At 55.5% G+C, this 115,343-nt stretch carries 102 protein-coding genes and 1 tRNA gene (1 of these 103 only partly in view); 61 read left to right on the top strand and 42 right to left on the bottom strand.

The genetic code is table 11. From position 1 onward, the window contains the following. The 6 genes from ACXAGD_RS14180 to rpmH all read right to left on the bottom strand — a co-directional run. Window positions 1–1,291 carry the 5' portion of a putative bifunctional diguanylate cyclase/phosphodiesterase gene (locus ACXAGD_RS14180; protein WP_475211502.1) on the bottom strand. It extends 254 nt beyond the left edge of the window, so 1,291 of the gene's 1,545 nt are visible here — the first part of the coding sequence; its start codon is at window positions 1,289–1,291; the stop codon falls past the left edge of the window. A gap of 72 nt (window positions 1,292–1,363) precedes the next feature. Then, window positions 1,364–2,257 (bottom strand): tRNA 2-thiocytidine(32) synthetase TtcA, encoded by an 894-nt coding sequence (ttcA, locus tag ACXAGD_RS14175; RefSeq protein WP_475211501.1) that lies wholly within the window; start codon window positions 2,255–2,257, stop codon window positions 1,364–1,366. 44 nt (window positions 2,258–2,301) lie between these two features. Further along, the gene (locus ACXAGD_RS14170; RefSeq protein ID WP_475211500.1) at window positions 2,302–3,876 is read right to left on the bottom strand and encodes an acyl-CoA dehydrogenase family protein; all 1,575 of its coding nucleotides are present in this window, start codon (window positions 3,874–3,876) and stop codon (window positions 2,302–2,304) included. Window positions 3,877–3,985: 109 nt separating this feature from the next. Further along, on the bottom strand, window positions 3,986–4,228 hold the full coding sequence (yidD, locus tag ACXAGD_RS14165) for a membrane protein insertion efficiency factor YidD (RefSeq protein ID WP_475211499.1): 243 nt from the start codon (window positions 4,226–4,228) through the stop codon (window positions 3,986–3,988). Beyond that, complete coding sequence (rnpA, locus tag ACXAGD_RS14160) at window positions 4,225–4,650, bottom strand: ribonuclease P protein component (protein ID WP_475211498.1); 426 nt, start codon at window positions 4,648–4,650, stop codon at window positions 4,225–4,227. The genes yidD and rnpA overlap by 4 nt, the downstream gene beginning before the upstream one ends. A 25-nt stretch (window positions 4,651–4,675) precedes the next feature. Next, a complete protein-coding gene (gene rpmH / locus ACXAGD_RS14155; RefSeq protein WP_005980833.1) occupies window positions 4,676–4,810 on the bottom strand; it encodes a 50S ribosomal protein L34 in 135 nt (44 codons plus the stop codon). Between the two features lie 297 nt (window positions 4,811–5,107). Between rpmH and ACXAGD_RS14150 the strand changes: the two genes are divergently transcribed. The 9 genes from ACXAGD_RS14150 (at window position 5,108) to ACXAGD_RS14110 (ending at window position 16,343) form a co-directional block, all read left to right on the top strand. After that, window positions 5,108–5,839, top strand: a complete 732-nt coding sequence (locus tag ACXAGD_RS14150) for a TVP38/TMEM64 family protein (protein ID WP_475211497.1) — start codon at window positions 5,108–5,110, stop codon at window positions 5,837–5,839. 4 nt (window positions 5,840–5,843) lie between these two features. Further along, window positions 5,844–7,262, top strand: a complete 1,419-nt coding sequence (locus ACXAGD_RS14145) for a dihydrolipoyl dehydrogenase family protein (protein WP_475211496.1) — start codon at window positions 5,844–5,846, stop codon at window positions 7,260–7,262. A gap of 18 nt (window positions 7,263–7,280) precedes the next feature. Continuing rightward, a complete protein-coding gene (locus tag ACXAGD_RS14140; protein ID WP_475211495.1) occupies window positions 7,281–8,663 on the top strand; it encodes an ATP-binding protein in 1,383 nt (460 codons plus the stop codon). 64 nt (window positions 8,664–8,727) lie between these two features. Then, window positions 8,728–8,804, top strand: a tRNA-Arg gene (locus ACXAGD_RS14135). A gap of 672 nt (window positions 8,805–9,476) precedes the next feature. Then, entirely contained in the window at window positions 9,477–10,625 is a 1,149-nt protein-coding gene (locus ACXAGD_RS14130) for a flavin monoamine oxidase family protein (protein WP_475211494.1), read from the top strand. 1,819 nt (window positions 10,626–12,444) lie between these two features. Continuing rightward, window positions 12,445–12,798 (top strand): roadblock/LC7 domain-containing protein, encoded by a 354-nt coding sequence (locus ACXAGD_RS14125; RefSeq protein ID WP_475211493.1) that lies wholly within the window; start codon window positions 12,445–12,447, stop codon window positions 12,796–12,798. Between the two features lie 110 nt (window positions 12,799–12,908). Further along, window positions 12,909–13,586 carry a response regulator gene (locus tag ACXAGD_RS14120; protein ID WP_475212598.1) on the top strand — a complete coding sequence of 226 codons (678 nt, stop codon included), beginning with the start codon at window positions 12,909–12,911 and terminating at the stop codon, window positions 13,584–13,586. Window positions 13,587–14,090: 504 nt separating this feature from the next. Continuing rightward, window positions 14,091–14,417, top strand: a complete 327-nt coding sequence (locus ACXAGD_RS14115; RefSeq protein ID WP_475211492.1) for a hypothetical protein — start codon at window positions 14,091–14,093, stop codon at window positions 14,415–14,417. Between the two features lie 561 nt (window positions 14,418–14,978). Continuing rightward, window positions 14,979–16,343: a sensor histidine kinase gene (locus ACXAGD_RS14110; RefSeq protein WP_475211491.1), complete on the top strand. Its 1,365-nt coding sequence runs from the start codon at window positions 14,979–14,981 to the stop codon at window positions 16,341–16,343. 512 nt (window positions 16,344–16,855) lie between these two features. Here ACXAGD_RS14110 and ACXAGD_RS14105 read toward each other — a convergent pair. Together ACXAGD_RS14105 and ACXAGD_RS14100 are read right to left on the bottom strand one after the other, a co-directional pair. Continuing rightward, window positions 16,856–18,166: a sensor histidine kinase gene (locus tag ACXAGD_RS14105; RefSeq protein WP_475211490.1), complete on the bottom strand. Its 1,311-nt coding sequence runs from the start codon at window positions 18,164–18,166 to the stop codon at window positions 16,856–16,858. Window positions 18,167–18,219: 53 nt separating this feature from the next. Continuing rightward, window positions 18,220–18,888, bottom strand: a complete 669-nt coding sequence (locus tag ACXAGD_RS14100; RefSeq protein WP_475211489.1) for a response regulator transcription factor — start codon at window positions 18,886–18,888, stop codon at window positions 18,220–18,222. A 139-nt stretch (window positions 18,889–19,027) separates the two neighbouring features. On the opposite strand from ACXAGD_RS14100, the gene ACXAGD_RS14095 reads away from it, so the two are divergent. The 5 genes from ACXAGD_RS14095 (at window position 19,028) to ACXAGD_RS14075 (ending at window position 24,589) form a co-directional block, all read left to right on the top strand. Further along, complete coding sequence (locus tag ACXAGD_RS14095; protein WP_475211488.1) at window positions 19,028–20,116, top strand: tricarboxylate transporter; 1,089 nt, start codon at window positions 19,028–19,030, stop codon at window positions 20,114–20,116. Window positions 20,117–20,195: 79 nt separating this feature from the next. Further along, a complete protein-coding gene (locus ACXAGD_RS14090; protein ID WP_475211487.1) occupies window positions 20,196–22,226 on the top strand; it encodes a tripartite tricarboxylate transporter permease in 2,031 nt (676 codons plus the stop codon). Between the two features lie 10 nt (window positions 22,227–22,236). Continuing rightward, window positions 22,237–23,325, top strand: coding sequence for a 4-oxalomesaconate tautomerase (locus ACXAGD_RS14085; RefSeq protein WP_475211486.1), 1,089 nt, complete (start codon window positions 22,237–22,239; stop codon window positions 23,323–23,325). Window positions 23,326–23,375: 50 nt separating this feature from the next. Continuing rightward, window positions 23,376–23,612, top strand: a complete 237-nt coding sequence (locus ACXAGD_RS14080; RefSeq protein ID WP_475211485.1) for a hypothetical protein — start codon at window positions 23,376–23,378, stop codon at window positions 23,610–23,612. Next, a complete protein-coding gene (locus tag ACXAGD_RS14075; RefSeq protein WP_475211484.1) occupies window positions 23,609–24,589 on the top strand; it encodes a D-2-hydroxyacid dehydrogenase family protein in 981 nt (326 codons plus the stop codon). The genes ACXAGD_RS14080 and ACXAGD_RS14075 overlap by 4 nt, the downstream gene beginning before the upstream one ends. Here the strand turns inward: ACXAGD_RS14075 and ACXAGD_RS14070 are convergent. Then, on the bottom strand, window positions 24,558–25,622 hold the full coding sequence (locus ACXAGD_RS14070) for an AbrB family transcriptional regulator (RefSeq protein ID WP_475211483.1): 1,065 nt from the start codon (window positions 25,620–25,622) through the stop codon (window positions 24,558–24,560). The two genes, ACXAGD_RS14075 and ACXAGD_RS14070, sit on opposite strands and share 32 nt — an antisense overlap. A gap of 78 nt (window positions 25,623–25,700) precedes the next feature. Here ACXAGD_RS14070 and ACXAGD_RS14065 point away from each other — a divergent pair, with 78 nt between their 5' ends. The 3 genes from ACXAGD_RS14065 to tcuB are packed head-to-tail and all read left to right on the top strand — an operon-like array spanning window position 25,701 to window position 28,856. After that, window positions 25,701–26,381 carry a GntR family transcriptional regulator gene (locus ACXAGD_RS14065; RefSeq protein WP_475211482.1) on the top strand — a complete coding sequence of 227 codons (681 nt, stop codon included), beginning with the start codon at window positions 25,701–25,703 and terminating at the stop codon, window positions 26,379–26,381. A gap of 11 nt (window positions 26,382–26,392) precedes the next feature. Then, on the top strand, window positions 26,393–27,787 hold the full coding sequence (tcuA, locus tag ACXAGD_RS14060) for an FAD-dependent tricarballylate dehydrogenase TcuA (RefSeq protein ID WP_475211481.1): 1,395 nt from the start codon (window positions 26,393–26,395) through the stop codon (window positions 27,785–27,787). Then, complete coding sequence (gene tcuB, locus ACXAGD_RS14055; protein WP_475211479.1) at window positions 27,777–28,856, top strand: tricarballylate utilization 4Fe-4S protein TcuB; 1,080 nt, start codon at window positions 27,777–27,779, stop codon at window positions 28,854–28,856. The genes tcuA and tcuB overlap by 11 nt, the downstream gene beginning before the upstream one ends. Before the next feature lie 690 nt (window positions 28,857–29,546). Here tcuB and ACXAGD_RS14050 read toward each other — a convergent pair. Further along, a complete protein-coding gene (locus tag ACXAGD_RS14050) occupies window positions 29,547–30,515 on the bottom strand; it encodes a LysR family transcriptional regulator (protein WP_475211478.1) in 969 nt (322 codons plus the stop codon). A gap of 128 nt (window positions 30,516–30,643) precedes the next feature. Here ACXAGD_RS14050 and ACXAGD_RS14045 point away from each other — a divergent pair, with 128 nt between their 5' ends. From ACXAGD_RS14045 to ACXAGD_RS14015, 7 genes are all read left to right on the top strand, one after another. Next, complete coding sequence (locus ACXAGD_RS14045) at window positions 30,644–31,651, top strand: TAXI family TRAP transporter solute-binding subunit (RefSeq protein WP_475211477.1); 1,008 nt, start codon at window positions 30,644–30,646, stop codon at window positions 31,649–31,651. Between the two features lie 80 nt (window positions 31,652–31,731). After that, the gene (locus ACXAGD_RS14040) at window positions 31,732–33,945 is read left to right on the top strand and encodes a TRAP transporter permease (protein WP_475211476.1); all 2,214 of its coding nucleotides are present in this window, start codon (window positions 31,732–31,734) and stop codon (window positions 33,943–33,945) included. Between the two features lie 4 nt (window positions 33,946–33,949). After that, entirely contained in the window at window positions 33,950–35,188 is a 1,239-nt protein-coding gene (locus ACXAGD_RS14035) for an NAD(P)/FAD-dependent oxidoreductase (protein WP_475211474.1), read from the top strand. A gap of 28 nt (window positions 35,189–35,216) precedes the next feature. Further along, window positions 35,217–35,957 (top strand): aspartate/glutamate racemase family protein, encoded by a 741-nt coding sequence (locus ACXAGD_RS14030; protein ID WP_475211473.1) that lies wholly within the window; start codon window positions 35,217–35,219, stop codon window positions 35,955–35,957. Window positions 35,958–35,994: 37 nt separating this feature from the next. Beyond that, on the top strand, window positions 35,995–36,723 hold the full coding sequence (locus tag ACXAGD_RS14025; RefSeq protein ID WP_475211472.1) for a TSUP family transporter: 729 nt from the start codon (window positions 35,995–35,997) through the stop codon (window positions 36,721–36,723). A gap of 61 nt (window positions 36,724–36,784) precedes the next feature. Beyond that, entirely contained in the window at window positions 36,785–37,786 is a 1,002-nt protein-coding gene (locus ACXAGD_RS14020) for a D-cysteine desulfhydrase family protein (protein ID WP_475211470.1), read from the top strand. Window positions 37,787–37,803: 17 nt separating this feature from the next. After that, the gene (locus tag ACXAGD_RS14015) at window positions 37,804–38,148 is read left to right on the top strand and encodes a RidA family protein (RefSeq protein WP_170326513.1); all 345 of its coding nucleotides are present in this window, start codon (window positions 37,804–37,806) and stop codon (window positions 38,146–38,148) included. A 269-nt stretch (window positions 38,149–38,417) separates the two neighbouring features. Here ACXAGD_RS14015 and ACXAGD_RS14010 read toward each other — a convergent pair whose 3' ends face one another. Beyond that, complete coding sequence (locus ACXAGD_RS14010) at window positions 38,418–38,954, bottom strand: AAA family ATPase (RefSeq protein WP_475211468.1); 537 nt, start codon at window positions 38,952–38,954, stop codon at window positions 38,418–38,420. A gap of 1,047 nt (window positions 38,955–40,001) precedes the next feature. On the opposite strand from ACXAGD_RS14010, the gene hisI reads away from it, so the two are divergent. Then, window positions 40,002–40,475 carry a phosphoribosyl-AMP cyclohydrolase gene (hisI, locus tag ACXAGD_RS14005; RefSeq protein ID WP_475211467.1) on the top strand — a complete coding sequence of 158 codons (474 nt, stop codon included), beginning with the start codon at window positions 40,002–40,004 and terminating at the stop codon, window positions 40,473–40,475. A 798-nt stretch (window positions 40,476–41,273) separates the two neighbouring features. Here hisI and ACXAGD_RS14000 read toward each other — a convergent pair. From ACXAGD_RS14000 to ACXAGD_RS13955, 10 genes are all read right to left on the bottom strand, one after another. Continuing rightward, a complete protein-coding gene (locus ACXAGD_RS14000; protein WP_475212596.1) occupies window positions 41,274–42,428 on the bottom strand; it encodes a Gfo/Idh/MocA family protein in 1,155 nt (384 codons plus the stop codon). Then, window positions 42,428–43,483, bottom strand: coding sequence for a sugar phosphate isomerase/epimerase family protein (locus tag ACXAGD_RS13995; protein ID WP_475211465.1), 1,056 nt, complete (start codon window positions 43,481–43,483; stop codon window positions 42,428–42,430). Before ACXAGD_RS13995 ends, ACXAGD_RS14000 begins: the two co-directional genes overlap by 1 nt. A 27-nt stretch (window positions 43,484–43,510) precedes the next feature. Continuing rightward, on the bottom strand, window positions 43,511–44,569 hold the full coding sequence (locus ACXAGD_RS13990) for a LacI family DNA-binding transcriptional regulator (protein WP_475211464.1): 1,059 nt from the start codon (window positions 44,567–44,569) through the stop codon (window positions 43,511–43,513). A gap of 7 nt (window positions 44,570–44,576) precedes the next feature. Beyond that, window positions 44,577–46,199, bottom strand: coding sequence for a dihydroxyacetone kinase subunit DhaK (locus tag ACXAGD_RS13985; RefSeq protein WP_475211462.1), 1,623 nt, complete (start codon window positions 46,197–46,199; stop codon window positions 44,577–44,579). An 11-nt stretch (window positions 46,200–46,210) separates the two neighbouring features. Then, window positions 46,211–47,203, bottom strand: coding sequence for an ABC transporter ATP-binding protein (locus ACXAGD_RS13980; RefSeq protein ID WP_475211461.1), 993 nt, complete (start codon window positions 47,201–47,203; stop codon window positions 46,211–46,213). After that, window positions 47,196–48,293 carry an ABC transporter ATP-binding protein gene (locus ACXAGD_RS13975; RefSeq protein ID WP_475211460.1) on the bottom strand — a complete coding sequence of 366 codons (1,098 nt, stop codon included), beginning with the start codon at window positions 48,291–48,293 and terminating at the stop codon, window positions 47,196–47,198. The genes ACXAGD_RS13980 and ACXAGD_RS13975 overlap by 8 nt, the downstream gene beginning before the upstream one ends. A 2-nt stretch (window positions 48,294–48,295) precedes the next feature. Then, complete coding sequence (locus tag ACXAGD_RS13970) at window positions 48,296–48,484, bottom strand: hypothetical protein (RefSeq protein WP_170685382.1); 189 nt, start codon at window positions 48,482–48,484, stop codon at window positions 48,296–48,298. Continuing rightward, window positions 48,481–49,419, bottom strand: a complete 939-nt coding sequence (locus ACXAGD_RS13965; RefSeq protein WP_155150121.1) for a carbohydrate ABC transporter permease — start codon at window positions 49,417–49,419, stop codon at window positions 48,481–48,483. Before ACXAGD_RS13965 ends, ACXAGD_RS13970 begins: the two co-directional genes overlap by 4 nt. After that, the gene (locus tag ACXAGD_RS13960; protein WP_475211458.1) at window positions 49,416–50,363 is read right to left on the bottom strand and encodes a carbohydrate ABC transporter permease; all 948 of its coding nucleotides are present in this window, start codon (window positions 50,361–50,363) and stop codon (window positions 49,416–49,418) included. The genes ACXAGD_RS13965 and ACXAGD_RS13960 overlap by 4 nt, the downstream gene beginning before the upstream one ends. A 79-nt stretch (window positions 50,364–50,442) precedes the next feature. Next, complete coding sequence (locus tag ACXAGD_RS13955) at window positions 50,443–51,762, bottom strand: ABC transporter substrate-binding protein (protein ID WP_475211457.1); 1,320 nt, start codon at window positions 51,760–51,762, stop codon at window positions 50,443–50,445. Between the two features lie 398 nt (window positions 51,763–52,160). Here ACXAGD_RS13955 and ACXAGD_RS13950 point away from each other — a divergent pair, with 398 nt between their 5' ends. After that, window positions 52,161–52,940, top strand: coding sequence for an MOSC domain-containing protein (locus ACXAGD_RS13950; protein ID WP_475211456.1), 780 nt, complete (start codon window positions 52,161–52,163; stop codon window positions 52,938–52,940). Between the two features lie 282 nt (window positions 52,941–53,222). On the opposite strand, the gene ACXAGD_RS13945 is transcribed toward ACXAGD_RS13950, so the two are convergent. Continuing rightward, complete coding sequence (locus tag ACXAGD_RS13945) at window positions 53,223–53,921, bottom strand: class I SAM-dependent methyltransferase (RefSeq protein ID WP_475211455.1); 699 nt, start codon at window positions 53,919–53,921, stop codon at window positions 53,223–53,225. 47 nt (window positions 53,922–53,968) lie between these two features. Here ACXAGD_RS13945 and ACXAGD_RS13940 point away from each other — a divergent pair, with 47 nt between their 5' ends. Then, entirely contained in the window at window positions 53,969–54,868 is a 900-nt protein-coding gene (locus tag ACXAGD_RS13940) for a LysR family transcriptional regulator (RefSeq protein WP_475211454.1), read from the top strand. Between the two features lie 16 nt (window positions 54,869–54,884). After that, on the top strand, window positions 54,885–55,376 hold the full coding sequence (locus ACXAGD_RS13935) for a P-loop nucleotide/nucleoside kinase family protein (RefSeq protein ID WP_475211453.1): 492 nt from the start codon (window positions 54,885–54,887) through the stop codon (window positions 55,374–55,376). A 98-nt stretch (window positions 55,377–55,474) separates the two neighbouring features. Here ACXAGD_RS13935 and ACXAGD_RS13930 read toward each other — a convergent pair whose 3' ends face one another. Both ACXAGD_RS13930 and ACXAGD_RS13925 read right to left on the bottom strand, forming a co-directional pair. Next, window positions 55,475–55,909: a DUF4345 domain-containing protein gene (locus ACXAGD_RS13930; RefSeq protein WP_475211452.1), complete on the bottom strand. Its 435-nt coding sequence runs from the start codon at window positions 55,907–55,909 to the stop codon at window positions 55,475–55,477. Window positions 55,910–55,937: 28 nt separating this feature from the next. Then, on the bottom strand, window positions 55,938–56,765 hold the full coding sequence (locus tag ACXAGD_RS13925; RefSeq protein ID WP_475211451.1) for an SDR family oxidoreductase: 828 nt from the start codon (window positions 56,763–56,765) through the stop codon (window positions 55,938–55,940). 137 nt (window positions 56,766–56,902) lie between these two features. Here ACXAGD_RS13925 and ACXAGD_RS13920 point away from each other — a divergent pair, with 137 nt between their 5' ends. Then, window positions 56,903–57,898 (top strand): AraC family transcriptional regulator, encoded by a 996-nt coding sequence (locus ACXAGD_RS13920; protein WP_475211450.1) that lies wholly within the window; start codon window positions 56,903–56,905, stop codon window positions 57,896–57,898. A 325-nt stretch (window positions 57,899–58,223) separates the two neighbouring features. On the opposite strand, the gene ACXAGD_RS13915 is transcribed toward ACXAGD_RS13920, so the two are convergent. Further along, window positions 58,224–59,117 carry a LysR family transcriptional regulator gene (locus ACXAGD_RS13915; protein WP_475211449.1) on the bottom strand — a complete coding sequence of 298 codons (894 nt, stop codon included), beginning with the start codon at window positions 59,115–59,117 and terminating at the stop codon, window positions 58,224–58,226. A 105-nt stretch (window positions 59,118–59,222) separates the two neighbouring features. Between ACXAGD_RS13915 and ACXAGD_RS13910 the strand changes: the two genes are divergently transcribed. After that, window positions 59,223–59,513: a putative quinol monooxygenase gene (locus ACXAGD_RS13910; RefSeq protein WP_475211448.1), complete on the top strand. Its 291-nt coding sequence runs from the start codon at window positions 59,223–59,225 to the stop codon at window positions 59,511–59,513. Window positions 59,514–59,594: 81 nt separating this feature from the next. Next, complete coding sequence (locus ACXAGD_RS13905) at window positions 59,595–60,608, top strand: zinc-binding alcohol dehydrogenase family protein (protein ID WP_475211446.1); 1,014 nt, start codon at window positions 59,595–59,597, stop codon at window positions 60,606–60,608. Between the two features lie 295 nt (window positions 60,609–60,903). Here ACXAGD_RS13905 and ACXAGD_RS13900 read toward each other — a convergent pair whose 3' ends face one another. Both ACXAGD_RS13900 and ACXAGD_RS13895 read right to left on the bottom strand, forming a co-directional pair. Next, window positions 60,904–61,362: an Lrp/AsnC ligand binding domain-containing protein gene (locus ACXAGD_RS13900; protein ID WP_170758992.1), complete on the bottom strand. Its 459-nt coding sequence runs from the start codon at window positions 61,360–61,362 to the stop codon at window positions 60,904–60,906. After that, complete coding sequence (locus ACXAGD_RS13895; protein ID WP_475212660.1) at window positions 61,308–61,478, bottom strand: hypothetical protein; 171 nt, start codon at window positions 61,476–61,478, stop codon at window positions 61,308–61,310. Before ACXAGD_RS13895 ends, ACXAGD_RS13900 begins: the two co-directional genes overlap by 55 nt. Here ACXAGD_RS13895 and ACXAGD_RS13890 point away from each other — a divergent pair. Beyond that, on the top strand, window positions 61,477–62,679 hold the full coding sequence (locus tag ACXAGD_RS13890) for a methionine gamma-lyase (RefSeq protein WP_475211445.1): 1,203 nt from the start codon (window positions 61,477–61,479) through the stop codon (window positions 62,677–62,679). The two genes, ACXAGD_RS13895 and ACXAGD_RS13890, sit on opposite strands and share 2 nt — an antisense overlap. 10 nt (window positions 62,680–62,689) lie before the next feature. Continuing rightward, a complete protein-coding gene (locus ACXAGD_RS13885; protein WP_475211444.1) occupies window positions 62,690–65,086 on the top strand; it encodes a 1-deoxy-D-xylulose-5-phosphate synthase N-terminal domain-containing protein in 2,397 nt (798 codons plus the stop codon). Between the two features lie 137 nt (window positions 65,087–65,223). Here ACXAGD_RS13885 and ACXAGD_RS13880 read toward each other — a convergent pair whose 3' ends face one another. The 4 genes from ACXAGD_RS13880 to ACXAGD_RS13865 form a co-directional block, all read right to left on the bottom strand. Continuing rightward, window positions 65,224–65,745 carry a hypothetical protein gene (locus tag ACXAGD_RS13880; protein WP_475211443.1) on the bottom strand — a complete coding sequence of 174 codons (522 nt, stop codon included), beginning with the start codon at window positions 65,743–65,745 and terminating at the stop codon, window positions 65,224–65,226. A 54-nt stretch (window positions 65,746–65,799) separates the two neighbouring features. Beyond that, window positions 65,800–66,771, bottom strand: coding sequence for an SDR family NAD(P)-dependent oxidoreductase (locus ACXAGD_RS13875; RefSeq protein ID WP_475211442.1), 972 nt, complete (start codon window positions 66,769–66,771; stop codon window positions 65,800–65,802). A gap of 57 nt (window positions 66,772–66,828) precedes the next feature. Continuing rightward, on the bottom strand, window positions 66,829–67,767 hold the full coding sequence (locus tag ACXAGD_RS13870; RefSeq protein ID WP_475211441.1) for an SDR family NAD(P)-dependent oxidoreductase: 939 nt from the start codon (window positions 67,765–67,767) through the stop codon (window positions 66,829–66,831). 78 nt (window positions 67,768–67,845) lie between these two features. Beyond that, window positions 67,846–68,721, bottom strand: coding sequence for an alpha/beta hydrolase (locus ACXAGD_RS13865; protein WP_475211440.1), 876 nt, complete (start codon window positions 68,719–68,721; stop codon window positions 67,846–67,848). A 179-nt stretch (window positions 68,722–68,900) separates the two neighbouring features. Between ACXAGD_RS13865 and ACXAGD_RS13860 the strand changes: the two genes are divergently transcribed. Then, complete coding sequence (locus ACXAGD_RS13860; protein WP_475211439.1) at window positions 68,901–69,503, top strand: TetR/AcrR family transcriptional regulator; 603 nt, start codon at window positions 68,901–68,903, stop codon at window positions 69,501–69,503. 280 nt (window positions 69,504–69,783) lie between these two features. Here the strand turns inward: ACXAGD_RS13860 and ACXAGD_RS13855 are convergent, their stop codons facing one another. The 3 genes from ACXAGD_RS13855 to ACXAGD_RS13845 form a co-directional block, all read right to left on the bottom strand. Further along, window positions 69,784–71,058 (bottom strand): O-antigen ligase domain-containing protein, encoded by a 1,275-nt coding sequence (locus ACXAGD_RS13855; protein ID WP_475211438.1) that lies wholly within the window; start codon window positions 71,056–71,058, stop codon window positions 69,784–69,786. Beyond that, a complete protein-coding gene (locus ACXAGD_RS13850; protein ID WP_475211437.1) occupies window positions 71,058–72,539 on the bottom strand; it encodes a GumC family protein in 1,482 nt (493 codons plus the stop codon). The genes ACXAGD_RS13855 and ACXAGD_RS13850 overlap by 1 nt, the downstream gene beginning before the upstream one ends. A 114-nt stretch (window positions 72,540–72,653) precedes the next feature. Continuing rightward, window positions 72,654–73,268 (bottom strand): LuxR C-terminal-related transcriptional regulator, encoded by a 615-nt coding sequence (locus tag ACXAGD_RS13845; protein WP_475211436.1) that lies wholly within the window; start codon window positions 73,266–73,268, stop codon window positions 72,654–72,656. 252 nt (window positions 73,269–73,520) lie between these two features. Here ACXAGD_RS13845 and ACXAGD_RS13840 point away from each other — a divergent pair, with 252 nt between their 5' ends. From ACXAGD_RS13840 to ACXAGD_RS13825, 4 genes are all read left to right on the top strand, one after another. Next, window positions 73,521–74,894 (top strand): WecB/TagA/CpsF family glycosyltransferase, encoded by a 1,374-nt coding sequence (locus ACXAGD_RS13840; RefSeq protein WP_475211435.1) that lies wholly within the window; start codon window positions 73,521–73,523, stop codon window positions 74,892–74,894. A gap of 20 nt (window positions 74,895–74,914) precedes the next feature. Next, a complete protein-coding gene (locus tag ACXAGD_RS13835; RefSeq protein ID WP_475211434.1) occupies window positions 74,915–75,796 on the top strand; it encodes a UTP--glucose-1-phosphate uridylyltransferase in 882 nt (293 codons plus the stop codon). Window positions 75,797–75,897: 101 nt separating this feature from the next. Continuing rightward, window positions 75,898–76,404: a putative pterin-binding protein gene (locus ACXAGD_RS13830; protein ID WP_475211433.1), complete on the top strand. Its 507-nt coding sequence runs from the start codon at window positions 75,898–75,900 to the stop codon at window positions 76,402–76,404. A gap of 153 nt (window positions 76,405–76,557) precedes the next feature. Further along, the gene (locus ACXAGD_RS13825) at window positions 76,558–78,987 is read left to right on the top strand and encodes an ATP-binding protein (protein ID WP_475211432.1); all 2,430 of its coding nucleotides are present in this window, start codon (window positions 76,558–76,560) and stop codon (window positions 78,985–78,987) included. Window position 78,988: 1 nt separating this feature from the next. On the opposite strand, the gene ACXAGD_RS13820 is transcribed toward ACXAGD_RS13825, so the two are convergent. Beyond that, on the bottom strand, window positions 78,989–80,149 hold the full coding sequence (locus ACXAGD_RS13820; RefSeq protein WP_475211431.1) for a polysaccharide biosynthesis/export family protein: 1,161 nt from the start codon (window positions 80,147–80,149) through the stop codon (window positions 78,989–78,991). Between ACXAGD_RS13820 and ACXAGD_RS13815 the strand changes: the two genes are divergently transcribed. The 7 genes from ACXAGD_RS13815 (at window position 80,148) to ACXAGD_RS13785 (ending at window position 87,752) form a co-directional block, all read left to right on the top strand. Further along, a complete protein-coding gene (locus ACXAGD_RS13815; protein WP_475211430.1) occupies window positions 80,148–80,297 on the top strand; it encodes a hypothetical protein in 150 nt (49 codons plus the stop codon). The two genes, ACXAGD_RS13820 and ACXAGD_RS13815, sit on opposite strands and share 2 nt — an antisense overlap. Window positions 80,298–80,413: 116 nt before the next feature. Beyond that, the gene (locus ACXAGD_RS13810) at window positions 80,414–81,652 is read left to right on the top strand and encodes an oligosaccharide flippase family protein (protein ID WP_475211429.1); all 1,239 of its coding nucleotides are present in this window, start codon (window positions 80,414–80,416) and stop codon (window positions 81,650–81,652) included. Beyond that, entirely contained in the window at window positions 81,649–82,563 is a 915-nt protein-coding gene (locus tag ACXAGD_RS13805; RefSeq protein WP_475211428.1) for a glycosyltransferase family 2 protein, read from the top strand. The genes ACXAGD_RS13810 and ACXAGD_RS13805 overlap by 4 nt, the downstream gene beginning before the upstream one ends. Before the next feature lie 20 nt (window positions 82,564–82,583). After that, window positions 82,584–83,570, top strand: coding sequence for a glycosyltransferase family 2 protein (locus ACXAGD_RS13800; RefSeq protein ID WP_475211427.1), 987 nt, complete (start codon window positions 82,584–82,586; stop codon window positions 83,568–83,570). A 13-nt stretch (window positions 83,571–83,583) separates the two neighbouring features. Next, entirely contained in the window at window positions 83,584–84,495 is a 912-nt protein-coding gene (locus tag ACXAGD_RS13795) for a glycosyltransferase (RefSeq protein WP_475211426.1), read from the top strand. A 541-nt stretch (window positions 84,496–85,036) separates the two neighbouring features. Then, window positions 85,037–86,500: a DUF1963 domain-containing protein gene (locus tag ACXAGD_RS13790; protein ID WP_475211425.1), complete on the top strand. Its 1,464-nt coding sequence runs from the start codon at window positions 85,037–85,039 to the stop codon at window positions 86,498–86,500. A gap of 718 nt (window positions 86,501–87,218) precedes the next feature. Next, window positions 87,219–87,752, top strand: a complete 534-nt coding sequence (locus tag ACXAGD_RS13785; protein ID WP_475211424.1) for a lysophospholipid acyltransferase family protein — start codon at window positions 87,219–87,221, stop codon at window positions 87,750–87,752. 147 nt (window positions 87,753–87,899) lie between these two features. Here the strand turns inward: ACXAGD_RS13785 and ACXAGD_RS13780 are convergent, their stop codons facing one another. The 4 genes from ACXAGD_RS13780 to ACXAGD_RS13765 all read right to left on the bottom strand — a co-directional run bounded on the left by ACXAGD_RS13780 (window position 87,900) and on the right by ACXAGD_RS13765 (window position 91,628). After that, window positions 87,900–88,970: a polysaccharide pyruvyl transferase family protein gene (locus tag ACXAGD_RS13780; RefSeq protein ID WP_475211423.1), complete on the bottom strand. Its 1,071-nt coding sequence runs from the start codon at window positions 88,968–88,970 to the stop codon at window positions 87,900–87,902. 83 nt (window positions 88,971–89,053) lie between these two features. Continuing rightward, window positions 89,054–89,698: an SET domain-containing protein gene (locus ACXAGD_RS13775; protein WP_475211422.1), complete on the bottom strand. Its 645-nt coding sequence runs from the start codon at window positions 89,696–89,698 to the stop codon at window positions 89,054–89,056. A 71-nt stretch (window positions 89,699–89,769) separates the two neighbouring features. Then, a complete protein-coding gene (locus ACXAGD_RS13770; RefSeq protein ID WP_475211421.1) occupies window positions 89,770–90,957 on the bottom strand; it encodes a hypothetical protein in 1,188 nt (395 codons plus the stop codon). Between the two features lie 74 nt (window positions 90,958–91,031). Then, window positions 91,032–91,628: an SET domain-containing protein gene (locus ACXAGD_RS13765; protein WP_475211420.1), complete on the bottom strand. Its 597-nt coding sequence runs from the start codon at window positions 91,626–91,628 to the stop codon at window positions 91,032–91,034. Window positions 91,629–91,921: 293 nt separating this feature from the next. Here ACXAGD_RS13765 and ACXAGD_RS13760 point away from each other — a divergent pair, with 293 nt between their 5' ends. The 3 genes from ACXAGD_RS13760 to ACXAGD_RS13750 all read left to right on the top strand — a co-directional run bounded on the left by ACXAGD_RS13760 (window position 91,922) and on the right by ACXAGD_RS13750 (window position 96,156). Further along, the gene (locus tag ACXAGD_RS13760; RefSeq protein ID WP_475211419.1) at window positions 91,922–93,547 is read left to right on the top strand and encodes a M16 family metallopeptidase; all 1,626 of its coding nucleotides are present in this window, start codon (window positions 91,922–91,924) and stop codon (window positions 93,545–93,547) included. Between the two features lies 1 nt (window position 93,548). Then, complete coding sequence (locus ACXAGD_RS13755; protein ID WP_475211418.1) at window positions 93,549–94,937, top strand: hypothetical protein; 1,389 nt, start codon at window positions 93,549–93,551, stop codon at window positions 94,935–94,937. 211 nt (window positions 94,938–95,148) lie between these two features. Continuing rightward, entirely contained in the window at window positions 95,149–96,156 is a 1,008-nt protein-coding gene (locus ACXAGD_RS13750) for a GlxA family transcriptional regulator (protein WP_475211417.1), read from the top strand. Here ACXAGD_RS13750 and ACXAGD_RS13745 read toward each other — a convergent pair. Continuing rightward, entirely contained in the window at window positions 96,134–96,487 is a 354-nt protein-coding gene (locus tag ACXAGD_RS13745; RefSeq protein WP_475211416.1) for a DUF4396 domain-containing protein, read from the bottom strand. The two genes, ACXAGD_RS13750 and ACXAGD_RS13745, sit on opposite strands and share 23 nt — an antisense overlap. A gap of 72 nt (window positions 96,488–96,559) precedes the next feature. Between ACXAGD_RS13745 and xylB the strand changes: the two genes are divergently transcribed. Genes xylB through ACXAGD_RS13730 form a run of 3 tightly spaced genes read left to right on the top strand, consistent with a single transcriptional unit; the run spans window position 96,560 to window position 100,264 of the window. Next, complete coding sequence (gene xylB, locus ACXAGD_RS13740; RefSeq protein ID WP_475211415.1) at window positions 96,560–98,017, top strand: xylulokinase; 1,458 nt, start codon at window positions 96,560–96,562, stop codon at window positions 98,015–98,017. A gap of 8 nt (window positions 98,018–98,025) precedes the next feature. Further along, window positions 98,026–98,973, top strand: a complete 948-nt coding sequence (locus tag ACXAGD_RS13735; protein ID WP_475211414.1) for an aldose epimerase family protein — start codon at window positions 98,026–98,028, stop codon at window positions 98,971–98,973. Further along, window positions 98,963–100,264 carry a cytochrome-c peroxidase gene (locus tag ACXAGD_RS13730; protein ID WP_475211413.1) on the top strand — a complete coding sequence of 434 codons (1,302 nt, stop codon included), beginning with the start codon at window positions 98,963–98,965 and terminating at the stop codon, window positions 100,262–100,264. The genes ACXAGD_RS13735 and ACXAGD_RS13730 overlap by 11 nt, the downstream gene beginning before the upstream one ends. On the opposite strand, the gene ACXAGD_RS13725 is transcribed toward ACXAGD_RS13730, so the two are convergent. Both ACXAGD_RS13725 and ACXAGD_RS13720 read right to left on the bottom strand, forming a co-directional pair. After that, window positions 100,265–101,776, bottom strand: a complete 1,512-nt coding sequence (locus tag ACXAGD_RS13725) for a CRTAC1 family protein (protein ID WP_475211412.1) — start codon at window positions 101,774–101,776, stop codon at window positions 100,265–100,267. Beyond that, window positions 101,766–102,983: an ROK family protein gene (locus tag ACXAGD_RS13720; RefSeq protein ID WP_475211411.1), complete on the bottom strand. Its 1,218-nt coding sequence runs from the start codon at window positions 102,981–102,983 to the stop codon at window positions 101,766–101,768. The genes ACXAGD_RS13725 and ACXAGD_RS13720 overlap by 11 nt, the downstream gene beginning before the upstream one ends. 152 nt (window positions 102,984–103,135) lie before the next feature. On the opposite strand from ACXAGD_RS13720, the gene xylF reads away from it, so the two are divergent. The 10 genes from xylF to ACXAGD_RS13670 all read left to right on the top strand — a co-directional run bounded on the left by xylF (window position 103,136) and on the right by ACXAGD_RS13670 (window position 115,335). Next, a complete protein-coding gene (gene xylF / locus ACXAGD_RS13715; protein WP_475211409.1) occupies window positions 103,136–104,155 on the top strand; it encodes a D-xylose ABC transporter substrate-binding protein in 1,020 nt (339 codons plus the stop codon). A gap of 63 nt (window positions 104,156–104,218) precedes the next feature. Further along, complete coding sequence (locus tag ACXAGD_RS13710; RefSeq protein WP_475211408.1) at window positions 104,219–105,517, top strand: sugar ABC transporter permease; 1,299 nt, start codon at window positions 104,219–104,221, stop codon at window positions 105,515–105,517. After that, window positions 105,517–106,320 (top strand): ATP-binding cassette domain-containing protein, encoded by an 804-nt coding sequence (locus tag ACXAGD_RS13705; RefSeq protein ID WP_475211407.1) that lies wholly within the window; start codon window positions 105,517–105,519, stop codon window positions 106,318–106,320. The genes ACXAGD_RS13710 and ACXAGD_RS13705 overlap by 1 nt, the downstream gene beginning before the upstream one ends. Before the next feature lie 9 nt (window positions 106,321–106,329). Next, complete coding sequence (xylA, locus tag ACXAGD_RS13700; protein ID WP_475211406.1) at window positions 106,330–107,637, top strand: xylose isomerase; 1,308 nt, start codon at window positions 106,330–106,332, stop codon at window positions 107,635–107,637. Window positions 107,638–108,145: 508 nt separating this feature from the next. Continuing rightward, window positions 108,146–109,693, top strand: coding sequence for a sugar ABC transporter ATP-binding protein (locus ACXAGD_RS13695; RefSeq protein ID WP_475211405.1), 1,548 nt, complete (start codon window positions 108,146–108,148; stop codon window positions 109,691–109,693). A 28-nt stretch (window positions 109,694–109,721) separates the two neighbouring features. Beyond that, complete coding sequence (locus tag ACXAGD_RS13690; RefSeq protein WP_475211404.1) at window positions 109,722–111,008, top strand: ABC transporter permease; 1,287 nt, start codon at window positions 109,722–109,724, stop codon at window positions 111,006–111,008. An 82-nt stretch (window positions 111,009–111,090) separates the two neighbouring features. After that, on the top strand, window positions 111,091–112,047 hold the full coding sequence (locus tag ACXAGD_RS13685) for a substrate-binding domain-containing protein (protein WP_475211403.1): 957 nt from the start codon (window positions 111,091–111,093) through the stop codon (window positions 112,045–112,047). A gap of 114 nt (window positions 112,048–112,161) precedes the next feature. Then, window positions 112,162–112,971: an IclR family transcriptional regulator gene (locus tag ACXAGD_RS13680; protein WP_475211402.1), complete on the top strand. Its 810-nt coding sequence runs from the start codon at window positions 112,162–112,164 to the stop codon at window positions 112,969–112,971. Between the two features lie 357 nt (window positions 112,972–113,328). Beyond that, a complete protein-coding gene (locus tag ACXAGD_RS13675) occupies window positions 113,329–114,639 on the top strand; it encodes a type IV secretory system conjugative DNA transfer family protein (protein WP_475211401.1) in 1,311 nt (436 codons plus the stop codon). 237 nt (window positions 114,640–114,876) lie between these two features. After that, entirely contained in the window at window positions 114,877–115,335 is a 459-nt protein-coding gene (locus ACXAGD_RS13670) for a phage regulatory CII family protein (protein ID WP_475211400.1), read from the top strand. Window positions 115,336–115,343 lie beyond the last annotated feature (8 nt).

Raw genomic sequence — 115,343 nt, 5'->3', positions numbered from 1 at the left:
CCTTGGCAACAAAGGACCGGTCGATTTTGATCCGCGAGACATTGAACCGCTTTATCGACGCGATCGAGGCATGCCCGGTACCGAAATCATCCAGATCAATGCAGCAACCCAGTTTGGACATGCTGGTCACGTTGCGGGTGATTACGTCATCAGGTCGACGCGAAAACACGGTTTCCAGAATTTCGACCGCCAGCCGGTCGGGTGTCAGGTCATTCTGGTCCAGCTCCCATTTCAGCCGGTCGATCAGGGCCGGGTCGCGCAGCTCGTCGGAGGAGAAATTTACTCCGATCCGGGGGACCACGATCCCGGCGCGATCCCAGTCACGCATTGCCGCAAAAGCGTGGTGCCGCATCGCCTGGCCAAGTTTCTCCATCAGTTCAGCCTGTTCGGCAAAGGGCAGGAATACCTGCGGGCTCAGCACTCCCTTTTGTGGGTGCTCCCAGCGGGCCAGGGCCTCGAAACCCGTAACACGCCCTGTATCGGTTGAAATCTGGGGTTGGTACCACGGGCGGATCTCGCCGTTGTCCAGTGCCGCCTCGAACTCTTTTCGCAGATTGGCGCGAATGCGCGACCGACGCTGCGTTTCGTTGGAGAAAGCGCGAATGGTGGAGGGTCCGTTCCGTTGCGCCTCACCCAATGCCGCTGAGGCGGCGTCGATCCAATCTTCGTAGGGGCCATCCGCCGCGCCGGACAGCTGGCTGAACCCGATCGAGCAGGACACATACACCCCCGTGCCGTTGAGCGTGAAGGGTTCCTCAACAACCGCCTGAATGCGCCCGGCCATCTGAATGCAGGCCTCAAGATCCAGATGGGTCGAAGGCTGCAGGCCGATGGCGATCTTGTTCTGATCCAGCCGAGTTACGATGTCCTGCGTGCGGACGACTGAAAGGATGCGGCGGCCGAACTGTTCGGCCAGATGATCGGCGGCGGCGTTGCCGTGAAGGTCAATAAACTCAGGGAAGTCGTCCAGCGCAACGAGGATGCAGGCCGAATCTGCCCCGCCGGGCGCGTATGTTTTGAAAATACTCTCAAGTTCCGAAGCAAAGACGTCGATCGCCATTATGCCGCCAGGAGGGTTGCGCCGTTGCCGCTGTCGGTCGGACTGGGCGTCAAACGTGGCGGCCCCCAGAAAAACCAGTGGCAGGCAAAGGGCGGATATTACCAGCGCCCGTTCCCCGCCGATCCAGAATGCCGCCAGGCTAATTGCCGGGATGAAAGCCAAAGCGGCCGGGCCGCTCAAAACCGAAGTAAGAGCATAAAGAACGCGTTCGACTGTGAGACGTTTCCACATCGGTTTTCCGGACCCCTACGTTTTGGCATAGCACGTATGGGGCAACCGTAGAAAACCAATCTGAGTCAGACGTTAACGCAATAGCGGAATTTCATCCGAATTTTCGTCTTTTTTGGTAGGGTTTAGCGCGAGACCCTGGAAATCGAACAGTTTCGGGTCCAGCAGGTGCGAGGGCCGTGCGTTGGTCAGGGCTCGGAACATCACCTGACGTCGGCCGGGGCTGTTTTTTTCCCACTGGTCCAGAATTTGTTTTACCTGCTGGCGTTGCAGCCCGTCCTGACTACCGCATAGATCGCAGGGAATGATGGGATAGTTCATCGAGTTCGCGAATTTCGCGCAGTCGGCCTCGGCCACATGAGCGAGGGGGCGGAAAACAAACAGATCGCCTTCTTCGTTCACCAGTTTTGGAGGCATCGTGGCCAGACGGCCGCCGTGGAACAGGTTCATGAAGAACGTTTCAAGGATATCGTCTCTGTGGTGGCCCAGAATCACGGCGCTGCAGCCTTCCTCGCGCGCGATCCGGTACAGGTTACCCCGGCGCAGGCGTGAACACAGGGCACAATAGGTGCGGCCCTGCGGAACCTTATCCATCACGACGGAATAGGTGTCCTGATACTCGATCCGGTGGGGCACGCCCATGCGTTCAAGGAATTCGGGCAGGACAGTAGCTGGGAAACCGGGTTGCCCCTGATCCAGGTTACAGGCCAGCAGATCGACCGGCAGAAGGCCGCGCCATTTCAACTCATAGAGAACCGCCAGCAGGGTATAGCTGTCTTTGCCGCCCGACAGGCATACCAGCCAGCGGGGCGGCTTACCCTCCTTGTCATGGACGGACGGGTCCACCATCCCGTACTGCTCGATGGCCTCGCGGGTCTGGCGTACAATGCGTTTGCGCAGCTTCTTGAACTCGGTGGTCGAGGGTGCGCCAGCAAAGAGCGGGTGGATATCATCAGCTTCGTCAAACATGCGCAGCCCCTACAGCAGTTGACGCAACCGGGCAAGGGGACGGGTCAGCCAAGGCGCGCCACTAGGGCGTCTATGTCTAGGCCTGTAACCGATCCGGGGATGCGCCCGCGGTCGCTGGAAAGGCGCGTTGCGACGAACCCATCCGCCACTGCGCCGGGCGCGTGACGCAGCAGTTGTGAAGCGGTGAGCAGCAGCGCCGTACGCTCGACAAACCAGCGTGCCTCGGCCTCGGGCGGAAGGTCCGGCCAACGATCGCGATACGTCCTCAGGGCTGCATCATAGGCGCGATTTGTGCCCGCTGCGACGTCCAGTTCCGCCTGCAGCGCGTCCTTAGCCAGCGGCTCACGGCTTAGGGTGCGCAGGATGTCGAGGCAGATGACGTTGCCTGACCCCTCCCAAATGCCGTTCAGAGGGGCTTCGCGGTAGAGCAGGGGCAGGGGGGTATCCTCGACATAGCCTATGCCGCCCAGCACCTCCATCGCTTCGGCCAAGACCACGGGGCAGAGTTTGTTGTTCAGGAATTTGGCCAACCCAACGCTGATCCGCGCAAAGGCCTTGTCTTCGGCGGTTTGGCTGTCAAAGGCCTGCGCCACGCGCATTCCCAACGTCAGCGCACCTTCCCAATCCAGCACCAGGTCGGCCAACACTGTGCGCATCAGCGGCTGGTCGATCAATCGGCGCTGGAATGCACTGCGGTGAGTGACCCAATGATGCGCCTCGGATAAAGCGGCGCGCATCAGGCCGGCGGGGGCCATGGCAGTGTCCAGCCGCGTGTGGTGCACCATTTCAATGATTGTGTGCACGCCTGCACCTTCGTCGCCCAACTGATAGGCCAGCGCGTCGTGGTACTTGATCTCGGCCGAGGCATTGGACCTGTTGCCCAGCTTGTCCTTCAACCGCATCAGGTGGATGGCGTTTCGTTCGCCTTCCAACCAGCGAGGGACAAGGAAACAGGTCAGCCCGCCCGGTGCCTGCGCCAGAGTCAGGAAACCATCCGACATAGGGGCCGAGCAGAACCATTTATGCCCGCGCAACCGCCAGTGATCCCCATCCCGTGAGGCGGTGGTGCTATTGGCCCGCACGTCCGAGCCGCCCTGCTTCTCGGTCATGGCCATGCCGAGTGTGGCGCTGGTCTTCTCGGCCACGGGCCTTATCGTCTGGTCATATGAGCGCGCCGTAAGCTTGGGGCGCCAGACCGAGGCGAGGTCTGTATTTGCGGCAAGGGCAGGAATAGCCGCATAGGTCATGGTCAGCGGGCAGCAATGACCCGGCTCTACTTGGCTAGCCATATAGATCATTGCAGCATGGGTCGCATGACCTCCGGGCTGCCCGTCCCATGGCAGGGCGGCAAGTCCGGCAGATTGGCTGGTCTGCATCATTTGGTGGTAGGAAGGGTGAAAGCGCACCTCGTCCAGACGCCTGCCGCCAGCATCGAACTGCTTCAAATCCGGCGTGTTCCGGTTCGCATCGCGCCCCAACTCACGGGTTTCAGCACGTCCCAGTTGTGCGCCATATGCCGCCAAAGGCGCGGATCGTCCTTCGGCGAAGCCAACCGTAGTGCGCAGAACCGGATCCGATGCCCACAGGTCGCAATCCCCGCGCGCGGGCGGTTGGTTCATGACCTGATGCGTGGGCTGCGTTTGGCGCGCGTCGGATACCATCTGGACCTCGGGCTGTGTGGGTCCAAGTGTTCAGCGCGGAATCTGATGGGTCAAGTCTGACGAGGGGTCACACAGAATCGTCGCACTTGCAGTCGGGTACCGGATCGTACCCATCACCGCCCCACGGATGGCAGCGCCCGATCCGCCGTGCCGCCAGCCATGCGCCTTTGAATGCACCGTGTTTTTCCAACGCCTCCAGCGCATAGGCCGAGCATGTGGGCTGATAACGGCAGTTGAACCCGACCCAGGGGCTAAAGACCAGCCGATAGGCCCTAACGGGCAAGGCAAGGATATGCGCCAGCAGGGTCATTTCCGCGGCGCGTGCACTTTGCGCAGGGCATAGCGCAGGTCGTCCAGAAGCGCTTCGAACGGGCGTGCGGAGGTGACCTCGGCGCGACCGATCAGGACGTAGTCCCATCCGTCCTGCCCCTGAAAGGGCAACACAGCACGCGCAGCTTCGCGCAGGCGTCGCTTGGCGCGGTTGCGGGCCACGGCATTGCCGACCTTTTTAGAACAGGTGAAACCTACGCGAATCCCCGGTGCTTCGTCCGAGGCGCGTTTACGAGCCTGCACCATCATTGACGCGGTGCCTTGCCGACGCGCGCGCGCGGCTTTCAGGAAATCGGACCGATTTTTGAGGACGGTCAAAGTTTCAGGCGCGCAAACGGACGCCGCCGGGGGCGTATCCCCGGGGTGGTTCTTACCATCCACAGGGGCCTCCGGCGGCGTCATGTTCATAACCTGATCGGTGAGCGGTTTACGCGCTCAGCGATTTGCGGCCACGTGCGCGGCGCGCGTTCAGGATCTTGCGGCCGGCCTTGGTGGCCATGCGCGCGCGGAAACCGTGGCGGCGTTTGCGAACCAGGTTCGAAGGCTGATAGGTGCGTTTCATCGCTCCGTCTCCAATCAATAGCGGTGGGGTGCGGCGCGGATTCGCCTGGCCCTAGTGTTCGAAGCCCGTCCTCTACTGGGAAGCGGGGGGTAAGTCAAACCCCTAGGTGGGGGTTTTATCCCCTTTTGCAACAATTCTGTAACCGCAGCAGGTAAAAGGTTTCAAAATCGCGGTTTTGACGCCCTAACCTCTCACATTCCCTGCCGTAAAGATCAAGGCCGCGTGAAGTCCCTGTTGCATGGGCTTTGGACGGCGCATGTTGGGGGCAGAATGAAACGCACAAAACCGGATAGCCTCATGAGCGACACAACTCAGGCCCCGCGCAACGCGCTTGCGCGCCATATCCCCTTGCTGGTGATTCTTGCCGTGGCAGCGGCGGGCTTCTTTACGCTGGGTGACTACCTGACCTTCGAGACGTTGCGCGACAACCGCGAGGCCCTCTTGGCGTGGCGGGACGCCAACTATTGGTCCATGGTGATGGCTTTTGTGGCAATTTATATCGTCATTGTCGCCTTTTCGTTGCCGGGCGCGGCCGTCGCGTCGATGACAGGCGGATTTCTGTTTGGCCTGTTCGCGGGCACCGTTTTCAACGTGTTTGCGGCCACCATCGGTGCCTCGGCCATCTTTTTGGCGGCGCGCTGGGGGTTGGGCGAATCCCTGACCGCGCGGCTGGAATCGTCGGAAGGTACTATCAAGAAACTCAAGGATGGCTTGCGCGAGAATGAAATCTCGGTCTTGTTCCTGTTGCGCCTTGTGCCGGTCGTGCCTTTCTTTGTGGCCAATCTGGTGCCTGCGCTGGTGGGGGTGAAATTCCGCAACTTCCTGATCACCACGGTGCTGGGCATTATTCCCGGTGGAATCGTCTACACATGGATCGGCGTGGGTCTGGGCGGCGTGTTCGACCGGGGCGAAACGCCGGATGTCTCTTTGTTGTGGGAGCCTTTCGTCATCGGCCCGATCCTAGGCTTGTGCGTGCTGGCGGCTCTGCCAATAGTTATCAAAGCTTTGCGCGGCAAAAAGGACGCCTGATCTCATGCAAGAGTTGAAAACCGATATCCTGGTGATAGGGGCCGGGTCGGGCGGCTTGTCCGTGGCCGCTGGGGCCAGCCAGATGGGAGCCGATGTGATCCTGCTGGAAGGCCACAAGATGGGCGGCGATTGCCTGAACTTTGGCTGTGTGCCTTCCAAGGCGCTGATTGCCAGCGGCAAGGCTGCCTATGGGCAGGCGCATTCCGCCGCGCTGGGCGTTGCCGATGTGGTGCCGCATGTGGACTATGCCGCCGCCAAGGATCATGTTCATGACGTTATCGCCCAGATCGAACCGATGGATAGCCAGCAGCGGTTCGAAGGGTTCGGGGTCAAGGTGATCCGCGAATATGGCAGCTTTGTCTCTCCCAATCAGGTGCAGGCTGGGGATCACCTGATCACCGCGCGGCGCGTTGTGATTGCGACCGGCTCATCGCCTTTGGTTCCGCCCATCCCGGGGCTGGAACAAGTGCCGTATTACACCAACGAGACCATCTTTGATCTGCGCGAAAAGCCCGAGCATCTGTTGATCATCGGCGGTGGCCCCATTGGCATGGAAATGGCGCAGGCTCATATCCGTCTGGGCTGCGAAGTGACAGTGATCGAAGGCCTGCAGGCGCTGGGCAAGGATGATCCCGAAGCGGCCGAAATCGTGTTGGACACGCTGCGGGCCGAGGGTGTGGCGATCCATGAACAGGCCATGGTCGCCCAGATTCGTAACAATAAGGACCTGGTCGAGGTCGTGACCGAAAACGGAGACATCTACACCGGCTCGCACCTGCTTCTGGCTGCCGGGCGAAAGGCTAATACGGACCGCCTGAACCTGCAGGCCGCGGGGATCGAACCGAGCCGCACCGGGATCAAGGTGGATGAGACTCTGCGCACCACGAACCGCAAGGTCTATGCCATCGGCGACGTGGCGGGTGGGCTGCAATTCACCCATGTGGCCGGATATCACGCCGGAATCATCATCCGGTCCGCTCTGTTTGGCCTGCCGTCCAAGGCGAAAACGGCACATATCCCCTGGGCCACCTATACCGACCCGGAACTGGCGCAGGTCGGTCTGACCGAGGCGGAGGCACGTGCGCAGCACGGGGAAAAACTCGAAGTCGCGCGCTTTGACTACCACCATAACGACCGTGCGATATCCGAGCGCAAGACGAAAGGCTTCATTAAGGTCATGGTCATAAAAGGCCGTCCCGTGGGGGCTACAATCGTGGGTCATCAGGCGGGCGAACTGATCAACTTGTGGTCGCTGGTGCTGGCCAATAACCTGAAGATGGGGCAGATCGCCGCGATGGTTTCGCCCTATCCGACGATCGGAGAGCTTAACAAACGGGTGGCGGGTGCCTATTTCTCGCCAAGGCTGTTTGAGAATCAAACGGTTAAACGCGTGGTCCGGTTCGTCCAGCGCTGGATGCCCTGACCGGGAAGGGAGAGCTTAGTGAACTCGCTGTCGGGCCGATTTCTGATCCTGACGACGGTCTTCGTGATGTTGGCCGAAATCCTGATCTTTGTCCCCTCGATCGCACGGTTTCGCGAAGACTTCCTGCTGAACCGGCTTGAACGCGCCCAGATCGCCTCATTGGCGTTGCTTGCTGATGACATGCTTGCCGATGATCTTGAGGCCGAACTGCTGGCCAATGCTGGCGTCTATAACGTGGTGCTGCGGCGGGACGAGGTGCGTCAGCTGATGCTGTCGTCTCCTATCCCTGAACAGATTACCAAGACTTATGACCTGCGCGATGCAGGGCCATGGATATTGATCCGGGACGCCATGGCGCGCCTGTTCACGCCGGAGAACGAGGTTATTCGCGTGATCGGGGAGCCGGTCAAAGGCGCGGGGCTGCTGATCGAGGTCACCATAGACAGTATGCCATTGCGGATGGCGATGACCGACTATGGCCTTCGCATTCTGGGCCTGTCATTTGTCATCTCGATCATCACAGCCTTTTTCCTGTTTCTCGCGGTGCGGGTTGTGCTGGTAAAGCCGATCAAGGGTGTGGTTGGCTACATGCAGCGTTATGCAGGTGCCCCCGAGGATGCGCGTGGAATAATCTCTCCCAATTCCAAGGTGACCGAGCTGCGCGAGGCGGAGGAAGCCCTTCAGCAGCTGCAGACCGAACTGACACAGGCCCTGAAACAACGCGAGCGGCTGGCACAGTTGGGCGGTGCGGTGGCCAAGGTCAGCCACGACTTGCGTAACATCCTGACCTCGGCGCAATTGTTCACCGACCGGATCGAAGCCAGCGATGATCCGTTGGTGCGCCGTATGGCACCGAAATTGGTGAACTCGATCACTCGCGCGGTGTCCTTGTGCGAAAGTACACTGGCTTTTGGCCGTGCCGAGGAACCGGCACCAACCCTGACCATGGTGCCTCTGCGCGACGTGGCCGAGGACGTGGTGGCCAGCGAGAAGCTGGCCGTCGCCGATGCCTGCATCGAGATCGTGAACGAGGTGCCCGAAGACCTCGTGGCCCGTGCAGATCCGGAACAGATTTTCCGCGTGATGATGAACCTTGTGCGCAATGCCCGTCAGGCGTTGGTGGCATCGGGCCAGCCGGGCAAGATCACGATCGCAGGGTGCGTTCACGAGAATGACTGGTGTGTCGAGATCAAGGACAACGGCCCCGGCCTGCCGCCCAAAGCGCGCGAGAATCTGTTCACAGCATTTCAGGGTGGCGTGCGTAAAGGTGGCTCGGGTCTTGGTCTGGCGATCTCGCAGGAATTGGTGCGCGGACATGGCGGAGATTTGGTTCTGGCCGAGACCGGACCCGAAGGAACAACCTTTGAAATCCGCCTTCCGAAGGGCGGCGTGAATTTTTGATTTTTTTTTGAAGAATCGACTTGCACGTCTTTGGAGGTAGGTCTACATAGCGCCTCACCAACGCGGACCGATAGCTCAGCTGGATAGAGTACTTGACTACGAATCAAGGGGTCGGGGGTTCGAATCCTCCTCGGTCCGCCATTGGTTTCCTTGTAAGGCGACACACAGTTCTGTCACCAGCGACAGAACCTTGCCATTTTCGCCTCACTTCCTTCATCCAGCACCTAGACAGATTTCACTGATCCTGACTTCCTTTTGGGAAAATTGGGGTTGATTTGCAGATCAGACGCCGAAGGCGCCTGTTCCTGCTGATCTGCCACGTGGCGAACGCGGATGGGGGCGAGGCAATGCTATTCGACAATAGTGGCGCGGCCTGCAGGCGCAGCCGAGGACATGGTGTTTTCTAATAGGGTTGCCCGAGGGGCAAGGCAGCGCCTTACCCCTGATGGCCAGGGGCGTTTGGCTTGCCCAAATCCCGCTGGCCCACGAAAGGAAAGCGGCGCGACGCAAGTTAGCCATCATTGGCGATCATCTAATTCCCTTATAGCGAAAAGTGACATTCGGCCCTTAGCTGTCGTTCGACCTTGATCACCGTCGCTGCGGTGCGGCCCGTCGGACCTGCCGTTCGCTGCATGCGCAAAACCAGAGACCGGCTGAACTCACGCGGTGCGGAGTTAGCTGACTTTGACATTGACACAACGAATGGCTGCTTCGCCTTTTCAACCGGGTATTTCAGGTTCTATCATCGGATGGTTTCGGCAAAAATGACTTCGTTGAATACTTCGATGTCTTGCCCCATAGAACTGGACCAAAATGGACCGCAGAACCTTCACTAGCTTGTCTGCCGCATCGCTTCTCTGCGCTCCCCGCCGGATTTCGGCCCGGCAATTGCAACATGTCACGATTATTGGGGCAGGCAGCGCAGGACTGACAGCGGCTTATCACTTATCAAACGCAGGTATCCAAGTTCAAGTTCTGGAATCCGCGAACGACTGGGGAGGTCGCATCAAACGCTTGTCTGGCTTTGCGGATGTACCTCTCGATCTAGGGGCGGAGTGGATACACGACGATCCCAGTGTTTTGGGGCGCATCGTGGGGAAGGGCAAAACTGATCTGGGTGTCAGGACAATCGACTACAGACCCCAGACTTATCAGTTCTGGCACAAAGATCAGTTGAACGATTTCAATGCGCTTCGGAACTTCTATCATGAGGTCAAGTTCTACGACACAACTTGGTACGGATTTTTTGAAAGGTTCATTTTACCAACTGTCAAAGAAAACATAGCCTTGGGCGCTACGGTCACGCAAGTCGCGGTGCATGGCATGCGCCTATCTGTTAGGCTCAGCGATGGTCGAAGCCTTGAGACAGACAAGGTACTGGTCACGGTCCCGTTGTCGGTTCTTCAACGTGGACTGATCACATTTTCAAACCAGCTCACGCCTCCAGACATGGCTGCACTTCAGGACATCGTATACGGCTCTGGTTTCAAAGCATTCCTGAGGTTCAATCAACGCTTCTACCCAGATATATTGTTTGAAGGTTCTCGTGCCAGCGTACTGGCCGACACATGGGCGGAAAAAATCTACTACGACGCTGCCTTTGGCAAACCAACCCGCCAGAATATCCTGGGTCTGTTTTCAGTCTCAGAAGGGCCAACACGTCGGTCAGCTCTTGGTGAGGAAGCATTGATCGATGACATCCTTACTGAGTTAACCAAAATGTTCGGCAGCGTTGTCAGGGAAACCTATGTCGGAGGCGTGGTCCAGAATTGGAGCGCGGAGAGCCACATTCTTGGCAGCTATTCGATGGAGAATAACAGCGACTATGATGTTTATGATATCCTCAAACCCGTGGCGGGTAAGGTGTTTTTTGCTGGAGAAGCATTGGGAGGAAACGAGCAATCTACAGTTCAAGGTGCAGCGTTTTCCGCTATCTCGGCTGCGAGCAAATTACTTGAATAGTCGGGCGCAGATTGGCCAGCATAACCGACATTCAAGTACTGTGTAGCATCCGACGCTTTGGGTTCGGAGCAGACATTCGTGAGTTCACACGGTAGGCGGGTATGGCGGTTACACCAGAAAAAGGAAGGGGTATTGGTCACCGCAATAGCCGTTTCCAAGCTCTGACTAACTGCCTATCATATCAACACTAAAGTGATGGGTGGAGCGAGGGGCTGGACGAGGGGGTAAAAGCCAGCCCCACAATCCTGGGGGTTTGCGGAGTTGTGTTTGTGGCTGCTCCGTTAACCTAAACCTATTGAACTATGCGGGTCCGCGAAATTGGGGTTTCCCCGTATGAGCTAGAATTAATCTACTAGACACATTTCAGACAGAGCTGGCAGATACCAAGAGGACGCGGCGCGCCTTGAGAGGATTAGCGGTTTCAATGAGGGGGTACGAGTTGGGCGCGTCGTGCTGTTTCTCCCAAAGAACAAGTTCGGGTTGCGCGGCGATGTGCCGGGCAGATTCATGGGTACATTTCAGCCAATAGTCTTCCGCCCGATGCCTTCCGGCAGTTGCAGGAAGCCCAAGACAATTGGGCACGGGAAAGAGTAGCAGCACGAGTGATCTCTGAGTCTGTAGACGACGAACAGGAACAATTATGGGCTACTGGAAGGGTTTAAGGTTGTGGTTAGTAGTCGTCGCCAACTTGGGATACGCGGGGTGGTCGGTTAGCGCGGGTGATGCTCTGAGCGCCGCCTTGTTTGCCGCCATTGGCGCATTCTCAGCAGCAATCCTTTTATATAGGTGGATTTGGGCCATTAATGACGAGGACGCGGAGATGCGCTTCGGTAGGTTTTGGCGCAAAGTCAACAAATAGGAGGCGGTGTCCGCTATGCGGATTCAGCCTCCATTCGGTTCTGCGGCTTCGTTCGCGCAGCATATGTTCGCACACGCGGCGCGCCCATCGCTGCGACGCAGTGCACGTCGCCGAACCGGTCATTGAAGTGTATCGATTTCGCCCGAATTGAGATCGCGGCTTCGCCGCAACCTGATCGGATCATCGATACGCGGGACAAAACGTTCCTTTGCCTCGTTTAATGCTTGGATACTTGCTCCAAACAAATGCCTGCGTCCTTATACTCGTAGGTTTAGTTGGTGAACCGTTTGCGCCAAAGATTTCATTTAAAATCAATGGAAAGAAATTCCTTTCAATTTTTTAAGGTCTCTGAAAGGGCGGTTAAAACTTCCGGCAGTCTACGAACCGGTGGTTGTCTGGTGACGAGGCGAGGGTCTTATGCTGAGTTCTGTATTATCGGTTTTGGCTGGCGTTCTTTTTGAACTCGGACATTTGTGGCCCGCATTCTTTATGGGGCTGGAAAGTGTATTGACCATTTCAGCAAACACAGCCCAATACTTGGCCCTTGCCTGCGTCGCCGCCCTAAGTTTTTTGCGCAGAGGCCAGGATCACTCTCGCGACCAAAGAACAGCAGTTCCGAAGGTGACATCATATCCCAAGTGTCACGCTCGTCGGAGGGCAAGTGACCTCCCTTGTTTGGATGATACATTAGTTGATCAGCTGTTTCTTCATGCCCAAGCAGTTCGAAGTGACAGACACCTAGTCCGACATTCCTCCTCTACGATCACAGCGAGAATTGGTTAGCAAATGTCGAGATCCAAAAGTGATGGAGTGTCTGTGTTGGCCAGAATTAGCGAGAGGTTTGGCCTGGTTCAAAAGCACGTCATTACCATCCCACCTGCAAACAACAGCACTCGTCCAAGCAATCAAACGTACGGTGCGCGTCAGATTAACAGTTCAAAGGTCAAAAAGGAGCCAAACATGTCGTTGGACATTTCTAAATTAAGTGAAATCAAAGGTCTTCTGGGGGCGTGTCTCGTCGACACTGATACAGGCCTTACTTTAGGCACAGAAGGCGGCTCCAAGTTTGATCTTGATACCGCGGGCGCAGCTAATGTTGAAGTCGTCCGTGCCAAATTACAGGCAATCGAAGCTTTGAAACTTAACGATACCATCGAAGACATTCTGATCACGCTTGGTAAGCAGTTCCATCTGGTCCGCCCACTGGACAAAAACCCAAATATTTTTGTGTATGTCGCGTTGGACAAGAAGGCCGCCAATCTGGGTCTCGCCCGTTTGCAAGTGAAAGCCGTTGAAGAAACGCTGAGTCTCTAGTCTGCAACGATATGCCAAATGGACTTGGCCATCTCACTATGGCTGAGTTTTTTAGACGCGCATTAGTAGCTGAAAGAAGCAAGTCCAGCGGTTTAATCGGAGGTCATGAAATGAAAATACTCGTCGCAGAAGACGACAAGAAGACCGCCGACTTTGTTAACTCAGGGCTGAAGTCAAACGGCTTCAGTGTAGAGTGGTACGTTGATGGTCGGGATGCCCTGTCATATTGCTTGTACAATGAATGTGACGCCGTAGTCTTGGACCGTATGTTGCCAGGAATGGATGGTCTTTCCGTTCTCAAGGCCCTGAGGGCTGCGAAAAAACAGACCCCGGTTCTGTTCCTCACATCAATGGGAGACGTTCAAGATAGAGTAGAAGGCTTGACCGAAGGCGCAGATGACTACTTGATTAAGCCTTTTCATTTTTCAGAACTCCTGGCGCGCTTGAACAGCATTATCAGACGACAACCGTCCTGCAATGCCACAACGGAGCTTCAAGTCCACGATCTTTCAATGGATCTGCTCAGCAGGGTAGTGAAACGGCAAGACGTTATAATTGACTTGTTGCCTCGTGAATTCGCACTGTTGGAAGTTTTGATGCGAAATACAGGGCGGATCGTGACGCGCGCTATGCTTTTGGAACAAGTCTGGGACTACAATTTTGACCCGAACTCGACCGTGATTGAAACTTATGTCAGTCGCCTTAGGTCGAAGATCGACAAGCCTTTTGAGACGCCCCTATTGCACACGTCACGAAATATTGGGTACAGCCTTCATGGGCCGCGCTAGCATTTTCTGGTTAGCGACGTTTCGAACTGCTTGTAGCGCGGCGTTGATCTTCTGGGTTATCACTTTCGCCTTTGGATGCGCTGCCTACCTAACACCGGAAAACAGGCTCCGCTCTGACCTCCTTCACCAAATCTTCGACGAAGAGCTTCAGCTTCATGAGAGTGCGCTGGACGATGGTTCAGACGCAGTTCAGCGTGCAATTGAACATCTCTTCTATCCAAATCGAACTAGGCTTCACGTAGTCGCGCCGGTCGGCCAGAGCTGCTCAACTTTTGCTGGATCAATTGCGAATGGGCTCACCCTATCGCTTGCGAACGCCGTCGCGAAGCGGCACGGCGCAACAATCACCGAGGAAAGAAATAAACAAGGCCTGCAGGTGTGTGCGAGCTTTGAGAAGCCGTGGATTCCGGCCTGAACACAGGCGGGAGAACTATCCAGCTTAGAACTCTGACCTTCACTTGAACCACCCAAATCTGAAAGCTCAACCTTTTAATCGGAAACACAATGATGAAGAATGCAATATTCCTAATGGCACTCTTGCCAGCGAGTGCAGCGTTAGCCGACGAAACAAAATTCCAATGCACGTCAGAAACCAACGGAGAAGTAATCGAGGTTTTTCAGGATATCGACCTCTCGGAAGCGCGACTGATAGTACAGGATACTGAAGGTGTGGCTTCTGTCGCACACGGCCTGGACGGCGTAACATTCATCCACATCAAGCCCGACGAAGTCTGGACGTTGGTACTCCACTTTCCAACGATGACCTATGAGTTGTCCACGCACGGAGCGACATCAATCGAAGATCACGGACATTGCACTAAGGGTGGATGATCACTGCAAATCGCTGGTTGTTCACTGGAGTAGACCGCGAAACCCTTTCAAAAATGTAAGGTTGGTGAAAACCCGCTGGCAAGATCACCCTGCAGAAGATGCCGTCAGGTTCGGAAATGAAGCCAAATACTCGACTGAGGAAGCACTCGTAACCCTCCTTGAGGGTATTACCGGTGCCGTGAGGACACGGCCACTCACTCTTAAGCAAGCTTCCCTCAGTCAAAGCAACGCGCCCTTCCTCCCCCTCGGAAAGGCGCGTTGCAAGTTCACTCAATCCTGCATTTTGTCGCTACTTGAAACAGACGGTGAACTCGTTTTGTTCAATCTTTCAAAAGTAGCCCGTCGTGCGCAATCAAGTGCAGCCCCCAAGGATGTCAGCGTATTGACTTTACAAAACCGCGCGGGGTCCGCATCGCCAGTATTGCAACACATTCGGTCAAATTCCCCATTCTTCAACTGAAAATGCAGCTAAAACCCTCGGATCACATACTTGGTCCGACAGAGCAGGATTGCCGTTAGCCGAACCACATGGTGCCGCCAAAGAAACCGGACTAGAGACGAATGAAACGCTCAAACATTTTATCTGGAGCAGCCTTTACTACGGCGTTGTATGCAGCGGTGGTCATACTTCTTTCAGTGACAGCATTAGCATTTTTGACATTTGAGAGGATTCGCGGCGACTTGCAGCGCGAAATGGACTCGTTGTTGATCGATGAAATGCGTTTCATTCAGGAAATTCTGGACGACAACGATAACGATTCCGATGTCGTACAAGCGATTGATGATGCGACTCTCTGGTTGCCGTTCGACACGAGTTTGATTGGCTTGTTCGACAGCCATGGAAAGCGTTTGGCTGGAAACATCGACGAGTACCCATCCTTTCGAGGTTGGGGAGAAATCGAAGATGATGGCATTAACCTGGGCGGTGAAAAACGCAGCCATCGGGTAAATGTGCAATCCTACCGTGACTTTGTAATCGTGGTTGGTCGCGATCTTGCTTTTGTAAAAAGCACACTTCGATCATTGGCTTGGTCATTGGTAGTGATCGGACTTGTGGCAACACTGTGCACTCTGTTGGTTGGCTACATCACCAGCATAAGGACTTATCGCAAGCTCGATCAAATGGCGAAGACGCTCAACAAAGTTTCAAGAGGGGAGGTCAAAGCGAGACTTCCGGTCGGTAAGAACAACGATCAGATAGACCGGGTTGCACAGCTAATGAATGGTCACCTCGAGAACCTAACAGCCTTGATGTCGACAACGCGATCCGCCGCTGCAGCCATTGCACACGATTTGAAAAACCCGCTCACCCATGCGTATATCGCACTACAAGAGGCGAAGGATTCACTGCAAACGGGAGGTCAAACCACAGAGTCGATTGACCAAATCCAATTTGAACTTGACCGTCTCAAATGGACTTTCGAAACAGTTTTGCGGATCAATCGCATCGAAGAAGGTAGTGGTTCCAAAGCGTTCAGCTATCTGGACTTGAATAGACTGGGTCGTGAAGCTGTTGAGAACATGATACCGCTTGCGGAAGTGAAGGGACAAAGCCTTAGTTTTGCGGGTTCCCAATCAGGGCGCACACTAATCGAAGGCGATGAGGGAATGCTGAAACAGCTCTGCGCAAACCTTTTGCAGAATTCAATCGATCATTGTCCGGAACATTCCAAGATTCTCCTGACTGTTGAACAAGAAGAAAGCACCATTACGCTCTCGGTTGTTGACGATGGTCCGGGCGTTCCCGAAAACGCACTGGGTAAGCTTTTTGTTCCCTTCTATAAACTAGAAAGTGAACAGAACAGTGTTGGGAATGGTTTGGGATTGGCGCTGGTGAAAGCCATTGCAGATCACCATTCATCGCTCTTAACGGCCACAAACAATTCTCCTGGGTTGACTGTTTCAATTCAATTCGAAGTTGCGTAGTGAACCTCCACAAAAGCAGGGAGAGACTGTCTCGAAACAGCGGCAATTTAGGATGCTGACTGGGCGAGAGAAGTCCCGCATTGTTGAATTCAGATAAACCGGCGTATCTGAACAAACCCAATTATGATCCACACGGCAATACCGCTACGCATGGCACCAATGGCCGGTTTTCGCGTCGCACCACGGCAAAAAGTTTGGTATTCGAAGCGATTTTGGTGCTGCGTGCGCTTACAGTATGAAATGGCGATGGTCGGGTAGCCGAGGGCATGGTGTTGTCTAAAAGGGTTGCCCGAGGGGGGAAGGCTGCGTCTTACCCATGACGGCAAGAGGCGTTTGGCTTGTCCAAGTCCTGCTGGCCCTAAAACAAGTGCGGCGGTGCAGGCTGCGCTGTTTTTTGCGCCAGAACACGTTGCTTTTCAAAAAAATGGGCTGAAACCGGTCATTCGCTACTATCGTAAAAAATTCGCTTTGATTGTGACAGGTTTCGGGTTCCGGTTGGAATTGCAAACAAACTATATGGCTATGGGAAGCTCAAGCGTAACACTAGCTCCTTTTTCGACCTGGTTGATTGCGACCACTCCTCCGTGGCGCTTCGCTACAGCTAAGACAATCGACAACCCCAGACCGCTACCTTCGGAATACTCCAGCTGCGAAAATCGACTGAACACTGCTTCGCTTTGATCGGGTGAAAGGCCGGTTCCGTCATCGGATACGGTTAGCTTGACGTTCTCGCCATCAGAGCGCAGCGCGACTGAAATTTGGCTCAACTTAGTCCCGCCGTGCTTAACTGCGTTGTCCAGCAGGTTTTTGATGGCCTCTGCCAAAAAGACCCGATCTCCCGAGACCAAGATTGTCGATTCTGGCATTGTGACTTCAAAATCGATCCCTTTTGCGAGGATATGAACGCCCATATCAGCGCAGGCTTCTTCCACAACCGCACGGAAATCAATCTTGTGCATCTGATCCTTATGCGTAGGCTGCCGCAACCGCTCCAGCGACAATAGCTGCTCGGCCACCGTGGCGGAGTTTTTCGCAGCCGACACAAGCTCGGTAATTCGTTTTTCCTTGTCTTCATCCGTTTTTGCGTCCCGCAACGCCTCGGCCATGGATTGGACCGCTGCCGCCGGATTTCGCAGCTGATGCGCGGCTTCTGAGATAAACACCTGATGGGCGTTGATGCTGTGCTCAACCTGTCCAAACAGCCGGTTCAGGGTCTGAACAATGCCATAAACCTCGACCGGGACCGGGCGTTTGATTTTGCTCAGGTCGTCAGGTGAGCGTAGATCGATCGCATCTTGCAAATCCAGCAAGGGCCGCAAACCGCGTGCGACCCCGAACCAAACGACAACAGCAAGGGTGGCCAGCAGGATACCCATCAGGATCGCGGCGCGGATCGACAACTCATTGGCAAAGGCGTTGCGGTCCGCGACGCGTTGCCAGGCCGTAACTGTCGCATCGCCCACCAGGTTATCCAGCGTGACTCGCTCGGTCATTTTCAGCACACGCACCGGCTCATCCCGGTAGATCGCCTCGAAAAACCGCGGCTGGTACGCCTCCTGTTCGGACGGTTTTTCAGCTGCGGGAGGATATGCATACCCTGTGACGTAGATGCCACCGGGTCCGGTCACGTGATAAAAAATCTCTCCGCCCGATGCATCGCGGATCAAGCTGCGCGTGGTGGGCGACAGGGCATCGCCTTCTGACACCGCAACATCGCGTGAAATAGCCAGACCGGCGGACAACAGGCTGTCGTCAAACAACTCCTGCGCCGTTTGCTGGGCGACCGTGTAACGCCAGTATCCAAGCAGGATTGCGAGCAGCACCAATGGCGTTAGGATCAAAATGAAAAGCCTAAGTCTGAGCGAACCGTGCCGGATCACTTTTGCACCTCAAGCAGATACCCAAGGCCACGGGCTGTCTTGATCCGGATGCCAAATTTATGAAGGCGCTTGCGCAGTCGTGACACATGCGGCTCGACTGCGGAATCGTCGACATCGGCACCCACGCCATAGACATAGTCGGTCAACTGACTTTTGGGGACGATTCTGCCGCGTCGTTCCAACAGGCATTCAAGCACAGCCATTTCCCGACGCGGTACATCGAGCACTTGGCCCTTTGCGCTGACCTGACGGGCGGTGCGGTCGAATTCCAAGTCTCCGATGGTCTCTCGCGCACCGTAGTCCAGTTGTTTGCGGCGGGATAGGGCGCGGATGCGAGCCTCAAGTTCATCCATCTCGAAGGGTTTCACCAGGTAATCATCGGCGCCCATATCCAGACCCGAAACGCGGTCGCTGGTCTCGGAGCGCGCGGTCAGCAGGATGACGGGCGCGCTGTCGCCCCGTTGGCGCAGGGACCGCAAGATTTCAAGCCCTGAGCGACCAGGCAGGTTGATGTCCAGAACGATCAGGTCTGCGCCTTCCTGCTCCAGATACAAATCGGCCGCGCCGCCATCTGTCAGCACGTCAGCGGCATGGCCTCGATCTCGCAGGCGATAGGCAATGGCGTTGGCAAGGGTCTCATTATCCTCGACGATGACGATCCGCATTCGGGCTCCTGCAAGTTTCGCGCAAGGTTGGCGCTCCATGATTGCCAGATGGGAGGGGGAATCAACCCCACAGTTCTATTTGCAATCACGGTGGCGCCATGGGCACCGACGTGGTTGTCTGGTCAATAGGGAGGAACCAATGGCCATTTCCAACTTCACTCGTCGCGCCGTCGTGGGGCTGATCGCCGCCGCCGGTATCGCCGCACCTGCCGCAGCCGAGGTCGATTTCTCGGGCAAGACAATCGAATGGGTCATCCCGTTCTCGGAAACGGGCGGGTCGGCCAAATGGGCCAACTTCTTTGCGCCGCTTCTGTCCGAAGCGCTGCCGGGTCAGCCAACGGTTGTCGTGAAATTCATGCCGGGTGCCGGTTCCACCAAAGGTGCAAACTGGTTCCAGGAACAAAGCCATGACGATGGCACGCTGCTGTTCGGTACATCTGGTTCGACCCAATTCCCGTATCTGCTGAGCGATCCGCGCGTGCGTTATGAATATAATGACTGGATCCCGGTCATGGCGTCGGGCACCGGTGGTGTTGCCTATTTGAATGCCGAGGACGGAGCCAAGTTTGACGGCTCTGCAAATGCGCTGAAAGACACCAATTTCATCTATGGTTCGCAAGGCGCGACCCGTCTTGACCTAGTGCCGCTGCTAGCATGGCAGATGCTGGGCATGAATGTTGAGCCGGTCTTTGGCATCAAAGGCCGTGGAGATGGCCGCCTGATGTTTGAACGTGGCGAGGCCAATATCGACTATCAGACTTCCTCCGGTTATCTGGGCGGCTCGGCCCCGCTGGTCGAAGCCGGTCAGGCGGTTCCGATGATGACATGGGGGGCTCTGGATGCGGACGGCATTATCGTCCGTGACCCAACCTTCCCGGATATCCCGACATTCAAAGAAGTCTGCGAAGCCACCGATGGTTGTGAAACCAGCGGTGAGGCCTGGGATGCTTGGAAAGCGTTTTTTGTAGCCGGTTTCCCGGTTCAAAAGCTGGCCTTCCTGCCGGGTGATACGCCTCAGGAAGTGGTCGACGCATATACCGCTGCGTTCCAAGCTGTGACCGAGCGGGGCGACTTTGCCGACATCTCCTCGAAGCGCGTGGGTAAGTATCCGGTGTTTGTGGGTGACGGTTCCAAGTCGGCGCTGCAAACCGCGACAAACGTCGACGACAACGCCAAGGCCTATGTCCTGAACTGGCTCAAAGAAGCCTATGGTGTCGAGCTGAACTAAGCGCAAACACCACCGCGCGTGCCCCAATGTCGGGCGCGCGCTTTTCTAAACACAAGACAATTTATGAAAGGCGGCCGCTATGGAGGTTTTCGCCACCGCTCTTCCTGCGCTCAGCGACGCGTGGGGTCTGATCCTGCAACCTATCGTTCTGGGATATCTCATTCTCGGCGTCGTTATGGGGCTGGCTGTGGGCGTCTTTCCGGGGCTCGGCGGCATTGCCGGTCTGTCCCTGTTGCTGCCTTTCATGTTTGGAATGGACCCGATCCTTGGCTTGGCGCTGATGATCGGCATGGTTGCCGTTGTCCCGACCTCTGACACTTTTGCATCGGTTCTTATGGGGATCCCCGGTAGCTCAGCGTCGCAAGCAACAGTTTTGGATGGCTTCCCAATGGCAAAGAAGGGCGAGGCGGCCCGTGCGTTGTCGGCGGCCTTCGCATCGTCGCTGTTTGGCGGTCTGGTCGGGGCAACATTCCTGACCATGTTCATCCTGGTCGCGCGGCCCATCGTTTTGGCGTTCGGTCTGCCCGAGATGCTGATGATCACCATCCTTGGCCTGTCGATGGTTGCTATTCTGGCGGGGCGCATCCCTTTAAAAGGCGTTGCCGCGGCCGGATTGGGCCTGATGGTTGGCACCATCGGAGAGGCCGATGCTGGCGGTTCGCTGCGTATGGCAACTTATGACATTCCCTATCTGACTGATGGCCTGAAATTGGTCATCGTCGGGCTGGGCATTTTCGCCGTTCCTGAGATCGTCTCACTGCTGCGGCAAGATCGTTCGATCGCCAAAGGGGCATCTCTTGGGGCCGGTTGGCTGGACGGAGTCAAAGACTGGTTTGCCAACATCTGGCTGTCGGTCCGCTGTTCTATCATTGGCGTGGTAGTCGGCGTCATTCCAGGCCTCGGCGGGTCAGTGGTCGACTGGATCGCCTACGGCCATTCGGTTCAATCCACAAAAGACAAGAGCAACTTCGGCAAAGGCGAAGTGCGCGGGGTCATCGGCCCGGAAAGCTCGAACAATGCCAAAGAGGGTGGTGGGCTGGTGCCGACCCTGCTGTTTGGTATTCCTGGCTCCGGCTCGATGGCGATTTTCATCGGTGCTGTCGCTCTGCTGGGGTCGGGCGATATCGAGGTTGGTCCGAGCATGCTCAAAGACAATCTCGATATCACCTATTCGATCGTCTGGTTGCTGGCGCTAGCCAACGTGGTGGGAACAATCCTGTGCATCGCGGCGTCGGGCGGGATCGCCAAGCTGACCACGATCCGTTTTACCTATTTGGCGCCGTTCCTGTTCATGCTGATCAGCTTCGCAGCCTTCCAATCCGGTCAGAACTTCGAAGACCTGCTGGCCCTGTTCGTGATTGGCCTGATCGGCATCTTCCTGCGCCGTTTCGACTGGTCGCGCCCGGCCTTCCTGATCGGCTTCGTATTGTCGAACCCGGTCGAGAAGTTCACCAATCAGGCGTTCCAAATTGCCTCGTTCCGGTTCCGCAAGAGCTTTGGCGAGGGCATGGAGTATGTCTTCAGCCCTATCGTAATCGTGCTGATCGTGGTCACCGTTGTTTCGGTCATTCTGGGCATCCGGCAGGCCAAGATGATCATGGCCGAAGGTGACGTACAGGCAGGTACGAAGCGCGCGCCATTGATCTTCCTGCTGGTGATCATGGCCTATCTGATCGTCGCCTTGGTAAACGCCAATATGATCCCCGACTACAATATGACCGACAAGATCATCCCTTTGGTGATCGGCAGCGTCTCGCTGTTCTGTTGCGTGATCCTGTTGATCCAGATGATGCGGCGGCCTGAGGGTGATGCGATCTTTGCTGACAAGGAAATCGCAGGTGAGGACGCAACTGCACCCCATGGCCTGTGGTCAACTCTGGCGTGGTTCGCCAGCCTGATCGCGGCAACCTGGGCGGTCGGTTTCATCCTCGCGCTGCTGGGTTTCCTTATCGCGTTTTTCCGCATCCGGGCCGGGGCAAGCTGGCAGATGACGCTGATCCTGACCGCCTGCGGCATTGGTTTCATGTGCCTGATGGCAGGCGCACTAAACCGCGATTTCCCGCCGGGTCTGTTGCAAGACATGGTCAGCCTGCCTTGGCCGTTGAAGTGAGGGATCCAAAATGACCCAAACCGCAATCCCTTACATCTTGATGCGTGGCGGCACTTCCAAAGGTCCGTATTTCCGCCGCTCGGATTTGCCCGAGGATCTGGACACGCTGGCCGAGGTGCTGATCGCCGCCCTTGGTTCCGGGCAGTCGTTGAACATCGACGGCATCGGCGGTGGCGCGGCAGTGACCACCAAGGTCGCGATGCTGTCGGTCAGTGACGATGACTGGGCCGATATCGACTATTTCTTCGCGCAGGTCTCGGTCGAGGAGAAGCTGGTCGATTTCAAACCCACCTGCGGCAATATCTTGTCTGGTGTTGCCCCTGCAGCCATCGAGATGGGGCTGTTCAAACCGCAGGGCGATGAATCCGAGATTCGCATTCGGGCCGTCAACACTGGGGCTCGGGTCGTAGCCAAAGTAAATACGCCCGGAGGTGAGTTGACCTATGAGGGCGATGCGGAAATTGCCGGCGTTCCTGGCCATTCATCACCGGTTCAATTGAGTTTTATGGGCGTCGTGGGCTCGGCCACCGGAGCTTTCCTGCCCACGGGCAACCTGCGCGATACAGTTAAGGGCATTGAACTGACTTGCATGGATGTCGCCATGCCGATGGCCATCGCCCGCGCCGCCGACTTCGGGTTGACGGGCTATGAAAGCGCCGAGGAGTTGGACGCAAACCGCGCGTTTTTTGAGCAGATGGAGGCCGTTCGGGTCGAAGCAGGGCAACGGATGGGCATGGGGGATGTGTCCAAGTCGGTGACGCCTAAGTTCGGCCTCGTCGCGCCTGCCAGAGAGGGCGGAACTCTTGCGGTGCGGTACTTCATGCCATGGAAAACCCACCCGACCATGGCCGTCACCGGGGCGCAATGCATGGCGTCTTGTGCTTTAACGCCCGGAACCGTCGCGGACGGTTTACTGGATCGCCCCACAACAAGCCCGGCTGAGGTCGTGTTGGAGCACGCATCCGGCAAAATCGACGTGCTGGTGGATTTCACCAGCACCGACGGGTTTTCCGTGAACGCGGCGGGCTTAGTGCGGACCGCACGCAAATTGGCGGATGGGCATGTTTATGTGCCGCAATCTGTTTGGAACGGGAGTTGATCAAGTATCCCTCAAATAGTATACTACGGTATACATATTGGGAGGTCACGATGGACGATTACTCGGAATGCCTCGGTATTGCACGTCAGGAACTGAAGCTGGCGCAGGCGGCCTTGCGGCGAGATATGGCTGAGTACCCAACGCCGATCGCAGGGTGCGATGAGCAGTTCAACCATCTGCTGGATCAAAGCGAACGCGTCCGAAACGCGCTGGCGGCCCTCGACGCGCCGCATTTTGTGCCAACCCCACGAAAGCTGACAACAGATCAGGGTATTGAAAGCCGATGAAAGTTCACATTCTGGATGATTGGTTCGACACGCTGCAAAGTTTGCCTTGCTTTGAGAAGCTCTCTGGTCATGAGGTGAAGGTTTGGACGGATCACGTCGAGGACACGGATGCCCTGGCCGAGCGATTGCAGCAGGCCGAAGCACTTGTCCTGTTCCGCGAACGCACCAAGGTCACCCGCGAATTGCTGGAGAAGCTACCGAACCTGAAACTGATCAGTCAGCGCAGCGTCTATCCCCATGTCGACGTTCCGGCCTGTACCGATAGCGGCGTATTGCTGTGTTCGAACATGCATGGAGGCACGCCGTCTTACGCTGCGGCTGAACTTACATGGGCGCTGATCATGGCCGGGATGCGGGATCTGCCAGCGCAGATGGCCTCGGTCAAGGCTGGCCACTGGCAGGCCGGAGTGGGCAAAACGCTGCGTGGGCGTCAGCTGGGGCTTTATGGGTATGGGCGCATTGCCCGCGCGGTTGCGGGCTATGCCGCGGCCTTCGGGATGAATGTGGTCTGGTGGTCCTCTGACGAAGGCCGGGCACGGGCAAAGGCAGATGGTGCGCCGGTCGCGCCCAGCCGTGAGGCATTCTTTGCCGACAGTGATGTCGTCTCGGTCCATGTGCGTCTGAAACCGAACACGCGCGGGATCATCACCGCACCAGATTTTGCGCAGATGCAACCGGGCGCATTGTTCGTGAACACGTCGCGGGCCGGGCTGATCGCTCCGGGTGCCTTGCTTGGAGCGATCAACGTCGGTCGCCCCGGCAAAGCGGCGATTGATGTATTCGATACCGAGCCACTGACTGACCCAAACGATCCGTTGTTGGCACATCCAAACCTGATAGCGACGCCGCATATCGGCTTTGTCACCGAGGATGAGTTCGACCTGCAGTTCGCGGATATTTTCGATCAGGTGAATGCCTATGCCGAAGGCGCTCCGATCCATATGATCAACCCCGAGGTTTGGACCAACGCAGAATAAGATTTGCGACGATGGGTGCACCGATGATCACCAACACGATCCTTGCCAGATGGTGGGTAATTACAAAGCCCAAATCCGCGCCCGAGACGATAGCCAGCACCGTCATTTCTGCCTGCCCGCCGGGGGCAAAGGCCAGAAACGCCTCAACTGGTTTGCCGAAGCCTAACGTGGTGACAACGGCGGTGAAGGCCGCGGCCAGCACGGCCAGAACAACCACATAGGCGCAGCCCGCCGCCACGACTTTACGCAGTTCTATCCAGGTGACGCCGACAAACTTCACGCCAATTCCGCAGCCAATGAAGAACTGCGCGGCAAGGATGGCTTCGCGTGGGGGGCGGGTATGGATAAAGTCGCCCAGCGAAAGGACTGCCGTGAGGATCATCGGCCCCAAGATTGATGCTCCAAACAGACCGATCCGCTCACCGCCTTTCCAGCCAACGAAGGCCGCCAGAACCATCAATGCCAATTCATGCAGCGGCAGGTCGCGCGCGGGCTCGCCAATCGGATTGGTGAGTTGGGCATCATAGAACACGGTGAGGAACAAGGGGGCCAGTGTCACAATGATCAAAACGCGGGTGCCGTGGATCAGAGATAGGGTGCGCGGGTTGGCGCCAGCCTCGGTGCCGAAGATGATCATGTCCTGCAACCCGCCGGGCATGGCTGCGTAAAAGGCGGTTGCGGTGTCAAAGCCCCAGATTTTGCGAAAGAAGGGCACCCCGACCAGCGCGATAATCAAAATAAAGAGCGGAATCAGCGCCAACGATGCGGCCATCTTTGGCAACGCATCAAATAAGTCAGGTGTAATCGATGCCCCCACCGCTACGCCCAGAATGGTGCGGGCGGCAACTGAGACCTGCCCAAAGCCTTCCATCGGTGCGTGAGCAAGAGCTGCTATCAGACATGCGCTCATTGGCCCGAACAAAAAGGGCAGCGGCAGGTTCAGCGCCCAAAACACCCCAGTGCCCAACACTGCCAGGCCGAGCGTTACAGCCCGTTTCGTCAGGAGAGAGGGGGTGTTGGTTTGGCTGTGCAAGGTGGGCCTTCCAGCTTTGTTGACTCGCTATGTATCCAAATGTATACATCTGGACACAAGATGACAAGAGAGCCCGCGATGACAATCCAAGACGACTCCTTACAGCCTGGCCCACAAGGCAATTCCGCGTATCAGCGCCTGCTGGACGAGATTCGCGACGGCACTCTTCTGCCTGGCGACCGCCTGCGCGAGATTGAGCTGTCTGAGCGGTTGGGCGTCAGCCGTACTCCGGTGCGCGAAGCGATCCGGCAGTTGGAGGCCGACGGGCTGGTCACGCATGTTCCACGGCAGGGCGCTACTGTTCGCAGTTTGGACTACGCCGAAGTTATGGAATTGTATGAAATGCGCGCCGTGCTGGAAGGCACCGCCGCGCGGTTGGCGGCCCGTGCTGCTTCGGATGTCGAGTTGGAAGAGTTGGACCTCTTGAATGACCGGCTGGCCGAGGCGGAGACTGGCCCCGATGCTGCCCAGATCAACAGGGTCTTTCACGCGACCCTTTTGGATGCCGCTAAGAACCGGTTTTTGGCAAAATCCATGCTCTCCTTGCAAAAAGCGCTGTTGATCCTCGGACCGTCTCAATTGCTGGATGGCGACCGGGCCGAGACGGCAGTGGCGGAACATCGGCGCATCATGGCCGCTCTGAAGGCTCGCGACGGCGCAGCGGCCGAAACAGAAATGCGGGCGCATATTCAGGCTGCTCAGCGGATGCGTATCCGAGCGTTGCAGGACCGCGACCGCTCAATCGACGAAAATCAGTAGGTAGACAGGATATGGCCACCCCAAAGGAAGCTTACGATATCGCTGTGATCGGTGGCGGCAACGCCGCCCTCTGCGCCGCAATGACCGCGGCCGAGGCAGGCGCGCGCGTTCTGATCCTCGAAACCGCTCCGAAACCCTATCGCGGCGGAAACTCGCGCCATACGCGCAATTTTCGCTGCATGCACAAAACGCCTTTGGGGCCATTGGTCGAAGAGTATGGCGAAGACGAATATCTCTCGGATCTGCTGAAAGTCACCGGTGGTAAAACCGACGAACATCTCGCCCGCCTCGCAATCCGCACCTCCGAGGAATGCTTGCCCTGGATGGAGGAGCACGGGGTTCGGTTTCAACCATCTTTGTCGGGAACTTTATCTTTGGCGCGGACCAATGCGTTCTTTATGGGGGGCGGTAAGTCTCTGGTAAACGCATATTTTCGGACGGCGGCTGGGCTGGGCGTTGATGTGCTGTATGAGGCGGCAGTTACGCATCTGGAGCTGAATGGTGATCAAATCGATTGGGTGGATTACACCTACGAAGGTCAGTCTCATCGCATTACGCCCAAGGCGGTCATCGTCGCCTCCGGCGGGTTTCAGGCGGATACGGATTGGCTCACCCGAGCCTGGGGTGAGCCCGCAAAGAACTTCCTAATCCGGGGTACGCCCTACAACAGAGGCGTGGTGCTGGCCGATCTGCTGGATCAAGGCGTCGATAGCGTCGGTGATCCGACCCAATGCCACGCTGTTGCAATTGACGGGCGTGCGCCGAAATTCGACGGCGGCATCGTCACCCGTTTGGACTGCGTGCCGTTTTCCATCGTCGTGAACAAGGACGCCCAGAGGTTCTATGACGAAGGCGAGGATGTCTGGCCCAAGCGCTACGCGATCTGGGGCCGTTTAGTGGCGGCCCAGCCGGATCAGGTGGGGTACGTGATCATCGACGCCAAGTCGCTGAACCTGTTCATGCCGTCCGTGTTCCCGCCGCTAAAGGCGGACACGTTGGACGAATTGGCCGGGATGATGGACCTGCCTGCGAACAAATTGAAAGCAACCGTAAGCGAATTCAACGCCGCTTGCGGTGACACCAGCGGGTTTCACCCGACCGAACTGGACGGGGTCGCGACCTCGGGCCTGACCCCACCCAAGACCAACTGGGCGCGCCCAATCACCGAACCACCATTCTACGGATACTCGCTGCGGACCGGCGTGACCTTCACCTATCTGGGGCTGAAGGTTGATGACGCGGCGCAGTGCTCGACCCCAAATGGAAAGATCCAAAACCTGTGGGCAGCCGGCGAAACCATGGCCGGCTCGATCCTTGGACAAGGCTATCTGGCAGGGTTCGGCATGACCATCGGGACCGTGTTTGGACGCATCGCAGGACGTGAGGCTGCCGCTTATGCAAACTGATCTTATTCAAGAAGCCCGTCGTCAGGCCGAGATTTGTAACGCCTGCCGGTACTGCGAGGGCTATTGCTCGGTCTTCCCATCGCTTCATGCCGAACGCGCTTTTTCGGACGGGGACATCACGCAACTGGCCAATCTCTGCCACAACTGCCGAGGCTGCTACTATGCTTGCCAATACACCGCCCCGCATGAGTTCAATCTGAACCTGCCTAATGCGCTGGCCGAAGTGCGGCGCGATAGCTGGGAGAGCTTTGCATGGCCGCAACCGCTGGCGCGCCGGTTTCACACGCATGGTGGGGCCATCGCCCTGGCGCTTGTGATCGGACTTGCCCTGTTGTTCTGGGCGATCCGCGCTATTGGTTCCAGCGGAGGCGAGGGGTTCTATGCCGTCCTCTCCCACAACGCGATGGTCGCGATCTTTGCGCCCGCGTTCCTGCTGCCGCTGTTCAGCATAGCCACCAGCCTTAGGCGTTATTGGGCCAAAGTTGGCGGCAAACCGATCCAGATGTCTGATCTGATGGCTGCGTTCAAACGCGCGGGTAAGATGCAGGATCTGGCCGCAGGCCACGGCGAGGGCTGTAACTTCGAGGACGAAGACCGTTTCAGTCAGGGCCGACGACACATCCACCACGCCATTATGTATGGATTCCTGTTGTGCTTTGCGTCCACCTCGGTCGCGACGATCATGCACTATGCGTTTGGATTGCACGCGCCTTATGGGTTCTGGTCTTTACCCAAATTGTTCGGGATATCCGGGGGGCTGCTGTTGACGGTGGGGTGTGGAGCAATGGCTGCGCTCAAGTTAAAGTCAGACCGCGAACTTGGCGATACCTCGGCATGGGGCGGGGATATCGGATTTATCCTGTTGCTCGGGTTTGTGGGGCTCAGCGGTTTGGTTCTTTATGCCCTTGGTTCAACGCCTCTGATGCCAGCGCTGCTGGCCATCCACCTCGGATCGGTCCTAACGTTTTTCCTCCTTTCACCCTACACAAAAATGGCACACGGCTTCTATCGGCTTGTTGCGCTTGTTAGGGATGCGCAACGAAAAAGATATCTGTCCGCGGTCCGTTAACATCCCGTCGCGCCCGTGTGAGCGGAAAGAACATGCTATGGGATCAAGATTGATTTTGAAGACCTCTGCGTTGCAGTGCTTCGAGTGGCGTTCCATGTCCGGAATGGGCCGAACCAAGAGCTTTCCAGGTCTGCAAGAATGCCCCAGCGTCGCAAGTGGCAAAGCCCGTGCGTCCATGAAGAATATAATTATTCAAAATCAATGATTTAGCTTTCGAAAAATGGTAAAACTATGGGTCGCCCGACATCCGATGTAGATCTAGATGCATGACTCGCTTTTCTTCTTGAGCGTCTGCCAGATCACAAGATCATTTGTATTACGAACTCATGCCGTGGCGCTTCGGCCGTTCAGAGCATGCAGTTCGATGATCTCCTTAAAAACAGCGCGACCTGGAAAAGCTAACAGTAACTCTCATCAATGGTTTCCGAGGGCGTACGCAAGATCGGTGGCTTCACGACTACGCGGATCTGGCAGTCAATCTTGAATGGGGCGTCGCTTTCGAAAAGCTCTGTGACTGAGTATTTGAGTTTGACACTAATCCAACCGAGGAGAAGTTAAACATGATTGCCAGACTGGGATATGACATCAGGATCAACCCAAAATATTGGCAACATTGAAAGCAAAGTGATCAAGACCTAAACCAGCTAGATCGTCGGACGGATACGGTTGCTGTTTGTAAAACAGTGTTATTCAGTTTTGCCCGCTTCCTGTTTCATCTATCCCAATTGCTTGAGGGTTGGCCTTCACCCCTGCCAACATCTTTAAAACTTCAGCTTTCCAGCCGGCTTTGATCTTTAAGGCCAGTTGAGACGGTGGTCGGTGATCGGGCTCAAGGAGCGCATATTCATATCGGAGCGGCTTTTTGAAGGGCAAAAACGCGACCTTTCCATTGGACAGGTTTAGTTCTTGCTCTGTCGCCACGGTCAACGGATCCACGATTGAGTAACACTGACCTGAACTCACAAATGGTATCAAAGGTAGAAAGTACTGGCAGGTCACTGTTGGGTTGTAATCAGCGGATACATCCTGAAACTCTTGCCGAATTTTGCGCTGGAACGGATGCGTGGAATGCAATCCCCCCATGGGGGTCCCGTCGAGATCGGAAATGGATACGGTCTTGCGCGAAGTAAGCGGGCTGTCACGATCAACGGCGCAAAAACAATCCGCTCGGATCAGCTCTGTTGAATACTGAGGCTCTTTCCCGGCTGAATGTTCGAAGTCTGCGAAGCCAAAATCTATATTCTGCGTGCCTGCAAGCTCCATAATCTGAGGCGAACTGCGCGTAGACAATGTGATACGTATCTCGGGGTTCTCGCCGACCGATTGGCTGATGAAGCGTGGGAAAAGGAAGGCCGAAGGGCCCGGCATCGTTGCGATATTCAGGCTGCCGGAATGCCCTTTGATCAACCCTTCCATTGTGCTGGAAATCGTCGCAAGGCGGTCCAGAATACCTGTGGTTTCGGCCAAAAGGTAATGCGCTTCGGGAACAGGGACCAATCGCCGTCCCTTTCGCTCGAACAGTGTCAGGCCAAGGGTCTTTTCAAGGTTCTTCAAGGCCAGACTGATCGCAGGCTGGGTGCGGTTCAGTTTCTTGGCGGTTTGAGAGATGGAGCCGGTCTCCATCACCTCGCGAAAAACGGTCAACTGCGTAAGGTTCATGATCGATATATAAGATAAACCTTAGTTTTGTGAAATATAACAAATTTGTATTAATGAAAATTGCCATTACGCTTGCAGGATCGAAATTCGGCCAAACCGAATCCGACGTTCCAACAAGGGAGATGATGATGAAATTTGTGAAATGTTTGACGGGACTGGCTCTGGCAGGCGCGCTTGCCGCCCCTGCGCTGGCTCAGGATCCAACCTTTTTCCGCATTGGCACGGGTGGCGCAGGCGGAACCTACTTCCCCATCGGCGGCACCATCGCAAACGGAATCTCCGCCCCTCCGGGATCGCGCCCGTGCGAAGAAGGCGGCCAGTGCGGCGTACCGGGTCTGATCGCGATCGCGCAGTCCACCACCGCTTCGGTATTCAACAATGCTGCTGTTCAGAACGGAGAGCTTGAGGCCGGGCTGGCCGCAGCCGACGTCACCCGCTCGATGTATTTGGGTGAAGGTAAATTCGAGGGTAAACCCCATCCAAATCTGCGCATCGTGGCCAACTTGTTCCCAGAAGATCTGCACTTGGTTCTGCCTGCTGGTGAGACAATCAACGATCTGAGCGATCTGGAAGGCAAGCGCGTCGGTATCGCGCAAGCCGGTTCCGGTACACAGGTTGCCGTGCTGCAGATGCTGGATGCTTGGGGCGTCAACCGTGACAATATGGATGAGGCCGAGCTGAACAACAGCCAAAGCGCCGAGCGTCTGGCTGATGGTCAGCTGGATGCCTATTTCTACGCTGCAGGCTGGCCGGTTGCCGCGATGGTGCAGTTGTCGTCAACCAAAGGCATGAACCTGCATTCCTTCTCTGATGATGATCTGGCGAAAATCAATGAGATCATCCCGGCCTATATCCCCTCGGCCATTCCGGGCGGTGTTTATGAAGGCATCGATGCTGACACCAAAACACCGGCCGTTAGCGCGATGTTGGTGGTGTCCTCGGACCTGTCAGACGATTTGGTATATGAACTGACCAAAGCCCTGTGGAACGACAACACCCGCAAGCTGCTGGATAACGGCCATGCAAAGGGCAAGCAGATTACGCCCGACACGGCGCTGGACGGTGTCGAAGCGCTGGGTGTTCCGCTGCATCCTGGGGCCGAGAAGTTCTATAAAGAAGCCGGTCTGCTTCAGTAACCGTAGCTTACTGAAACTTGTCGTCGGTGCCCCTGCGCGGGGCACCGCACTCTGGAATTATGCGAAATCGGGGGGCCATCATGTCCGAGACCCAGAAACTTGATGACCACGAACTGACGGCCGAGGAACTGGCCGCCATCGAAGAACAGTTCGACGAAGGTGCCGCCGTCCGGCAGGTCACGCCCACCGCAGGCAAGGTGCTGCGCATTGTTGCCCTGATCCTTGCGTTCTACGAATTCTTCACAGCCGGTTTTGGTCTGCCCGCCGACCATTGGCATATGGGTATCTATCTGGCGCTGTTGTTCATTCTGGTCTACGCGACAATTCCGATTATCGGCTCTAAAAACCTTTATGCGCTTAAGGTGAGCCGGTTCCGTATCGGCAACATTCCTCTATACGACTTGGTTTTTATGGCGCTGGGGATCATCGCTGCGCTGTATGTTGGAGTCGCCTGGCGCGGCATTCCGTTTCTGGGGATCGAGGAACAGACGTTCCGAATGGGCAACCCCAACACCTATGACGTGGTTTTGGGCGTAGTCATCATCCTGCTGGTTCTGGACATCGCACGCCGCACGCTGGGTTGGGTGCTGCCACTGATCATCTGTGTGTTTATCTCCTACGCCCTGTTGGGTCCGTATTTCCCCGGCTTGCTGCAACATCCCGGTGTGAACTTCAAAACCTTCGTGTCGTCGATGTATTTCCCGCAGGAAGGCATCTATGGCGTCACCCTCTGGGTTGTTTCGACCATCGTGTTCCATTTCGTCCTGTTCGGCGTGATCGCGCAGCGCACCGGATTGGGGCAACTCTTCATCGACAATGCTACCATTTTGGCGGGCCGCTATACCGGCGGGCCGGCAAAAGTGTCGGTGGTATCCTCGGCGTTCTTCGGCACGATCTCGGGTTCTTCGGTGGCCAACACCGTTTCGACCGGCGCGCTGACTATTCCCAACATGAAGCGCCTTGGATACCCCGGCCATTTTGCGGGCGGCGTCGAAGCCGCATCGTCAGCCGGAGGGCAAATCACACCGCCGATCATGGGGGCAGCGGCCTTCATCATGGCCGAGTTCCTTGAGGTGCCTTACACCACCATCGTCATCGCCGCGATCTTCCCCGCGATCCTTCACTATGTCGGGGTCTTCGCGGTGGTGCACCTGATGGCACGCAAGCTGAACCTGCAAGGCTTGGCGAAAGAGCAACTGCCGCAGCTCAAAGCAGTCTGGGCCGAAGGTTGGGCCAACATCGTGCCTTTGATCGGCCTGCTGGTTGTGCTGTTCACAGGTTATACGCCGTTCATGTCCGCCTTCTGCGGCATTTCTCTGGCAGTGATCGCAGGCATGTCGCGCATCAAACAGCCGCCCACGCTGATTTATGCCGCTGCGTTCCTAGCCTTTGTGCTGTGGAAATTCTCGGATGGCGGCTTCGATCTGACGATGACGGCGATCCTGTGTGCCTTGTCAATGATCGCCACGCTGAACCCGCAGAAACGCATCGAAGTACCCGAGATGTTGCAAGCGGTTGAGTTGGGTGTGAAATACTCGCTGGCCGTGGGCGCCGCAGCTGCCGCCGTCGGCATCGTCGTTGGTGTGATCAACACAACCGGCATTGGCTTCCGTATCGGGTTCATGGTCACTCAAGGCGCAGGCAATCTGGCCTCAGACCTTTACAATATGATCTCGTTCGGCAGCTGGCAGTTGTTTGCGATGGAAGACCTGCAACTTTTCATCTCGCTCGTCTTCATAGCCGTTGTTTGCATCCTGATGGGCGCAGGCATTCCGACCACCGCGCTTTACATTATGCTGGTCTCGGTTGCCCAGCCTGCGCTGGCGCAGCTGGGTGTGCCGCCGATCGCAAGCCACCTGTTCGTGCTGTACTACGGTGTGGTGTCCGAGATCACGCCGCCAGTCTGCACTTCGGCCTATGCGGCGGCGGCCATTGCGAACTCCAATCCTTTCCGAACCGGCCTCTCTGCCTTTACCCTTGGGTTGGGCAAGGTGATCGCGCCAATGGCGTTCGTTTATGCGCCGGTCCTATTGTTCGTGTCCTCAACCGGGTTCAACTTTTGGGAGTTCACCTACACCGCCACCAGTTGTATCGCTGGGGTCATCGCCCTGTCCGCAGCCGTGGTCGGATATTGGCTGAAACCGCTGAACATCGTGTCGCGTATCCTGATGGCCATCGCTGGGGTGATTTTTGTCGCGCCTAGCCTGACGGCTGACCTGATCGCGCTGGCTGTGGCCTCACCGGTTATTGTCAGCCAACTGATCTCGCGCAATCGCAGCCATTCCCCGGCCTGATGCGATGACAGAGCAAGTGACCATCATCGGCGCAGGGATCGTCGGCATATGTTGCGCGCTGGCGCTGCAAGAACGGGGCATACCGGTCCGTCTAATCGACCGGAGCGACCCGGGGCAGGAGACCTCGTTCGGCAATGCGGGGGTTGTGTCGCCCTGGTCGATCATTCCGCAGGCAGTTCCGGGCATTTGGAAAAAGCTGCCCCAGATGCTGTTGGACCCAAAAAGCGCGCTTTCAGTTCGGGCGTCCTTTTGGCCGAAGATGATCCCGTGGGGGCTGCGCTTTCTGGGTAAGTCTAGTGAAAAGACGGTTCGCGAAGTCTCAGATGCGATGGAGCTTTTATGCCGTCCGTCCATTGATCTGTACCGTCGGCACCTGCAGGGCACGGGTCACGAAGCGCTGATCGCGGACAGTTACTATATTCACGCATTCCGCAACCCGGAACAAGCCAACCTGAATGATCTTGGCTATCTGATCCGCCGGGAAAAAGGCGGCGAGTTGGAGCGTGTCGACGGTGCTGAATTGCAACGTCTTGAACCGGCGCTGTCGAAGGACCTCAAGGCTGCGATTGTGATCAAAGGTCAGGCCCGCGCAACTTCTCCTGGGCGTTTGGGCGCTGTATTGGCCGAAAAAGCACGTGCGCAAGGGGCCGAGTTTGTGCGGGCCGAAGTCACCAAGCTGAGCCACACTGAAGGCGGTATTTGGCAGCTTGCCACGTCACATGACACGCTGCACGCGCGCAATATTGTCCTTGCGGCCGGAGTGTGGTCTGCCGACCTGCTCAAACCCCTTGGCATACCTGTGCCGCTAGTAGCCGAGCGGGGGTACCACGTTGAATTCCCTGTCCCCTCGGCTGTGCTGAACAACTCTGTCATGGATGTGGACGCAAAGGTCGTCGCAAGTTCAATGCAGGGCGGTCTGAGGGTTGCCGGTACAGCCGAATTTGGCAGTGTCGATGCGCCGGCCGATCCGCGCAAGGAAAAGATACTCACCGATCAGGCAAAGTCTTTGGTGCCGGACCTCAATACTGGCGAGGCACAGTTCTGGATGGGTCGGCGCCCCTCTTTTCCCGATAGCCTGCCAGCGATTGGGCCGTTGAACGAAAAGGATGGGCTTTTTGCCGCGTTCGGCCATTCACACTACGGGCTGATGATGGCGCCAAAGACCGGAGAGCTTGTGGCGGATCTGGTATCCGGACGCAGCCCGAATATCAACCTGGACCCGTTCTCGCTGGCCCGTTTCTAAATCCTCTATTCGAAAGGACCTGAGCATCATGCCAATTTATGAAGGCGGCCAAAACATCTGCGGGGCTTCGATCGGAGTTTTGTGCCTTGAAAGCTATTTCCCAAAACCGCCCGGGCATATCAAGAATCCGTCCAGCCTTTCCTTTCCCGTTCTTTACGAAATGATAGACGGCATCACCGTCCCGACCCTGCTAAACAACCCGACGCCCGAGCTACTGGAGCCCTTTATTAAGGGCGCGCAACGGCTTGAGGCCGAGGGCGTTCGGGCCATCACGGGTAGCTGCGGATTTCTGGCCTTGTTTCAAAAGGAACTGGCCGCTGCTGTTTCAGTGCCCGTCTTTGCATCCAGTCTGATCCAGGTGCCTCTGGCCTTTCATATGACCGGGGCGAATGCACCGGTGGGCGTGCTGACCGCAGATGCGTCGGCCCTGACGCCGAAGCACTTCGAAGGTGTCGGCGCGGCGGGCATTCCCGTCGCAGTGCAAGGCTTGGAGGACACCAGCGAGTTTGCCGAGGTGATCCTGCGGAACACGCGAACCCGCATGGACACCGATCTGATTGAGGCCGAAGTCCTTGAGGTGGCGCAGCGCCTGAAACACCAAGCGCCGGAAATACGGTCTCTGGTTCTCGAGTGCACAGATTTGCCGCCCTATGCTGCGCGCCTTCAAGAAGAGTTACAGCTTCCCGTCTTCGATTTGACGACACTGGCGCAGATGGCGCATACCGTTGCGACGCGCAAATCCTATGCCGGCATCATGCCTTGGACCTAAAGGAACAGCAGTATCGCGCGGGACTTGGGGGATTTAAGTGTCCGTTGACCTAGCCATCCTGATGGTTGCCATCGGCCTTGGCGCAATGCTGCAAGTCGGCGTCGGCATCGGCTTCAGCATCCTTGCCGGACCGCCGATGATGATCCTGCTTGGCACATCAACGGCTGTTCCAATCCTGCTGCTGTTGAACACCGTCGTTTCAGCGGTGGCGACAGACCGAAAGGTGCTGAGGACCGACCGTGAGACCATTCGCACGGCCATCATCGGATGCCTTATCGGAGTGGTCGCGGGCCTTGTCGTATACCCTTGGCTGAGCGAGGCGTTTGTCCTTGCCCTAACGGCCAGCCTGTTGCTGGTCGGGCTAGTGACGACCTTGCTGCCTTTGCGTCGCTCAATTGGAACAGCAGGGTTTTCGACCGTTTCCGGCTTGTCCGGGCTGGCAACTGTTTGGGCAGCGACGCCCGGCCCGTTGATGGTTTTCGGATTGATTGCGAAAGGCCGTCCAGCCAAAGAGGTTGCCAAGCTGGTTCAACCCATTGCGCTGGTGGCGTACGGTATTGCATTCCTATTGCACAGCCTTTCCGAGACGCAGGTGTTTGCCTATGGCCCGCAGCTATGGGGCTTTGTCGCGCTCACACTGTTCGGCAGCCTTTTGGGTCGTGCAGTCGGGCCCCATTTACCGCAGACCTTGGTCACAACGGCTATCCGCGTGGTTTCTTTGATAGCCTGCGGCGTTCTCTTTCATCGCGCATTTGCGGTCGCGTAAACTCGAAGGGCAGACGATGACAAAAGACAACAAACTGGAGAGATTCCCTCGTGCCCAATTCATGTCAGGCCCAACCCCATTGGAGCGGCTGGACAGATTGTCTTCGGAATTGGGCATCGACCTCTGGCTGAAACGCGATGACCTAACCGGGCTTGGGTTTGGCGGAAACAAAACGCGGCAGCTTGAGTTCTATTTCGGTGATGCGCTTCAGAAAGGTGCCGATACCATTCTGATCACCGGCGCAGTTCAATCAAACTTTGTTCGGTCTGCTGCAGCCGCCGCAGCAAAACTGGGCATGCAATCCGTCCTGCAACTGGAAGAGCGTGTGTCGGATATGGGCGAGGCGTACTACAGCTCTGGGAATGTGTTGTTGGCACAAATTCTGGGTGCCGAACACATGACCTACCCCGAGGGCGAGGACGAAGCCGGTGCGGATGCTGCGTTGCACGCGCGTGCCAACGAACTGAAGGCGCAAGGGCGCAAACCTTATGTCATTCACCTGGGTTTAAATCATCCGCCTTTGGGTGCTTTGGGCTACGTCGTCGCTGGACAGGAATTGTGTTATCAGATGCCTGATATCGATGCGGTTGTCGTACCCTCAGGTAGTGGAGCCACACATGGAGGCTTGTTGACTGGAATAGCCTTGGAAGAAAACGCCGCCTCTGTGTTTGGCGTCTGCGTACGCCGGGATAGCGAAAAGCAAATGGTTCGAATGAACACCGTACTGCAGAAACTGGCGGATTTGTTGGATATCGACGCAGCACTTTTACAGGACAGGGTTAACGTTCTGGATGAAGCGCTGCCTCCCGGCTACGGGAAACTCAGTGGAGGGACGCGAGCTGCATTGGAAAAGATGGCTCGCACGGAAGGAATATTCCTGGATCCCGTCTATTCCGCGAAAACTTTCGCTGGATTGTTGCATTTGGTAAGTGCAGGAGAAATCCAACCCGGGCAGAAAGTCGTTATGGTGCACACGGGTGGGTTGCCTGCACTCTTTGGGTACCAAAACGAGTTGGTAGATAACCAATCCTACTTCCAGCCAAACCACCACAAAAATCACTAACAGGAATAACTCGAAACATGACCATTACCCGGATCGAAACCGGCCAACGCATGAGCCGGATCGTAAAACACAACGGTGTTGCCTATCTTTGCGGCCAGACATCGGACGCACCTACTGTAGCTGAGCAAACACGCGACATCTTAGCTAAGGTCGAGGACCTTTTGACAAAAGCCGGCAGCGACAAGACCCGTATTCTGAAATGCGAAATATGGCTTGCTGACATGGCAGATTTTGCTGAGATGAATGCCGTTTGGGACGCCTGGGTACCCGAAGGCCACGCTCCAGCCCGCGCCTGCGGTGAATCCAAACTTGCCCGTAGTGTGTTGAAGGTTGAAATGATTGTGACGGCAGCCTGTGATTGAACCGCTAGCGGGAGTTTTCGCAAGATCGGCGAGCCGTATTCTAGGTATAGCAGGCATAAGTCCTCAGTTAATGCGCTGTTTCTTGCGAAGTAGTGCTGCCTGCTCCTAAGTTACGGTGCTATCGGCACCTCCAACGGGTGAAAAACTCTTGTTGCACATTGGAAAAAGAACGGTCCTTCATCCAGCGCACCAGATCTGCAATCGCGATCTTCAGCGGCAGCCCAACCGCAAGATAAGCTGTTCAGGAACGGACGAAGCGGACCTTCGAACTAAAGTACGCCGCACTCCTTCAACACGATTTCAGCCCGTTCTTGAACCGACACCTTGGGCAGCGCAATTCTGATGTAGCCTAGCGCGTCCAAAGCCTCCTCGATGCGGATGTGTTCCTGCACTGCTGCATCGAATTCGTGCCGACGTTCAGCGTCATTGGCAAACAGTTCTCTCCAGGGCGGGACCACGAAAACGCGCTTCCAGTATGCTTGGGTTTCACCAATTGTCTCCTCGATCGTTTGGCCACCAGAATGTGCCAAAGCGACAGCCGCGTCGATCAAGCCACGGTCGAAGAACACAATGCCATCTATGTGTTTCGCGACCTGTAAGTCGGACTTGGCCATCTCAACTGCGCGCAGTGCGAACGCCTTCATATCCAGCCATGGCAGAGCCTTGCCTTGTCTTGCCAGTTCCTCTGAAACGATGCGGCGGCCGGGCTCTTGGATCGTTGGAAACCCGCGCTCTTCCAAGGCCTTCAGCAGACTTGATTTTCCGCCGCCCGAACACCCTGTCAGCAGAACAAACCTACGACCCAAATCAACTCCCTTTCCGTGGCTCGGTGACCTTCAATGCACTTGATGCCGCGAACCCGAAAATTGCAGCAAGGGCTCAATCGCGGACCTCAGCTGCAAGACCGGTAGATGACAGAACGGCGGGCTAAGTGTAAATTCGCTGCACAAGCTCCAAGGTCTGCATTTTGTATATAGCGTCTCGGAGCAATGGGTTTTCTCAGACTCAGAAACGTCCACGTAGCAGTTTTGATAGCTTGAAGTTTAACGGGTGCGCTGCATTTGCTCTATGTCCGTTTCTGACGATTCAGCAACTCCTACAATTTCAAAACGCGATAGCAAACTCACAGCAATGTAAATCGCGGCACACATTAATAGAAAACCCAAAAAGTTTGGTTCATAAGTTTCCCTTGCCTCACGATAAGTGTTCAGGCCTTCGATGTTCCGAAGAACAGAAAACCCCAAAACCGCAACTCCGAAAAATGTGGGTAACACCAATAAGAAAAATCGCCGGACACGCCGCCTACCAGTCAAATAGAGGAGTTTTCCACAGCCTCCGCACATGTGGAAGTCGGTTTTGTTGAGCCCGCGATGGGGATTAGTTGAAGCCATCATTCGTGGTGGCTGAGGACGACCGCATTCCGGGCATTTAATGCCCATAATCTTGGACCACCAGGTCGGAAGCTCACCAATTCTCGGAGTACTTACTTTGGGTGGATTGCCAGTGTTTCTTGCCAATTGTTTACAACCTGCCTTTCCGCACAATCATCGCAACCTTCGATTTGGAACCGTTTCAACGACACTTTTTACCTGCTCAGTGGCTCTTCATACTTCAACAAAGCGGACCTTCAAAGAACTTACAGTGTCGAGCAAAGTGGGCTCATAGCCAACCTTAGCCGCAAGGCGTTCGGGTGGCGGTAGGGCAGACATTGCCGTCATTTCGCTGACGCAGCATCCGTTCGCAACCGCGGCGCGCCCTTCATTGCGATGCAGCTCATGCCGCCCCCTTTACATTGCCACTGTTCTGCGCGAAAAGTTTAAATGTTATGATATAACGTGGCGCAAGGATTGAAGATGACCCAATATAAATTTCTTTCGCGCGACTCGATCGAACAGGTTGAGGAAGGTACTGATCTTGCGCCTAAATTCGACCCTGATGGCCTCTTGCCCTGCATCACCACCGACGCGCAAACGGGCGAAGTCCTGATGTTGGGCTGGATGGATGCGGACGCGTTACGGCTGACAATCGAGACCGGTGAGGCCCATTACTTCAGCCGCGCGCGGCAGGTCCTCTGGCACAAAGGGGCGACATCCGGCCTGACCCAGAAAGTCGTTGAGGCCCGGGTCGATGACGATCAGGATGCGATCTGGCTACGAGTCGACGTTACCGGAACGGGCGCCTCGTGCCATGTGGGCTACCGATCCTGTTTCTATCGTTCCATGCCGGTAGGGCCGGATGCGGGCCAACCGCTGACACTTACGGAAGATCAAAAAACCTTCGACCCCAGTGAAGTTTATGGTGATGCCCCCAATCCGACCCAACTCTGACCTTCTCGGGCTGCGGCATGTCCCGGGGTTGGCCAACTGGATATGCGGATATGTTTCGCCAAACCCGCCGGTCGGCTGCGTGATCATGAAGGTTGATGTTCACGTCGCCAAGGCAGCGAAGACTCCCGGCGGCCAAGTTTGCCCCGTACACCCCGCAAACCGAAGCGCAGGCATGGCAACATCTTGGTCGCACTTATGATGCAGAGCAAATCACTTGCAAAAGCGGCGCAGACCCTCTGGCACATCCAACGTATCAAGCGCCTGGTCCGCGATCAGTTGGGCAACGGCGTGCAATGCCTTGTCTTGGTTCGTGAGACCATCTGCACAGACCCCAAATGCGAAGGACCCGCAACCGAGGTGCGAATTGTGATGCTCGACTTCCGCGAGACTAGAGTCACAATCCACAAATCGCTATCCCAAGTCTCGGCGTCAGATATTACCGCAACACTCTAAAAATGTCTGGTTTCAATGGCTTCTAGGATACCATACCCCAACCGTGGGCAGAATTCTTCCAGTTGCCAGTACGCAGCAAAAACATAGAAAGCACATGTTGGGCTCGGGACGGCCATTCTCTGCAATTGGGATCAATGTCTGCTGCCAGAAAGTCGTAAGTTGTTGGCGTGTGAGCATCGCAGGGAAGCTGACCACTCAACCAGAGATCGCTTCCCCTAAGACCGGTTCAGTGACGTTCGCAGTTTGTCGTTTCTACGCATTCACCTAAAGGTCGCATGTATTTCGGTTTTTAGCAGATACCCATGCGTCCTTCCAAGATGTCTGTCCTATGCCCACAGCCAGATTTTATTCCAACTTGATCCAAGCCGCATTTTTTGAAGAACTCTGCACGCACGCGGCCACAAACTTAACGCCATTAAGCCCGTCATGGACCGTTGGATAGACAACCGAAGCGTCAGGTGAAGTCCCATTTCTGAAAGCTTGGATCGCCTCAGCAGCCTCTCCATAGATATTCGCGAACCCCTCAAGATATCCCTCGGGATGTCCCGGAGGAACTCTACTCAACCGATTAGCAGCGTCACCAGCTCCGGCTCCATTTCGGGTGATCAGACGCTTTGGTTCGTTGTAAGGCGTAAACCAGAGATAGTTGGGATCTTCCTGAGCCCACTCCAACCCACCTTTTTCGCCATAGACCCGCAAACGAAGCGCGTTTTCGTTGCCAGGAGCCACCTGTGAAGACCACAGCATTCCACGCGCTCCGCCGTCGAAGCGAAGCAACACGTGCGCGTTATCATCGACTTTGCGCCCCGGCACAAAGGCCTGCAAATCCGCCGCCAGACTTTTCGCCTTTAGCCCGGTTACAAAGCAAGCAAGGTTGTACGCGTGGGTTCCGATGTCACCGGTTGATCCACCCGCGCCCGAGCGTTCGGGATCGGTTCGCCACTCCGCCTGTTTGAAATCCTGCTGCTCGGTCAGCCAGTCCTGCGGGTACTCAACCTGAACAACGCGGACCTTGCCAATTTCTCCGTTAGCAACCATTTCACGTGCCTGCCGGACCATTGGATAGCCCGTGTAGTTGTGGGTTAAAATGAATAGGGCGTTCGCGCTTTCCGCTGATTTGACCAGCTTTTTTGCATCGGCAAGGGTCGAGGTGAGTGGCTTGTCACAAATTACATGAATACCGCGTTTCAGGAACTCGCGCGCGGCTGCATAGTGGACGTGATTTGGCGTCACAATTGAGACCGCCTCGATCCCGGATTTCAGCCGGGCCTCCCTGATCGCCATTTGTTTGAAGTCTTTGTAGACCCGTTCGAGTCCCAATGCCTGCCCGCTTTCAAGGGATTTCTCAGGCGTCGAAGACAAAGCACCGGCAACCAACTCAAACTTGTCATCCAACCGTGCGGCCATTCGATGAACACCGCCGATGAAGGCGTCGTTTCCGCCGCCAACCATGCCAAGTCGAATGCGGCCTGAGGTTTCTTCATTGCGTCCTGTGACCATCATTCAATCCCCAGCATTTTACGATTGGCTGCTTCGTCTGCGCCACCATCAGCGAAATCATCAAAGGCTTTCTCGGTCACACGGATAATGTGATCTGACACAAACTGAGCGCCTTCACGCGCTCCATCTTCGGGGTGTTTGAGGCAGCATTCCCATTCGACAACTGCCCAACCATCAAAGTCATTCGCCGCCATTTTTGAAAAGACCGCCCCGAAATCCACCTGGCCATCTCCAAGCGACCGGAAGCGCCCGGCACGATCGACCCAGCTTTGATACCCGGAATAAACACCCTGCCGGCCGGTCGGGTTAAACTCGGCATCTTTGACATGTAACATCCGGATCCGATCTCTGTAGATGTCGATATTGTCCAGATAGTCGAGGCATTGCAGCACGTAGTGCGACGGGTCGTACAACATGCAAGCGCGTGGGTGATTGCCTGTCCGTTCAAGAAACATCTCGTACGTCACGCCGTCGTGGAGGTCCTCTCCTGGGTGAATTTCGTAACAGACGTCAACGCCGCATTCCTCGGCGTGATCCAGTATTGGCACCCAACGACGAGCAAGCTCCTCGAATGCCGTTTCGATCAAACCAGCAGGTCGCTGCGGCCAAGGATAGACATAGGGCCATGCCAATGCGCCTGAGAAAGTCGCATGCGCTGTAATACCCAAGTTTTTCGAAGCAGATAGCGCTTTTTTAACTTGGTCTACCGCCCATTCTTGCCGGGCTTTCGGGTTTTCTCTGACGCTTTCGGCTGCAAAACCATCAAACGCGCTGTCATAGGCCGGGTGAACGGCCACAAGCTGGCCCTGAAGGTGTGTTGAAAGTTCAGTGACTTCGACGCCATTTTCCTTGGCTTTGCCCTTGAAGTCATCGCAATAACTGGCGCTGGATGCGGCTTGTTCCAGGTCGAACAACCGGCCATCCCAACTAGGAACCTGAACGCCCTTGTATCCACAGTCAGCCGCCCATTTAGTGATCGCGTCCCACGAATTGAACGGTGCTTCGTCCCCCGCGAATTGCGCAAGAAACAAAGCTGGACCTTTGATCGTCTTCATAAAATTTCCTCCCCAAAACCTAAGCCTCTATGGCGGTAAATTTTCCTTCAGATAGATGTCGATACGGATGCGTTCCTGCGCTTTGTTGAATGGGACTTTGTCTGAAGTCGCACGCAGCAGGCGGACGGCTGAACGAACAATGTGCCCAGTGTCTTGCGAGATCAGAGCGTCAAATGTACCGAGCATAAGCGCCTCACGACTGAGCGGCGTAAGCTCATGAGCTATAATCACCAGATCTTTGCTGAGCTTGTTCTCTGAAAGAAATTGAATCAGGCCTGCGTTACCCGCTGCCGACGAGTATATGCCGACCAAATTCGGATATGTTTCAAAGATCTCGGGCATCATCTTGTAAATCAGATTCGGGTCATCTCGGCCCTCGACAGACGCTACGACTTCCAGGTTCGGAAATTCCTCAGCCACTACAAGATCAAAGCCTTGCCGACGCTCTAGGTGGTCACGTGCCAAACGCGATCCTGTAAGTACCAAGACCTTGCCTTCGCGGTGCACAAATCGTCCCATCAACTGAGCAGCGGTTCGTCCTGCCGAAACGTTATCAATTCCTACAAAGTGGTCTCGCTCAGAACTGGGCAAGTCAGACACCAACGCAACCACCGGAACACCTTTGTCCCTGAGCCTTTTTACAGCATCGCGGACAGATGGCGTTTCGGGTCCAAAAACGGCAACTCCATCAACATCCGAACTGTCGACAGCATTCAGAATATTGACGATATCTTGCGGTTCAAACGGAGCAACCTTCTCTATCGAAATACGGGTCCGCTCGATAAATTGGTCACGGGATTGTTCGGCGATCTGACTGCTGATTGCCTCCACAAACTCGTTGTCAGTGTCCGGCAGAACAAAGAGGAAGTTGTAAACTCGGTTTCGCGCAAGGTTGGCCGCAGCAGTGTCGCGCACATATCCCAGCTCATCAATTGCCTTTTGTACTTTCTGTACGGTTACGGCCCGCACGCCGGGGCGTCTGTTCAAGACCCGGTCAACAGTCGCCAGACTGACACCGGCGACGCGCGCGATGTCATTGACGGTTGGCTTTTTCACCAATTCTAGTTTTTGTTTTTGGTCTTCCACGTGTTCTTCAGCCCTCAATCTCCCGCGCTAAGCCTTCAAACAACAAAGCAACAGCCTCAGCGCCGGGATCGTTATGTCCAACTAGGTTTTCTTCGGGAACATAGGCCGCGCGGCCCGCCTTCGCACGACGAATATGTGCGGTGTTGTTCGCGCCTTCGCGGGCAGCCTCGGCTGCATGCGTCAGACCAGATGGCAATGCGGCGAGTGCTGGCGCCAGGGCGTCAATCATTGTCCTGTCACCAACCTTGGCACCCCCAACCTGGCTGACGCGATTCAGGCCTTCGACCAGCGACTTCGGTACCGAAGCCCCGCTCGCACAGGCATCTCCAGCTGCGTTGAAGAAAATTGCGAGTATCACGCCGGAAGAACCACCCATTGTCTGGCTTAACTCATTGCCTAGTGCCGGAAACAGTTGCGTCAGATCAGCAAGCGGCATGCGGTCAAGGCTACCTTGCAATGCTCTTGCGGCAGTGGCGAGTGTGCTTCCCGTATCGCCATCTCCGGATTTCGCGTCCAGCTCGTTCAGGTTCTTCTCTGCGTTGATGAGCAGTTCAGACAACCGGGTGATCGTTTCCCTCGTGGAGGGATTGTTCGATGGGATTGGATCGATAGGAGTCAAGCCATCAGGCAAAGGCGCCAATTTTATCGGGTCTATAGAATTGACGCCGGGCCAAGCCGCCAGATCTACGGGCGCTTCAAGCCCCGATAAGTCGTCCTGATCTACAGGCAGAATGGAAACTGAAAACCCGTGCATATCCAGCGATGTCATCATTGGGGCCGGACCAATGATATGTTGGGTAATTCCAGTTTCGGATAACGCATGTGTGAGGACAGCCATCTCCAGCGGCGTCGTAGAACCCAGGTTGTTGACCAACGCCACACAATCCCCGGACCCGACCCTTTGTTTCAGCTTCTCCACCACTGTGGACATGGCCGATACCGCATTGGAAAACTCCACCTGCTGTACACCGGGCTCGCCATGGATACCCAAGCCAAGCTCTGCCTTCCCGGGGGCGATCCTGTCTTCCTTCGGAGATCCCGGAACCGTGCAGGTGTCCAGGCTCATACCGATGCTGACGACCTTGGCTATGGTGCGTCTTGCTGCGGCGGTGACGGTGTCCAGATCAGCACCACTTTCAGCAAGCGCTCCGGCTATTTTGTGCACGAACAACGTGCCTGCCACGCCACGCGGTTGCGGAAGGTCGGGCAGGGCGATGTCATCATCAACAACGACCATCTCTACTTTGCGGCCCAACGCGCGGGCGCGTTCAGCCGCCAGTCCAAAGTTCAATCGATCACCAGTGTAGTTCTTCACTATGAGCAAGCACCCAGCCTCACCCGTAACCGCAAGAATGCCCGCCAAAACTGCCTCGACCGATGGCGAGGCGAATACTTCTCCGCAGATTGCTGCTGTGAGCATGCCGGCGCCGACAAACCCTGCGTGGGCAGGTTCGTGGCCAGACCCGCCGCCGGAAACCAAGGCGACTTTCGACTTGTCCCAATCCGACCTGTAGACAACCTTGATGTGCGGGTATCCATCCAATCGGGTAAGCCGTCCTCCTGATGACGCGAGAAGACCGTCTATGGCCTCTGTTACCAGTGTTTCTTTTGTGTTGAGGAACTGGGCCATGCTTTTGCTCCTTAATTCACTCGCGCGCCGGACGCGTCAAAATACAACGGGTTGTGCGGGCGGATTTTTATAAGTTTTCCAGACGGATAGTCCTGATGGACATCAATCAAGGTCACAACCGTGTGACCGTTTAAGTCCAAGTGCAGTCGTGTTTGATCCCCCAGGTGTTCGGCACGTATCACACGCGCTTCGCTGCCTTCGCCTTCGATGATGTTTTCCGGGCGAAGACCAATCTGCGGGCCTTTGTGGTCGCCTGTGAACAACTCTGACGGCAGGATGTTGATCCGCGGCAGACCCAACCGGCTGGCGACATATACACTACCGGGGTCTTCATAAATGTCCCGTGGTGTCCCGTACTGCACCAACCGGCCGTTTTCCAAAACACCGATATGCGTCGCCATTGTCATGGCTTCGACCTGATCATGGGTCACGTACAGCAAAGTCGATCCCAGATCTGCCTGAATTCTCTTCAGTTCTACCCGCAAATCCGCCCGTAGCTTGGCGTCCAAAGAGCTGAGGGGTTCGTCCATCAGGAAAATCTGTGGGTCACGCACTAGCGCTCGTCCGATTGAAACGCGCTGCATTTCGCCGCCAGACAGTTCAGTGGCTTTGTTGTCCATCTTGTGTGGGATCTGGAGGATTTCAGCGACTTCGTTAACCTTCCTCGCGATCTCATCCTCTGGTGTCTTCAGGATCGGCGAACGCAAAGGGAAAGACAGGTTTTCACGCACTGTCATATGCGGGTACAGCGAGTATTGCTGGAAGACCATCGCCACATCGCGCTGGGCAGGTGTGTCTATTCCAACGTCACGCCCGCCAATGCGTACTGTTCCTGAATCCAGTTTCTCAAGTCCGGATATCAATCTCAGTGTCGTTGTTTTTCCAGCGCCAGTCGGACCTAATAATACCACAAAGGCACCGTTGGGGATCGTCATCGAGATACCGTCCACCGCTGTGACGTTGCCGAATGACTTAGAGATGTTCTCCAAAACGACTTCAGCCATTGCTTAGTACCTCGTCGTTCAGAGCGGACCTCAACGCGCGCCCGGTAGAGTTTTCAAAAAGGGTTACTGCGGGGGAGCGGAACTCCAATCCCACCGTCTCGCCGGGGCTAACAACTTCGCGAGCATCAATGCGGGCTTTCAGCTCTCCGTTCGGGCTTTGCAGCGTCACGATCTGAGTGGTTCCCAGATATTCCGCTGCCAGAACCTTGGCCCGGTAGGCGCTCGCATCGGATAGAAAAACATGTTCGGGACGGACACCAAAAACCAATTCACCTTCAGCCCCTTCAATCAGCTTGGGCACCGCTTCGTCATGGCCGTTCAGTCGGACCATTTCCGAGCCGGGTTCGACCTTTCCCTGAAACGGCAGGAAGTTCATTGAAGGTGACCCAATAAAATCAGCAACAAACATTGTGGCTGGTTTGTCGTAGATTTCCTGAGGTGTGCCGAATTGCTCGATCACGGCGTTGTTCATCACAACGATCTTGTCGCCCATTTGCATGGCTTCCAACTGATCGTGTGTGACGTAAACAGTGGTTGCGCCCATGCGATCATGCAGAGCGCGCAGTTCTTCGGCCATGTGCTCACGAAACTCTGCATCCAAAGCACCAAGTGGTTCGTCCATCATGAACGCTTTAGGTTCGCGAACAATCGCGCGACCAAGCGCTACGCGCTGTCTATCACCGCCTGAAAGTCCACCAACCGGACTATCAAGTATGTCGTTAATCCCCAAAATTCCTGCGACTTCCTCGACTTTGGCTTTGACAGCAGTTCGCGGCATGCCCTGCGATATCAGGGGGTAGCTGATGTTCTTGCGCACATTCATATGCGGATACAGCGCAAACATCTGGAACACGAAGGCAATGTCCCGTTCTGATGGCGGCCGCTGGCTGATTTCTTCACCGTCCAGATAGATTTCACCCGACGTTGGAAGCTCCAACCCTGCGATCATCCGCAGCGTCGTCGTCTTTCCGCAGCCGGATGGCCCGAGCAGCATGAAAAACTCACCGTCCTCAATCGTGAACGAGCTTTCGCGGACAGCCGTGAAGTCGCCGAACATCTTTTTTACGTTTTTGACTACGATCTGGGCCATTTCTACTCCGGGAAATGGCTGACGATGATGAACATGACGGTTCCGATCAGCGTGACGATGAAGGAATAGGTGAAGGCCCAAAGGACAAAGGGCTGCATCAACATGAAGACACCCAGTGCGATCAGGATGGTCGCGACCATCTCCCAAGGGCCGCGGCGTAGCCGTAGTAATCCGGTAAGAAAATCGCTCATTTGCGTACGGCTCCGAATGTGATCCCACGCAGCAGGTGTTTGCGCATCAGGATGGTGAAAATCATGACCGGGATTAGGAAGATCGTGGCACCTGCCGCGACGGCAGGCCAGTCAAGGCCGCCGATACCGATGATGGTGGGGATAAATGGTGGTGCAGTCTGCGCGTTTGCGGATGTCAGCAGCACGGCAAACGCGTACTCATTCCAGGCGAAGATCAGGCAAAAGATAGCTGTTGAAGCTATGCCGGTCGCGGCTTGCGGCAGCACCACTTTGTAGAATGCCTGAAACCGTGTGTAGCCATCAATGAGGGCGGCTTCTTCGTATTCTCTCGGGATTTCGTCGATGAATCCTTTTAGCAACCAGACAGCCAAGGAAATATTAACGCCCGTGTACAGTAGGATCATTCCCAGATGCGTATCGCTTAATCCAAGGTTCCTGAACATCAAGAAAATTGGAATGGCGACGGCGACCGGGGGCATCATCCTTGTACTAAGAATGAAGAACAGAAGGTCGTCCTTTAGTGGGACCTTGAACCGGCTGAACGCATAGGCGGCCAGCGTGCCAAGGAAGATACTCAAGAACGTCGAGCCAAATCCGATGATAACCGAATTCATAAAGCGCTCACCGAACTTGGATGGCCCTACAATCACCATGTCGTATTGGCGCACGATTTCATCGGCCCAGTTTTGTGGCGGGTTAGCTTCTAGAAACTCCTGCGTTTGCCGCGTGCGAGTGGTGAAGAGATTGACGTAGCCTTCCAGCGTTGGGTCAAAGACCACTTTGGGCGGGTAGCTGATCGCATCGGCCGGGGACTTGAAGCCTGTTAGCAAAATCCAAACCAGTGGGATCATTGTGATCAGCGCATAAGTAATGACCAGGAATCCTGCGATCCACTTGGACCGTTTCGAAGGTTCAGTGACGGAAAAACTGCTCATCTCTGTTTCACCTTGTTCAGGGCTTTGACGTAGATCGACGCAAGGCCGAACACGGTGACGAATAGGATGATCGCATAGGCCGAGGCATAGCCCGTGCGCCATTTCTCAAAGGCTTCGCGTTTCAGGTTGATTGAGGTGAGTTCGGTAACAGACCCCGGACCACCGCCGGTTAGCTGAACCACCAGGTCGAACATTTTGAAGTTCTCGATCCCCCGAAACAGCACCGCGAGCATCAGGAACGGCAGGACCATCGGAATGGTGATCGTGAAGAACTGTCGCAGTTTGCTGGCCCTGTCGATCTCAGCCGCCTCGTAGATGTAATCGGGAATGCTGCGCAGCCCGGCGAGACAGATCAGCATCACGAAGGGCGTCCACATCCAGGTATCGACGATCACGATCGCCCATGGGGCCAACGTGACTGATCCCAGCATTTCAAAGCTCGATGGGTCCTTGCCGGTAAACCAAGACACGATGTAGTTAAACAGGCCGATTTGAGGCTGATACAGGAACTTCCAGAAGTTCCCGACGACTGCAGGTGACAGCATCATCGGCAGCACGATGATGGTCGTCCAAAGATCATTGCCCTTGAATTTCTTGTTGATCAACCACGCCAGAGTAAACCCGATCAGGACCTGGAAAAAGATCGTCCAGAATAGGAAATGAGCCGTTGCCTGCATATTCAGCCAGGTGTCCGAGTCTGTCAGGATACGCTCATAATTCCTGAACCCGACATCTTTTACTTCACGCCCGATCCGGTTGGCCTTGTAGTTTGTAAAGCTCAGTTGGATGGTCCAGATCAACGGAAAGATGTTGATCGCCAGCAATAGAAAAATCGTAGGGGAGATGAATATCCAAGCGATCGCGCGGTCGGATAACCCTCGGATTTTTCGCGCAACTCGCTGGGGCGTTGCCTGCGCAACGCGGTCTACGGTCCTGTCAGACATTTCTTTGCCAGTTCTTGTTGGTTTAGGACGCACGGGTGAAGGTGGAGCGGGATTGCACCCGCTCCTGCCTGTGTCCGGACTACAGCTTGCCTTCGTCTTCGAAGACTTCCGTCCAATCTTCGATTAGAAGATCAAGTGCTTCTTGAGCGGTGCCTTGGTCAGCAACCACATAGTCGTGGATGCGTTTCTGCATTGCCAACAGGAGTTCCGCATAGGCAGGCTCTTGCCAGAAATCCTGCACCCCACCCATTGCTTCCAGGAAATCACCGGCAAACGGTTGGCTGTCCACGAAACCAGGATCTTCCAGCACGGAGTTATGCGCCGAGTAGCCGCCTAGCTCCCACCATTTGGCCTGCACTTCTGGCTGCGCGAACCACTTAATGTACTCAAGTGCGGCGTCCTGTTTGTCAGAGTAGCTGACAACAGAGATACCTTGTCCGCCCAGTGTCGAACCTGCCTGATTTTGTGGTGGGTTCACGAAAAAGTCGATCTTGTCACCGCCGGTATTGGGGTCGGCATAGAGACCTGGGAAGAACGCAAACCAGTTCATCGCCATGGCGACCTGACCGGACTTAAAGGCATCCAAGCTCTCACCCATGTAAGAGTTGGTATATCCCGGAGGCGTCGCCGTTTCGTAGAATTCCTTATAGAACTCAAGAGCCTCAACCGCTTCCGGTGAGTTTACAGCGCCTTCCATGTCATATGAGCCCGGAGTGTTTTCGTATTTGAAGCCCCAAGGATACAGCGCTCCGGTGACACCCATGGTGATCCCTTCCGAGCCGCGCTCGGTAAAGATTGCTGCACCATAAACTGTCTTGCCGTCGATCTCACGGCCTTGGAAGAATTGCGCGATCTGCAACAGCTCTTTCTGAGACTGAGGTTCACGTAGGTCCTGACCAGTCGCTTCCTTGTATGCGGCTTGGATTTCGGGGTTTTCGAACCAGTCCTTTCGATAGAACCAGCCGTTTGCATCGCCCATCGCCGGCAGCGCGTAGTAGTTTGGTGTACCCTTAGGCCAGGTCGAGTACGCGTAGACAGTGGCCGGTGCGAAATCGTCCATGCTAATGCCTTCAGCATCGAAGAACTCGTTCAGCTGGACATAGTGACCATTCTCAGCGCCACCGCCGATCCATTGGCTGTCACCGATCAGTAGGTCGCAGAGCTTACCCCCAGAGTTCAGTTCGTTCAGCATCCGGTCCGCAAAATTTGGCCAGGGAACAAATTCGAAGTTCATCGTGTGGCCGGATTCTGCTTCGAATTCTTTTGATAGCTCAACAAGCGCGTTGGCCGGGTCCCATGCAGCCCAACAAAGCGTCAAATCTTCAGCATTTGCCTTGGTAGAAAGAGTAGTAGCGGCAAGGACTATTGCGCTGGCCGAGGCCAGTTTTGTGTAAGTCATCCATTCCTCCCTTTTTGCGCCGTCAATCGAGGATGTGCGAATCGCGGCTTGCTTCCAAGGCTATTTGAGGTACGCACCTCAAGTCCAGAATTTTTTGAGGTTCGTACCTCATGCGGTCAAAGAAGGTCGCTAGTTTTGCTTCTTAGTTGTTGATTTTTAATGAATATGTATGCGTGCTCTGATGCGCATGTATTTTCAGCAGTGAGGCGTTATGTGGCCATATCGACTAAAATTGGCGCAGCTCACAACCGCGGCCATCACGCGACTAAAAGGTTTAGCGAGCCCGCTTCTGAAGCATTCACAGATTATTTGGTCGATACATTTGAGAATTGGAGATAGCGTCAAACAGCACGGACCACTCGGGATCGTGCATAACTCGTTTGGTCAGGTGCAGACGTATGAACACTCTCTCTATCGTCAAATTGAACCGCTATCCAATTAAAGGCTTGAGTGCCGAGCCCATGCAAGCCGTGACTCTGCGAGCAGGGGAGGGGATTCCGGGAGATCGCCTGTTCGGATTCGCGCGCTACAACTCCGGCTTCGACGCGCAGAACCCTCAGCCACTGCCGAAAGATCGCTTTGTTGTTCTGTTGAATGAAGCTGCACTGGCAGGCCTAAAGACGAGTTTTGATATTGAGACCCAAGATCTTGAGATCAAAGCGAACGGCAAAACACACAGCTTTAATATGTTAGCCCTAGAAGATCGGATGAATGCGGTAAGTTTCCTTGTCTCAAAGGTCGACTTGAAAGATCCCGAACCGCCGAATTTCGTCTCATCTGCTCCTCATCGGTTTACAGATGTGTCTGTGGTATCGCCGAAAATGATGAATGCGGTATCCGTTTTGAATCTGGCGTCTGTGAAAAAAATGGGTGAACAAGTGAACGCAGAAATCCACCCAGCACGCTTTCGGGCGAATATAGAGATAGACGGCTTACCCTCGTTCTCTGAGCTGGATGCAGTCGGATCAGTTTTTAGATTTGACGATGTCGAATTAAAGATACTCTCACGTACGAAGAGGTGTGCAGCCACTGAGGTGAACCCGGAAACGGCAGAGCGAGACTTGAAGATACCCTATCTTTTACGAAAGTTGATGGGGCATATGGACATGGGTGTCTATGTCGAGGTGGCTAAAGGTGGAACTTTGAGGGTCGGCCAAACTGGGGAAGTGTTAGATTGAATATTATTTCCCCTACCAAAGTGGCAGTTCCGGGGGACGTTCTCTTAAATGACTTACCTCTAATCTTTCGCAAGTCGTTTCCTTGCTTGCCCAGCGTAGCGAATGTAACGCCCTCGAAAAACGATGCTCCAGTCGAAGCATGTCATTGAGCGAACCTAGAAAATTGACCAACAATGTTGCTTGCGGATTTTCCTGATCTTTTCGTGGGCTTGGGAAGAAAGATGGGTCTTTGTTCGCTGACTAGCGGCCGTTCATCTTGTGAGATAGTGCCGCGGTGCAGCTTCAAGCTTTTTGCGCAACAATATAACGACTCTGGAACATCGAGGCTTGATCGGAAGTATAAAGGATATTGAAGCCTGCGCGCTCAACTTTTCTGTCAAGCACCGACACAGACACGAAGTTCACAAACGGGGCTTTTCCAATAACCTGCATGAACGGAATCGCGATCCGACTGATCATCGCATACTTGAATCCTCCGTTTTCAGGCGCGCAGACGGTTTTGGATATGAAAAGCCCACCCGGTCTTGTCAGCGCAGAAACGTGCTCGAGCGCTTGGTCCAAATCGGGCAAGAGATGAAGCAAGTTATGGGCCAGGACCGCATCGTAAGAACCTTCATCAAAGCTGTGCTCGAGGACTTCGGCCACCTTAAAAGTGACATTCTCCAATCCTTCTTTCGCTCGCTTTTCGTCGGCAATCTCGATCATGCCCGGAGCGAGGTCCGTAGCAGTGATGTGGGCGACATTCGGTGCAAGCAGCAGCGCGGTTGAACCCGTCCCGCACCCGATTTCCAATACTCTGTCCTTCGCTTTCAGGTAGGACTTCGTACGTTCGAGTGTTCTCTGATACCCTTCCATGTCCCGGATTGGGTCTGCCGCATACTTTCGCGAGATTTTGCTCCAGAACGCAGCATCCTTGGACAAAGCAGTCATTTCATTACTCTCTTTAGAAAGGTTGTTGCCGCATTCTATACTTCCAAACATTCATTTATGGAATTGCCATAAATCTCAGAAGCGTTATGCATAAATGCATGAATTGGAAAGCCATCAATTTCGACTGGAATCAGGTGCGGTCCTTTCTTGCGACAGCCGAAGAGGGCTCGTTTTCCGCAGCTGCGCGCGTTCTCGAGCAAACTCAGCCTACTGTCGGCCGTCAGGTTGCTGCGCTGGAATCGGCTCTTGGGATCACCCTGTTTGAACGAGTTGGCAAGTCGCTTAGTTTGACGACCGCTGGCGCCGAGCTTTTGTTGCATGTCAGAGAAATGGCGGAAGTCGCTAACAGAATTTCTCTTACCGCGACAAGTCAGTCGCAAACTGTTGAAGGGCAAGTCAGGATTACCGCGTCGGATGTAATGTCTGCCTATCAGCTGCCGCCAATACTAAAAAAGATCAGGCTTGCGGCACCGCAACTTGAGATCGACGTCGTTGCTGCCAATGACATACGAGACTTACAGCGGCGGGAGGCTGATATCGCCATCCGACATGTGCGCCCGGCACAGCCAGATCTGACCGCAAAGCTTGTCGCCGAAGCGACGGCACATTTTTATGCAGCACCTTCGTACCTTGATCAGGTGGGACGGCCAAAAAATGAAAACGAACTCGCTAAGTTGGACTTTGTCGGATTTGGTGACATTGACACGATGATCGGTTTTCTCGATCCGGCAGGCATTAAGGTCACCCGAAAAAGCTTTCGGATTGGCTCACAAAGCGGAATTGTATCCTGGGAGCTAGTCCGCCAAGGTTTTGGCATCAGCGTAATGTCAGATGACGTGGCTGCTTTAACACCCGGTGTGGAGCGAGTGCTCCCCGGTCGCGACCCGTTTAAGTTCCCGATTTGGCTGGCCACGCACTCAGAGTTACATACTGCACGAAGGATCAGGTTGGTGTTTGATCAACTCGCTGACCAACTGAGCACAGGGATAATCAGGTAATCCGGGAGTTCACCCTATGTCACAGGCTATTCCAACGCTTCACTTGCTCTGTGGCAAAGTCGCCTCGGGAAAATCAACTCTGGCGGCGAAACTTGCGAGTAGCGACGGGGCAGTGCTCATTTCAGAAGATGAATGGCTCAGCGTCCTGTTCGGCGACCAGATGAACTCCCTGCAGGATTATGTAAACGGTGCTTTGAAACTGCGATTGGTCATGGGGCGGCACGTGACTTCATTGCTGAAAGCTGGGGTTTCAGTCGTTCTCGACTTTCCGGCTAACACAATTGAAAACAGGGCTTGGATGCGTGATCTTCTGGAAGACACAGCCGCGACGCATCACCTTCATTTTTTAGACTTGCCGGATGAGGTCTGTTTGCGCCGGTTGCACAAGCGCAACAGCGATGGCAAGCATGCCTTTGCAGCAACGGAAGACCAATATCGGCGTATTGCACGACACTTCGTGCCACCATCACCCGAAGAGGGTTTTAACGTGGTAACTCACCATCAGTAGCGCCAACCGTACAGAATGTCGCGGCGGTACTGACGTGTATTGGCTGCCCGCTCTGCATCGGCGAATGGCCAAATGATCACAGGCAGCTTTCAAAGGCCTCAAGTCCGAAGTTTGCGTGACAACAACGGGTGCATAACAGCTTTCTTTTGCCACCCTTTACTTGCAGTCCACAAACACATCATACCAAGCATCACCTCTATCCCAAGGGCATAAAGGATGCTGTCCGACGGTCGTCCGTCAAGCATAAGGCTGACCAAGCGCCCTGCGGCAAATGCGAAGAACACAGTGGTGCCAAGCCAAGCAGCTGTCTGGGCCATCTTTTGGTAGAGCGCACCCGACAGGATGATCAGGCCAAGTGCAGCCAGATTGGCAGCAGGTGCGCGCAATTCACTCATCAGGTTCGGCTGCGGCGAAACAACGATGCCGTAGCTGGAGTAAAAGGCCAGAGGTGAGAGTGTGATGATCAACCCCAAGGTGGCTGCGATCAGACCCGCCACTCCCAGGATAAGCCTGCGTTTTACGTCAAACGTCATGAGTGTGTTCCTTTGCTGTTAGACAAACTCATGCAGCTTGTGTCCAGGCGCCAGACTTTGCGGCTTCAGTTGCAAAATCGGAAAAGTCGCGCGGTGCTCTGCCCAAAGCGCGTTGAACACCATCCGCAGTGTTAGAATTTCGACCATCAAGCGTTTCCCTTGCAATGTCGGTAATCACGTCGGCGATCATCTCACCGCTCGCATTCATGATTTCCGCGTGGAAGTCCTCAAACGAAATCGGCACGTATTGCACGGTTCTGCCCATTGCGCGCGAAAGCTCGGCTGCCATGTCGGCGAAAGTCATAAGGCGCGGCCCTGTAACTTCGTAAAGCTCGCCAACGTGTCCTTCCTCGGTCAAAGCGGCGACAGCGACGTCGGCAATGTCTTCCACGTCGATAATCGGTTCACGCACGTCACCAGCTGGCATGGGCAACACGCCAGCCATTACCGGCTCTAGCAATGCGCCTTCAGAATAGTTTTGTGCAAACCACGCAGCACGGACGATTGTAAACGGCACACCGGAGTTCCGAACAACTTCTTCAGCACGCTCGGCATGGAATTCTCCGCGCCCTGTTAATAGCACGAGCCGCCGCAGCCCCTTTTTCCTAGCCAATGCCGTGAAGGCCGCGACTTGTTCGACCGCACCCGGGAATGCGATGTCAGGAAAATAGGAAATGTAGGCGGCAGAAACTCCGTCCAAGATAGCAGGCCACGTCTGCGGCTTTTCCCAATCAAACGGCGTTTGGCTATTCCGCGATCCACGCCGAACTGCATGGCCCTTGTCCTCCAGGCGCGTCACGATTCGTGATCCGGTTTTGCCTGTCGCGCCAAGCACGAGAATGGTTTGCTGTGTCATCGGTCATCTCCGTAAAATCTGTCAATGACCCGAATTTAGGGAATCAATAAGGATGATGTATTCTCCATTATCCTATTTTGTTATCCAATCGTCCAAACATGGTGGACAACTGGGTGGATTTCTAACAGGCTGATGTAATGAACCAGAGTACCCCTCATGTTCCCGACCCCGATGCACTGGCGCAGCCAATTGGCGATCCGCTTGGGGAAATTCTTCATCTTCTGAAGCTGACAGGTACATTCTACTGCCAGTCACGCATGTCTGCGCCTTGGGGTGTTTCCATACCGGGTTTTCCCGAAATACTGAGCTTTGCGGTCATCACGCACGGTCGTTGTTTCTTGAGGGTCGGAGAAGATGTGCCGTTTGAAGTCGAAAAAGGCGACTTGGTTTTGATGACAAATGGTGCACCGGTTAGTTTCTTTAGCTCGGAAGACACCCCACTTTTGACACTCGAAGAATTACCCATACGTAAGGTGACCCAGCTCTATGAAACGCTGGAATACGGCGGCGGTGGAGCCGAGACCGGCATCATGTACGGCCTTGTTAGGATAGATCATGCAGCCAGCGGCATGTTGATGTCCTTGCTGCCCGACGTCCTCAAAATCGATCCATGGGAGGAGGACGCAGGAAGCTGGCTACAGTCAACTTTGCAGTTCATTGCAAGAGAGGCGCGTGAATTGCGACCGGGTGGTGAAACAGTGATTACACGCTTGGCCGATGTGGTTGTCATCGAGGCTATTCGCCGTTGGCTGAACAGCGCACCCGACGCCAATCGCGGTTGGTTAAAAGCTGCCCGAGACCAACAGATTGGCCGCGCCATCGTAGCCATTCACCGCGCACCCGCAGCAAACTGGACAGTTGAATCCCTTGCAGAGGTTGCAGGTATGTCCAGATCGGCATTCTCCGCACGGTTTACAGAGCTCGTCGGTGCTCCGGCAATCCAATATCTTGCGACCTGGCGGATGCATCTGGCGCGGGAACGATTGATTGCCACCGATCAACCAATCTCGCAGGTCGTCGCTGACGTCGGGTATCTATCTGAACCTTCCTTTAACAAAGCGTTTAAAAGGGTTTTTGACGTGCCACCAGGAAAGATTCGCAGGCGGCAATATCAGGCGCAGAGCGCCAATTAGACGAAAATAGACACGTGTTGCAGCAAGCTTGGTAGCTTTGTGGCTAAGAAGATCAGCTTCGGGCTCGAAGCCGACCAGCGGTAGCTTATCTTGCGTGCCGCATAGCGATGTAACTCTGGCCCTTAGCTGTCCTTGGGTATTCTTCTTTCAATGGTCCGCTTTGCTTATGCAAAGGACGGGAGACTGAGTTCACTGTTTTGCGACCCATGAAACAAGTGTATGTCGGAGAGCCACCGTCAAAACGGGCAAGGCAAGCAAATCGGGCCTTTTGAGTGGCTCAATTTGACAGCGACCAACGCCGCAATTGTGGTCTGTTCCAAATGGGTCAAGCCGAAGCCCGTGCCATTGCATTACTCAGCTCTTCGGCAAGTGCCTGTACACGCCTTGGCTGCGCACGGCCTGGGGGATACATCATCTGCAAGGGGTTCGCGGGCGAGGCATGATCTTCCAGTAAGGCGATCAACTTTCCTGCATTCAGATCGGCGTCCACATCAAGCTCCGACTTCAGGATAATGCCATGCCCCGCCAAGGCCCAATGGCGCACCAGCGAACCGTCATTGACGATCTTGTTTCCACGCACCGTCACGACTTGTGAAGCCTTGCCAGCCCCGAAACGCCAAACATTGTCCAAGGTTCTGCCAAACCGCATGACCAGGCAATTGTGATCCGCAAGGTCGGACGGATTCCGAGGAATGCCGTGCGCTTCGAGGTATGACGGACTTGCACACACAATGCGCCTATACTCACCCAACCTTCGTACGCGCAGAGTGCTATCAGTCACTGTTCCAAATCTGAGGGCCAGATCGAACCCTTCGCCTACCATATCCACGTATCCATCTGACAAAGACAACTCGACTGAAACCGCCGGGTGCTTCTCGGTGAAACGGGCGATCACCTCGGAAATGATGCTTCGACCAAGATCAACGGGTGCGCTGACACGGATGGGTCCCGAAATGGCCTCTGCGCCATGGCGAATGCGCGTATCCAAGTCTTCCACCTCTGCCAAAACCACCTTTGCACCCTCAATAAGAGTGCGCCCTTCATCGGTCAGGCTGAGGGAGCGTGTCGTTCGATTAAAAAGAACAACGCCATAGTGGGCTTCGAGCGCCGCAAGCCGCTCGGACACCGTCGTTGCTGACAGTCCCACTTCGCGGCCCGCAGCCACCATGCTGCCTTTTTCGGCAATCTTCAAAAACAGGCGGATATTGTCGATCAACATAATACGTAATTTCCGGATTATATTTTCGCTACATGCGTGTTTATCCGGAATTATCACAGCCGTATATTCCGCTCAAGCAATCGACGCTCTGAAAGGAATTCAACAATGTCGAAACTGACTATCGTCGCCAACATCAAGGCCAATCCTGATCAGATTGATCTTGTGAAAGCTGAGCTTGAAAAGCTGATTGATATCACCCGTGCCGAGGATGGCTGCATCAACTACGATCTGCATCAGGACAACGAAAACCCGGCGCATTTCATGTTTTATGAAAACTGGGAGAGTCGTGAGCTGTGGCAGACCCACATGAACGCGCCACATCTGGCGGCTTACATGGCAGCCACAGAGGGCGCTGTAGCTGAATTCACGCTGAACGAAATGAGCGTGATCGCCTAAGGTTGCTCGGGTGGCAGGGGACGTCCTCCACCACCCACAACAAAAGGCCAACTTTGACGCCGCATTCAGGAGGACACGAATATGAAAGCCGTAGGTTATAAAAGCTCAGGTCCGATTGACCGAACCGATGCGCTAATTGATTTCGAAGCCCCAGACCCCGTTGCCGCTGGCCATGACCTTTTGGTTCAAGTTCAGGCGGTGTCTGTTAACCCGGTGGACACCAAGATCCGCCAGCGCCGCGCTCCTGAAGGTGGCACACCCGCCATTCTAGGTTGGGATGCTGTAGGCGAGGTCGTTGCCGTTGGAGAGGACGTGACTCGCTTCAAAGCGGGCGATAAAGTTTGGTACGCCGGCGCGATCAATCGCCCAGGCACGAATTCTGAATATCATCTTGTTGACGAACGCATCGTTGGGCGGGCACCTGCGTCCGTCGATACGGCGTCGGCAGCGGCTCTACCACTGACGACGCTGACGGCCTACGAAATGCTGTTCGACCGTATCGACGTCACCCGACCTCTTGCTGGCGCGCCTAACGCCATTGTCATCATCGGTGGCGCCGGGGGTGTCGGCTCAATCGCCATTCAGCTATTGAAGGCGTTGACGGATACGGTCGTCATCGCAACAGCCTCGCGCCCTGAAACGAAGGACTGGGTCAAAAGCTTGGGGGCCGACTATGTCGTGGACCATTCCAGACCGCTGCCAGAACAGGTAGAAGCCCTTGGGATTGGGGCGCCAGCCTTTGTCTTTTCGACCAACTACTCGGAAAACTATGTCCAGCAAGTTGCCGAGTTCATTGCCCCTCAGGGTCGGTTCGGCCTTATCGACGATCCTGAGAATTTTGACATCATGCCATTCAAGCAGAAGTCGGTCTCGATCCATTGGGAGTTCATGTACACGCGGTCGTTGTTCGAGACAGGTGACATTGGGCGGCAAGGCGACATTCTGAACGAAGTCGCCGGGTTGATCGACAGCGGCAAGGTCAAGTCCACAGCAACCGAGACCTATGGCCCAGTCAATGCTGCCAACCTGACTCGTGCACATGCACTGCTGGAAAGCGGCAAAGCCAAGGGCAAGATCGTGCTGGAAGGTTTCTGAAACACAGAGGCGGCGTGTGACAACAGGTTTAAGGAAAAAGGCCTTAGATTTCGCCGCCAATGATTGAAAGACAACGATTGTCCGCGGAAACGACAAGCATGGGGACCCGCGCAAAGCACCTGAGCACTGTCTGGCATCGCCCAATGTGGCCGTATCACCAGATGATCCGTCATGCGAACCACCTCTGCCCCGAAGTTCACACGATCAATAGGTGTGCCTTCCTCAGGAGCCGATTGTGCGCCCCCTCCCCAGGGCCAACTGCATTGAATGGATACGGCCGCCACTACAGGAGCAGTCAGTCGATTGCCGGAAATACGTTGGTCTTCTTCACGGTAGAGTAAACGAAACTGGTATCGATTGAGGCAATGCCTCCGATGGGATGAATGCGGTGGCGGATGAAATCCTCATAGGCATCCAGCCCGGGCACCACCACACGCAACTGATAGTCTGAAGCACCGGTCAGGACATGGCACTCAAGCACTTCATCAATCGCGTGAATGCGGCTCTCGAAGCGACGAACATCGTCTTCGTTGTGCCGTTCCAGCCGCACACGCACGAAGACTGTGATCGGCAGACCATAGGCCTTTGCGTCCACTTCCGCGCTGTAACCCCGGAGCGTGCCGCTGTCTTCGAGGTTGCGCAAACGGCGCAAGCAGGGCGACGGCGACAGGTTAACTTCGGCCGCAAGGTCTTGATTGGTCATACGCCCGTTTGCCTGCAGGGCTCGGATGATTTGTCGGTCTTTTGCGTCCATTTCTCGCCTTTGTTGGCAGATAATGCCAAAATGATCGCCCAATGCAGCATAAATTGCAATCTATTGCCCGCCAATACATCGCATCCTGCCTCAAATACCATGAGAGAGGTTGCCATGAACTCATCCAAAGGCTTCGCCACCCGCGCCATCCATCACGCCTATGACCCCCAGCAGAACGAGGGCGCGCTGACGCCGCCCTTGCACCTGACATCAACCTTCGCGTTCGAGACCGCAGAGGCCGGCGGCGAGATGTTCGCTGGTGAACGCCAGGGGTATATCTACAGCCGTATTTCAAACCCGACCTGTGATCTGCTTGAAAGCCGTATCGCGACACTTGAAGGAGCCGAAGCCGGGCTGGCACTGTCGTCAGGCATGGGGGCGATCACCGCCGTGTTATGGACCTTGTTGTCGCCCGGGGACGAGGTGATCGTGGACAAAACCCTCTATGGCTGCACTTTCGCTTTCATGCGGCATGGGCTGCAGAAATGGGGCGTGACGATCACCCATGTGGATATGACCGATCCCGAAAACCTGCGCGCGGTGATTTCAGAGCAGACGCGAGTGGTCTATTTCGAAACCCCCGCCAACCCGAATATGCGATTGGTGGACATTGCTGCCACCGCCGTGATCGCGCATGAGGCTGGGGCGCAGGTGGTCGTCGACAACACCTATGCCACCCCCTTTCTGACACGGCCGATTGAGCTGGGTGCTGATCTCGTGGTGCACTCCGCCACCAAATACCTTGGTGGACATGGCGATGTGGTCGCCGGGCTGGTCGCTGGCACGACCGAGCAGATCACCGAGATCCGGCTTGTTGGCATGAAAGACATGACTGGCGCTGTAATGGCACCGTTCAACGCGATGCTGATCCTGCGAGGTTTGAAAACCCTGTCGCTGCGGATGGAGCGCCATTGCTCTTCGGCCCAGATTGTTGCGGACTATCTTCAAAACCACCCGTCGGTCCGGGCGGTTTACTTCCCCGGGTTGGAAAGCTTTGCACAACATGCACTTGCCACGCGCCAAATGTCCAAACCCGGTGCGATGATTGCCTTCGAAGTTGACGGTGGCATGGCGGCTGGCGTTGAGTTCATGAACAATCTGAACATGATACAGCGGGCCGTTTCTCTGGGCGATGCTGAAACGCTGATCCAGCATCCGGCCTCGATGACCCATTCGACCTATACGCCCCAAGAGCGCGCCGAACACGGTATCAGTGACGGGCTGATCCGCCTGTCAGTCGGGTTGGAGGATGTAGATGATATCATCGCCGACCTGGATCAAGCTTTTTCTCACCCTCTGCATCACGCCGCCGAATAAGGAGAGCTTTATGCCCACCGACATCACCCACCTGAAAACCATCGAGCAACGCCTTTTGTGGCTGTCACATTGGATGATCCACCACGCCAATCACGTGCGCCCCAAGGTCGACGGTATCAAGATCGGTGGGCACCAGGCTTCGTCGGCCTCGATGGTGTCGATCATGACGGCGCTCTACTTCTCGGCCCTGAAGCCCGAGGACCGCGTGGCCGTCAAGCCTCATGCATCACCGATCTTTCACGCGATGCAATACCTGATGGGCAACCAAACACGCGAGAAGATGGAGAACTTCCGGGGCTTTGGCGGGGTGCAGTCCTATCCCAGCCGGACCAAGGACATAGACGATGTGGACTTCTCGACCGGCTCGGTCGGACTGGGCGTTGCGATCACCTCTTTCGCCTCGATCATCCAGGATTACATCAAGGCCAAGAGCTGGGGGAGCGATGCCCCGATGGGGCGCATGGTTGCGCTGGTTGGCGATGCTGAACTGGACGAGGGCAACATCTATGAGGCCCTGCAGGAAGGCTGGAAAAACGACCTGCGTAACACGTGGTGGATCATCGACTATAACCGGCAGTCACTGGATGGGATCGTCCGCGAGGGGCTGTTTGAACGCATCGAAAAGATATTCGATGCCTTCGGATGGGACGTGGTGCGGGTGAAGCATGGCGCATTGCAACGCGCGGCCTTTGAAGAGCGGGGCGGCGATAAACTGCGCGAATGGATCGACGCCTGTCCCAACCAGGAATACTCGGCGCTGACGTTTATGGGCGGAGCAGTCTGGCGCAAGCGGTTAATGGATGATCTTGGAGACCAGGGCGATGTCTCTGCCCTGATCGACAGGCGCAGCGACGCCGAACTGGCTGCCCTGATGGAGAACCTCGGCGGTAACTGCGTCCAGACCATGGCGGAAACCTTTGATGCCATCGATCACGACCGCCCCACCTGCTTCCTGGCCTATACGGTGAAAGGTTGGGGTACGCCCATTGCTGGCCACAAGGACAATCATGGGGGGCTGATGAACGCCAAGCAATTCGCCGCCTGGCAACAGCACATGGGCATCGCGACGGGCGACGAGTGGGAACCTCTGGCCACGGTTGAAAACCCCGCCGTACTGCGTGATTTCCTGTCCAAGGTTCCTTTCTTTGCTAAAGGCATCCGACGATATCACGATGAAAAGCTTGCTGTGCCCGACATCGACATTGATACCTCCCGTGAGACCTCGACCCAGATGGCCTTTGGTAAGATCCTTGACGATCTCTCCAAAGGGGACAGTAATTTGGCAGCCCGGATCGTCACAACGTCCCCGGATGTGACGGGGACCACCAACCTTGGTCCTTGGGTGAATCGGCGTAAGCTTTTCGCCCGGTCCAAACAGGCCGACGCCTTTATCGAACACCGTATCCCCTCGACAGCGAAATGGGAATTCACCCCAGAAGGCCAACATATCGAGCTGGGCATAGCCGAGATGAATCTGATGTTGCTTCTGGGTGCCGCTGGCCTGTCGCATTCGATCTTCGGCAAGCGGCTTATCCCCATTGGCACGGTATATGATCCATTCGTAGCGCGCGGCCTCGATGCGCTGAACTACGCTTGCTACCAGGACGCCCGGTTCATCTTGGTGGGCACCCCCTCTGGTGTTACGCTGGCCCCGGAAGGCGGGGCGCACCAATCGGTTGGCTCGCCTTTGATCGGGATGAGCCAGGACGGGCTTGCCTCATTCGAGCCTGCCTTTGCAGATGAACTTGCAGTGATCATGAAATGGGCCTTTGACTATCTTCAACGCGATGGAGAGGGCGATCCCTGTGAGCGAACATGGTTGCGTGACGAAACAGGAGGCTCGGTGTATCTGCGCTTGACCACCAACCCGATCGAGCAACCCGGCAAGCGCCATGACGACGCGTTTAAACAGGGGGCCATCGACGGGGCCTATTGGTTGCGTAAACCCGGACCGAACTGCGAGATCGTCATCGCCTATCAGGGCGCCGTCGCCCCCGAAGCCATAAAGGCGGCTGGAATGATCGGAGAAGGGCGCAGAGACGTCGGTGTGCTGGCTGTTACTTCGGCCGACCGTCTCAACGCAGGCTGGACCGCAGCCCAACGTGCCCGGTCTCGCGGCAATAAGTCTGCGCAGTCCCACATCGAGACCCTGATGGCTGACCTTCCGCACCATTGCAAAATCATCACCATCATCGATGGTCACCCGGCGACGTTGTCCTGGCTTGGCTCTGTTGCAGGTCATCAGACCATCCCGTTGGGTGTCGAACATTTCGGCCAAACCGGCACGATTGGCGACCTCTACCGCCATCACGGCATCAATGCCGATGCCATCGTCGAAAAGGTAAACGGATTGACGGTTGGGAAGCATGTGAGCCGCGGTAACTTGGCGCGGTCGGCCCACAACTAACGTCGCACCAACGCCGTCAGTCGCTCACTGTGCAGCATTCGGTATTTTGGGCTCGAAACAGACCTTCTTCGCGCGAAAAATCAATCAGTGCTATCTGGCTATTGACGTATGTTTCGTTTGGTCCGCGGAGGAGCTGATCACTCAGCCGAGGCCACGGCCCTGCCTAGTAGGGTTGCATGAGGGGAGGGCGACGCCAATGGCGGCTGTTTCGCCAAAAACGTGACTTCCATAGTGCTTCGCTGCGCTCTAGGTGTGACGGCTCCTGCGAGCAAAAAGCTAGCGCCGATCTTCCGTAGAGTGTCAGCATAGGCCTGATCCACCGCCGGAATGATGTGATCATAGTCCTCTGGTTCGGATGCCTCGATGTTTACTACGGTGTTGTCCAGCCGAACCTGACCTTCAGGGTTCCTGAGAAAAACGTTGCGCCAAGAGCGCTGGGAGAACTGGTATTGACGGCAGAATACCCGCTCTCCCACTGCTACGAACATCAAGCGAATAAAGCGGTGCTCATATCCAGCCCGGATTTCGTGATGAAATGTGCGTTCTACTAGCTGCGCCAGTTCTTCCTGCGTTTCTGGTGGAGACGCGGCTTTGAAAAGAACGCGTTTCACAGTGTTCGTCGCGTACGCCCAGATGAGCCTTGGTGCCTCAAGGATCATTCGCAGTGTTGATGGCTGCTCCATGTACTTTGCTCGTTTCTGGTGTTTTTGAAGTCATGCGACCGAAGTCGGGTGCCTGAATAGGGAAGACCATTGCGCTCCGGTTTCCCTCTCAGAATGCTCCCAGAGTTTGCTGGCTTGTCCCTCAACGAGAACACTTTCTTCGAGGACGCATTCGCCTACCGGCCCGGCCATTTCATTGCGTTTGGTTGGTCCGTAGTAGGCAGCTTCTTTAAGGTTTTCCTCGGTTGCACAGAGCACCTCGGGCCAAGCGCCACGCTCTGCAGACTGGGCGAACGGAGCTGCGATGGTCAGCATGAACTTGATGAACCCCGCGCTTTCCTCTTGTGCCAGTGTTGTCTTGGCCATGCCCGGATGGCAGACGTGCACTGAAACGGGAAGATCTGCCGCCTTCACTCGGCGTTCCAGATCATAAGCAAACATCATCTGAGCAAATTTTGAATGGCAGTAGGTGATGTGTGGGTTGTAGTTCTTGTCGAAATTCATGTCGTTAAGCTGCAACCGTTTTAAGCCCATCTTGTGGCCGCCGCTGCCGACCACGATGATCCGGGCTTCGCTTTCGACAAGACGATCGAAGATCAGGCTTGTCAGCAGGAAGTGACCATAGTGGTTTGTGCCAAGCTGGCTTTCAAAGCCGTCTTTGGTGAATTTCTGGGTGGCTACCTGCGCAATGGCCGCGTTCTGTATGAAGACGTCGATTTGCGGAACGCCCGCATTCACGCGCTCGGCAGCGCTGCGCACAGAAGATAGGTCGGCGAGGTCCATTTCAATGAAACTCACATTTGCTTCCGCGCCAACTTCGGATTTCAGTTGCTCAATGGCAGCTTCGGATTTTGCCACGCTGCGATTGAGCATCACAACGGCGGCACCTTTAGACAGAAAGATTTTCGCAGCCTCATAACCCGCACCAGCGTTTGCGCCAGTGATGACGATGGTTTTGCCAGTCAAGTCACCCACGCGCTCGGGGGTCCAGCCTTTGGGGCCGAAAGGGTTTTCTTTCTTCATTATTTCGCTCCTGCTTGCCCAAGCAACTGACTTGGGTGCTCCTTTAGGTGATAAGGTTTAGAAATCTGTTCCCAGCAGTTCGTTGGACAGATCCCAAAGTTTTTGGGCGCTTTCGGTGTCATAGGCGTAGGGTGCATATCCACCTGTCAGAGGGTTCTCTCCGGCGGGTTTGGCCACGTGGCAATCTTCAAGGTAGAGGCCGGTCTTACCATCAAGCTCCGGCGACGTTGCTGCCCAACAGCTGGTCGCTGCCCCTTGCTGGATGGATTTGAACAGCTCGGCATGTTGGGTTTCGACCACCCTGAACATTTCCCAAGCTTCTTCTGCCATGTCCCGGGTGAGCTCGGTCTTGATGACACCCGGATGAACGGCGAAACTGCTGACCCCCTGATGTGCCCAACGACGGGCCAGTTCGGTCGTGAACCAGATATTGGCAGTCTTCGACTGACCATAGGATTCCAGCGCGCTATACGGTCGGCTTTGGTAATTTGGATCGTCGAAGTTCACCGGTGCGAAGGCATGACCGCCCGATGACAGATTGACCACCCGTGCCTGTCGCGCGGCTTGCAATGGGGCGGCCAACAGGTTGGTCAAAAGGAAATGGCCAAGGTGGTTGGCCGCAAACTGAATCTCCCAGCCTTCGACAGTGCGTGTTAGAGGTGGCGAGCCAATACCTGCATTGTTCGCCAGGATATCGAGTGTGTCATGGTGGGCCAGCCAATCATCGGCAAAGGCGCGGACGGTGCTTGGCTTATCCAGCTCAAGCGAAGCAGTCTCGACCTCCTGATCAACCTCTTCCTTGATGCTTGTGGCGACGCGCGCCAACTTCTCGGCAGAGCGCGCAACGATAGTGACCAATGCACCCCGGGCGGCAAGCGCACGCGCGGTTTCAGCGCCCAGTCCAGTGGAGCCGCCGGTGACCAGAACAGTTTTGCCGGCTAGATCGATACCGGCTAGCACTTCGTCAGTAGTGGAATTTTTGCCGAAGGTCGTCATTCTGATCCTCAAAAGCAAACAATCTGGTAAACGATAGTGGGATGGCAGAGGCCAGATTTTGGCCCCTGCCTGAGCAGTTTACTTGTTGAAGAACGCGGCTACGGCATCAGTCGATGCCTTCACGGCCTCTGGCTTGTGGTAAAAGTCGACATGGCCAAATTCATCGAACGTGAGAACTTCATGCTCATTCGTCAGTTTCTCGATGAACTGAGTTGAACAAACCGATGTGTAGGCCGTTGTGCTGTAGATGATCAGAGCGGGTTGCACGATTTTGTCTGCATAGTGCTCGCCGATGGATATCAGGGATTCCATCGCTTGATCGCCAATGTGAATATTGGTGTAGTTCTCGACCGTGCCGGGACCTCTGATCCCGTCTTTGCCGTAGTAGTCATAGGTTTCAGAGCCCATGGGCCCGGCGATTGCAACAAACTCCTCTTTCGTATGCTCATCTGTAAGCACGATGGGAGCGTTGTAGTCTGCTTCACCGGTTTCAAAAATCTTCTGCCGGGACGCATTCGCGCCAGCGATGACCTGGTTCGCCATATTCCGGTCGGTCCATTGGAAACCGTCTGCGGCCATCATCCCCGAGACCGTCGCGATTTTCTTGATCCGATGGTCTGTGACAGAGGCCGAGGCGATGATTGAGCCCCCTTGACACACGCCAAGGCCATAAATCTCTTCCACGAATGGAAGCGTCCCAAGGTACGAAACGGCGTCCCAGGTGTTCTCGATCAGCCGGAACATGTACCTTGATTGTTTGTACTCGCCAGGAAGCGCCGGAGAGTCACCCATCCCCAGATAGTCAAAACCAAGGAAGACAAATCCTCGTTTTGCCATCTCCGGCCCATAGGTCGCCAAAACTTGTTCTTTGACTTGGGGGAACGGGCTGGCACCGACGATTGCCTTGTAAGTCTTGGTCTCGTCAAAACCTTCAGGGAGATAGAGATCGCCCACAAGATCGACGCCAAAGGATTTGAATGTAACTCGGTTTGCACCTGGTTTGAAAGCCGCCCGTGTCATTGCTTGGTCTCCTTAGGTTGTAGCGTGCTCGCCTTGCATAAGTAAATTACACAGTTTACATAAGGAGGGTGAGGAAAAATGTAAACAACATTTCTTACTTTTGAATCTGAATTATGAAACATACTGAAAAGAAACGAAAAGATATCATCGACGCAGCGGTCGAAGAGTTTCGGTCGCACGGGTTTGAAGGCGCGCGGACCGCACGGATCGCCCTGACGGCAAGCGTTTCAAGTCGCACGCTCTACAACCACTTCCCGACCAAGGAATCCTTGTTTGATGAGATTGTTGAGATCATCATTACTGAGACCGGGGCCATTAACTCGGCGCCGTTTGATTCAGAAAAACCTATACGAGGACAGCTCGTCAGAGGCCTTAAAGACTACATCAAGGCCATTACTGATGAGCAATACTTGGGTCTCAATCGGATGGCGATGACTGAGTTTTTACGAGACCAGGAGTTGGCGCGGCGCGTGTTTGCGCGCGCCGAGATGAGCAATAACCCGGTTCGCTGCATTGTTTCAGAAGCCATTGATGCAGGCTACCTCAACGATGTGGACCCGAATTACGCGACCGAACTTCTTACTGCAGGGGCGAAGGCATTCTTCTTTTGGCCAAAGTTTCTGGTCGGTGCCGATAGCTTGGATGGCGCTTCAAATGTGATTGAAGAGTGTGTTGATATGTTTTTGTCCAGGTATCAGACAAAATCCCGAAGCTGACATTCTGGCTAGGTGCAGCATTGGTTGAAATGGGCTCGTAACAGACGTTCTCCGCGGGCAGGATCAATGACGTCTATCCGCTGATTGAAGTTGTGGTTCATTTGGTCTGCGGGGAAGCTGACTTCTCATCCAGAGATCGCTTCAACTAACACTCTTTCAGAGAAATTGTACTCTGTTGGCGATCAGTAAATCATCTAATAAATATTTCCTCCTTCTCTTTCCGGCAACACTTGCGATGGTTCGTTCATTGCGATCGCAACTTTGGAATCCATCCGGCACATCAGTCTACTGGACACGCTGATTTGATCTCTCGAAGATGACATCCGAGCATTAGAAAGGTTGGCCAGAGTAGATAGGTCTGGATTTCAACGTTCTCTCCAAAGGTCAGCAAGAACACGGTGAGTAGAAGCCCGAGCGGCAGCCTACCACGTTCCGACTTTACGGCGTCTATGGTGACGATGGCGAAATGACCAAGGAAAGGGATGAGGAACGCTGCAAATCCGGTCAACCCTTTGACGAATAACAGCCCGTACCAAGTGTGGTGACTACCGATCGGCATGTATTCAACAAGATGTGCTCCGGGTCTGATTGTACCGTGCCCGAAAAGCATCGCATCCGATTGCCATCGCTCAAACGCGATGCGCTGCAAGGTTTCGCGCACGCGAGTACTGTCGGCGCGCGCGGATTTGAAACTGTAAAGGGCTCGGTTCCCGAACTCGACCAAGGCTGCGGCCCAAACGGCTATGGCCGTGGTTGTTGCAGACAGTAAGAGCCACCCCAAGCTGCGCGCGACAAGGGGCAAGAGGCGGGGTGACATTGAACAGACCAACAATCCGACCAAACCCATACGGGACTTGGACATCAGGATCATCAAAACTCCGGCGACCAATCCAATGATCTTCCACCCGCGGTGCTTTTCCTCCAACGCAAACAAGACCATGCAGACGCCGAGCAAGGCCGCGAATGGAGACCAAGGTGCAAAGAACTGCCAACGCGGTGTGCCGCTGGCTGGGTCGATTGTAAAAAGGTAGACCGAGAAATATTCAGGTCCGGGGCCGCCCACTGCTTTCAGGGGAGAAGTGAACAGTAGATGTGGTAGACCGGCATAGGGGGCGACCGCTAGCAGGGGCAGAAGGCACAAGGTCCAAAGGCCTAGCACGCATTGCCCTCTGACCAGAAGCGCGCGACGGATCGGCAACACTGCTCCGGCAAGTATGAACAACGGGATCAATGCCCAGCCCTTGGCCCAACCGATGCTCGATTTGATCGTTTTGGTGGTGCCGAGGCTCCAATCCGCGTGGCCTGCCCAAAGTGAAATCAGCATCACAAGCATGCCTGCGATCCAGACCCAAACCAAGGCGGGTACAGGGCCCGTTGCTCGCATATCCGAACGGATCGCCGGACCGAGATAGAGTGACAACCCAGCCATGGCAGCCAGCGTCCAACCCAGCACCGGGCCGACGATATAGAGCGCACCAATCCCGTAGAGCGGCCATGTCCAGATCAGTGTGTACCAGACGATCTTTTCGGTTGGGGTTTGAGGGGACACATGCATTACACAGTGGATTCTTTCTGGTCCTTCAGCAGCTTTGAAATCAGCGGATTTCGGATCCAGGCAAGCGTCAAACCCATCAAAAGCATTAAGCTTGCAGCGATCCCCGCGGCAATGGAGATCTTCTTGTTTGGTGAAGTTGGGTGTGTAGGCAGCGACGGGTTTTCGAGCACTTGGATCAACGGATAGGAGGCGTAGATATCTGTCTTTTTTGACTCGGATCTAGCAATGGCAGAGGCGAACACGGCCTCTGCCACGGCGAAATCTCTCTGCCGATCCTCCAATTCAGCGGCGATGGGGGCGAGTTCTGACAGGCGCGAGTTTTCCAGACGGACTTGTGTGCCCAGTGTCGCGACATGCTCTTCCAAACCAGCACGCAAAGCACTTTCGCGTACCAACTCACTTAACAGTTGGGCTCGTTGACCTTCCGGCGCGCGATCCAATCCACCGAGTTGTTCGACCGCAAGACCCGTCACCTGCGATGCTCGTTGCAAAGCAACCGATCGCGCCCCTTCATAGTCGTTCTGGGCGTTTACATAGATCGGGTGGCGCGCGCCGTAGGTCGCATCAGCTTGTGCCAGCTTTGCGGCCCCAACCGAAACGTCCTTAAGCAACGATAGGTACTGAGCATCGGCATAGAGCTTCAGCGTCGCCGCCGCTGCATCAGAGGGCAGATCCAACGCGGCCTGAAGCGCGGCGACACGCTCCGATTGGCGTGCCAGTTCACTCTCCTGCCTACGCAATTCCTGCTTTGCACGGTCATTTGCGGCGACCTGCTGTTGGTATTGCGCGACCGAGATCAACCCACTTTCTGACTGCAATTTCTTGATCTCGGCGCGCGTGGCCTGAATTGCGCGAGTGTAGTCTTCAATCGCGCCTGTATTGCTGGCCTCACGAGTGGCAATTTCATCGGCACGCAGGGCGTCAATCTCAGCGAAAAAGGCGGCCACCAAGGCGTCACCATATTGCTGTGCATCTGCGGGAGAGGCCGCGTGAAGCTCGATATGAATCAGGCTGGTTTGATCGACCAGTTGAACCCGCGGCTTGCCAAACGCATCCCGATCAGCGTCCACAGCCATGGCTGCCGCATTGAGGATGCGATCAGCCGACAACAAACGTTTGTACGTCTCGGTTGGGCTGATCGACCCGTTGGCAAAAGCAGAATTCGCGTATGAGGATGCCTGACCGATATCGGCCAGATTCACCGATGCCGAAGCGCCAGATCCAGGCAGTATCAGTGAAGCGTGTGAGGTGTATTTGACAGGCGCGGTTGCCAGATAGCCGCTGATTGGTGCCCAGATGCAACTCGCCCCAATAAGGAATAGTGCCACATAACGGGGCAGGCGGCCTGCATCGCTGAGGCGCCCGCCCTTTACGATGCGTCGCCAACCGAGCGATCTGAAACTGGATCGGGATATGCGCGCCCAATGCAGAAATTGCGTGTCGCGCGTGGTTTGAGAGGAGTTCGAAATCTTTTGCGGCATAGAAAAACCCTTTCATACAAGGGTGATACACCGCATCCTATCGCTGTTCATTCGTGCAGCTGGCTAGGACGAAAGGGGATTGGGAGAGTGCGCTACCCCTTCGGATAGTGAAGCTTAGAACAATCCAGCCTCGCGCGCGGCCAAGGCGGCTTGCGTTCGATTGCTGACACCAACTTTTCGATACAGAGTCTTCATATGCAGTTTGATCGTTGGCTCGGACAGGTCCAGATCACGGGCGATTTCCTTGTTGGACTTGCCCTCAGTCAACCCTTTCAGAACCTGCCGCTCACGCTCGGTCAGCTTTTGGGCCATGGGGTGTGAGTCTTCCGGCTGCTCTGCGTTCATGAAACCCGCAGGAAGGTACTGTTCCCCCATCGCCATAAAGCGGATCGCGTTGACAAGGGATTTTGCCGGTAGAGTTTTGGGGACGAAACCTGCCGCCCCAAGCTCCAGCGCGCGTTGCGCCAGATCGCGCGAGGTGTCGCCGGTAAATAGGGCCACGTGCTGGGCGCCGTCCATGGCGATGCAGGTTTCAAGCCCGCTCAACCCGTGCATCCCGGGCATGTTCAGGTCCAGAAGGACCAGATCAAACGCTCCGTCGTTCTCAATCAGCGATTTTGCGGCGGGAAAATCCGGCGCGGTCTCAACCTCGATCCCGCCTGCGGCATCTATGAAGGCGACGAGCGTGTCCAAAATAAGCTCGTGGTCGTCTGCAATAAGAACTTTCATTTCAAATCTCCGTCTGCCCCCAACCACACCCAAATGCGTTAATAAATCATTGAACGCATGGCATGAAGCCTGCCTGACGGACAGGTGAATATCCAATCGGATAGGTCAGCGGGCCGTTTTCTCCACGCTATGTGCTGCGGGGTCGTTTGAATAGACCTTTTCTCCGGTCCCTCTCCTGATGCTCGCCTATCGGTTGCGAGATCACCTTGGCAGTTTGAAGGCACAGATTGTCATTGTTGATCGGAGAGTTCCATGCAGTTCCTGTCTGTCCAAGATATGTATAACGGCGCGCCCCCAACACCCGGACTAACCCTGGAAAAGACCGAGATTTTGGGTTTGCCAGTTGTGAATGCTCAATCCGAACCGGTGATTTCGCAACTGCTGGATGGGACGCGTCGGACGGTGTTTTTCCTGAATGCACATTGCGCGAACTTACGGGCCCGCAACCATACCTATCGAGCAGCATTGGCCAGAGCTGATATGATCCTACCCGACGGAATTGGGGTAGAGATCGCGGCAAAGTTGCAAGGCGCCCAGTTGGCCGAAAACCTGAACGGCACGGACTTTGTTCCCAAACTGCTGAAACGCGCCGCGCGTCTTGGGCAGTCGGTCTACTTATTGGGGGGACGTCCCGGAACAGCGCAGGCAGCGGCGGCCCAGTTGCAGCACATGATCCCCGATTTGGCCGTGGCTGGTACGCGCGATGGCTACGAAGGGGCCGCGCGGGTTGATGAGGCGATCGACGATATCAACCAGTCTGGCGCAGACATCCTTTTGGTCGCAATGGGCGTCCCGTTGCAGGAACTATGGATCACGCAAAACCGCCATCGGTTGGATCCTCGCATCGCGCTGGGCGTGGGTGCTTTGTTTGACTTCCTGGCGGGCAATGTGCGCCGGGCACCGCGCATTGTTCGCCGCGTGAGGATGGAGTGGGCATGGCGGCTGGCAATGGAGCCGCGCCGCATGGCCCGTAGATATCTGCAGGGCAATTTCGAATTCCTCGGGCGTGCTGCGTACAATTCTCTCCCCAAGATCACAGCATGTCGGTTGCTGGACCTTACACTGGCGGCGGTTGTGCTGTCTCTTCTGGCCCTACCCATGGCCACAATTGCCGCCCTGGTGCGATTGGACAGTCGCGGCCCCGCCCTTTTTCGACAGACACGCATTGGTCGAAACGGGGTGCCCTTCACAATGTACAAGTTCCGCTCGATGGCGCAGGACGCTGAAGCGCGGCGTTCGAATTTGCTCGCCCATTCAGATCGTGAGGGCGTGTGCTTCAAGGCCAAAAATGACCCGCGCGTAACTCGCGTTGGGAAAGTTCTGCGCAGGTTTTCGCTGGATGAACTGCCGCAAATCTTCAACGTGCTGCAAGGGGATATGTCGCTGGTCGGCCCACGCCCGGCCTTACCCGAAGAGGTCGCCGCCTATCCCGAATACGCGCTGGAGCGCTTGCAGGTGCGTCCTGGAATAACGGGCCTCTGGCAGGTTTCGGGCCGCGCGGGCATCGGCTTTGACCGCATGATCGAACTGGATACGGCTTATGTCCGCTCTCGCTCGGCGCTTCTGAACATCATCCTCATCGCACTGACCGCACGCGCTGTCGTGACGGGTCGCGGCGCTTACTGATCAAACTTAGGAGTATTGAAATGCCACATATTCGCAAAGCCGTTTTCCCGGTCGCTGGTTTGGGCACAAGGTTTCTGCCCGCAACCAAATCGGTGACCAAAGAAATGCTGCCGTTGATCGACCGCCCGTTGATCCAATATGCCGTGGACGAGGCCCGTTCGGCCGGGATTGATGAGTTCATCTTTATCACCTCAACCGGCCAATCCGCGCTTGAGGCTTATTTTGGGCGCAACTCGGGATTGGAACGTAAGCTGAAAGATGGCGGTAAAACCGCCTTGCTGAACCGTTTGCGCCGCACGAATCTTGATGACGAAACCTATAGTTTCATCCACCAAGACAGCCCTCGCGGTCTGGGTCACGCAGTTTCTCTGGCGCGTGACCTTGTCGGTGATGAGCCCTTTGCCGTGATCTTGCCGGATGATGTGATTCACGCGCAGAGATCGGTTCTGGCGCAAATGGTCCACAACTTCGAGCGCAGCCACATGATCGCGACCGAAGCCGTTCCATCCGATCGTATCGGTGCCTATGGTGTTGTCGATATCGATTATAGGACAGGGCAGGTACAGCATCTGAGAGGGTTGGTCGAAAAGCCTTCGGTCGATCAGGCTCCTTCAGAGTTTGGCATTGTCGGGCGTTATTTGCTGCACCCTTCGATCTTCGATCGTCTGGAGGGTTTGCAACCCGGCGCGGGCAACGAAATCCAACTGACCGATGCGATCGCAGCTGATATCGAAAGGTCCGGATGCCATGGCTTTGCCTTTCACGGAGAGCGCTTCGATTGTGGGTCGGTCGCAGGGTATCTGGAAGCAACCACCGTCTTTGCGTTGGAGCGTGCCGAACTGCGAGACGGCTTCCAGTCCATGTTGCGTCAGCGCATCGGCCTTCTTTCTGCCGCCGCATGAGGTCAAGACACCTATCCGTCCGGATAGGTGCTTATCCCCATGCCCATCTGTCACTGCAGACCTCTTTCTGGTTTCTTAAGGTCAAAGAAATGGAGGGTAGGATGCGTCTGTTTTTTGCGGTCATCACATCGGCGTTCACCTTTTGCCTGGCGTCTGCGCAGGCCGAAGAAATGGCGACCCCGACAGGAGAGATCGTCCTGACCATTTCTGGCAACATCGCGCAGACCGGGCCTGACGGAACGGCGCAGTTTGATATGGAAATGTTGCAAGCGCTGCCGAAGCGCAGCTTTGAAACCTCGACGATCTGGACTGAAGGAGAGACCAGATTTGACGGCGTTCCTCTGTCGGTTTTGCTGGAATGGATCGGAGCAGAGGGTGAGACGATCCGGGCAACGGCGATCAACGACTACGCGGTTGAGATTCCTGTGGACTCAATCTCGGCACTTGCCCCGATTGTTGCCTACGAGATGGACGGCGCGGCGATGTCCAGACGGCAGAAGGGCCCGCTTTGGATCGTTTATCCTTATGACAGTGATACCAAGTACCAGACCGAGGTGATTTACTCTCGCAGTATTTGGCAACTCGACAGGTTGGAGATCGTTAAATAGCTTGGGGTTACAACACAATATGAAGTGTCTGATGCAGGCAAAACCTTGACGATACAAAAACGTAATCACTCGCGGCGCCGGTGGGTTTTCGGGCTCATCGGTACTGCCGTTTTGGGTGCCCTTGCTTTGGTCATGTTTCTGTCGGTCAAGGTGATGTCCGACCTACGCGACCGGCAGTCAGCCCGAACCGACAACGTGCAATGGACGTTGACGCAGGTCGAGGTCGAGTTTCTGTTCTACCTCAACGCGCTTGAGGCAGGTGTATCCGATGCGGAGCTAAAACAAGAAACTCTGGACCTTATCCGCCGCCGTTTCGATCTTTTGTACAGCCGTATCGATATTCTGGGTACCTCGCGTCTGTTTGAAACGCTGCGTGCTGATCCTAAGTTCGCCGAGCCTCTGGCGCGGGTTTCTGATTATCTGCAGGCATCCGTACCCACAATCGATGCAGAAGACCCGAACTTGAATGCAGGTTTGCCGGACCTCTATGAACGCGCCCAACAGATATCTCCGCAGGTGCGTGAGCTTTCGGTCTCTGCGATCTCGTACTTCGCAAGTCAATCAGATCAGCGCCGTGAAGAAACCGCACTGAGCCTGTTGCAGTTAGCCGTTTTGTCCGGTGGGTTGTTTCTGACTCTGGCCGCAGTCAGCGCCTATCTCTTGGTGGTCAATCGCAAGGCAGATCGGCGAGGGCAGGCGATCCGGCAGGCCAACCAACGTATGAATACGATCCTGTCGACTTCTTTGGATGCTGTAATCGTGGTGAACGCCACCGGCAAAGTGCTGGAATTCAACGCGGCTGCGCAAGCGATTTTCGGGTATTCCGAGGATGAAGCCAAAGGGCATTTGATCGGTGATCTGATTGTGCCGGCGCATTTGCGCGAAGCTCATACTGCCGGAATGGAGCGTATGCAGAGCGGAGGAGATCGCCACGTCGTTGGCCAGGGACGCGTTCAGCTTGAGGCCATGCGCAAGAACGGTGAAGTCTTTCCCGTTGAACTCGCTTTGCAATCCGCCCAGGCCGGAGACGAAGAAATCGTTATCGGCTTTATCCGCGACATCTCACAGAGCGTTGCGGATCAGAAAGAGCTTGTCTCAGCACGCGACCGCGCCCTTGCAGGGGAAAAGGCCAAGTCGGATTTCCTGACCGTAATGAGCCATGAGATCAGAACACCGTTGAACGGGTTACTGGGCAACCTCACCCTTCTTAAAAATACACGGACGACCAAGCAACAATTGCAGTTTGTCCGCAACATGGAGATCTCGGGCCAGATACTGCAAAACCATGTGGATGCTGTGCTGGATATCGCCCGTTTCGAGGCTGGTAAGCTATCGGTCGCGCACGAGCCAACCGACCTGAATGCAATGCTGCAGGACTTGGTGGATGGCCAAAGCGGCAATGCGGCCTCGCGCGGCAACTCGATCTCTTGGCAATGGGTGGGAGGAGCCTATCCGTATGTTGCGACTGACGCGCAGAGGTTGCGGCAAATTCTGCTGAACCTTGTAGGCAATGCGATCAAGTTTACTGAACACGGTCGTGTGTCGATCGAGATAGAAAGAATTGAACCGACAGATCAGGCCAAGGCTCATATCTACGAAGTGCGTGTGATCGATACCGGTGCAGGCATCGCCGAGGATGAAATCGACGCTATTTTTGATGATTTTTACACCAGCGATCCCTCTATCGGTCGTACGGTCGGAGGGACCGGGCTTGGTCTGGGGATTGCCCGCCGGTTCGCGCGGGCAATGGGTGGTGAGGTCGGGGCGGAAAGCACATTGGGCGAAGGCAGCGTTTTCTGGCTGCGGGTTCCGTTACAGCCGTCAGCGCCCGACCAATTGCTAGAAGCCGCTCAGATCAATACCGATACCGTTCGCCCTCTGAACCTGTTGGTGGTCGAAGACAACGAGATCAACCTCGAGGTCATTTGCAACATGCTGGCGCTGGACGGACATCGCGTCACGACAGCGGAAAACGGTCAGGTCGGCGTTGACAGGGCCAACAGTCAGAGGTTCGACGCGATCCTGATGGATATCAGCATGCCGGTAATGGATGGGCCAACCGCCGCGCGCCATATTCGTAAAGGTCAGGGGCAGTCAGCAGACGTGCCGATAATAGCGGTGTCGGCCAATGTCCTGCCAGACGCGGTTGAGACGTTTCGCGCCGCTGGTATGACGGCATTCATTGGCAAGCCGATCGCGGTTGACGCTCTGCGCAAGGCGCTTTCGGTGGTCACCCGAGCCGAGCTGCAGGTTTCGCAGGTCGCGCCGCCCGATCCGTTGGCGGAGTTGAAAAACAGCGTAGGACCCGCGGTCTTTGCCCGTTTGCACACCAAGTTTATTGCCGAAGGGGATAAGTTCGTTGAACAGCTCGAAACCGGGGCATTTGATCAGTCAGATTTGAATCAAATTGCTCAGGCCTGTCACAAACTGGCGGGCAGTGCAGCGACCTTCGGAGCGGAGGAGTTTCGAGAGGCGTTAATTGCGGTAGAAACTGCAGCCAAGGAACACAAAGACATCACCGGCAAACTCGCTGCAGTCTCCACCGCTTGGGAGCGGGCGAAATCATCGCCCGCACGGGATTGATTCAGGGGGCCAGCAACGCCGCTGCGCCGACGATGCCAACCGCACGGGCCACTTCGGTCAGGCCGGTCACCTTGCTGTCGTAGCAGGCAATCGCATCGCCCGGCAGCACATAGGGATCATAGTCATCCCGATCCCCACGCCTTAGCAGCTTTTCGATGTTGCGTTCGATGACGATCGAGTTTCCGGTCATCGGGTTGCGGGTAAACAGCACCGCGCTGCGGTTGGCATTGGTCATCTTGGCCCCGCCCATGCAATTGGTGTCGACCACCGCCTGTAGATAGCGCGTTCCATAGGGAACCTCACGCACGTCGCGACCGATGGCCGATTGCGCGTTGCCGGTGGCAGGTTGAGTGAGGTTGGACATGTACAGCGTCACGCCGGGCGGGCTGATCGGGCTGGGGCGCATCAAATCATCCTGGAAACAACCTCGGCTGTTGACCACGATCTGATCGCCGGTCAGCAGCATGATGTCAGTCGGGTCCGAGCCTTCGAATACGCCACGCAGATCCATGCGATAGATCGTGCCCTGCCGATGCAGTTCGACCGCTGACAGATCCGCATCCGGACGCACACCCCCGGCGGCACGGACGGCGACTGACAGGTTTCGCGCCTCGGTCGAAGCCCCCAGCACACCCTGACGCCCGCGATCCAGCGCGTCGCCTGGGATGCCTCCGATCTCAACCGAGTGGGGCTCAAACACTGCGCCTTGCACGCCGACAGTGACCGAGGCGAAGTCGCTTATGCGCGCCGTGACACGCGGCGTGCTGTCATAGAACTGCGCCTCCACCAGAACACGGGCCACATCCCGCTCTACCTGCTCGGTTGTTCTGCCTTGCGCGCGCACCGGCGGCAGGTAAGGCAGTTTCAGGTCGCCATCGCGGGATACAACGTAAGTGTCGCTGAGAAGTTCATCCCCGTCGATGGTGATCTGTACCATGTCATTGCGAGAAAGCTTTTCCCCCAGCAAAGGGCTGAGAGCAGGTTGTGACCATTTGGCAAATGCGTTTGCGCCCTGATCCCCGGTCTGAGGCATACATGCCCGCCCGTTCATATGCTCCGCTTGCAGCAAGGGCGTATTTGCCCGGCCCCGCGTTGGGGCACGGTACTGCGCCTGATAGCTTTCGCCTTTCGCAACGGGTTCTATGTTGCGTGGTGTCTTCATGCTACTGCAGCCCGACAGAGCAATCGCGCTGACGGTTCCTAAAACCAAGACTCTGAAATATCGTATCATTTTCAACTCTCCTGAACTGCATCCACAGCTACAGCAGCGCCGTGATGTGCGTCAGACCGGCATCGGGATTGCCGTTTAACCCATTCGGATAGACTGCTCGCCGGATGGTTTGTGTGGCTGTCCACCCGCGTCTGGGACAGAGACACCACAGCCAATTAGAACTGATCTCAACACTGTTTTTGGACATTTGGTGAAATGACTCAGCGATTGGCACATTCCGGTTTCTTGCGGCACCTGCTGGCCTATGCGGCGTCCGAAGTGGCGGCAAAGGCCTCGCGTCTTGTGGTCGTTGTCGTCGTGGCCCGCACCCTCAGCCCCGAGGCGATAGGCTTAGCTGCTGCTGCCCTTGCAGCCGGGGATATCCTCAAGGCGCTGACCGAGAACGGCGTGGGTCAGAGGATTATCCAAGCCCCACAGGCAGAGCTGGAACAGCGCTGCAACCTAGCACATCGTATTTTCTGGGTCTGGTGCGGGGGGCTGTTTCTGCTGCAGGTGGCCATCGCCGCTGTCCTTTACACGATGGGGCATCAGACCTTGGCTCTGCTTCTCGCCATTTTGGCCGGAGAGTATCTGTTCATGCCAGCGGGTCTGGTACAGGCTGCGCTTGCGATGCGCGAAGGCAAACTGCAACAGACTGCCGCCGTTGCCGGAGGGCAGGTGGTTGGTGCGAATGTCATGGCAACCTTGTTGGCGCTGCTCTGGGTCTCGCCGCTGGCCCTGGTTCTACCCCGATTACTGGCCGCGCCGATCTGGCTGGTCCTTATTCGCCGCCTGCGCCCCTGGGTATCGGACACCCAGCAAGGGTTTGCCGCCCTTCGCCCCTTTATTGGTTTTGGCTGGGCCGTTCTGGGGGTCGAGATCGTCAAAGTTTTACGCCTGCAGGCCGACAAACTTGTTGTCGGCGCGATGCTGGGGGCCGAGAGCCTTGGTATCTACTTCATGGCTTTCAACGCCGGGCTTGGCTTGGCGACTTCATTCACGCAGGCCTTTTCTGTGGTTCTTTTCCCACATCTTTGCGCAGCCTCGGACAAGACCAAGGTTCTGCGTCACGGGCTCGGCACGTCCCTCCTGGTGCTGAGCCCGCTGGTTTTGCTGCAAGCCGCCCTTGCGCCGGTCTATGTGCCGCTGCTGCTGGGCGCGGAGTGGCAGCAAATCTCACCAGTAGTCTCGGTGCTGTGCCTTGCGGCGTTGCCTAGTGTCATCTGGTCCGCTGTTGCCGGTTGGCTACGGTCTGAGAACCGCGCGATCACCGAACTGCGGGTCAGCGCCGCCTTGGCTTTCACACTGATCCTCAACACGGCGATCGTAGCGCCGTTCGGGCTGATGCCCGTTGCGATCGGATACCTGCTGACCAGTGCTGCGCTGATGCTGACAGCCTCTTGGGTGTTGCTGCCTCGGGACCACGAAACAACAGAAAGGTTCGGCTTCCAATGACCCGCTTTACCATCATCGTTCCGTTCCATACCGATGCGGACACAATCGCCGATACGCTGACAAGCATTCGCACGCAAAGCTTCACGAATTGGGAAGCGATCTGCGTCGGCGACCGTCCCTCGAAGGCGTGCTTGTCTGTCGTGCTGGACCAAATCGTGCAAGACCCACGCATTCGGGTCGCAAGCAGTCCCTTCGACGGCCCAAGTGCCGCTCGCAACTATGGGGCCGAACTGGCCAAGGGGGACATCCTGGCGTTCTGCGACGCAGACGATCTGTGGCGCAAGGACAAGCTGGCGCAGCTAAACGAAGCCTTCCAACCCTCCACAACGGATGCAGTTTTTGGGCAGATCCGGTTCTTTGCCGATCAGCCTGAAGACTCTCAGACAACCTCGAGTGTTCCTCGCGCACCGCTGACCATTCAGGACCTGTTGGCAGAGAACCCGGTTTGCACCATGTCCAATCTTTCGATCCGCCGCGACGTATTCAACGCAGTTGGCGGGTTGGACACGAGAATGGTGCATAACGAAGACTTGGAACTGCTGATCCGCCTCGCAGGCGAGGGCTTTACCATCAGAGGGGTCGATCAGTTTCAGGTTTGGTATCGCACCAGCGCTGGTGGCTTATCTTCCGACCTGAACGCAATGCGCGCTGGGCGGGCCTACGCGGTTAGAACGGCTGCATGCTATGGCGTGTTTCCGTCTCGGTCGTCCGAGGCCGTCTATTTGCGCTATCTCGCGCGCCGGGCGCTGCGGTTGGGGCATCAGGGTCAGGCCCTGTCTTACACACGCAACGGCTTGGGCCTGCATGCGCGGGGTTTCCTACTGCCCCTGCGCCGGGGATTGCCCACTGCAGCAGGCGCCGTGCTGGCCCCGATCCTGCCGCACGCGATCAAACGCGCGTTGTTTTCATAAGAATTCAGAAGGAGATCATCATGCCCATAGCGTCCATCATCGTACCTGCCTACAACGCCGAAGCCACTTTGACCGAAACACTCGCCTCGCTGCAGATGCAGACACATGGCGATTTTGAAATTATCATCGTCGACGACGGATCTCAGGATGCGACCTCGGAGATTGCCCGTGCGCACCAAAATGATCCACGTGTGCGACTTGTTCGGCAAGCCAATCGAGGGCTGGCGGGCGCCAGAAATACCGGCATCGCTGCCGCGCGTGGTGCGTTCATTGGCTTTTGCGACGCCGACGATCTGTGGATGCCTGAGAAGCTGGCGGCTCATATTCATCATCTCAAAGCAGAACCGGATGTCGGTTTAAGTTACTCCGGCAGCGCCTTGATCGATGAGGCAGGGCGCATGATGGGGATCAAGCAAGTGCCCCGCCTGAAGAATGTGACCGCAGCACATGTTCTGAACCGCAACCCAATCGGCAACGGATCGGCGGCCGTTATTCGAAAGACGGTGCTGAAGACTCTGGCCTATCGACCATCTTTTGAGACCGAGCGAGATTGGGTTTTTGATGAAACCTTCAGGCAGTCCGAAGATATCGAATGCTGGATGCGTCTGATGTTGAAGACCGATTGGCAGATCGAAGGTGTTCCGGGATTGCTGACCCATTACCGGATCAATGCGGGCGGGCTTTCGGCGGCTTTGGATCGCCAGTTAGAGGCGTGGGAGCGGATGGTAGCGAAACTGCGTCCGCTTAACCCTGAATTCTTCGCCCGGCACGAATACTCCGCCCGCGCTTATCAGCTGCGCTATCTGGCACGACGGGCCATTACCAACCTAGACCGTGACATCGCTTGGCAGTTGACCGAGCGAAGCTGCAAAGAAAGCCTCCGCCCCGTGCTAGAAGAACCCTTGAAGTCGTTCAGCACTTTCGCCGCAGCCATTGTGTTGAAAACGTTTGGACCCGGCCCGATCAATCGAGTTGGGCAAATGAAATCCAAACTACAGTCGATCTAAGTAGGACATAACCATGACGAAGAAAAAGATCCTCCATCTGGTAGACGACACAACCGCGGGCGGCGTGACGCGAATGCTGGACCATCTTATGATGCAGTCAGAGCTGTCCTGTTCGGTTGAGCAGAAGGTTTTGAAGGTCAAACGTACGGCGTTTTCGTGGGGGAAACTGAAGGCGGATATCATTGTGTCCCACGTCGTGCCAAGCTGGCGAAGCCTGCCCGCGTTCACAGCTCTTCGCGCGATGCATGTGGACACGCAGCTGGTCCACGTCGAACACAGTTACACCCGGGCCTTCACCACCTTGAACGTCCCGCATAAACGTAGGTTCTATGCGATGCTACGGGTGGTCTATTCCCTCTTTAATAAGGTTGTCGCGGTTAGCCATACGCAGTCGGACTGGATGAGGGAACGCCGCCTGACAACTCCGGAAAAGCTGACCGTTGTTCCTCCAACCGTGGATCTTGAGCAGTTGGCGCAAAATTCGACGCCGCCCAAGTCAAAGACCACAATCGGTGCCATCGGGCGTCTGGAGCGGCAGAAAGGTTTCGACATCCTGATCCAGGGCTTCCGATCAACCCGATCGCCGGAGGCGCGTTTGTTGATCTTTGGCGAAGGCAGCCAGCGTTCATACCTTGAGGAACTGGCAGAGGGTGACCCGCGCATCGAGTTTCGGGGCCACGCAAAAGACCCAGCAGAAGCCTATAAAGCCGTTGATATCGTCGCGATCCCGTCGCGGTGGGAGGCCTATGGCCTCGTGCTGGACGAAGCGCTTGCCGCAGGACGAACGGTGATTGCCAGCAAAGTTGATGGGCTGCGTGATCGAGAGGGCGATGCAAGAGTATCGTTCTGCAAACTCGACTCGGCATCTTGGCGACGTGCTATTGACGAGTGTTTGCTACCTGACTGTGCTGCGACGACCAACTGAAACCAAGCCCGCTATTCGGTGTACTTGCTGTGGTTGAGGTTTGCCAAGTATCGGTAATCGCGTCCCTGAAAAATCTGCTTAGGGGCTCTTATGAACAGGCTGGCGAATTCACTTGTCATGTAGGCGCTGCATATTTCGATGTAGAACTTTTGCACCGCGTTACAAGGATGGCATCACTTTCGCGATGGGTCAGAAATGTTTGACGTATGGGTCAGATTTGAATGTCGTGACTCACAGGTTTGTTGAGCTTTTGGTGTTCGATTGAGCCAAAGCGTCAGCGACGCTCCGTAATTCCTGTTGAACGTTACACGAACCGGCCGCATCGGTCCGGCGCGATAAAAGTGGAGCGATACAGAGCAAATGTCTTTTCTCATTTGCACATGTAAAGGAGGCATCCTCAGAGGATGACTAAATCGCTGGATTTCCCCCTTTGGTTGAAACTAAGGTGCCGTATAGAGGCAGCGATCAGGTGTTAGTTTTGCAGCGCATTTATCAAATCGTCCAATATGTTGCGCCTATTGTAGGACTTGTGGGCATTACAATGATGATCTTCGGTCTTCAAGGAACGCCGCGAAACTGGACGCTGGTCCAGCAAAGCCTACCGCTCGTGATTGTAGCGCTTGTTTTCCGGCCACGGCGTGGTCATCCGATGTACGATCTGATGGGCATGCAGGGCAGCTCTCGCAGGCCCGCAAACAGGTCTGATGACACTCCCGAAGCCAAAGAAGCCAAGGCTTTTCTTGCCGGGGTTATTGAACAAAACCTAACCGTTCTGGCGCACGAACCGGGAGATTTGGCGCACCATGCCGCGCCCGCTAAATTGGTCCCGCTTCTGCCCGGAGCCAAAGATCGAAGCCGAAGCTGGATTGGGGGCGCCCCAATGCTGCCTGAAGATATGGAATGGCCCCAGGTCAACGGCCTCCCGATGCTGTTTGTTGCACAAATCGCACTTGATGAGCTGCCTGAGGGCATCTGGGGCGGCTTGGGGCCACGCGATGGCTGGCTGGCTTTCTTCATGCCATCAGAGGGGCGTGTCGATGATGACTCCCGCGTCTTTCACCTGACCGGCCCTGTTGCGCCACGTGACTGGCCGGACGTGCCCAACTCTTTCTACTTCGGTACCAGGGGCGACAAAGCACGCGACGCTCTGGCGGCAGTGGGCTTTTCGGTAGCCCCGCATCCTCCGCGCTTTCCGGTGGCGATCCGGCCCCACGACGGGTCGACTGAGGTTAGACGCTCGGTCGAAGCCGATGACAATCAGCGCTTTGCCATCCAAGAAGACTATGATCCTCGATCTTTGGTTTATCGCCCGTTCGATACCATCAGCGCGCGTGGCTTTGTTGCCAGCCTGCTGTCGGGTCAACATCAGGCGTTGGAAAGCCTGGGCCGGCGCGCCGAACGCACAGAACGCAATTTGCAGAAGAGCGAAAACGCGGAGGACCAGGCGAAAATGCGGTTAAGTCTTGCGAACGATCAGCAGGAACGTGAGACGCGCGACGCGGCGGTCACCGCGCTGGAGGACATCTATGGCAGGCTTTTGGCAAGACTAGACGTTGCCTTGGACGCGAGCACGACGGACGCTTTGATTGCCGAACTCGACGAGATCGAAGTTCGCCAGCCCAAGAAAACCGATGGCGGGACCGAATGGAAGGCCCATTCCGTGATTGATGAATTTTGGGCGCGCCCTGTTAGCAGAGATGTCTTCGAGATACAGCTGCAGGAGGCCATGCATGTGCACCCTGATCGCATATCCGACACAACGCGTGCGCGCTATGAAACGCTCTGGCGGTTTGACCAGGACCACCAATACGCGACGATGGGAGGCCCGGTGCATACCGGCTTTATTTACTCGCGCGCGCGCAATCCTGCTTTTCTTCTAGAGGTTCCGTCAAGCGACCTTGTGGGCTGGATGTTTGGCGATGTTGCAAGCTTTGGTATGTTCATTGACCCAAAAGACATGAAGGCTGGCCGCTGGGATAAAGCCTGGGGTGACATTCTAAACTGACACCAGCCAGGTGAAGCGTGTCTGGATCGGCTGCATCCATGGGATTAAAAAACTACTGTTGTTAGTCGATCAGCGCTCATCAATGTCAACTCGTCGCGATTGTCGGAGACAGGTGGTCGTCTCCGATCCCACTTCGCTTGGTGGTTGAGGGCGGCCTGAACCGGTCATTGACTGTCGCTAACCAATGCTGCACCGCGGACCAAGCAGCCGTGCACGTCCCCGGAGGTAAACCGTCACAAAGTGCGCATTCTGGCCATTCGAGCATGGCGTAGGATCTATTTTTAGATGCAAACCAACCATTGAACTCATTCGCCAATACGCGACTTTCTGTTGATGTGCCTTCGCCTTTGCCCCATAGAGGCGGTGCGCTGGGTGCTTGTCGAGCCACGCGCCCAGAGGGCAGGCGGCGAATGTCAAACGAAGGACCTTCGTGACCATCACCAGGAAAGCGACACTTGCGACGGATTCCATGTCACTCCATCCTCCGGACCAACGAGCCGCTCCAGTGGCTATAGACTCGACTGGCTTGCGCGTCATAAAACGCACAGCGTTGTTCCTGCTGGGCCCTGTTTACTTCCTTTACGTCGCGTTTGTGCCCTTGCTTTGCAGTAAGCGGCGGGGCTTTCGCGGCTGGTATTGGCGGCTGGTCAAACGTGCCTGTTCGCGGCTTCTGTGGCTTCTGAGCATCCGGACGGAGATGACACAGGCGGAAGTGGCAATGCTGGCCAGCGACACCGGCAGCATTATCGTAATCAACCACCGCAGCCACTTGGATGGCTTCGCCCTTATGGATGCTTTGCCGGATTCCAAGTGGATCACCTTTGCCGCTAAGAAGGAGCTTTGCGATGCGGCCCTTTTACGCCGCGGGTTCAAGGGCGCAGGGCTTGTTGAAGTAGACCGCAAGAGCGGTAGTTTAGCGCTTGAAACACTTACCGCTGCCATCCACGCAATGCCCGCACGTTGCTCTGTCGTGCTGTTTCCTGAGGGCACGCGCACCCGGTCCGAAAGCCTTGGCGCGTTCAAGGCGGGTGCCGTATTAGCCGCGCGCAGTACGGGCCGGACAATTCGACCTATCGTCATTCATGATTCCGATCGCCTGCTACCACGCGGCAGACGCCTCCCAAAAAGTGGAACGATCCGGGTTGAGGTATTGCCGTCATTCGAGTGCGAACTGTCCGCTTCTGTAGACGAGGATGTGGCTCGACTGAGAAGCGCTATGATGGCCGTTTTCAATGATAGGGTGCGTCGTTAATCATCGAATAGACGTTTTAACATCCCAGTAGAACGATTGGATTAGCAGCCGTCGTTGTCCGCTTTGTGTGGATAGAAGTCGCTGCCGTGTTACGCAGTAATCACTTGTTCTTCTGCTTCTGACGGGGCGCGACAATTGGTGAAGCCACTATTCTCGCAGCAGGCCCTTTGCTAGCGACAACGCTTCGCATGACGTAGAAGCACGTACAGCAAGATTGTTCCCCGGCCAGGTGTCTAGGTACCCAGACAACTTACCATAGGAGTTGTCCATCACCACGTGGCGCTTGCCCATCAAACTGCACAAAATATGGCCATGCAGGCGATCCGTTACGACGATTTGGCCTGATCCAAGCAGGTCAATTCCTCGGTGCACATTGGATCGGCTCCAGTTCCAGAAAGCGCTGTCAACGAGGCGCATAAGCAAGGCAGATGAATAAGGTGCTGACTCTGCGATCTTGGGGGTTGATTCAATTAGAAATTGCGACCGTTCTTCATGCGCCCAGTCTGCAACCTGCAGAACGCTTCCTTGTTCCTGCTGGCCAAACAAGTCCACTTTTCTTTCACGATCATCTCGGGTCAAAGCCAAGACTGGGACTGAAGGCTTTCTTTTTGTAGCGAGAGGGCCCAGAACATAAGCCAGATCAGGGCAAAGGATTGTAGTGCAATCAAAGTTCTTCCGGGCAAATTCCAGGCTGGCGGTATCGCGGACCATCAAGGTGAAATCGGGATGTTCGGCGATAGCCGCCTGTGTCTCTTTAACCGCCTCTCCGTTTTCATCAGAGAAGTGTATGGATTGAGGCAGCTGCACGATTTTGTAGTCGCGAAATAACCTGAGCGTATTTGCGCGGTGACTATTGTACCACTCCCACATGTCTCCAAAATTGCCGCCGCCCAACAGAAAAATTGTTCCGACGGGCATGAACTCCCGCAACCTGGCCGGATAAATCAACGTCCTTGAAACGAAACGGGGCCTTTGTCCAAAGTGGCTTCTGAGCAATTTGTTAGTACCGAGCCAAATTGCGTTGTCACCTACATTTGCATGCGCCGGGAAATCGAGTAGCGCCCAATTTGGCGACAGTTCGCCGCTCAGGACGTCATGCAATGCCGTATGGATGTGTTGCAGGGTGGAGCTGAAGTAATACTCTGTGCTCTCGACCCTAAACTTTTTCTTGTTCTTTATCATGTTCATGGCAAGTTGCACGCTTTCTGCAGTCCGCATTCCAGTCTTCTGCCGGATCACAAAAAACCATCTGCGCGAATGGTCACACTGTGAAAGCGGTTCGACCCAAAAACCTTAGTACCTCAGCGCAAGGGCCACTTGCTTTCAGCGAAAGCACCCCACCGCGCGCGTAATCGCCTTGCAAAAGAAGACGGGCGATTGGGGCTGGGACTTTGCCCTTGCGTTGCGCCCGTTAACGCCTGTGTAGGCGTGGGGAAGCTCAGCGCAACGGACGACAAGGGCTGTGGGACATTGTTCATAAGCTCAAGAGCATCGGATACTTTCGGCTGTAGGTCGAGCCATCTTTGATCCTTATCCCGAGGGTCGATGATATTCCGGCAAACTGGTGATCCGCAGCCACACTCAAACTCTGCCCCGACATTGTATGTGGCATAATCTGACGTGATCTGCTCGCCCGCACGAATATCCCTGATGGCGATTTCGCAGTCGTATGTGCGGACCAGACATGAGGTTGGGTCACAGCTGTGGTTTTGGTATCGGCCATTGTCCCAATTCAAAATGTAGAGGCCCTGATCGCTTCGGTAGGCGTACTTCAAAAAGTCGTTGTAGAGGACCTCTGGGAGGCTCTCGGTGCTTTGGGGAGTCAGCACGATATCCAGAGCGTCTCGACACCAGGTTATTGTGCCTTTTGGGATATCGGCAGTTGCTACGATTCCCGAGCCAGTGGCGTCGTTGATTGCGACCAGCTTTGTATCGGGATGTATCACGGGGCAGCTCTCTTACGTAAGTGTGTAGCGTGCTCGGATGACCGAACAGGCACATTAGGTGTGTGACGTTGTCAGGAGATGAGTTCCCGGACCGCAGACCGAAAGTACCTTAACGATCGAGCGAGAGACCCATCTGATTTGTACTGTGTTGGCATGAAGGGGCTGACTCGTTCTTTGATATCTCGAACCCAAGGCTCAGTGCAGTTTTGTTCGTCAGCAAAGTCAATCAAAGGCAGAAGGTCACCCATAGTTCCGTCGCTAACTTTTAGTCGGTTGATCATGGGACGCTCAAACGTGGTTTTAAAGCAAATAAGTTCATCCTGACCAGCGGCCCTGAGAGCCAAACGGGTTTGAATGCATTTATCACATTCTCCGCAGTTCTCCGAGCGGACGTTTCCTTCCCAACAAAACTGCGCCAGACCCAACATTTGGCGCCATTCTTTGGCCAAGTAGGCAATTTTTTGGGGACGTGAATATCCCGCGCCGTCGTGAATGATCTCCAATTCATCGCCCGATAACAGATAGTCGGTTGCCGGGCTGGATCCCCAGGCATGCGGAACAAAACTGATGTAGTTATAGGGGTCCGAGCTGGCGATTGCCCCCGCGTAGTTGTCGTGTGCGAAAAGATGCAAGATCCCAGCAAGCGCGGCACCATGGCTGTGTTCCCAGTTGGACGGCAAACTGTCACGGAGTGACGTTTTAACAACCAGCAACTGGACACCGGCAGCATCGGTGATTTTCTCGACACGTTTGCGAAGGATGTCAAAGTCTTTTTGATTGGACACGGGGATGTCGAAACCGTGAACCAGAACGGCAGACCTGGGTGTTCCTTCACTTGCAGAATTGATAGGGCTCTGAGGTCTTTGCAGCGTGAATATCGAGTCCACCCCACCCGAAAACGTCTGGATCACACCGCGGTTTTTTGTTTCTCGTGTGGTATCATCGGACCTGGCGATGCTTTGCGGCTCGATCTCCACCATCTGGTACCACGATGGGTAATGACAATGCCAAGCTTCCTGAAAAGCAACGATATTGCGATAGAGTTTTTCGCTTATGACGCCGCTTATTTTCAGCCGTTTGCAGTGCTGCATTGCGTGGAAAATAACCAGGCACAGCGGGCCATCTAACGTAAGAGGATCTGACCTGGGGGCGCTCAATTCGGTTTTCACGCGAATATAGCCGCCATTGTTATCATGAAGGATGATGGTTTGTTGGCCCAAAGACGGCGCGTCTTCGACCTCCAGTGTTAAAGTCGTCATTCCTATTCCAGATCAGGTTTGGCAGCGCGCAGAGGCAATCTTTCGGCTACTTAACACGATCCTCAAGAACTTTTCTATCCATCGGGCGATTTGGAGAGCTCGGCCAAAATATACTGTGGCAACACGTTCAGGCGCGTGTATCTTTCCAACATCTCTTCCGGGACCGTCAGCACATTGCCAATTGTCTGCCTGCAATTCGTGGAATGGCACTGACATGCCATGCTCCAGTCCTCAAGCGCCACGTCGGAACTGACTGTAGTGGAATAGTCGAAGGTTACCTCTTCCCCTGCGGAAATATCACGAATGGCAACCAATTCGTTCTGTCCCCTTATCCCGGCGTTTGGGGAGCAGCTGTGGTTAATTGCCAAGGATTGAGTATCCAAATCAATGTACAGATCATTATCAATTTGCAGAGGGTCGTCCGGAGAAAGTTGACCACTCAGAATCCGGCTATTGACCTCTTCAAAGTTCAGCACCTCACCGCTCATGCGCCTAATGAGTTGGCCTTCCAGGATGTCAGAGGTCGCGAACGAGCCTCGCCTATCGATATCGGACTTTCCCACGGATAAGGATGGCGCACTTTCGCGCGGGAAAACGCGAACTTCGCTTGCACTTTGTCTGCGTCCGAATGTTCTTAGAATTGCATTTTTGAGGGAGTTCAACAATTCCACGTGGGTCCTCTTCGCAGTTTGGCATGCCAGTGGGGACGTACCGTACAAGCATACTGGTCGCAACCGTGCCTCTTTTGGTCCAAAAAGTTGGAAGTGATGCTGAAAGTATGTTTCTTCTCGTCGTTCAACCCCGCTCGAATGCTTGGTTGGGCAGGTGTCAAAAGCACAGAAAAATCAATCTGGCGTTGAAGCCTTGGGTCAGAATTGCGTGACGCGACTTGTTCGTTCCTTAAGGTTTAAGTTCTCGGTCGAGACGAGGGTTTGTCGGCCAGCATTGCAAGGAACGAAGTGAAGTGCTCGAGGATGTTCGCGCTGCGAATACCAAAAGAATTCTCACCAATCCCTCTAAGCCTCGGCGCAATTGCCCAGCCGACAGGCAGCTTGGACGGCAGGGTGTTCCGGCGATCCTTTGGGCGTTGGGTGTGCACCGCGCCATTGCGTTGTCGCGATGCGCTCAAAGGCAATTTCTGGCTTTATTTGGTTTCGCTTCGAACACACTTCGACAAGTTTTTGGTTGGATGCTTGAAAAAGCAGCTTGTATCCAGCAAGCATTCAGCAAGTCATTGCTACTTTTGCTGAACGCCTGTTGGCGGGCCTTTGGCTCAAGTCATACAGATCAAAGGATTATGATGCGCGCAGTCGTATTGTTTTTTTCGTTATTCTTTTTGGTGTTTGCTGGAACGGCCCAAGCTCAGAGCGTCATCCCCATTTCTGAAAAAGGTGGATTATACGCAGCCTACGTGGTGCCGAGAGATGACTTCGACCGTGTGGATGTGCAATTAATCGTTCTTTCGGGGGCGTATGACGATCCGGAACCATCCGGTACGGCTCATCTTACTGAGCACTTGGCCGCGTTTTCGGCGGACGCGACCATATTTAGAAAGCCGCGCGAGCGCGACATCTACGCATCAACGTACAATGTATCCACGATATACACGAATTCCGGGGCGCCTTCCGAAATAGAAATGTTGTTGCAGCTGTCCAGGGCTGTCCTTGATACTCCGTCTCTGCCGGAGAAGTTTGCGGAAAGCGAGATTGATATCGTCCAGCGTGAAACGCTGCTTCGTGAAAGACAGTCTTCGTTTCGATGGCTTAGAAGAATTGCGCTTCAGAACCTCTATGGCACTCTGCGCGGTCGTGCGGACAACACCGTTGAAGATTTGCCCAAACTAAGCCTTGAGAAAGCCTATCAGTTTCACAAGGAACACTATGTGCCGTCCAATGTGATGTTGATCGTATCGGGCAACGTCGAACCTGATAAAGCCGAACAGCTTGTAGCGCGTATATTTGGCGACACTGAACCCTCTGAGACCCCTCAAAAACCTTGGTTGGATCACAAACCAGATCCGGCACTTAGGTCGGTTGAACGTTTGAAGTCTGACAGGATAGAGCGAGACACTGTGCAGCTCGCAAAATTCGTAGACTTCGAAGACCGCTCAACCAGTATCGACATGCAGGGCGCGTTTTTCATCGTTACTGGTGTCTTGAACGAGAGGTTCGCCAAGACTTTGTATCATGAAAACACCGGGGTATTTAGTTATGATATAGACTGGTATTTTGCGAAAAATGCGGACCTAGAATTAACAATCGAACTGCAACTCATGCCCGGCTTCAGCTTGGACGAAGCCCAAGGCCTTTTGAACGAGACCCTGGCCAATTTGTTGAAAGAGCCAATCAGCAGAAAAGAGATTCATGACGTGCGCCAAAAAGAAGTGGTCTGGGCGCAGAACTCGGCGCGGCGGCCCACTGCGTTTTTGTGGTTTCTGAAAAATGTTGCGTCTGATGGTTTCCCTCCTGTGACCCCGACGGTATTCGCTGACACTTTGAACAACACAACAGATCAGGAAGTTATTGATTTTGCGCAAAACATTGTGAAGCCGTCAGCCACATCATTCGTTTTAGCCGAAAAAGAAAACTGAAATGCGCGCACTCAAAGGTCGACTATACTCAGCCCTTTTGGCGGTAATTTGTTTACTGCCAGTGCAAGAGGTTCGAGCGGAACTGATCGCAATATCTGGTGAAACGAAGTTCATCAATCTTACCCCACTTAGCAACGGCATTTCCGCAATCACATTGGTATGGCCCATTGATCATCCTACGAAAGACCGCGTAGCTGCCCTTAAGGCGGGGGTCTCAAGTGTGGTGTCAGGCGGGACATCAAGCCGCTCTTCCTACCAAATCAGCGAATTCATGGACTTGAAAGGAGCTTCGCACCACGTCGAAGCTGTTGGGCAGAACCTGGTACTAACCGTTTCCGCGCCAAACGAGTTTTTCCCCGAAACCCTTGTTCACCTGGAAAACCTTTTGCTCGAGCCGGAATACTCGAGCGACTGGTACGCACGACGGCTTGAATATCTCAATCTCACCAACTCGACGATAACGAGAAGGCCCTCGGATGTATTGAACGAAGTCACCGACTTTCTGGAGCATGAACCCGGCGAAGAGGCGACCGGATCCAACGACGGCGATTTCCGTTTTGGCAGACCCACTCAGGTGATCTTGAGATCGGAAGACTCAGAAGTGGAGCGCCGGACCCTTCGGCTTATGAAAAAGCTACCCACTGCAAAGGCGAAGTGGGCTCTTCCCATTGCCAAATGGGTCAAAGAGTTGACCGGCGACAATGAAAAGGCGTTTTCACTGCCGAAAGGTGTTATTCATTTTGCCGATCCCAATTCGACAGAGATGCTGATCCTGTTCGTCTCGGCGAAGGAATTCGCGAACGCGAATGACCAGCTCGGGGCAAATCTGTTGGTGGACTACATTGGAGCCAATCAGGGTTCCGAAATGTTTCGCATTATTCGCCAGACAATGCGAGCGGCCTACGATCCGCGTTCGGACTTCGTCGTCATGGGTAAGAATAAGGCCGCTATTTCATTAAGTGCGACTGTCGAAGCGCTTGAATGGCCCGAAGTCTACGCAAAGATCAAAGACATCTATCAGGGTGTGCGCAGTGGGAGCGTAGAACAAGAAAGCCTGGAAGTTCAGTTAGATAAATTGGACCGGTCTTACTACTACGATTTCTATAACGATCCTGTCTGGGGTGTGCGCCAATACCTTCACGAACATCCCCAAGGCGTCGATGGCGAAATCCTTATTCCACTTTTTGCTGCGTTTCAAAACGCGTCCTCAGAAGAGATCATTGAATACTCAGAACACCTCTTACCACCTTTCGAAGAGTTCCTGGTCATTCTGATCGGAGGGGGAAACCCTCCTTCGGATGTCTTGCAGTCAGAAGACTACTGTTCTCTGCCGAAAGGTACCCCACTAAGGTTTTGCCTTGATGATCTCTCCAATGCTGAAAACCTGTAGTTGAAACTCAGACATTGAAAGAGCCCCTTCAAGCAGCAGCACTAGACGTGCCGAAACCCAGGGGTCCTGAGGTCAGTGATGTTCTCACGTAAATCTATCTCGAATTGCCAAAGCTCTGAGTTACCTTGACAACCGGGCTGTGGGGTTATTCCGGCTTATGAACCGCAGGGGCTTTTCCCACCATGTGGACTAAGGCATAAAACGAGGTGCAATGGAACGCACGGAGTTCATACAAAAAGGCGCGCATGCTCTTCTGCACGAGGTTCAGGCGGATCCTATTGATTTCTACTTCGTTCTGCTTCCCAAAGTGACAATGCTTGCGGTCAACGCGGCCATTGAACCGCTGAGAATAGCCAACCAGCTTACCAACTCGGAACTCTATCGCTGGTATACGGTGTCGCCAGACAAACAGATCGTTCAAGGCGCCAACCTCATGCGCCTGCTGCCTGACCTTGCTCTTGAAGATGTCCCCAATGATGGAACGTGTTTCATTTGCTCCGGCGTCGAGCCAGAGGAGACGATAGACAAATCCGTGACCAATTGGGTGCGACGGCGGTGGTCGCATGGCCATCCTGTTGGTGCCATTTGCACCGGTGCCTTCACTTTGGCCAAAGCAGGCGTGCTGGCCAACAGAACCTTCACGCTGCATTGGGAAAACCAGCCTGCATTTTGCGAGCTTTTCCCTGATCTTGAGCCATCAACCCAACTGCTCGAGGTTGACGGGCCATTGTATACCTGTTCGGGCGGAACCGCTTCGCTGGATATGATGCTGCAGGTCATTGCCAATCAACACGGCAATACACTGGCCTGTCTTGTGGCGGACATGTGTATCCATAATCGTCCGATTGAGCAGAACCCGAGCCAGCGGTCAAAGCTTCCGTTTCTGATGGGAAGCCGCAATCCCAAGCTGGCAGCGGCGCTCAACCTGATGGAAAACAACCTCGAGAATCCATTGCCATTGGCGGAAGTTGCGCGGCAATCCGGATTGTCACGGCGTCATATGGAGCGTTTGTTCAAGTCTTATACAGACCTGTCTCCCGCAATGTACTATGCGGACTTGCGGCTCTCGCGGGCCTACGCCCTTTTGTCTGGGACGAACCTGTCCGTGACCGAAATCAGCGTTGCGACAGGCTTCAGCAGCGCCAGCACTCTGTCGAAACGGTTTCGAAATAAGTACGGGCTGTCACCTCATCAGTTCACACGTTCATGGAAAAATTGAATCGGCTAACGGTTTCTAGACTTTTCATGTTCCTTTGATGATGCGCCGTCATTTGGTGCCCATCTCGACCTGTCATGTCATTGTGATCTGGTGAGGCATGCCCAAGGGCTGGTGCCGTTCTATCAGCATTTATAAGCGCCATGCAGACGGGCTTTAGGTGGTTCGTCGCCAGCCATCGGTTAATTGGAAAAGCAAGTACCGCACCGACAACGGTCGCAAGGCTCATGCGAAACCAGAATTGCTGGGTAAGCGGGCGATCGGAACCCGGCCACACAGTCGCGAACAGGACCAACGTCAGGGTTTTAGCTTCGCGGGCAAATCTGGGATCCATTTTAGAAACCTTGACAAGATCTCTGCTTGGATAAATTTTATCTAGTAAAATAATTCATGTGGATGGTAGCGAATGTATCTAGGGTTGGATTTGGGAACATCGGGTCTTAGGGGGATTCTGGTCGATGATGCCGGGCTTGTCTTTGGGGATGCCGAGGTGTCCATCGCGACTTCGACGCCCAACCCTGGCTGGTCCGAGCAGAACCCTTTTGACTGGATCAGCGCGTGCCATGAGGTTGCTGGGCAGCTCCGTTCGAAAAACAAGCAAGCCTTCGCAAAGTTGCGAGGGATAGGTCTAAGCGGACATATGCACGGTGCCACACTTCTGGATTACGGTGGCGACGTACTGAGGCCCTGTATTCTTTGGAACGACACTCGGTCAGCCGATGAGGCAAAGATACTGGACCAGACGCCGGACATGCGGGCCATATCAGGAAACATAGTGTTCCCTGGGTTCACGGCGCCAAAGCTCGAATGGGTGCGAACACATGAGCCGGACGTGTTCTCAAAAGTATCCAAAGTGCTGCTGCCGAAGGACTACTTGCGGTTTTGGCTGACTGGTGAGTATGTGTCAGACATGTCGGACAGCGCGGGCACATCCTGGTTGGATGTCGATGCGCGGCAGTGGTCGGAAACGGCGCTTGCCGCGGGTCACATGCGTGTCGAGCAGATGCCGCGGCTAGTCGAGGGGAGTGACCCGGCCGGGGAATTGAAGCCCCGTTTAAGGCAGGAGTGGGGGATTTCGAATACAGTTGTCGTGGCAGGCGGCGCCGGTGACAATGCGGCCGCAGCCTGCGGGATCGGCAGCATCAATGAAGGCGCCGGGTTTGTCTCGCTGGGAACGTCCGGCGTGTTGCTCGTGGCAAGGGAAAGCTATGCTCCGGCTCCGGAAACTGCCGTGCACTGCTTTTGCCACGCAGTGCCCGATAGGTGGATACAGATGGGCGTCATGCTTTCAGCAACGAACAGCATGAACTGGCTTTCGCGCAATCTGGGTCAACCCGTTGCGCAACTGGCCGCCGCCATGCCCTCAGAAATACAGCGGCCATCGTCGATTACGTTTCTACCGTACCTGTCGGGCGAACGGACGCCGCATAATGACAGCCAGATCCGGGGCGCCTTTTTGGGTGTTGATGTCTCATCCGAACCCACTGACCTGACCCAGTCCGTCATGGAGGGCGTCTCTTATGGAATGAGAGATTGTCTGGAGGCCCTAAAGAGCACCGGAACACAACCGAATAGCCTTTTGGCCGTTGGCGGAGGCGCGCGATCGCGGTTCTGGCTGGAAACTCTGGCCACCGTTTTGCAAGTTCCGCTGGACGTGCCAAAAGGTAGTGAGTACGGCGCAGCCATGGGGGCTGCGCGCCTCGCCATATGTGCTGCAGATAACGCGGAGCCAGCTCAGATCATGACACCGCCGGACATCAAGGAAAGCATCGAACCGCGCAGTGATCTCCGTGATGCCTTTGAAAACGAATACGAGCGATACAGAGAATTCTATAAGGCGCTAGCGCCGCTGGCGGTAAGATGAAGCCGGAAATGGACAAACCATCTGAGATTCAAACAGCTCTTCTTACCGATGGGGATATGCGCCTGTCGGTTCTGAACTACGGAGCCATAACGCAGGGTTGGTGGTACAAGGATGTGCCGCTCATTCTTGGGCTCAACGACCCAACTGCGTATCTCACCGATACGCGTTATTTGGGCGCAATTGTCGGGCGGGTTGCGAACCGGGTAGGCGGTGCAAAGTTTGAGTTGGAAGGCGCGAGTTTTGATTTGAGCGTCAACGAGGGCGAAAACACCCTGCATGGCGGGAACGATGGGCTGTCAAAGCAATTCTGGGACCTCGAACAGGTTGCTCAGAACCAGGTCTTGCTAAGCTATGTGTCCCGCGACGGCGAATCCGGTTTTCCCGGTGAGATCAGGTTTGACGTCAGGATTTACCTGCAGTTTCCGCGCTTAATCTACTCCATAATTGCGCAGCCTGACCGGCCAACGCCAATAAGCATTGCGCAACATAACTACTACACTTTGGGTGGCTCAGAAGGCGTTGACGCGCACATGCTTAAACTTGCGTCGGATCGGTATCTGGAAATCGACGATCAAGGGATTCCGTCTGGCCAGATATGCACGACCAAGGAGAGCGATTTGGACTTTTTGGTATCCAAACCTATCGCAAGCGCTTCAAGGGGGATCGATCACTATTTCTGCTTTGATCACGATCGCGACCCGAAAGCGCCGATTGCGGAATTCACGTCGCCCTCTGGTCATGGCTTAACAGTCTATTCAGACCAGCCCGGAGCACAGATCTATTCTGGCTATGAGATGCCCGACCCGCTTCGTGGTTCGCGCGGTCTGTGCATTGAGCCATCGGGTTACCCCAATGCGCCTAACGTCTCGTCGTTTCCGTCAATGATCTTTACGCCCGAGAACCCCTATCGGCAGGAGCTTGTTTTGGAGCTGTCTGGAGGTCGGCATGAGGGCTAGTTCAGTGTTTTTTGCTGTTGGCTTGACGATCGCGGGTGTTGGTACCGCACAGGCACAAACGTTGGGTCCCGCGCCCGAGTTTGTCGAGCCTGACTTTGCAAATGCTGAACTGGGACAGTTGCTGTTTTACGACCCAGTCTTGTCTGGCAACACAAACATCAGCTGCGCGACCTGTCACCATCCCAGGCTTGGCACGTCGGACGGGCTTTCCCTTGGTATCGGGGAGGGCGGGGTTGGTCTGGGGACCGAGCGCACGCTGGATCCCGAGAACACCCCAGAGCAACGTATCCCTCGAAACTCACCCGGGCTTTGGAACCTCGGCGCCACCGAGTTCACGACGTTTTTCCATGACGGGCGGTTGGAGGCGGATCCATCGCAACCTGACGGGATCAGGACTCCGCTGGGGACTCATATGAGGTCCGGCTTCAAGTCGGCGCTGGCGGCACAAGCCATGTTCCCGGTTTTGTCGCCGGACGAAATGGCAGGGCACTATTCCGAAAATGACGTAAGCAAAGCGGTCCGCCTTGGGTTTTTGACTCAGGAAGGCGGTGCATGGGACTTGATCGCAGCACGTGTTGCCGCCATTCCGGAATACGAGCAGCGGTTTAACGAAATCGCCCCGGATGAAGAGATCACCTTTACGGCAATTGCCAATGTGATCGCGGATTTTATCGCCTTTGAGTGGCGCGCGGATAACAGCCCGTTTGATCAGGCTATGCGCGGTGAGGCCGGGCTGCCGGAAGAGGCGGCGATTGGCATGGATTTGTTCTATGGCAAGGCCGGGTGCAGCAGCTGCCATTCGGGCTGGTTTCAGACGGATCACAAGTTTCATTCCATCGCACTGCCTCAGATCGGTCCGGGAAAGGCAGCACGGTTCGAGAACCATGTCAGGGATGACGGACGCCTTCGTGTAACAGGTGACCCCGAGGATGCGTTTGCTTTCCGCACGCCGACTTTGCGCAACGTGACACTGACCGCGCCGTACGGGCACAACGGAGCCTACGCACAACTTAAAGACATGGTGCGCCACCATCTGGACCCGGTGGCGTCTTTACGAAATTACTCGATAGAACTGGGCGCATTGCCAGCATTCCCTGGTTCCGAAGATCAACGGGCTATGCTGGACCCTCAGCACGTCGATGCGATTGCCCAACGCAACAGCTTGCCGAAGGTTAAGCTGACGGCTGAGGAGATTGATGCTCTCCTCAGCTTTCTCAAAAGTCTCGAAGACCCTGCTGTGCGGCTGGGTGTGCCTGATCAGGTTCCCAGCGGGTTGCCGGTGGACCAATAATCAGCGTTGAATGCGTATGATTTGATTGGGAAGATATTCCCGCCATGCACTTGTCTCGCCATCCGGCCAGATCACGCGCACTTGCGCATGGCCCTCATCCCCAAGACCAAAATGATGAAACCCGGCGATGCCGCTGGCGTGTCCTCCACCTATCGTTAGTTCGCGGGTTTGAACACCTTGCGAGGTTTTGACTTCAACAAACCCACCGATAGCTGCACGGTTAGCTTGGTCCTGAGCGACATCCAGCAATAACCAGTTGCCGCCCTGCGACATGTTCTGGCTGACTTCGATCTCTGAGCCACGGTTGACGACCACCAGATCCAGCCAGCCGTCATTGTTCAAATCCGCAAGCGCCGCACCGCGAGACTTGGCCATCGACGCAACACCGGCATTTGCCGCAGCTTCAATGAACTGACTGTCGGCGCTCTGTAAAAGCAAATTGTTGGGGTCGTTCAGGGCGGCATCGGGCATTTGCTCGACATTGCCCTTGGACACGAAAATGTCGTCTCGACCGTCGTTGTTAACGTCGCCAAATTGGGCGTGCCATCCGGTCGACGGTCTTCCGTCGCCACCGATGTGAGGCCTGTGAGCCGTCGTACCCTTTTCGTAAGTCGCATCGCGCCAGGTCGGGCCGTTCGCCTTTGGGTCAAAAACCTGCAGTTTCTGGTCGCCCATCGAAGTCAGGTAGACTTCGGGAAAGCCATCCCCTGTAAGGTCACGCGAGGCAATCCCCATGCCCCAGATCGAAAAACGCAGCCAGCCTTCGTCCTCCGCGTATTGCCGCGGCTCGGATTCCATCGCCCACAACTGCTCTTGCCCGCCGCGCACATAGTAGTGCCGGTCGTTGCTAACCCGAAGATCAGCCCGACCGGTTCGGGCCCAATCCGAAAACAAAACCGATAGCGAGCAATAGCCGGGCTCAAGGTGCTGCGGCTTAGGGTAGGTGTCGCCGTTGGATCGATAGAGAAGGGTAGGTCCGCAAGATTCGAAAGGGCCCTCGGGATCGAACCGATCTACATAGGTGCCAAACACCAAGGTCGGTAAAGTTTGCCCTTCTTCCCACGTCGCGGAAAAACCCGTGGTCCAGTGATCGTCTGATTGAAATCCGAGTTCATTGAACGGGCTGAACTGACAATCGGGATGGCCGCGAAAGAGCAGGTCCGGGCCGACACGCAGAACCGCCAGATCCATTGTGCCATCGCTATCAACATCAATTGGATACGCGCCGGTGACACCGCTCAGCGACAGGGTTTCAGGCGTTTCGGCTCGAAAAGAAATCTCATCCCCCGAGGTGTTTATGAGCAGTTGAGATTGCTCGGCCCCACCCGCCAGAAAGAGCTCGGGCAGGGCGTCGCCATTGCAATCGAAAACGGCCACACCACCGCCGACAAAATGTTCCCAGTCTCCATCATAGACATGTCTTGGTACGTCCACCTTTGCAAACTTGGGGAGTTCTGTCTCGGCGTTTGCGACAGTTGCAAAAGCCACAAAGACCGCAAGTTCAGGACGCATGCGCCGTCAGCTCCTTAACCTTGAGGATGGATATCTGTTCGATCCCATATGCGGCGGCGCCTTTGGCCCACATCATGTCGCCCCAATGATGAATCTTGATTTCGGGCAATGGCGCGTCGACCTTCACGACCCCGTTTCGAATACGAGTCATGACCTCATCGGAGCACAGGTGTTCGAAACTCATCTGCGCACCCGAGACGATAATACACTCGGGGTCGTAGAGGTTGATCAGGTTGGATATCCCAAGGCCAAACATCTGGCCCGCGCGTGCAAGTACCGACGACGCTCGGTCATCGCCTGCATTGGCGCAGTCATGTATGTCGGAAACGGTTTTCATCTTGTTGGTCTGACCGGTGACCGTCATCTCGCGGATCAGGGCATAATCACCCACATAAGCCTCAAGACACCCACGTTGACCGCACTGGCACAAGGCGCCGTCCAGGTGGACCTTCGTATGCCCGAACTCAGCGCCGCAACCTCTTTCCCCACGGTACAGTTTGCCGCCCAGAACAATACCCATACCAACCCCATGTTCGATTGTAACAACGAGGAAATTTTTTAACCCCTTACCCAGCCCAAAGAGTTGTTCGGCTTTGGCAACAAGGTTGGCGTCGTTGTCAACGAAAGCGGGGCAAGGCAGTTCACTGGACAGCAAGTGACCGAAATCAATGTTTCTTTCCGTAATCGACGAGGACCAGTGGACGAAATTCCTGTTGGCATCGACCAGCCCCGCCACCCCAATCGACACACCCGCCAAGTGCGTGATTGACCGACTGATCTTGTGACAGGTTTCATCAAGTGCTTTGCGGATCGTCAGGACAAAGTCCTGCGGGCTCATTCTGGCGTTTTCCAGCGGGAGTTTATGCGACGTGACTTCGTTGCCTTCGAAGTCGACCAGAATGACTGAGATCACCTGCCGGGCGACTTTAAGACCAGCCACCAGATGAGTCTGGCCGTCTAGCTGCAGCAAGACCCTGGGCCTGCCCCTCTTGCCGGACTTGGACTGCGCGGTGCTTTCTGTTTCCTTGATCAACCCGGCCGAGATGAGATCAGCCGTCGCGGCTGTGACGGTCGCAGGGCTGGTTTGCAGGGCCGAGGCGATATCGATCCGCGAGACGGATCCCCTGGCTCTTATGTGCTCCAAAACCCGCAGGCGGGTCGCATTTCTTTGTTCCAAAGAAATTGGAGAGGCTTTGCTTTTCAGCATCTTGTCCTCGCGAATCCTTGCTGTTGGGTCAATCTATTTGAAATTGGGCGCATCTTGTAGGCTAAATATTTTACCGACTGAAATAAATGTGGTATTCAGAGCTGTGAGAGCCGCGAATCGAAATACGATGGCTCGGCAAATGGGAGGAAATCATGAAAAGAATTCTCAGCTTTTCGGCTGTGGCCACATTGCTGGCTTCGACCGCATTCGCAGAGCCCGTGGTCGGCGTGAGCTGGTCGAACTTTCAGGAAGAGCGTTGGAAGACGGACGAGGCGGCCATCAAGTCGGCGCTGGAAGCCGGTGGTGCCGAATATATTTCGGCAGACGCGCAATCGTCTTCAGCCAAGCAGTTGTCGGACATTGAAAGCCTGATCGCGCAGGGCGTTGATGCTCTGATTATTTTGGCGCAGGACGCGCAGGCCATTGGACCGGCGGTTCAGGCGGCAGCGGACGAAGGCATTCCGGTCATCGCCTATGACCGTCTGATCGAAGATAACCGTGCGTTTTATCTGACGTTCGACAACGTGGAAGTTGGCAGAATGCAGGCCCGGGCTGTTTTTGAGGCGATGCCCAAGGGTAACTACGTGATGATCAAAGGCTCTCCTACTGATCCGAACGCAGATTTCCTGCGCGGGGGTCAGCAAGAAATCATCGGCGCAGCTGTAGACAGCGGTGACATCGTCATCGTCGGTGAGGCCTATACGGACGGCTGGCTGCCTGCGAATGCGCAGCGCAACATGGAGCAGATCCTGACTGCTAACGAGAACAACGTGGATGCGGTTGTTGCCTCGAATGACGGCACGGCAGGCGGCGTTGTCGCAGCGCTGACCGCGCAAGGCATGGAAGGCATTCCGGTGTCAGGTCAGGACGGTGATCACGCAGCCCTGAACCGTGTTGCGCTGGGGACTCAGACCGTTTCGGTTTGGAAAGACGCGCGTGAGCTTGGCAAAGCCGCTGGTGAAATCGCTGTCGCATTGAGCGGTGGGACAAGCCCCGCGGATGTCGAGGGCGCGGTCAGTTGGACATCGCCCGGCAGAACCGAGATGAACTCGGTCTTCCTTGCGCCCGTGCCGATCACCAAGGACAATCTGTCCGTTGTTGTGGATGCCGGATGGATCCCGTTGGAGGATTTGTGCCAGGGCGTTGAAAACGGACCTGCCCCTTGTAACTAAACCACTCAGCCCTGGGCCTTTAAGTATGGGCCTGGGGCAAATGCTGAATATGAAAGATCGGAAATGACCGAAACTTCGTCTCAGCCGATACCTGAAAAAGCGAAGCCCAGCCTGTTCCAGCAATTGGAACTGGATATGCGGCTTTTGGGAATGATCGGCGCGTTTGTCATCCTGTGCATCGGTTTCAATATCGTTACAGACGGGCGGTTTTTGACCCCTCGCAACCTGTTCAACCTGTCTATCCAGACGGTCTCGGTCGCAATTATGGCCTGCGGGATGGTGTTCATCATCGTCACGCGGCACATCGACCTGTCAGTTGGGGCACTGCTGGCAACAACCTCAGCCGTGATGGCGATGACGCAGACCGAGCTATTGCCGCAAGTGCTTGGGTTGGGTTTGAACAATCCGGCAACCTGGGCGATTACCATTGTCGTCGGGCTGTTTGTCGGCACGCTGATCGGAGCATTTCATGGCTGGATGGTCGGATACCTGACGATACCAGCCTTCATCGTAACACTTGGCGGCTTTCTGGTTTGGCGAAACGTGGCGTGGTATTTGACCAGCGGTCAAACCATCGGTCCGTTGGATAGTACGTTCCTGATGTTTGGTGGGACCAACGGAACATTGGGAACAACGACAAGCTGGCTTTTCGGCCTGTTTGCCACCGCAATCGCCATCTGGGCCTTGTGGAGCAGTCGTCGCGCGAAAGCGGCACATGGATTTCCAGTCAAACCTGTCTGGGCCGAAGCCACGCTGGCCGGGATAATCGCAGTCGCCATCCTAGGCTACGTCTACATCGTGAATAGCTACGCCATACCGACACGCCGGTTGCAACGCATGTTCGAAGCGCGCGGAGAGACGATGCCTGAAGGGCTGGTTGTAGGATACGGCATACCGATTTCTGTCCTGATCCTGATCATCGTGGCGGTTACCCTGACGGTTGTGGCGCGTAAAACCCGATTTGGACGCTACATCTTTGCCACCGGTGGAAACCCGGATGCGGCAGAGCTTTCAGGTATCAACACTCGGCTGCTGACCGTAAAGATTTTTGCTTTGATGGGTTTCTTGTGCGCTGTGTCCGCGGTGGTTGCGTCGGCCCGACTGGCAAACCACTCGAACGATATTGGTACGCTGGATGAGCTTCGGGTCATCGCCGCCGCAGTTATCGGAGGCACGGCTTTGTCTGGGGGTATCGGCACCATTTATGGCGCAATCCTTGGCGCCTTAATTATGCAGGCGCTTCAATCCGGGATGGCAATGGTTGGCGTCGACGCGCCGTTCCAGAACATCGTCGTCGGCAGCGTTCTTGTGCTGGCCGTCTACATCGACATCGTCTACCGCAAGCGACTGGGGGCAAAGTGATGCAAGCTCAGGATACGCAGAAATCCCCCTCTAACTCAGGTCGCGGCTCTGGCGCAGCGCCCTTGGTCGAGATGCGCGATATTTCGATATCGTTTGGTGGGATCAAGGCCGTCGACCACGTGTCTGTCGACCTCTATCCGGGTGAAGTGGTTGGCCTGCTTGGCCACAACGGGGCCGGGAAGTCCACGTTAATCAAGGTGCTGTCCGGCGCCTATCAGATGGACCACGGCGAGATCCTGATCGATGGCAAGCCGGTTGAGATCGGAAACCCCCGTGACGCGCGGGCAAACAATATCGAGACCATCTACCAGACGCTTGCGTTGGCCGATAACCTGGATGCAACGTCGAACCTGTTCCTAGGGCGTGAGATGACGACGCCATTTGGTTTGGTCAATGACGCCGCGATGGAGGCCGAATGCCGAAAGATCATGGCGCAGCTCAACCCGAACTTTCAGAAGTTCAATGACCCGGTTTCCGCTCTGTCGGGAGGGCAAAGGCAGTCTGTTGCAATCGCGCGCGCGGTTTATTTCAACGCACGCATACTGATCATGGACGAGCCTACAGCGGCGCTGGGCCCGCATGAAACGCAGATGGTTGCGGACCTGATCCACCAGCTAAAGGCACAGGGCATCGGGATATTCCTGATCGACCACGACGTGCATGCGGTCATGGAGTTGTGTGATCGCGCCTCGGTCATGAAAAATGGAAAACTGGTTGGGACAGTCGATATCGCGGACGTCACCGACGATGATCTTTTGTCGATGATCATTCTTGGCAAGCAGCCAGCACAAAAAGCGGAATAGGGGGCAGATATGCCAAGCGGATTTTTTGAAGGGATCGAGCGGGTCCAATTTGAAGGTGTGGACAGCAAGAACCCGTTGGCCTTCCGTCACTACAACCCGGATGAGATCGTCTTGGGCAAACGTATGGAGGACCATCTGCGCTTTGCAGTAGCCTGGTGGCACTCCTTCGCGTGGGAAGGTGGGGATCCGTTTGGAGGACCCACGTTTGAACGTCCGTGGCACCCGCAGGACAACATGGATCGTGCCCGTCTGAAAGCGGATATTGCCTTCGAATTGTTCGAGGTTTTGGGCCAGCCCTTCTTTTGCTGGCACGACGCGGACATCCGGCCCGAGCAGGGCAATTTCGCCGACAACCTGAGAACGCTTGAAGAAATCACTGACTATATCGGTGAAAAGATGCAGGCGAGCGGTACCAAGCTGTTGTGGGGTACGGCCAATATGTTCAGCCACAGGCGCTGGATGTCTGGCGCCAGCACCAACCCTGACCCTGATGTTTTTGCCTTCGCTGCAGCAACGGTAAAGTCGTGCATGGATGCGACGCACAAGTTGGGCGGCGAAAACTACGTTTTGTGGGGCGGGCGCGAAGGCTATGAGACCCTGCTGAACACGGATTTGAAAACCGAACTGGACCACATGGGCCGGTTTTTGAACATGGTCGTGGAATACAAGCACAAGATCGGGTTTAAGGGCACCATTTTGGTCGAACCCAAACCTCAGGAGCCGTCCAAGCACCAATACGACTATGACGCTGCGACATGCATCGGGTTTCTTCGGAAATACGGGTTGGAGGATGAGGTGAAATTGAACCTCGAACAGGGGCACGCGATCCTTGCCGGGCATAGTTTCGAGCATGAAATAGCAGTTGCCGCTGCAGAGGGAATGCTGGGGTCGATTGATATGAACCGAAACGACTACCAGTCTGGTTGGGACACCGATCAATTCCCGAACAACACACCAGAGGTTGCTCTGGCCTACTACTACATCCTGAAGTCGGGTGGCTTTACAACCGGAGGCACGAATTTCGACGCCAAGTTGCGCCGCCAATCGCTGGACGCCGCAGATCTGGTGGCGGCACATGTCGGAGGGATGGACATTTGTGCACGTGGCCTGAAGGCTGCGGCCGCAATGATTGAAGATGGTGGATTGGAAGACGCGCTTTCGAAACGATACTCTGGCTGGAATACTCCTGAAGCGGCGGCTTTGCTGGGCAGCAGTCTGGAAGAAATCTCTGCCCGCGTTCTAAACGAAGGTATAAATCCAGCGCCGAAATCCGGGCGCCAGGAGATACTGGAGAACTATGTGAACAGGTTTGTGTAACGATCAAACCCGGGTGTTTTCGCAGCCGCTAAAGCGCGCATAAAAAGACCCATTGTGCTGAGAACATCGGTGGGGGTTTTCGCGCCCAATTAACCGATCAGGAAACACGCTGCATTCTGATCGATCGGACGTTGTTTGCGTTGGGTCAGAACGGTACGGCGGAATTTCCTTGCGGCTGGTGTTTTGCCTGTTGGTTGAGGCAACGGACAGTGAACCTCAGCAATCTCGTGTTGAACGCCGCACGAATCTGACCCACGCGTCACACTCGGTCCAGAGCGCGGGCCTTGGGGCGTTTTCTGCTAAATCTATACATAATCAGAATGTTAAACGGTTCCTGGATTCCCTGTCCGCCTCTCTTCTACCGAATTGAATGCATGCGTCGGGCATCGGTGCAGCCAGAGTGATCTCTTCGGGCTGAAAATACTTCTTGACGCTTTATTGGTGCGCATGGTTTCGTATATGAAACGATTTTACAAGAATCGTATGAACGGCGAAGGGAGGCGCTGTGATGACAACAGAATCCGCATTGCGTGCGCGACAAGGAAACGAAAGCCAGATCACAGTGTCCCTTTCTGGAATTGGGATGTCGTTCTCTGGCGTTTCCGTTCTGCGGGATATCGATTTGGTATTCGACGGCGGTGAAATTCACACGCTTATGGGTGAGAATGGAGCCGGGAAGAGCACGCTGGTCAAAATTATTTCGGGTGTGCAGAAACCGACATATGGAAAGTTCCACATCGATGGGGAAACCATCGAATTCGATGCTCCGGGGGATGCTGAAAAACACGGCATCGTCATCATGCATCAGGAGCTTAGCCTGATCCCGGAAATGACGGTGGCCGAGAATGTAATGCTTGGGCATGAACCCCGAAAGTTCGGCACGTTCATTGACCGCAAGGCGCTGCGCGAAAAAGCCAGGAAGGCGCTGGCACGGTTCGGGTTCACGCTGGATATCGACACCCCGGTAAAGGATCTGCGTGTAGGCGAGCAACAACTGGTTGAGATCGCCCGTGCCCTGCTCATGAATGCGCGGCTGCTCATCATGGACGAACCTACCTCGGCCCTCTCGCAGGCTGAGGCGGATATTCTGATGGAAGTTGTGCGCGATCTGGCCCTGCAGGGCGTCGCCGTGATCTACATCTCGCACCGCATGGACGAAGTTTTTGAGATTTCGGACCGGGTTACAGTTCTGCGCGACGGCGATCTGATCGGAACGCGGCTGGCCTCTGAGACGACGTCGGCCGAATTGATCCGCATGATGGTTGGCCGCATAGTTGAGATCAACCCGGTTGAACGCCTGGTGCCAGCAACCGATGAGACTGTATTGCAGGTCGCAAACCTGTCGGCCTGGGACGGCAAGCACAAGGTTCTGGATGACGTTTCATTCGATCTGAAACGGGGCGAGGTTCTGGGCATCGGTGGTCTGCTGGGCGCTGGGCGCACTGAGTTGCTGGAAACACTCTTCGGCGCGCGCGGGAGCAGCTATCAGGGTGAAATATCGCTGGAAGGCAGGCAGCTGCGGCCTGTAAAACCTCAGGACGGTGTGCGTAACGGGCTGGCTTTGATCACCGAGGATCGCAAAGGCAATGGGCTGATCCTCGATCGCTCGATTTCGTCGAATGTGGCGTTGCCGTTGATGCCTTTGCAATCACGTTTTGGGCGGTTTTCCGAAGCTGAACAGCGCAAGCAGGCGCTCAAGGCGATCGAAACACTCAAAGTTGCCGCAACAGGGCCCGAGCATCCGGTCGGAAAACTGAGCGGTGGCAATCAGCAAAAGGTTGTTTTGGGCAAGTGGCTGGCGACGCAGCCGCGGGTCCTGCTGCTGGATGAGCCCACCCGAGGCATCGATATCGGTGCCAAAGACGAGATTTACGATCTGGTCGGACGTTTGGCTGATCAAGGCATCTCGGTCCTGTTCGCCAGTTCGGAACTTCCCGAATTTATGGCTGTTTGCGACCGAGTGATTGTCCTGTGTGAAGGGCGACTGGCCGGAGAGCTCTCTCGCGAAGAGATGAGCGTGGACGCAATCAAGGCCTTGGCGATGCAGTTCCGCTGAACGCGCCAGCCCTAGAAAGAGAAAAGACATGACCGTTATGGAACCCAACAGCCCAACCGCCAAACCAGAACAGCAAAGCCGCGCGGTTTTCATGCGCCTGTTGAACAACACCAAGCTCTATTGGGGCCTGTTTGCCCTAATCCTGTTTGGAGCATTGACGTCGCCTGTCTCGTCCAAAGGCAACAATATCTTTCTGTCGCTTGGAAACCTGACGGACATTCTGCGCCAGGTTTCGGTCACGGGGATTGTTGCCGTCGGCATGACGATGGTGATTTTCATTGCCGGTATCGATTTGTCCGTGGGATCGGTCATGGCGTTGGGAACGGTGATTTGCGCCATGTTGCTGACGCAGGAAGGCTGGACAGCTGCCAGCTATTTTGGGGTGCCTGCAACTGGTCTCGTGTTGTTCGTGGCCATTGGTGCGCTGATCTATTTCGTCCAAAACAACCTCAACCGTGAGGCGGAAACAGCGGGCACAACCAGTGCACCCTCGCGGATGCTCAGCCGCGTTGTTGCAGCCGCGATAGCGATTGGAGTGATGATCTGGCTGGCTGGTCAGGTTATGCCCAAATTCGGCGTGTTGGCCGTACTGATTGTGGTTCCTTGCATCGGCGCCGTGATGGGTACGGTGAACGGGGCGCTAATCGTCTATGGCCGCCTGCAACCCTTTATCGTGACGCTGGCGATGATGGTCGGAGCATTGGGGCTCGCGCGCGTGATCGCCGGACAGGATACGGCTGTTTACCCGGTTTATACCGGCAGCAATGCGACCGAGAATTTCGAAGTTTTGCGCGAACTTCTATGGGGTGTTCTGCCAGTGCCGGGGCTGTTCTTCCTGGCCGTGCTGGCGATCTTTTTCCTGATTACCCGTTTTACCACCTTCGGCAGCTACCTGATGGCCATAGGTGGCAACGAAGAGGCCGCGCGGTTGGCCGGTATCAATGTTGGCCGCAACAAAATCATCACGTACGCGCTGGCGGGGGGGTTGTCGGCGCTGGCCGGCGTTCTTTACGTGGCGCAGTTCCGTCAGGGCAAACCGGATGCCGGGCTGGGGCTGGAGCTTGATGCCATCGCAGCCGTGGTGATCGGCGGCACCAGCCTGATGGGTGGCCGTGGTGCGATCATGGGCACCTTCGTCGGCGTGCTCATCTTCGGATTTCTCAGCAACATCCTGCAACTCAACAACATCGACAGCAACACACAGTTGGTGCTGAAGGGAATCATCATCGTGGTCGCCGTCCTGCTTCAGGAAGGGCGATTTGAAGAAATCTTTGTCATGGCGAAGGAGCGCCTGGGCAGAGGGAGGAGGCTCTGACCACAGATCTTGGCGGACCAGGGTCAGAGCAATCAGAACGCGGGAATTCGAAAAACCCCGCATCATGACTAAGGAGTAAACTATGAAAAGAAGAACTTTTGGCAAGGGCCTGATGGCTGCTACCGCGCTCGCGACCTCGTTTTCGGCATCCATGGTACTGGCGGCTGACAATTATGTGATCGGTTTTTCTCAGGTAACGACGGTCGAGCCTTGGCGTGTTCAGTTCAACAAAGACCTGCGGGCCGAAGCGGACCTGCACGAAAATGTTGAACTAATCATCGCAGACGCCAACGACCGCACCGAAAAGCAGGTAGCGGATGTCGAGAACTTCATCCGTCAGGAAGTTGATGCGATCCTGATCTCGCCTAAGGAATCCGCCGGTTTGACCGGCGTGGTTGAACAGGCGACGGATGCGGGCATCCCGGTATTTGTCCTGGACCGCAATGTGGATACGGATAAATTCGTTCAATGGGTCGGCGGCGACAATGAACTGATCGGCCGCGAGGCAGGTAAGTTCGCGCTCGCTCAGCTGGGCGGTGCCGGCGCTGCCAACGGCACAATCGTTGAAATCTGGGGCGGTCTGGGTACGCAAGCCGCGCATGACCGCGCAAACGGTTTCCATGAAGCCTTTGATGGTGAAGACGGCGTAACGTTCCTGCTGGATCAGCAGTCGGGCGACTGGAAGCAGGATCAAGCCTACGACATCATGTCCACAGCTCTCAGGAACTATGAAGACATCACCATGGTTTACGGTCACAACGACCCGATGGCCTATGGGGCGTATCTGGCCGCCAAGGACGCTGGCCGGGCGGATGACATCATTTTCATTGGTGTAGACGCACTTCCAGGCGAAGGTGTGACTTGGGTCGCCAATGGTGAATTGTCGGCAACCTTCCTGTACCCGACCCCAGGTGCCGAAGGTTTGCGCCAGGCACTCAAACATCTGAAAGGTGAAGAAGTTCCAAAGTCGGTTGTCATGGGCACCGAAGCAATCACCGTCGACAACGCTGGTGAAATCCTGAAAAAGAACGGCCTGTAATGGTCGCTCAGGCTGGCTACCTTTCTCCTCCATGTCGGATGGCCGGCCGGACACGCGGGGGCTTGCGCCCCTGCTGTCTTTTCTGAGAAAGCTCTGAAAAACAAGGCTACGACAATGTCCGAGCAGAAAACGAAACTTCAGAAATACTCCGCCCCTGCGCTGGAAAAGGGGTTGGATATTCTTGAGTTTCTTTCGCTTTCGGACACGGCGCCCACGTTGTCACAGCTGGCGCAGGGAATCGGCCGGTCAAAAAATGAAATCTTTCGCATGATGATTGTGCTGGAAGAACGCGGCTATATCGTTCGTCAGGAAGGTGACCTGTTCAAACTGACCGGCAAACTGGCTTTGTTGGGTGGAGATCGGACAGATAACAGCAAGCTGGCTGAATTGGCCGAGCCTTATATGACCCGTTTGGCTGAAGAGACCGAACTCTCTAACCATCTTTGGGTTCCCAACAGCAAAGACGAGTTGATCGTTATCAACAGTGTTTCGTCTGCCCAAAATTATGGTGTTACGGTGCAGGTGGGATACACGACACCAGTGTTTCGCACGTCTGCAGGAGCGTGCTTCCTGTCAGAGATAGCCGCGGAAGAAGACAAAATTCGTTTTCTGCGCCAGATCGCTCCAAATGAAAGTGAGGATGGTCTTCATGAGTTTTCTGATCAGGCCGAAATATGCGCTAATCAGGGCTATGTCTCGCTCAGCAGTCCGGAGAGCAACGCGATAAGCGAGATCTCTACGCCCATTCGCCACGGTACGGGCCAATCGGTGATAGCGTCACTGACCATCCCACATTTCGCCACTGCCTTGATCGACAATCGACGCGAGTTTGTTGTCGAGATGCTTAAGACAACGGCGGCACAGCTACAGGCCAGTATTGCGACCCGAATGCCCCTGAGCCGCGCGCCTTGGTATGCAGTCTGAAGTGCATATTTTTCAGTAAACGAGATCGTACAAAGCTGAGCGCGCTGCAGCAGATTGCGGCGACGCGTCAACTGCCCCAACAGCGCCTCGATTGGGCGGAACAGACACGTATTTAGCGGCCGCCTGATCTGAATAAGGGTGCGACTGACTACGCGGTGGGTTTACGGTTAGGTAGATGCCAGATCTCGATGGCCTTCGGTTAGATCTTTCGGTGAGGCGGATGATCTCTGGTATCTCAAAGGCGACCACGTCCAGCGAGCTTTTACGGGCCACAAAATCCGCTCTCCTATTTTGAAAGCAATTCCCACCGCAGATGAATAACTCAGGGTCTCCCTCGACAAAACAGGAGCGTCCTTGATGCGTGCACTCAAACAGAAGCATGGTTCGAACTCGTTGGAAAAACTTCCTGAATTGCCGCTGGGGCGCAGGGTGCCCAAGAACCTTGAGCGACCTGCCGGATTTCTCCGCCCTGACGAGCCGGAGACGTTTTCGCCACCGGCCTGGGTGACGCCACATCATCAGGGTCACATCATTTCCGTTGCCCCGACAGGGTCGGGAAAGGGGGCAAGTCACCTCATTCCTGCACTGCTCACATGGCAAGGCCCAGCCGTTGTGCTGGACGTGAAAGGAGAGGCTTGGGCAACGACGGCTGCGGCCCGCAAAGCGATGGGACATGAAGTTGTTTTGTTGGACCCTTTTTGCCTGTTTCCTGAGGATGACGCCGGCGCTTTCAATGTGCTGGACTTGATTGATCCCGATCGGCCAGATTTTCAGGAAGAGTGTTTTGCGTTGGCGAAACGCGTAGCCCCGGATCGATCCGTGAGTGACCCGTTCTGGGATCAGAGCGCAGTCCAGATGATTGCCGATCTTGTGGCTTATGTGTGCGGAGAGATGCCTCGGGGGCTGCGGAACCTGCCGGAAGTTGCCTATCAGGCAATGCAGTCAAACAAAGATCTTGAATTGACGGTCAAGGATTGCCGACGATCTGGAAACACGGTCATCCGGCGGGCGCTGTCTCAGCTTTCGGGTGCTGAAGCGAAAGTGAAAGCCTCTATCGTATCCACGGCTCAACGATGGATGCCTGCCTTCTCAAGCGCGTTGATCCAGCCGTCGATCACAAAAACAACGTTCGACCCCGCCGCTTTGGTTCGTGGAGAAAAGGTCACGATCTACATCGCCGTGCCGCCGCATCGGCTGACGAATGCGGGGCCAATTCTGCGTCTTTGGCTGGGTGCTTTGATGGCCCTGTTTCAGACCAGAATGACATTGCCCCCACGGGAAACGCTGTTCTTGATCGACGAAGCGTGGCACCTTGGATATCTGCCAGAGCTGGAAATGGCGACCACATTGATGCGCGGATACGGCGTGCGTTTGTGGAGCTTTTGGCAGGACCTCGAGCAGATCGCCTCGCGCTACCCCAAAGCCCACGCGACCATCCTGAACAATACGTCCACCATCTGCGGATTTGGGTTTCACAATTCGGCGGCTCAAAAAACATTTGCTGACCGGCTGGGGTTTCCGGATTGGGCGCATACCCCCTTAAAGCCTCGCCTTGCGCTGCTACACCGAGCAGGCCAACGCGGACAGTTGATCAATCTGGAACGATACTTTGAGATGGAGCCGTTTCAGGGCCTTTGGCGGGCAGCGCCGCTTAGTCCTTCGCGTTAAACAAAAGACATCTGATCACGCGCCGACAGAAAACGGAAGGGCCAAGGTCCTTTCGGGTACACTGGGAATTTGGCAAATCGCCGGAGTTGAAACAGGATAAGAAGCGTGATTTTCTGGCCTGGTGCAGTGCGGATTTACTGATTTATTTCAGGTGCAAAGGGTTTAACCCGAGAGGCGTTCCAGATCGTGGCACGTAATTTTGGATCGAAGATTTCGGTTGGTTAGGTGAGGTCGGGGATGGATCGCGGGAAAGAGTTTGCAGATCTTGTGCATGGTGTGCTGACGAACACAGCAAGAGGTCAGTTGACCGAAATCGCCGAGGCTGTAGGCCTGTCTTATGACGCGTTTTATGCACGGCTGCGCAACCGCGTCGTGTTTTCACCCGAGGAGGTGCGCGCATTGATCGCCGCTGTACCGGATGCTCGGATTGTCAGCTGGGTACTGCTGAACACAGGCTATATCGCTGCCGAGCGAGGTGCATTGGATGAACCCAACCTGACGGAACAGGAAAGCTTGCGCCATTCGGTTATCCGGATGCTCATCGAAGCCTCGGAAGCTGCATCGCAGGTCGAGTCCGCCTTGCGTGACGGGCATGTCGATCATCGAGAAGCGATCCAAATTCAGCGGGACATTGAAACTGCCGAACGCGCGATTGCTACATTGCGGGCCCATGTCGCTCGCTACCGTTGCACTTAGTTTTTCAG

This window comes from Ruegeria sp. ABF4_144, assembly GCF_056160045.1.
Note: the sequence above shows the minus strand (reverse complement) of the source record. Positions and strands in the feature narration are given on the sequence as shown.

Bases quoted from the DNA above. Each gene is read 5' to 3' on its own strand.
- ttcA (WP_475211501.1), bottom strand. From the start codon at position 2,257: ATGTTTGACGAAGCTGATGATATCCACCCGCTCTTTGCTGGCGCACCC.
- ACXAGD_RS14170 (WP_475211500.1), bottom strand. From the start codon at position 3,876: ATGAACCAACCGCCCGCGCGCGGGGATTGCGACCTGTGGGCATCGGAT.
- yidD (WP_475211499.1), bottom strand. From the start codon at position 4,228: ATGACCCTGCTGGCGCATATCCTTGCCTTGCCCGTTAGGGCCTATCGG.
- rnpA (WP_475211498.1), bottom strand. From the start codon at position 4,650: ATGACGCCGCCGGAGGCCCCTGTGGATGGTAAGAACCACCCCGGGGAT.
- rpmH (WP_005980833.1), bottom strand. From the start codon at position 4,810: ATGAAACGCACCTATCAGCCTTCGAACCTGGTTCGCAAACGCCGCCAC.
- ACXAGD_RS14150 (WP_475211497.1), top strand. From the start codon at position 5,108: ATGAGCGACACAACTCAGGCCCCGCGCAACGCGCTTGCGCGCCATATC.
- ACXAGD_RS14145 (WP_475211496.1), top strand. From the start codon at position 5,844: ATGCAAGAGTTGAAAACCGATATCCTGGTGATAGGGGCCGGGTCGGGC.
- ACXAGD_RS14130 (WP_475211494.1), top strand. From the start codon at position 9,477: ATGGACCGCAGAACCTTCACTAGCTTGTCTGCCGCATCGCTTCTCTGC.
- ACXAGD_RS14125 (WP_475211493.1), top strand. From the start codon at position 12,445: ATGTCGTTGGACATTTCTAAATTAAGTGAAATCAAAGGTCTTCTGGGG.
- ACXAGD_RS14120 (WP_475212598.1), top strand. From the start codon at position 12,909: ATGAAAATACTCGTCGCAGAAGACGACAAGAAGACCGCCGACTTTGTT.
- ACXAGD_RS14115 (WP_475211492.1), top strand. From the start codon at position 14,091: ATGATGAAGAATGCAATATTCCTAATGGCACTCTTGCCAGCGAGTGCA.
- ACXAGD_RS14110 (WP_475211491.1), top strand. From the start codon at position 14,979: ATGAAACGCTCAAACATTTTATCTGGAGCAGCCTTTACTACGGCGTTG.
- ACXAGD_RS14100 (WP_475211489.1), bottom strand. From the start codon at position 18,888: ATGCGGATCGTCATCGTCGAGGATAATGAGACCCTTGCCAACGCCATT.
- ACXAGD_RS14095 (WP_475211488.1), top strand. From the start codon at position 19,028: ATGGCCATTTCCAACTTCACTCGTCGCGCCGTCGTGGGGCTGATCGCC.
- ACXAGD_RS14090 (WP_475211487.1), top strand. From the start codon at position 20,196: ATGGAGGTTTTCGCCACCGCTCTTCCTGCGCTCAGCGACGCGTGGGGT.
- ACXAGD_RS14085 (WP_475211486.1), top strand. From the start codon at position 22,237: ATGACCCAAACCGCAATCCCTTACATCTTGATGCGTGGCGGCACTTCC.
- ACXAGD_RS14080 (WP_475211485.1), top strand. From the start codon at position 23,376: ATGGACGATTACTCGGAATGCCTCGGTATTGCACGTCAGGAACTGAAG.
- ACXAGD_RS14075 (WP_475211484.1), top strand. From the start codon at position 23,609: ATGAAAGTTCACATTCTGGATGATTGGTTCGACACGCTGCAAAGTTTG.
- ACXAGD_RS14065 (WP_475211482.1), top strand. From the start codon at position 25,701: ATGACAATCCAAGACGACTCCTTACAGCCTGGCCCACAAGGCAATTCC.
- tcuA (WP_475211481.1), top strand. From the start codon at position 26,393: ATGGCCACCCCAAAGGAAGCTTACGATATCGCTGTGATCGGTGGCGGC.
- tcuB (WP_475211479.1), top strand. From the start codon at position 27,777: ATGCAAACTGATCTTATTCAAGAAGCCCGTCGTCAGGCCGAGATTTGT.
- ACXAGD_RS14050 (WP_475211478.1), bottom strand. From the start codon at position 30,515: ATGAACCTTACGCAGTTGACCGTTTTTCGCGAGGTGATGGAGACCGGC.
- ACXAGD_RS14045 (WP_475211477.1), top strand. From the start codon at position 30,644: ATGAAATTTGTGAAATGTTTGACGGGACTGGCTCTGGCAGGCGCGCTT.
- ACXAGD_RS14040 (WP_475211476.1), top strand. From the start codon at position 31,732: ATGTCCGAGACCCAGAAACTTGATGACCACGAACTGACGGCCGAGGAA.
- ACXAGD_RS14035 (WP_475211474.1), top strand. From the start codon at position 33,950: ATGACAGAGCAAGTGACCATCATCGGCGCAGGGATCGTCGGCATATGT.
- ACXAGD_RS14030 (WP_475211473.1), top strand. From the start codon at position 35,217: ATGCCAATTTATGAAGGCGGCCAAAACATCTGCGGGGCTTCGATCGGA.
- ACXAGD_RS14020 (WP_475211470.1), top strand. From the start codon at position 36,785: ATGTCAGGCCCAACCCCATTGGAGCGGCTGGACAGATTGTCTTCGGAA.
- ACXAGD_RS14015 (WP_170326513.1), top strand. From the start codon at position 37,804: ATGACCATTACCCGGATCGAAACCGGCCAACGCATGAGCCGGATCGTA.
- hisI (WP_475211467.1), top strand. From the start codon at position 40,002: ATGACCCAATATAAATTTCTTTCGCGCGACTCGATCGAACAGGTTGAG.
- ACXAGD_RS14000 (WP_475212596.1), bottom strand. From the start codon at position 42,428: ATGGTCACAGGACGCAATGAAGAAACCTCAGGCCGCATTCGACTTGGC.
- ACXAGD_RS13995 (WP_475211465.1), bottom strand. From the start codon at position 43,483: ATGAAGACGATCAAAGGTCCAGCTTTGTTTCTTGCGCAATTCGCGGGG.
- ACXAGD_RS13985 (WP_475211462.1), bottom strand. From the start codon at position 46,199: ATGGCCCAGTTCCTCAACACAAAAGAAACACTGGTAACAGAGGCCATA.
- ACXAGD_RS13980 (WP_475211461.1), bottom strand. From the start codon at position 47,203: ATGGCTGAAGTCGTTTTGGAGAACATCTCTAAGTCATTCGGCAACGTC.
- ACXAGD_RS13975 (WP_475211460.1), bottom strand. From the start codon at position 48,293: ATGGCCCAGATCGTAGTCAAAAACGTAAAAAAGATGTTCGGCGACTTC.
- ACXAGD_RS13970 (WP_170685382.1), bottom strand. From the start codon at position 48,484: ATGAGCGATTTTCTTACCGGATTACTACGGCTACGCCGCGGCCCTTGG.
- ACXAGD_RS13965 (WP_155150121.1), bottom strand. From the start codon at position 49,419: ATGAGCAGTTTTTCCGTCACTGAACCTTCGAAACGGTCCAAGTGGATC.
- ACXAGD_RS13960 (WP_475211458.1), bottom strand. From the start codon at position 50,363: ATGTCTGACAGGACCGTAGACCGCGTTGCGCAGGCAACGCCCCAGCGA.
- ACXAGD_RS13955 (WP_475211457.1), bottom strand. From the start codon at position 51,762: ATGACTTACACAAAACTGGCCTCGGCCAGCGCAATAGTCCTTGCCGCT.
- ACXAGD_RS13950 (WP_475211456.1), top strand. From the start codon at position 52,161: ATGAACACTCTCTCTATCGTCAAATTGAACCGCTATCCAATTAAAGGC.
- ACXAGD_RS13945 (WP_475211455.1), bottom strand. From the start codon at position 53,921: ATGTTTGGAAGTATAGAATGCGGCAACAACCTTTCTAAAGAGAGTAAT.
- ACXAGD_RS13940 (WP_475211454.1), top strand. From the start codon at position 53,969: ATGAATTGGAAAGCCATCAATTTCGACTGGAATCAGGTGCGGTCCTTT.
- ACXAGD_RS13935 (WP_475211453.1), top strand. From the start codon at position 54,885: ATGTCACAGGCTATTCCAACGCTTCACTTGCTCTGTGGCAAAGTCGCC.
- ACXAGD_RS13930 (WP_475211452.1), bottom strand. From the start codon at position 55,909: ATGACGTTTGACGTAAAACGCAGGCTTATCCTGGGAGTGGCGGGTCTG.
- ACXAGD_RS13925 (WP_475211451.1), bottom strand. From the start codon at position 56,765: ATGACACAGCAAACCATTCTCGTGCTTGGCGCGACAGGCAAAACCGGA.
- ACXAGD_RS13920 (WP_475211450.1), top strand. From the start codon at position 56,903: ATGAACCAGAGTACCCCTCATGTTCCCGACCCCGATGCACTGGCGCAG.
- ACXAGD_RS13915 (WP_475211449.1), bottom strand. From the start codon at position 59,117: ATGTTGATCGACAATATCCGCCTGTTTTTGAAGATTGCCGAAAAAGGC.
- ACXAGD_RS13910 (WP_475211448.1), top strand. From the start codon at position 59,223: ATGTCGAAACTGACTATCGTCGCCAACATCAAGGCCAATCCTGATCAG.
- ACXAGD_RS13905 (WP_475211446.1), top strand. From the start codon at position 59,595: ATGAAAGCCGTAGGTTATAAAAGCTCAGGTCCGATTGACCGAACCGAT.
- ACXAGD_RS13900 (WP_170758992.1), bottom strand. From the start codon at position 61,362: ATGGACGCAAAAGACCGACAAATCATCCGAGCCCTGCAGGCAAACGGG.
- ACXAGD_RS13890 (WP_475211445.1), top strand. From the start codon at position 61,477: ATGAACTCATCCAAAGGCTTCGCCACCCGCGCCATCCATCACGCCTAT.
- ACXAGD_RS13895 (WP_475212660.1), bottom strand. From the start codon at position 61,478: ATGGCAACCTCTCTCATGGTATTTGAGGCAGGATGCGATGTATTGGCG.
- ACXAGD_RS13885 (WP_475211444.1), top strand. From the start codon at position 62,690: ATGCCCACCGACATCACCCACCTGAAAACCATCGAGCAACGCCTTTTG.
- ACXAGD_RS13880 (WP_475211443.1), bottom strand. From the start codon at position 65,745: ATGATCCTTGAGGCACCAAGGCTCATCTGGGCGTACGCGACGAACACT.
- ACXAGD_RS13875 (WP_475211442.1), bottom strand. From the start codon at position 66,771: ATGAAGAAAGAAAACCCTTTCGGCCCCAAAGGCTGGACCCCCGAGCGC.
- ACXAGD_RS13870 (WP_475211441.1), bottom strand. From the start codon at position 67,767: ATGACGACCTTCGGCAAAAATTCCACTACTGACGAAGTGCTAGCCGGT.
- ACXAGD_RS13860 (WP_475211439.1), top strand. From the start codon at position 68,901: ATGAAACATACTGAAAAGAAACGAAAAGATATCATCGACGCAGCGGTC.
- ACXAGD_RS13855 (WP_475211438.1), bottom strand. From the start codon at position 71,058: ATGCATGTGTCCCCTCAAACCCCAACCGAAAAGATCGTCTGGTACACA.
- ACXAGD_RS13850 (WP_475211437.1), bottom strand. From the start codon at position 72,539: ATGCCGCAAAAGATTTCGAACTCCTCTCAAACCACGCGCGACACGCAA.
- ACXAGD_RS13845 (WP_475211436.1), bottom strand. From the start codon at position 73,268: ATGAAAGTTCTTATTGCAGACGACCACGAGCTTATTTTGGACACGCTC.
- ACXAGD_RS13840 (WP_475211435.1), top strand. From the start codon at position 73,521: ATGCAGTTCCTGTCTGTCCAAGATATGTATAACGGCGCGCCCCCAACA.
- ACXAGD_RS13835 (WP_475211434.1), top strand. From the start codon at position 74,915: ATGCCACATATTCGCAAAGCCGTTTTCCCGGTCGCTGGTTTGGGCACA.
- ACXAGD_RS13830 (WP_475211433.1), top strand. From the start codon at position 75,898: ATGCGTCTGTTTTTTGCGGTCATCACATCGGCGTTCACCTTTTGCCTG.
- ACXAGD_RS13825 (WP_475211432.1), top strand. From the start codon at position 76,558: ATGTCCGACCTACGCGACCGGCAGTCAGCCCGAACCGACAACGTGCAA.
- ACXAGD_RS13815 (WP_475211430.1), top strand. From the start codon at position 80,148: ATGCTACTGCAGCCCGACAGAGCAATCGCGCTGACGGTTCCTAAAACC.
- ACXAGD_RS13820 (WP_475211431.1), bottom strand. From the start codon at position 80,149: ATGAAGACACCACGCAACATAGAACCCGTTGCGAAAGGCGAAAGCTAT.
- ACXAGD_RS13810 (WP_475211429.1), top strand. From the start codon at position 80,414: ATGACTCAGCGATTGGCACATTCCGGTTTCTTGCGGCACCTGCTGGCC.
- ACXAGD_RS13805 (WP_475211428.1), top strand. From the start codon at position 81,649: ATGACCCGCTTTACCATCATCGTTCCGTTCCATACCGATGCGGACACA.
- ACXAGD_RS13800 (WP_475211427.1), top strand. From the start codon at position 82,584: ATGCCCATAGCGTCCATCATCGTACCTGCCTACAACGCCGAAGCCACT.
- ACXAGD_RS13795 (WP_475211426.1), top strand. From the start codon at position 83,584: ATGACGAAGAAAAAGATCCTCCATCTGGTAGACGACACAACCGCGGGC.
- ACXAGD_RS13790 (WP_475211425.1), top strand. From the start codon at position 85,037: ATGATGATCTTCGGTCTTCAAGGAACGCCGCGAAACTGGACGCTGGTC.
- ACXAGD_RS13785 (WP_475211424.1), top strand. From the start codon at position 87,219: ATGCTGGCCAGCGACACCGGCAGCATTATCGTAATCAACCACCGCAGC.
- ACXAGD_RS13780 (WP_475211423.1), bottom strand. From the start codon at position 88,970: ATGCGGACTGCAGAAAGCGTGCAACTTGCCATGAACATGATAAAGAAC.
- ACXAGD_RS13770 (WP_475211421.1), bottom strand. From the start codon at position 90,957: ATGACGACTTTAACACTGGAGGTCGAAGACGCGCCGTCTTTGGGCCAA.
- ACXAGD_RS13755 (WP_475211418.1), top strand. From the start codon at position 93,549: ATGCGCGCACTCAAAGGTCGACTATACTCAGCCCTTTTGGCGGTAATT.
- ACXAGD_RS13750 (WP_475211417.1), top strand. From the start codon at position 95,149: ATGGAACGCACGGAGTTCATACAAAAAGGCGCGCATGCTCTTCTGCAC.
- ACXAGD_RS13745 (WP_475211416.1), bottom strand. From the start codon at position 96,487: ATGGATCCCAGATTTGCCCGCGAAGCTAAAACCCTGACGTTGGTCCTG.
- xylB (WP_475211415.1), top strand. From the start codon at position 96,560: ATGTATCTAGGGTTGGATTTGGGAACATCGGGTCTTAGGGGGATTCTG.
- ACXAGD_RS13735 (WP_475211414.1), top strand. From the start codon at position 98,026: ATGGACAAACCATCTGAGATTCAAACAGCTCTTCTTACCGATGGGGAT.
- ACXAGD_RS13730 (WP_475211413.1), top strand. From the start codon at position 98,963: ATGAGGGCTAGTTCAGTGTTTTTTGCTGTTGGCTTGACGATCGCGGGT.
- ACXAGD_RS13725 (WP_475211412.1), bottom strand. From the start codon at position 101,776: ATGCGTCCTGAACTTGCGGTCTTTGTGGCTTTTGCAACTGTCGCAAAC.
- ACXAGD_RS13720 (WP_475211411.1), bottom strand. From the start codon at position 102,983: ATGCTGAAAAGCAAAGCCTCTCCAATTTCTTTGGAACAAAGAAATGCG.
- xylF (WP_475211409.1), top strand. From the start codon at position 103,136: ATGAAAAGAATTCTCAGCTTTTCGGCTGTGGCCACATTGCTGGCTTCG.
- ACXAGD_RS13710 (WP_475211408.1), top strand. From the start codon at position 104,219: ATGACCGAAACTTCGTCTCAGCCGATACCTGAAAAAGCGAAGCCCAGC.
- ACXAGD_RS13705 (WP_475211407.1), top strand. From the start codon at position 105,517: ATGCAAGCTCAGGATACGCAGAAATCCCCCTCTAACTCAGGTCGCGGC.
- xylA (WP_475211406.1), top strand. From the start codon at position 106,330: ATGCCAAGCGGATTTTTTGAAGGGATCGAGCGGGTCCAATTTGAAGGT.
- ACXAGD_RS13695 (WP_475211405.1), top strand. From the start codon at position 108,146: ATGACAACAGAATCCGCATTGCGTGCGCGACAAGGAAACGAAAGCCAG.
- ACXAGD_RS13690 (WP_475211404.1), top strand. From the start codon at position 109,722: ATGACCGTTATGGAACCCAACAGCCCAACCGCCAAACCAGAACAGCAA.
- ACXAGD_RS13685 (WP_475211403.1), top strand. From the start codon at position 111,091: ATGAAAAGAAGAACTTTTGGCAAGGGCCTGATGGCTGCTACCGCGCTC.
- ACXAGD_RS13680 (WP_475211402.1), top strand. From the start codon at position 112,162: ATGTCCGAGCAGAAAACGAAACTTCAGAAATACTCCGCCCCTGCGCTG.
- ACXAGD_RS13675 (WP_475211401.1), top strand. From the start codon at position 113,329: ATGCGTGCACTCAAACAGAAGCATGGTTCGAACTCGTTGGAAAAACTT.
- ACXAGD_RS13670 (WP_475211400.1), top strand. From the start codon at position 114,877: ATGGATCGCGGGAAAGAGTTTGCAGATCTTGTGCATGGTGTGCTGACG.